Here is a 115,343-nt window from a genome sequence, read left to right as displayed (position 1 = left end):
TTTTAATAATTGATAAGCTTTATTTAATAGTTTTTTTTGGATCTCCACTAAATTTGTTAATTGTTCTGACCCTCATGGTTGATACTTGATTTCTGGTTTACGTTTCATAACCCCAAAGCCACTACAAGGAACATCACATAAAATTTTGTCATATTGGATATTACTAATTATCTCACTTGCATTTAAACAATGCAATTCAATATTATGACATCCTAACCGTTCGCTATTAATTGCGACAGTATCTAAGCGTTTTTGATTAATATCATACGCATCAATTCGACCAGTATTATTCATTAGTTGACTCAAATAAGTTGTTTTTCCCCCAGGAGCACTACACATATCTAAGATGATCTCATTTGGTTGAGGATCTAAAACTTCAACAATCTTCATACTCATTTCATCTTGTAAATAAATTAAACCAGCTGCTAAAAGTTCTGAATTAATGACTGGCATTTTAGCAATTAAAGCATTTGGTGAAATCGCACTTGTTGTTAATTGATATTGTTCATATTTTTTAATAAATTCCGCTACTGATATTTTTAAAGTATTAACTCGCAAACTAATTTTTGGCGTTTGATGGCTATCAACTGCAATTTTTTCAGCCCGCTCAACACCATACTGTTTGGCAAAAAAATCAAATAATTGTGCAGGCATACTATTTTCTAGGAGCAATTTTTCGCGGGCCTCTATTCCAGTAAAAACTAATTGATCAGGATATTTTTTGATAACTTGTTTTAAGACCCCATTAATAAAGCCCCCAACTTTTTGATCAACTGTTTTGACAATATTAACTGCTTCATTAACAATGGCATAACTTGGCACGCGATCAAGAAAATAAAGTTGGTATAGACTCATTCATAATAAGATTTGATATTGTAGTTTTGTTTTAGTTGGATTAATGAACTGCTTACAAAAATATTCTAATAAGATTTTATTCTTAATTGTGCCATAGACAATTTGAAAAACTAATGTTTTATCGCGGTTAGAAATATCACTATTATTTTGAAAAAAATCCGTTAAAACTTTATTACTGTATTTATGATGAGAAAATATTTCTCGTAATAAATTAAAGGCAATATAGCGCGGACTATTTTTAAGCTTAACCACGATTTAACGTTGAGCAATTTCTTTTTTTAAAATAGCAATAATTTCATTTGTCGCTTGGTCAACAGTATTATTGACCACAACATAATCATAATTTTTTTGTAGTGGTAATTCATCTGCCGCTTTTGCTAAGCGTGCTTGTAAAACATCTTCCGCTTCACTTTTGCGACCGCGAATGCGGCTTTCCAACTCCGCTAAACTCGGAGGGATTAAAAAAATTGAAACAGCATTAATATTTTTTGCTAACACTTGGGTTGCCCCTTGAACTTCAATTTCTAATAAAACATTCTTCCCTTGATTTGTTTGTTCTTCACAATATTGTTTTGGTGTCCCATAATAGTTTCCGACAAACTCAGCGTATTCTAACAATTCATCATTAGCAATTGCTTCTTGGAAACGGGCTTTATCAACAAAAAAATAATTGACTCCTTCTACTTCATTCGCTCTTTTCTCTCTGGTTGTCATTGAAACTGAGTAAGCTAAATTTAGTTCTGGATGTTTAAATAATTCTTGACAGATTGTTCCTTTTCCAACCCCACTTGGTCCGGAAAAAATAATTACAAATCCTTTTTTATTCACAATTTAGTCCCTTTCTAACCTTAATAGATATAAATACTTGTTTTGATAATGCTTTAATTTTAATAAATTTAAATCAAACTGGTCAAAATCTAATGGTTGATTTGCTTCACAAACAATTATCCCATTTGGATTTAAAATGTTATTTTCTAGTATTATAGAAATAATATCATAATAATAATTAATTTGAATAAATGGTGGGTCTAAAAATAAAATATCAATCGTTATTTTTTGGGTCAGAAAAGTATTTAATAAAAGTTTATAATCTTGTTGAAAAAGATGAGCATTTTCAATTTTTAAATTTGTTAAATTTGTTTTAATAACATCAATCGCTCCTGAATGGGCATCATTAAAATAACAATATTGTAGCCCTCGTGACAACCCTTCGATTCCTAACTGGCCACTACCAGCAAAAATATCTAAACCAATTTTGTTGTCAAAAATAAAATAATTATTTAAAATATTAAACATATCTTCTTTTACTCGTGCTGTCATTGGTCTTGTATTCATTCCTGGTAACGTCCTCAACCGATAGCCCCGATATTTTCCACTAATTACTTGCATTTAAACCTCGCTTTAAAAACCTATCAAATATCTATTTTATTATAATATTATACATAAAAACTAAGGAAAATTAGATGTTATGTTATAATTTTTATTGAGGTGAATTCCAATGTTACAAACTAAAAAACCAGGTAAAGAATGGTTAGTTTTTGATGATACTCCTAGCATCCGTCAAGAATCAAGCACTGTTCCCTTGCCGTTATCAAGTGAACATGAAACAATAATGCAACAATTAATTGACTTTGTTCGCTTTTCTCAAGATCCAAAACAAAATGTTAATCATACTGTTCGTCCTGCTGTTGGTCTTGCTGCTCCGCAAATTGGGGCTAACCTCAATATGTATTATATTCGTATTGAAGAAACTGATGAAAAAACGGGCGAAAAAATTGTGACCGAACATGCAATGGTGAATCCAAAAATAATAGGAAAAAGTTCACAATTAGCTTGTATTGAAGAAGGCGAAGGATGTTTAAGTGTTGATGGCGACAAAGAAGGTTTTGTCCCACGTAGTTTCCGGATTTTAGTCAGTGGTTATGACTATTTGCAACAAAAAGAAGTTCAAATTACTGCGCGTAGTTATGAAGCAATCGTTTTCCAACACGAACAAGAACATCTTGAAGGAAAACTATACTATGACTTAATTAATAAAAAAAATCCTTGAGCAAAAGAAAAAGATTGAATTATTTTATAATAAAATTCAATCTTTTTTAATTTTGAAAAAATCTGCTAATTTTTCTTGAAAAAGAATAATCTATGTTATAATTTCCTAAGAATTAAAAGAAGAGAGATATTGTTCTGAAAAAGGATATTTAATAATTTATTATAAATTTTAAATTTTGTCAGTATAGAGAGGTTTTTATTATGAATAATGAACAAATGAATTTAAAGAATCCCGCCGTACAAGCTAATAGCGATGATTCAGCACCCCAACAAGGGAAAACAGTTACACCGCCAAATCAAGAACCAACAAAGGTTTTTGCCTTAGGAGGATTAGAAGAAATTGGGAAAAATACTTATTGTATTGAACACCAAGATGAATTAATTATGATTGATGCTGGGGTTAAATTTCCTAGTTCAACAATGTTAGGAGTAGACGCTGTTATTCCCAACTATTCTTATTTAAAAGAAAATCAACGCAAAATTAAAGCGTTATTTATTACCCATGGCCATGAAGACCATATTGGAGGAATCCCTTATTTATTAAGAGAAGTTAATGTCCCAATTATTTACGCTCCTCGCTTAGCAGCAGCGTTAATTCGTGACCGCTTAAAAGAAGCAAAATTAGAACAAAATACAATTGTTAAAGAAATTGATAATATGAGTGTTATTAAAACAAAAAACTTCAAAATTAATTTCTTTGCCGTAAACCATAGTATCCCTGATGCTTTTGGGGTAACTGTTAATAGTCCTAACGGACGGATTGTTTCAACCGGTGATTATAAGTTTGACTGAACACCATTAGGACACCGTGCTGACATTGAACGAATGGCAAATATGGGGCAAGAAGGTGTTATGTTATTAATGGCCGATAGTACTAATGCTGAAGTTGAAGGTTATACCCAAACAGAAACAAAAATTATTAAAAATATTGGCGAATTATTTGTTAAAGCAAAAGGTAGAATTCTTATTTCCACTTTTGCTTCAAATGTTCACCGGATTCAACACATTGTTGAAATTGCCAATAAATATGGTCGTAAAATTCTGGTTTTTGGACGTAGTTTAGACCGAATTATTAAAATTATTCGTCAAATGGGACATTTAAAAATTTCAGATAAAGCCTTTATTAAAGCAAATGAAGCAAAAAACTATAAAGATAGTGAAATCTTAATTATTTGTACAGGTAGCCAAGGTGAACCAATGGCGGCTTTATCACGAATTGCGAATAATCAGCATCAACATATTTCAATTATTCCTGGTGATACAGTTATTTTCTCATCATCACCAATTCCAGGAAACCAAGCTGATGTTGAACGAGTAATCAATAAATTAGTACGAGCTGGGGCAATTGTCCATGAAAATAGTCCATTAAATCAAATTCATACTTCTGGGCATGCCTCACAAGAAGAACAAAAACTATTATTTACCCTATTAAAACCAAAATACTTTATGCCAATGCATGGTGATTATCGAATGTTAAAACAACATGGTGAAACAGCTGTTAGTGTTAATATGAAAGAAGAAAACATCTTTATTTGTGCAAACGGTGATCAAATTGAATTGTTAAATGGGGAAGCAAAAATCGGAAAACGAATTGAAGCAGAAGCAATTTATGTTGATGGAAAAGACTTATCAGGGCAAACAACAGCCGTTGTTCGTGATCGAGAAATTTTATCAAAAGATGGTTTAATTGCTGTTGTTATTTCAATTGATTCACAAAATAATCGTTTACTATCACCACCAAGAATTATTTCACGTGGTAGTTTCTATGTAAAAGAATCAGGAAACATTATTAATGAATCAATTCGTTTAACAACCGAAGCAATTAATGAGGTTCTTAAAACACAAAAACCAACTTTTGGGGCTTTAAAAAGTGCGATTAAACAATCCCTATCCCCTTTCATTTACCGTTACAAACGTCGTAATCCGTTAATTATTCCTGTTATTTTAAATAAAAAATAAAAAATCATTAAAAATAAAAGAAAGTGTCACAAAAACCTTTCTTTTATTTTTTTATTCCGGTATGCTAATAAATAATACTAACTTAATTAAAAAAGGAGACAACAATGGATAACACAACAATTAATGCCTGATGGCAAAATCTGAAAAATGATCAAAATAACGGTAATTTCCCGTTAACAGTCTTTAATGGCTATACTAAAACAAGCGACCACGGAACTGTCATTGGCTTATTTAACAAAGATGGCCAAGCAGTTAAGGAATTAACAGGAGTTGGTTTTATTATTTTCGATCAAACTGTTTTTTATGCCCTCGGGGGAGGACAAATCTCAGATACAGGGTATTTAAAACAAGGAACTAATTTAATCCCAGTTTATGATTTAAATAAACAAATTTTTAAAAAAGTTTATGTTCACTTAGTTGATACTGGTAATGTGACAATTAAAATTAATGATGTTTTAGAGCAAGAAATTAATACAACTCGTCGTAACAATTTAACAAAAAATCATACTGCGCAACATATTTTATCTTATACAATTGAAAAAATTGTTAATGATGGAGAATTAACCGATTCTGTCTTAATTAAAGAAGAATCATTTTTACTAGCAATGAATAAAACTGATAATTGACTAGATGTTTTACTACAAGCTCGCGATAAAATCATTACAACCTTTATTAATCATGATATCGCGCGAATCGAACACCAAATGCCAATTGCCGAAGCCCGCGCAATGAATTTAGCCCACCCTAGTTTTGAATATGACCCAATTGTTCGGGTAGTTGAATTCCCAGCGGCAACAATTGATTTATGTGGGGGAACACATGTTAATAATTTAAATGAAATTAATTATTTTGAAATTTGAGATTGTTGAGTTGATAAAAAGAAAGTCCGCATGGAATCTTCAACAAACCAAGTCGCCACTGCTCAATACTTTACCACTTGAACTAACAATAAAATTACAGAGCTACAACAGTTAGTTGATCGAATTAAAAAAATTGATCCCCAATTTTCTTATCAATTACCAGTTTTAACAACCCCTACTACTTTTATTGAAAAAATGGCCCTAGAAAATGAGATTAAAACAATCGAGCATGAATTAACAGAAATTAGTAAAGAAAAAAATAAACTCCTAGTCCAAAAAGTAAATGAATTAGAACTTGAACCGATTATTGAACCAATTAACAATAACTTAAATTTAGTTAGTTTCACCGTTAATGATGAGATTTTAACCCTTGAGTTAATGCGTAGTAAACTTAATAAGTTTTTCCAAGATTATCAAAATAGTCTAATTTACTTTAATAACCCAACCCTAAAATATGCTTATATATCATTTACAAAAATTAATAGTGTTAACTTTAATTTAAACCAATATTTTCAAGCAAATAAGGCAGCTTTAAATTTAACAGGGGGAGGAACACCATTCTTTTTAAACATTACTTACCAAGATAATTTGGATCATTTTATGGAAACCTTATTATCAGAAATTAAAAAAAGCTAAGATTTTCTTAGCTTTTTTTAATTAACATGATTAACTATTAAAATAAAGGAAATTAAGTTCATTCCGGCATGTGTTAGAATTGTATATGTAACATTCCCTCAGGTTATCATAAATAAACTTCCTAAAGCTAATGCTCCACCTAAATAACCAATAATATGCTCTCAATCCCCACCTGTACTAACATGCATTCCAGCAAAATAAATTGTTGAACAAGCTAGGGCAACTCAGCGATCACCAACTAAACTAAAAATACCATGGCGACAAGCAAATTCCTCAATTACTGGTGCTAATAAAATCGTGTAAATTGCTAGCGCTAATGCGTATCACCATTTATCAATGCCATTAACTAATGATTCTTGATTATTTGAAGTTCCCCCAGTAATTTTCCCTTGTATAAATCCAAATAAGTAATTCAAAGCAAAAGCTGCAATAATTGCAATTGGTACAATTATCAATACTCTTCAATAATCTTTTTTAAAAGTTAACTTTATTTTTTTAAAAAGTTGTGGACAAAAATAATAAGTTAGCCCAATCGCAATCGCATTACCAATCATTCCAACAATAATGTTAATTAACCCTTTGATTTCCGTTGATAAATTGTTTAAAAATGATCCAATAATAAGAGAAAAGATTAAAGTAACAATTGCTGGAACAAAATAAAATAAATAAAAAGCTATCGCTCCTGATCGAAACATTTTATCATTTGTTCGGCTGAAAACAAAATATGAACCAACCCCCGAAATAACTCATGATAAAATTAATGCCCCTAATTGGGCTGTAGTAGTATGATCAAATAAATAATTTAGCAAAATATTAATAAGAAATGGTCCAATAATTGCCGTTAAAATAAAAATATAACCAACTGATTTTAATGATACTAATTTGAAATCAAATGGTGATGCTTGATCAACTAGTCCTGGTTTAACTTGGTATCATGCTCTTTTTTGATAATTATCCATCGTTTTAGACTCCTAACTTGCTTTGTAATTAAACTTTGCTCTATTATATAATGAAAAAAGTGATAATAATAGTTATTTTAAAAAAATAAAAAAATAATAGTTATTTACTATTATTTTTTTATTTAATAATTAATGAAGTTTCCGTCATTTCCGCTGGAATTTCTTCCCCAATTAATTCAAGAATTGTTGGTGCGACATTTGCAATCCCTACTTCATCTTGACGAAGTTTTAAATCAGCTTTTGTAATAATGATTGGAACTAATTGAGAAGTATGTTTTTTATTTACTCCCCCTTCTTCATCCAACATTACCTCGGCATTACCATGATCAGCAGTAATAATCATAATTCCATCAACTGCTTTAATTGCTTGATAAATTTTCCCTAAACACTCATCAACTACTTTAACTGCTTTTGTTGCCGCTGCTAAATTACCAGTATGACCAACCATATCACAGTTAGCAAAGTTTAAGATAATTACATCAAACTCTTTTTTATTTAATTCTTCAATTAATTTATCAGTAATTCCATATGCTGACATTTCTGGCATTAAATCATATGTTGCTACTTTTGGTGAAGCAATTAAATCTAACGATGACCCTGGTAGCGTAATTTCTTCTGGGGTTGCTAGACCATTTTTAAAGTAATCTTTCCCCCCATCAAAGAAGAAAGTCACATGGGCAATTTTCTCAGTTTCAGCAATTCTTAATTGTTGATATCCTTTTTTGCTTAATCATTCTCCTAAACCATTAGTAACTTCAATTGCTTGAAAAGCAATATGAGGTGAAGTAACTGTGTCAGCATATTTCATCATTGAGACAAAATAAATATTATCAACTTTTGGTAAGAAATATTTATCACTTTCTCCCCCTGGGAAAGCAGGATTTGTAATTGCTGAGGCAATAGCAATTGCGCGATCTGGACGGAAGTTAGCAAATAAAACTCCGTCTCCTGGTTTAATATATCCATTTGGAGTATTAACATTATATCCTGGCATTAAAAATTCATCATTACGCCCAGCGCTATATTCAGCATCAATATATGCGATTGGGTCAGTAAATGCTGCCCCTTGTTGAGACACTAATACATCATAGGCCACTTGGACACGATCATATTTTTTATCACGATCCATAGCATAATAACGACCACCAATTGTTGCGATTGATCCAACTTTTAATTCTGCTTGTAATTTTTTAAATTGTTCAAGATATTCTTTAATACATTCTGGTTTTGTATCACGACCATCCCCAAAAGCATGTAAGTAAATCTCTGTTAATCCTTCTTGCGCTGCTAAACGGTATGCGGCAAAAATATGATCAATATGAGAATGGACCCCACCATCTGAAAATAGTCCCATAATATGGAAAGCGCCATTATTTTCTTTGGCAAACTTAATTGCTGCTAATATTTCTGCATTTTGATTAAATGTCCCATCATTAATTGCTTTATTAATTAAAGTTAATGATTCATATTTAATTCTTCCCGCTCCTAAGTGAATATGGCCAACTTCTGAGTTTCCCATTTGACCCTCTGGTAATCCGACTCATTCTCCTGATGCGTGGGCTTTTACTCATGGATATTTTTCCATTAACCCTAAAACATTTGTCATATGGGCTTGCGTTACCGCATTCCCAGCACTATCTGGGGCAATTCCTCACCCATCTAAAATTGCTAATAAAATTGGTTGTTTAACCTTCATAACCTACCTTTTTTCCTTTCAAAAATTTTATAACACGATAGTATTATACCTAAATTTCGCCATTTAAAATATATTTATTTAGCATTTTTGCAACACCACCATCTTTGGCATCACTTGTTACTTCTGTCGCAATTGCTTTAACTGCTTCTTGGGCATTTCCCATCGCAATTCCAACCCCAACATTTTTTAACATATGATAGTCATTCATACTATCCCCCATTGCCATTACATTTGCTAGGTCAATGCCTAGTTGTGCTGTTACTCAGCGTAATCCTAATAATTTATTAATACCGGGAGCATTAATTTCAGCGACACCATTTTTATCAATTGCAATTTCAATATTATGCCCTTCGGTTAGAGCAACAACAAAAGGGTGATCATCTGTTAAATCAAACCCTAAACATTTATAACCATCTTCTTGAATAAGAGTATTATTAGGATTATATTGTTCAAATTCACCATCAAAAAAAGCACATTCGCTATTTCCTTCTAAAATTGGGTCAAAGTTAACAATTACCTTTGCTAAATCATTGGTATAACATCAAATTTTAATTTGATGTTCTGCTGCCAAAGCAAAAATTACTTCCAATGTTTTTGCTGGAATTGTTTGTTCATGGACAATTTCCTCGTTTTTAATATCATAAATACATGCGCCATTAAAACCAATAAAATATTGGTGATAATAATCCATTTTTACTTTTAAAGCTTCCTGTAACGACGTCAAAATTGGGCGGCCCGTCGCAAAAACAACCTTAACCCCTTTTTCTTGCGTTGCAATAATTGGTTCAATATTTGCAGCTAATACCCCTTTTTGAAAGACACAAGCTGTCCCATCCATATCTAACGCCACTAATTTGATTTTATCCATTAATATTTTCTCTTTCTATTTTATGATTAATATTCTAATTTATTATAACTTAAAAAAGCTGCTATTTAATTTCAATATCAGCTTTAATTTTAATATATTCATCACTATCAATGTTTTGTTCAGCACTCTTTGCTAATTTAACAAACATTGGGCCATTAATTCCACTATCACTTGCTAAACTTGCTGTTTCTAGGCTAGCAAAATCAGGCAATGCTGTTCATTTTTGTTGGTTATCTAATAATCCCAATGATAATAAACTAAATGACTTGTCCACATCACTTGGCGCGGCATAATATTTATCAACTAACTGTTGTTTAATTGCTGTTTGATAAAAACTGTAAATTGCCCATAAGCAAAAGTTTTTCATTCCGCTTGACCATCTTTACTAATTGCGTTTTTAACTGCTACTGGTTCATTTGTATTTGTATCTAAACTCATCATTTTATATGATAAATTAACTGGTAATTTAACATTATCTTTAATTTGATTAACTACTCAATCCCGAATTTTTGGAAAGTAAGCATATAATGCTCCTGCCGCTCCTCCCAAAATTGCTAAAATTACAAAAATAATTACAAACGCTTTAATGACTGGATGACGTTTTTTTGTACAATTTTTACACATACAAGTTTGTAAATAATCTTGTCCTGGTCCGGAGAACGCTTGATTATTATTTCTTAATTGCCGTTGTTGATTTGAAAAATTAGGATTATTTGATCGGTTGGGATTTTGGCGTGGTTGATTGTAACCATTACCACGGTATTGATTATTATTCGTAAAAGCATCCCAATCACTGCCATCAAAATTATTGTTTTGTCGTCTATTGTTTCTGTCCATATTTAGTATTGCCCCTTTGTTTGATTATGATTATATTATACCACATTTTAGGGGCCCTTTAAATCCTTAAGGTCGGCAAAATAAAATTGAGGTTCCCCTCAATTGCTATTTTCGTTGTTTAATTTCTTTTTGGTTATTAACTGCCGGTTTTTCCTGACCGGTAACATTAGCAATTGCTTCTGCAACTGGTGGGTTATTATCGCTTGAGTTAGTAATCGGGATAACAACCGATGGTGAACCTTCCTTCATTCATCATCCAATTCACGGACAAATTAAAATAAATAATAATAAAATAATTCGAATAATTGGTCCAGCACTAGCCCCACTTTCAATTGCGTTTAAAAAATACGAATAAATATTATAGCCCATAATAAAAGCAATACAAATTGTGCTGATAATCGCCGTTGGAATAAAATACCAATACTGGCGCGCCTTAACTTTTTTCGTATAGCGATTATATAATCCTAAACCAATAATGGACCCGTACATTAAAAAGGCTAATACAACTCCGGCATCACTAATAAAGCCATAAAAATCTAAATCAGTAAAAATTGTTGGAACTGCCATCACAATTGCTCAAAATAATGTTATTACCATTGCATAAAGGAATGTTGCGCGTTCAAAACTAGTTTTTGTTGCCAACTTATTAGCTTTTTTTCCAACAAAACCAAAATTATCTTCAATTGAAGAACGACTTAATTTAGTTAAAGAAAAATGATAACCATTTAAGGCACCAAAGGCACTAATAAAAATAAAGAAGAAAATAATTCGTTCGAAGATTTTATTAGCTAAGGGACTATTAAAGATTTTTCCAGCTGCCGCAGCAACACTCCCACTAGCATCTAAGTTTAGGGTTCCAATTGATACTAATAAGTATAAAATTGTCACTGCTGTTAAACCAACAACAAGGGCTAACGGAATATTTTTTTCTGGCTTAACAACATCTTTTTGAATATATGTTGTTGCTAAAAACCCATCGAAAGCAAAAAGAATTCCTGGCATTGCCATTAAAATCATTTCAAAGCCACTTTTCCCTGCCACTAGTGGGTACTTACTATGATCACCTAAACCACTTTCACTAAAAGCATTAGGATCATTATTAATAAAAAATAAACCAATTAAGCCAATAAGAATTAATGGGAAAACTTTTAATATCACCGTCACAATTTGAATCCATTTACCAACTTTTTCTTGGTATGAACAAATATAGACTAATAATAAACTATATAAAATTGAAAACGTTGCTAAAATTAATTCATAGTTTAAATGGCCCCCAACTTTGGCTTTAAAAATTTCTTCTGCCACTAAGCCACCACCAAAAGCTCAAATCGAGGCTTTTGTTGTATAATAAGCAATTACAGCTGCTGTAATCGGTAAATAGACATGGTTCATTGCACTACGAACAACATGACCAAATCTTTTTCCCCCAAAAATTTTAGCGTATAAAGAAACTCCTGAATTTGAATCTTGCTTCGCTGAAGAAATTTCCATAAACGATAAACCAAATGAAACGGCCATAATTCCCCCAATCAATCAGGCAATTAATCCCAGAATTCCATTCCCATTTGTGAAACCATAAACCGCTTCATTTTTAAAGAAAATTCCGGTTCCGATAATTGTTCCAATTGCCATTGAGAGGCACATAAAGAAACCATATTTTTTTGCCGTTGTTTTACGCATTTCTTACCTCCTTTTCTGTTTTAATTCTAAATAATTGCTTGCGCAAAAATACTATTAATAACCGTGCTTGGTTTTTTATTATTAAATAAAATGGCGTAAAGTGCTTCAAATAATGGTAAATAAAGATTATTTTCTCGGGCACTATGAACAACAGTTTTACAAGTTAATACTCCTTCAACTGTTGTTGAATGAGCTTCTAACACTGTTTTGGCATCGTCACTTTGGGCGATTTCTCATCCTAAATTAAAATTCCGTGATTTTGGTGAAGTCGCCGTTAAAATAAGGTCAGCTAAACCAGCAAAATTAATGAAAGTTTCAATTTTAATTTTCTTTTGACTAGCAAAGATTTTTGTTTCATTTAAACCCATTGTAATTAATGAGGCTTTGGCATTATCAGAAGCATAAAGACCTGATGCCATTCCAGCGGCAATCGCAACGGAATTTTTTAATGCCACCCCATATTCAGCCCCAACAACATCATTATCAGCAAACACAATAAAGTATTCGTTTCTAAATAAATCACGAACTTCTTTTGCTACCGCTAAATCGTCTGATACTGCCATCATACAAGTTGGTTTTCGTTCTAACACTTCTTGAGCAATACTTGGACCATATAACCCGGCATAAGCACGCATAATTTTAGGATTAATAGTACGATTAACTTCAACTGATAGGACTTCATGGGTGTCTCAGTCTAACCCTTTTGCCACATTAATAATTACAACTGGGTGTTTGACTACTTCATTAATTTTGGCAATAATTGTTTTAATTGCAATAACAGGAATTCCTAAAATAATATAATCAGCATTCTCAACTGCCGCACTAAAACTAGTTGTCGCTTTAATTGTTGAATTAATTTTTACATCACGAAAGAAACGACTATTTAAGTGATTATTATTAATATCGTTTACTTGTTCTTCTTCAATTCCAAACATTGTCACATGATGATCATTATCCGTTAAAACATTGGCTAACACAGTCCCGTAGGCTCCTGTTCCAATGATTGTAATATTTTTTGACTCATTTTTAAACATATTTTTTTTCCCTCAATTCTTTATTTTCTTTTTCTAAATAGAATTTTAATTGGTATTCCTTCAAATCCAAAATGTTCCCGAATTTGGTTTTCAATAAAACGTTTATATGAAAAATGAAGATACTTTGGTTCGTTACAAAACATAATAAATGTTGGGATTGTTCCAACTGGTTGGGTAGCATAATAGATTTTTAACCGTCCCCCATTAAAGTCTGGCGGAGGATTTAATAGCTGTGCTTTAACTAAGATTTCATTTAAAACACTTGTCTTAACCCGAATTTGTAAGCCTTCATAGACTGTTTTAATTGTATCAAATAATTGGTTTAATCGTTTCTTTTCTAGCGCGGAAACAAAAACCATTTTGGCATAACTTAAATATTTGAAATAACTCCGAATATGCTTTTCAATTTGGTTCATTGTTTGCGTTTCTTTATCGGCAATCGCATCTCATTTATTTACAACCAAAATAATTGGTTTATTTTGTTCAAAGGCCAACCCAGCAATATTAGTATCTTGGTCAGTAATTGGGACCGTTCCATCAATAATAACTAAAACAACATCACTACGTTCAATCGCACTAACTGCCCGTAAAACACTATATTTTTCTAACTTTTCATACACTTTTCCCCGACGACGAATCCCAGCGGTATCAATCACGGTATATTTTTCTTGATTACGGGTAAAAGAAGTATCAATTGAATCAGTAGTTGTCCCGGCAATTGGCGAAACGATTACTCGTTCTTCACCCAAAATAGCATTAACCAATGATGATTTCCCAGCATTGGGACGGCCAATTAATGAGAAATTAATTCCTGGTGGTTTTTCAACAACAGGAATGGCATCTAAATAAGAAATTATTTCATCTAATAAATCTCCGACACCAATTCCATGCGCCGCAGAAACTGGGATTGGTTCGCCAAACCCTAAAGCCATATATTCATATAATTCACTATCTTTTTCTTGTTTATCATACTTATTAACGGCTAAAATAATTGGTTTTTTACTTTTGTAAAGTAATTTGGCAATCATCTGATCATCAGAAATGATTCCATCTTTATAAGATACAACAAAAACAATCACATCGGCTTCTTCAATCGCAATTTCCGCTTGAACTTTAATTTCTTGCGCAAAAGGTGCGTTATGATCTAAGGTAATTCCCCCCGTATCAATTATTAAAAATTCTCTTGTTAATCATTCTGAATATGAATAAATCCGATCACGCGTTACCCCTGGGGTATCTTCAACAATTGATAAGCGTTCACGAATAATTCGATTAAATAAAGTTGATTTACCAACATTTGGTCGCCCAACAATTGCCACCGTTCCTTTTCGCGCCATTTAATTTCCTACTTTCTTAATAACTAAATTATAAATTGCTGTTACCGCTTGGTCAATTGTTTGATCAGAAGTATCAATTACAATTGCATCATCAGCAATTTGTAATGGGCCAACTGTTCGATTTTCATCAGCATAATCACGTAATCGTAATTTTTCTTGGATTTCGTTTAAATCATTAGGGTTAATACCATTAGCCGCATTCTGTTTTCATCGTCGTTCGGCACGCACAGTTAAACTAGCTGTTAAATAAACTTTAACTTCCGCCATTGGTAAAACAACAGTTGTCGTATCACGACCAACCATCACGACACCTTTATCATTGCCTAACGATTGCTGTAACTTTACCATTGCCTCACGGACAAAATCAAGGCCAGTGATTTTATTAATATTATCAATAATATCAGTATTTTGTAACTTATTGGTTACATCTTCATCATTAACAAAAACATTACCCCCAACAACATGATATTTAAATGTTGTTAATTGTTTTTTGACAGCTTCTTGATCGGTGAAATTAATCTCGTTTTTCAAACATCAATATGTAAAACCACGATATGTTAACCCAGTATCAACAAATTGATACCCTAGTTTTTGTGCTAATTGTTCAGCAACTGTTGATTTACCACTTCCTGCTGGTCCATCAATTGCAATATTTATTTTCATAATTTTGTTTCCCCCTTACAATAGAAAAAATAATCCCAAAATTATCGCTATTAAAACAAGTAAAGTGCAAATTGTTCCTAACAAAATTTTGTATTTTGGTTTTACTTTTCGATATGCTGTTAATAAAACATTATGTTTTTCTTCAATGATGTTATTAACATCTTTTAGCATCATATTCACTGGTCGTTCATCATTTTTTCGCATTTGCGCCACAACAGCAAAATCAATGTTTGATGAATTAATTTTAAAAGTACTGTTTTCTTGGCGAATTTGTTCTAATGAACTACGATAGACAATTTTATCCTCTAAAATTGCTTCTAAAATAGTTTGATATTTTTGAAATGTTGGCTTATTTAATAGTGTTTCCGAAATTAAAATATTATGCATCACATCTGTTGCCTCTTGATTAACAGTTGGTTTGATTGTCGCACTAATATTTGTTGCCTTTTGCACTTGTTCTAATAAGTTCTGCAAATCATATTTAAAATTTGGGGGATATGGTTGTTCATCGGGATTTTTATCAAGATACACTTTTTCTCAGTTAAATTCTTGTTCAAAAGCTGATTTTACATTAACAAAAAAACTATTATCAATTAAATTTAATTTATTCATATAATTTGTAATAACTTGATTAGCTTGATTAATTTCTTGATCTAATTCAATTTCTTTTTTAATTCGTTCCCGCAATTGATAAAACTTCTCAATTCTTGTTTCCACTAAAATACCCCTCATCTTTTAAACTACATTAAAATTATATATTATTCTCAATATTTTTGGTATTATTTATATACAATAAAAATAATTGAGGTGAAAAAGATGGCAGAGCGCGATATTTCAAAAAAAAGAACATATGTTAATACCGATTTATGTATTGCTTGTGGTAGTTGTGTAATGATTGATGATAGTGAGACTTTTTTTATGGACGATGATGGTTTTGCAAATACTAAAGATAATGATTTAGAAATTGTTGAAGCCCAAATGGTTTGTCCAACCGCCGCAATTTTTATTAAAACATTGGAAGAATTTAAAGAAAATCGTAAAAGTAGTGCTGATGATCAATAAAAAAGTTTAGAAATAAGATTCTAAACTTTTTTATTACTAACTTTAATAATTATTATCTTGGCGGTCAAAGTTTGTTTTATTTTTAGCGATATACGCTGCTAAGATTTCTTCTTCGCTAAAACCTAATTTTTCAGCAATTTGGAAATAACTCGTTAAAACTTTAAAATAATTACCTTCAGTTGGTTTTTTAATTAGTTTTGGAAAAACAACAAAACAGTTTAAATATAAATCAATTAAACTCACTTCCTTGTTTGGTTTTAATCCTTGATAGTGATACTTGTGATACTGCACTTGTAAAGTATTACCTAAACTTATTAAAAAGTGAATTCCATCAATAAATTCCTCTAATAAAACTGCTTTTTCTGAAGCTGGTTTTGTACTTCAGTATTTAAATTCGCGTTGTTCATTAATAAACTCCCCTAATTCAATTAAAAAGGCTAATAATCTTTTTTGAAAGGTTGCTTGGGCAGTTAATTGATGCTTTTCTAAAATATAATTGTCTAATTTATGTTGATTTGTTGCTAAAAACATTAAGTTATCTAATTTAATCATTTTTTAAAATTCCTTTCCTGTACGAATTTGGGCTAATACTTCCTTTGCTCCCGGAACATTATTATAATGTTCACTCACTTCCTCACTTAACGCCGCTAGAATCCGTTCGGAAGCAAACGGATCACGGGGGTCATAAACTCAAGCATTATTAAAAACTTTCGCGGCGTTTTCATTACTATTTGTTCCAATCAAAATTGCATGGAACCGATTACGACGCTGCTTTAAATGCTCAACTTTCATTGCAACTTGTTCGGATAATTCTCCTGTCATAAAATCACTAATAACTAGTAAATCAGCATTGAAATATTGATTAGTTTCCATCACGTCCAAAGCATGAATCAGGGCTGGGTCTAAATCAGTATCACTTTTAAAACTTTTTGCTAAAAACTCAACTAATTCTGGAATTGAATTTTTTAAATGGGATAAATCATAGGCATCAATTGATTTCGAAAAATTAATCATATAACATGGCCGTTTATCTTGGCCAGCTATTTTAACAATCGCTAAGGCTAAAGCTTTGGCAATTTGTTCTGGACTACCTTGCATTGACGAAGAAGTATCAATTGATAAAATAATTGGCCCCTTTTCTTCAGGCACACGAGTTTTAACTGTTTCTAATTTTACTTGTTCAATTGGAACTTGATCTTGGGAAATAAATTCAAAAGTTGTTAATTTCCCTTCAATAAATTTTTTATAAAAAATGTATTTTAAAACCGGGTCACGCAAAAAAACTAATTCCGCTGGAAATAAATGTTCTAAATCTTTTGACTCCGTCGCCCCAATAATTTCTTCGGGTGAAGAACCAATCGGTTGTCATTCAAAATCCATGACAATTTGGTCAAGAATTCGTTCTTCAATTAACTTACTTTCCCCTTGATAGCGTCCTAATAAAGTCGCAATTTCCATAATGGCTGGATTTGTTTCTAAAAAAAGGGCAAACTTTTCAATGGCGGCCATGTCAACCCCTTTTTTTAAGGCCTTTTCGGGGTCTCATAGTTTACCAAAGAAATTTCAAGTCGTTTTTAATAATTTATTTGATTTGTTCATAATTTCCAAACGATTATATAATTGCTGGGAAAACTTTGCCCTGATTTCCTCAATTTTAGCAAAGCGATAATCAATCAAGCGTTTAATTAAAATATTTTCTCATGTACTAATAAAGTCCCGAAATAATAACTTAGGGTTACTATTTTCTTTATTAAATTCATAACGATAAAAATTTAGGCGATCATAAAATGGTGAATTAACCTTGAATAAAAAATCTTGTGTTTTTGGGTAATTTTGTTTTAAACCTTCATAACCATTAACTTTAATCCAATTAAAAAGATAAATTTCTTTTTCCATTGTTGGGGGTAAAGGAATCTTTGCTAACTCATTTTCTAATTCTTTATCGTAAAAATTATTAACAGAATCATTATATAAATCAGCTAATCAACGATTTGATTTCGTTTTTAAAACAATGGCCGGATTTTTTAAATCCTCTTGTTTTAAATCATCAAGCTTTTTCGCTAATTTTTCCATTGTTTTATGTTCTAAATAATTTTGCATGTTAACTCCCCTTTAGTAACTGCGCTTAATGACCTTGTTCTTCATTAATAAAACTCAAGTTTTCATCACTAAAAGCATTATTGACTGCTAAATAATAACGATTATTAAAGAATAAACAACTTAATGATAGCAAGCGCTCTTTTTCATCAGGGAACGCTGTTTCTAAGCGGTTAATTTCTTGTTCAACGGCTAAAATTCGGCGTTCTAATTGACTAGCTGTTTGGTCTACTTTTAAGTTTTTAACTTCAACTGTGACGTTTTCCCCAGTTTTTAAAATTTTTAAGGTGCGATCATTAACATAAGATACTTCTGTTTGTAAAACATCTTGCATATTATCCAAGTCTTCTCCATAATAAAATTCAACAATAGTTGCTTGACCTTTATTTTGGCGTGCGTCAATTAAATCCTCAACGCGAAGAAAACAAATTGGTTTTGTCACATCTTTTCATAAAATCCGGTGGAAAGTTCCTTGTAATTTACCATCAAAAACATCGTAATATTCACTTTTATTACTAATTGCTTCTTGTAAGTTATCATATTGTTGTGATAATTCTTCTAATTCGCGGTTTAACCGATTCTTTTTATCACGAACATCAAATGTTAAAGCATCTAAATAAAACTCATTAAAAATAGCATTATAGGCTTCTTCTTGTTGCTCATCATCTCAAATACAGTATGGAATAACAACTCAATCTGGTTTATCAACAACACTACGTCCATTATAATAAGCTGATGCTTTCATTAATTGGGCGATTTTTTTCACCGACGATCAGAAATATAATATGTTCCTTCTGTTGCTAAATACATTGCCTTACGGAAACGGGCAATAAAATCAAAAGTTGCTTGACTAAATTGGACTTTATTAATTTCTTTACGTCATATATCGTATTCGTCATGTTTAATTTGTAAATCTTCATCAACTTCAACATCTAAATCTGTTACCCCAGCTAACATATGGTTAAAATTACCAGTGTCTTCTAGACCATGGGCAATATAACGAATAATAAAACGGTCATATAAGGCTTCTAATCCTTGACCTTCGGCTGGTAATTCGTTTGATGCTGAAATTAATAGTTTCATTGGTACTTTCATATCAACTCCCGCATTACGGAAGATTTTTTCATTAATAATAGTTAACAATGTATTTTGGATTGATGGTCCAGCTTTTCAAATTTCATCTAAAAAGACAATTTCGGCTGTTGGGAGATATTTATCAATTAAACGGCGATAAACTCCCCGTTGTAAATCTTCAATTGAAATTGGTCCAAAAATTTCTTCAGGAGTTGAAAAACGGTTCATTAAATATTCAAAAATGGTTCCATTTTTAAAAGCAAATTTTAGGCGTCGCGCAACCAACGACTTCGCAATCCCTGGTTTTCCTAATAAGAAAATTGATTCTCCACTTAGCATTGCTAATAAAGCCAAACGAAAAATTTCATCTTTTTCATAGACATCTTTTTGTAATTGTTGTATTAAATTCTCTAACCGTTCTGTCAATTTCATTTTATCTCTCCTTATACTTCCAAGTTAATTTTTCGTTTAATGTCATCTGATTTAACAATTAATAAACACGCCCCAATAATTCATAGGGAAGTAATTGCTAAAACAACCGCCATAAAAATAAATAGTCAAATACTAATTGATTCAAGACCAGAAAGTTGTTTAACACTTCCTAAAATTAATAATACAGCGCAAATTATTTCAATAAAGAAAAAATACAAGATGGCTAAAACAATGTAAGTAATAGCTCAACCATAAATTCCTCCCGCTGTTCGAACCATTGCCATCGGAATAAAATATAATAACCCAAAAACCAAGGTAATAAATAAGAACCCAAATGTTAAAAGGTCCCGAACATAAATTGTTCCAAACACTTTAATATCAGGATTAATCATTCCCCCTAAGACAAGGACAATAACTTTTTGACCAATAAAATAAGCGAGTGTAATTGCTAATAGCTGGGCAATAATAATAAAAGCCCGGCCAACTTTTTCAAGGGGACTACTTCAATACATTTTTCGTTGGGAAAAATCATTATGCTGAATTGGGGAAACAAATTTAAAACGTTTTTCCTCTTCCGGAGCCAATTGTGCCATTTCATCTTCAATTTTTTTCCGCTCAGACGCTGTATTAATTAATTCCAAATCTGGAAAATCACTACCATATGTCGGTTTCTGTTTCATTTCTATCCCTCTTTATCATTGGTATAATTGTAGCATTTTTTTATTAAATTAGGCAAGTATAAATTTAGTTTACAATAAATCCTTTTTTAATATAACCACGGAATCATTTTGACCCTTCATGAATTATTTCAATTCGTAATCAATATTGGCCAGCAGTTTCAAAGGTTGAACTTAATACTCGCTGATCATTCGCATCAGTAATATAAATATCAAAATTATTAAGATCAATTGATCCAAAATCATTCTCATTAAAAACTGATTTTAATTGGTTTTTTGCACTATTAACAACCCCTGCAACTGAACTATTAATAGTTTGATTATTAGGAGTAATACGATTACCAGCTAAACTGTCTAAATCAATTGTTTGGACATTTAAATTAAATGATGCTATTCCAGTTACTAGATTATCGCCCCCACTAGCCCGAATCGTAATTTGATGGGTTCCAGCAGTTAAATTGACATTATTTGTTGTAATTCCCTCAATCGTAAAATCATTTTGGTTTAAAGCTAGCCCCATATTATGGGCTTTTGTTAAAACCTCATTTTTAATCCGATTATAAATCGCCTGTTCTTTATCCCGGGTTGTTAGGGACATTGATGATAAGCTAATTGCTGTAATTGGGGCTTGGCTTACGACAATTGGGTTAGAAGTAACTGTTCCTTGAAAACTAAGCGAGCTATTTAAGGCTGTAATTTGTCCTTGATATTGGCCAACTTTTAAATTATTACCATTAGTTCGTCCCGTTGTTTTATCTACTAATTGCGTTGTAAAATCTTTCCCTTGTTGTGTTGGTTTTTCATTATTATGGCCTTGAGGATTATTGTTAATTCATTGCTGAGCTTTTTCAAGGAATAACGTACTATAATTATTTTTTAAACTACTAATGCCATCTAAGGTTGTATATTGGCGCGTTAAATTTAAGTCATTTGTAAACACTTGGAGATTATTTTTCGGTGTGCCAAATGGGTCTTTAACTACTCAATTATTTACTTTAAATTTATTAGTAATATTAGCTTGGTTTGGCTGGGTAAAAGTAACTTTAACACTAATTTCGGGAAAAGCAAAAACTTTGTCTTGATAATAAACACTACTATTACCACGTTCGGCTCCATTCACAATTGGATTTCAGCTTGTTGTTGTTCCCCCAATTACTGTTTCATTTGAACCTCAACCAACTTTAACACTTTGAATAATATTATTTGCAATAATATGATTGTTATTTAATTTACGGACAATAAAATTTTTAACATTATTTTGAATAGTAGCCTGTTGTTGATTTAATTTTGTATTAACATCGTTAACACCATCCTGATAAGTGATTTTTTGCAGTGCAGGGGTTAAATCAGCACTAAGATTATAATCACTAAAATTAATTGAACGACTGGTATAACTTTGTTGGTCATAAAAAATTGTTGTCGCTGGGCGAACAATATTATTAGCACCCCCGGTATTAATATTTAAGAATTTAATTTCTACTTGATTCCGGAAAATTTGATGTTCAGAACCCCACATGTACTGTTGATAACCAGCGGTACCTTGCTGATAATTAACATTATCAGCAATATTATCTGAATTAATTCCTAATTCTTTAATATAACCTTGGTAAGAATTAACCCGGGCATTAATCATTTGATTTGGTAAAAAATTTCAACTTGTTGTTCTATCATATAAATCATAATTACCAACGTTACTAAAACGAGGCATCCCAATTCCTAACGCTTGATAAACAGCATTAATCGTACTATAACCCGGACTATGATTTGTAAAAAGGCTCGCCCCAAAAGCATCTAAAGTTGTAAAATGACGAGAATCATATTTAATATTTAGATTTTGATCACTTGCATTTGGGTTAGCACCAAGTTTAGCAAATGCTTCATTATTTTTATTTTTAATTTCTTCAGTAAAGATAATTTTATCTGGAGCATTATTATCACGAATTGAATAATATTGTTGTAAAGTGCGATCCAATAATTCATTATTCTTTGTTTGTAAGTTAATGGCCCCACTACTAATAAAATTTTTCACTTCTTGATTATTAATTAAAAATAATAATTGTGGTACAGTTAATGGACTAAAACCTGTACCTAAGCCGGCATTATAAGAAAAATCATAGGTTTTATAAAAATCAAGATAATTACCCCCTTGGTCTTTACCAACTAACTGTAACGCAAAACGAACTTGGTAAGAAAATAATCCCAAGGATAAATCTAGGGGTTGAAAAGAAACTTCCCCATACTTATCATCCCCATTATCATATGGATAAGCTAAAATTTTTGGTTTTAACTCCAATTTATATTTTTGGTTTTTATAGATCACTTGCGTACCAGATAATTCCGCGCCGGTTCCATTTAACATTTCATTAACAGCACTATAATTATTTAAAATTCACTCTTCCCCAGCAAATCAATTACGAATTAAATCACTATCTTGTTTATTACTATATGAAGTTAAACTACTTTTTTCCGGAACAGTAAAATGAAGATAGGATTTTAAATTATCAGGATTAGCTGTCCCATTACTATTAAGTAGTGGTTTTGACAGACGCTTATTAATTTCACTGGCAATAGCATTATCTAATGGAATCGCATTAGCTCATGGATCTTTATCATAAAATGAAGATTCCACGACAACAGCATAAATAATCCCCCCAAGGGCTCCTAAAATAATAATTGCCGCCAAAGAAATCATAACTTTTAAATTAGTTTTACGCCGTGAACGGTTTGCTAATGGTTTTGGTTTTTGTTCGCTTGTCATTTACACTTCTCCTAATTAAAAATTACTATTCTTCTTCTCGTTCTTCTTCGGTTCATACATGTTTTTGCTGTAAAACATGATTTTTTTGATTTGCTTGTTCATTTAAGCTGTGCTTATCGTGTTGATGTTTAATAACTTCAGCTTGATAGAGGATTTGACGACGACGTTCTAATTCCTCTAATTTTGCTTCATTTGCTTGAAATGATTTTTCTTCTGCTAAATATTCAAACCCTTTACGCATTTTCCATTGTTTTTTAACTTCTCGTCAAAAGAAAAAATACATCACAAAAGTGATTAAACAACAAAGCGGTAAAATAATAACAGCTGTTAAAAAGTATTGATTAAAATTGTGATAAATGATGGCAAAAGAAGCTAACAGACTAAAGGTTAAAACATAATAAGAACTGTTAAAAATTGTGGCCAAAATAATTCACGGTTTAACACTTTCAGCTCGACGTACTTTAATGGCCGGAATTCCAATAAAGACAAAAAAGAAAATTCCAACAATAAGGCCACAAACACCTCCAATAATATAATTTATTTTATAAGCTCCATGGTCCATTGCTCCAATGACATCTTTCAAATGATTATACGCCATTGCACAACCCGCGGCAACAAAATAACCCATTATCATTGCTAAAAAAGAAAACGCAAAAATTAATAAGCGAGCCATAATTTCTGTTTTGGTATTTCATTGAAGCGCTAATCCTGCGCGTTTATCTGCTACTTTCCCAATCATTGTTTTTTACCTCCGTTGTTATTTTCTTAATTCCCGAATTTGTTCCGCAATTTGGTTTTCCACATTGCGATAGTATTTTTTATTATTACTGATAAGTGATCAACATCCTAATGTAAAACACAAAGTTGCAAGAACAGTTACAGCTAACAGAATAATTTTGGCAATCATCGTATCCTTAATAACTGCGTTATTTAACTGTAAATAGATTAGTTGGCTAATTCCCATTGCAATAACGATAACATTATTAATTGTCCCTATTATCAAAATAATTTTAGTTCAAATCCGGACAGTTCTGATTGTTCGAGCTAAAAACATTGGTAACATTGTTAAGAAAAAAAGCGAAACTCAAGCAATAACAAAAATTACAATTAATAAGACAACAATCCATGAGTTTTGGTTAATTAAGTCCCCACCAAACCCACCAGTTAAACCTTGTAGTAAGGCAAGAATTGTTTGGGCGGCAATTTGGGCTAATGACTGAACATAGATTAACGCTGGGATTAAAATCAAGAGTTGACCAAAAATAATAAAAATACGAGCGCTAATTTCTTTTTTGCCTTGAAAATAATAACTAGTAGCTTCAACATCATAAAAATATGGCAACTTTTGATTAGCTCCGCGCTGTTTTAAATTATAGGTTCCTAAATTTCTGACTGCGCGATTAGGAATTGGCTGTTCCATTTTTTTTAAATGATTGGGGCGGTTATCTTCGACAAATTCAATATGATGATTAATTACACCATCCTTTTGACTATTTTTATTTTGTTTTTCTCCTCGTGCCATTTTTATAACTCCTTATCACTTAAATTATTTTTAAATAAAATACTTGTTGTAAGGGCTTTATTTAAACGATGTTGTTGATGTAAAGCTGATGTTCATAATAATAAACTACCAATAAAAACGAAAATTACTGTTCCCCCAGCTAAAATTATTCCTGGTAAATTAAGTTTGACTGGTAAATAAAAATAACAAAAAATACTTAAACCTAATAAAACAACACTGTATAATATACCAATTGTATTATAAATAATCCCAACTCTTTTAACTAGTTTAATGTTACGAACAATTAATGTTGGAATTACAAATACTAATGAGAAAATTACTCCACATGAGGCAATCACAACAGTAATTGCTCGAAAAGCCCCATCAGCAATCCCAAATTCATTAAAAATAGCTGGAATTGGTAATTTACTAGCCGCTAAAGCCCCAAATGAAGCGGAAATAATTATAATTACTCCTAACATTAATAACTGTGAAAAAAGAATACAAAAGCGACCAATTATTTCACCACCATTGCTAAAATACATTCTGCTTAGCGCTGGATTATGTGTTGAATCAATTGTTGAAATTGTTGCTCCTTGTTTTTTTCCCATACTTTACCTCATTTTAATTATAGGTAGATTATAACATTTTATCGGTAAATAGCCATTAAAATAATCTGCCATTATTTCAGAAAATAAAAAATCTTATTTAAATAAGATTTTTTATTTGATAACTTGTAGATAACCATCTAATGTAACTTGAACATCTTTGCCAGCATCAATAGCATCGGCGGTAATTTTTGAAGAATAATATTCCTGTTTACCAGATTGTTTTGAACGATTAATTGCTGTGGCAATCTCGGTATAATCAATTACATATTTTGAGCGATCAGTTGAAACATTATCATCTCAAAGATTATTTTGAATTAAAATATTTCAAATATCATCAAGAACTTTTTCTTGATTCTGACTATCTGCTTGTGATATAGATACTAAGTCTAAAGTGATTTTTGGTTGGTAAAAACCTTCATTAATTAATTTTACTGTTATTTTTAAGTCCCCATTAAAACGCGGATCATTATGCTTATTAATCCCAATTAAATTAATATCATTGCTTAATCCTAATTGTGGTCAATTTTCTTTAATTATCATGCTTCAATTTGTTGTATCAAAAATGCTAAAATCTGGTAAAAGTGGTAGATTTTCATTTTTTAATAAATCAACTGCCCCAGTTCAAATTTGATCAATAATTTTATCAATGTTTTCTTGATCAGCCCTTACAACCTTAATTTCCAATGGTCCTAAAAATGTTGCGGGCATTTCAATCGCATGTTTATCAATTATTCCTTTAATACGTAAAAAGCTAAGATTTTCTTGGCGCGGTTTTGCTAAAATGTCAAAAGATGTTGACCCTCCAAAATCTGGTTCCTTAACTTCTTCTCAACTAATCTCATAATTTTGGTATTGCTCAGATATTTTAAAGTTTTCAACGCCAACCATTGTACTTTGAACGCTATCTCAAACTGTTTGTTTTAGTAAATCTGGAGTAAAATTAACAGCCGGTAATTCAACAGCCATATTATCTTGGTATCTAATTCAATTAAAATTAACCGTAATTTTACCACTATAACTTAGTCCAGGTTGATCGGCCCCACCATTATATTCTAAAACTCAACTTGCTTTTGCCATTCTATTTTCTGGGGGAAACATTAGTTGAGAAAAATTATACGCGCTTTTTTCTGTTGGCGCATTATTTGTTAATCCTTTTTCAACGACTTTTTTTCAAATGAAATCATCAAAACCTTTACCAGAATAATACTGATATTCTGTTACATCAAAATATTCAGCATCTAAATTAACCTCTTGGCTAATATCAAAAGTTGCCTCTTTAACAATCGTGAAACGAATTGTAATTACCCCAGTATAGCGAATCGATGGATCATCACGAAAAGTTAAAACAAGATAACCTTCCTTTTTTTGACCATTAACTGTTGGTTCTTCATTATTTTTTTGGTCGGTAATATCTAAAATGTTGAAATTAATATCATCTTTAAGACGGCCTTCACTAATCGCTGTGGATAAGATTAATTGATTAATATCGGTTCCTGCATTTTTTACTTTAACAAGATCAGTTAAAGTAAAGTCAGTGGTAGCATTAATTTTACCTTGAGTAATTGAAGTGCTATCTTCGCCCCCACAAGCCACAACTGTTGTTGCTGTTGAACCAGCTACCACAATACTTGTTAAAAAACCTAATAATTTTTTCATAATCTCACCTCATTTCGATTGCATAATAAAATATAAGTATATTATATCTGATAATTTATTTAGAATAAATAGTATTAAAGCGGAAAGTAATTATTTGTAAATTTGGTGGTAATTGCCCTGTTTGTGCGGTAATGCGAATATCTAATACGGTATAATCTTGATAATTATCAACATTGTGATTAATAACAGCTTGCGCTCAATTATTAAAATTCCCAGTATCTGAATGTGTTTTATTAACAGGCAAAATCTCAATATTATAATCACTTGTAAAAGCTGATATATAATTTTCTTTTGTCATTCCTGCTAAAATATCTAATTTTGGTTTAGTAACTTTATCTAAATTAACAGCAAATTGTCATGTTTGATTAATTAATTGTTCTTTAATCGCGTTACTAATTTCACTTGCACTTGTAAAATTTTGCTTTAAAGTAATTGTGTTTAGGTTTGCACTATTATACAAATTACTACTTCAATAATTAACAAATAACTCATTACGTTTTCGTAAATCATTAATAGCATATTTGGTATTTTCCGTTGTTGTTGCTAAATTTGTTACATAATGTAAATTAGGGTGGTTAATTGTAATATAATTTTGGGCTTTTGGTTGTTTTGTTCCTAAACCGCCAAAATCAAGAACTAAATCTTGTTGCTCTTGTATTTTTCTTTTAAACATTTGATAATCTTTGTCTTCAAAACGCGCATGGGTTTGGAATGGTAAGGCATTCCACTTAAATAGCCATTTATTTTCTGTAGAAGTTGGGTTCGCTAAAATATCATTTCCAATGCGAAGAATTGCGTCTCGTAACGGCTCTTTACCATCTAAAATTTGAGCAATATATTTTTTTAAATCAACTCCAAAAATATGTTGTAAAGTTTCTCCCTCTGGTAAAAACATAAAGTAAAATTCTTCAGGCTTTGTTAAATCTAGTTTTTTTGGTTTAATTGTTTGATATCATTCTTTTCAATCATTAGGAACACTTTCCACAGGCAAGGCTAACCCTGGATTTTTTGATGTTTCAATAACATTTTTTAAAAAAACAAATAACTGGGCAATATATTTTTCTTTGATATTAATTGTATGTCTTTCTAACTTTTTCTTTTCGGCATATTGGGCCAAGGGTGATATTTTGGCTTTATTATTTGATTCACTAAAAACTGTGTCAATATCAAACAAATAATTATAACTATTCAAATAGACCGGTAAGTTTTCAAATACTGGATCTTTTGTGTTAACTGATGAAATAACAAAATTACTGTACGGATTAAAATTACCAACAAATTCTTTGTCTTCACCTTTATTAGCGTTATAAAACTTATCAAAATATTGTTCATAACTTTGATATACTTTATCAGCAAAGTTTAGCGGATTAGTACTTTCCCCCGGGACCATTAAACCATTAGCTTGATCTCCAACAATGTTAGTTTGATTTTCTCAAATAACATTATCAGCAAGATTTTTATGCATTGAATTACCTAATTTAAATTCAAAAAAGTTTGATAAAAATGATTCCATTCCCACAAACATTGTTGGCATGATAATTAATTGTGATTGTAATTCTCCATTATATTTAATTTCTAAATTTAATAAATTCTTAATTATATTAAACTTATTATTTTGGACATCACTTAATTCTAACGTTTTCGTACGCAAGGGATTAGTATAGATGTTAACAATTTCAATTTTGTCTGGTTCAGGATATTTATCTTTATAAAGAAAATTTTTACTAATATAAGCCTTAGGGGCTGTTTCAAAAATATAATTATAGGCATACTCTAAACGTAATGATGTTGATTTAACAACGATTCGCTCAGAGGTTTTATTATTTAAATCCCTTTTAATAACTTGTTTTTCAAATGTTGGTTGGTTAAGAGGGTTATCTCGTAACGGTGTATAGGCAAAGTCAACTTGAAAATATTCACCCTTATCTAAATTTGGTAATGTTCCATCCGTTTCAATTCCCCCATAACTTAAAACTTCTGATAAAAATCAAGCGGCTAAATAAGTCATTGGGATTAAAGCCCCTAAATATAAGGCTGCACAACAAGCAATAATAATACTTTTCCGTTTTGAATGAACGCTAACGTGCTTTGTTATTTTGTTAACATTACTTCAAGTTCCGCGATTTTTGCCCTTATTTTTCGCCATTAGCACCCCACCTTTGAATTAGTATAAATTTACTATCTATAGATTATTATAGCAAATATTTTTAATTCCCATTATTATTCTCTTGATTTATCAAAAAATGGAAAAAAAATTAACCGAAAAAGAAAAAAATCTAACATAATGTTAGATTTAAATATGAATTGCGTGTCCTTCTAAACCATGGACAGCTTCCATAATCATTTCTGATAAAGTTGGATGGGGAGTAATTGCCCGTCCTAAATCATAAATTGTTCCTTCCATTTCCATACATGTTGTAATTTCAGAAATCATGTCAGTGGCTGTTCCACAAATCATATGAGCTCCTAAAATTTCACCATATTTTGGTTCACAAATAATTTTAACAAATCCATCAGTTTCCCCATCCGCTAAGGCTTTTCCATTTGCGGCAATTGGGAATTTAAAGGCTTTGTAGGGAATTTTTGCTTTGATTAATTCATCTTCGGTTTTTCCAACAACGGCAACTTCCGGATATGAATAAATACAAGCTGGAATTTTATTATAATCAATTTTTTGATTACGCCCTTTAATGTTGTCAACAACAATTAACCCCTGCACTGAGGCAACATGGGCCAACATTGCTTTCCCAACAACATCACCAATCGCGTAAACTCCTGGTAAGTTAGTACGACAACCATCATCAACAACAATACTTTGGCGTTCATTAATATTTAGCCCAATATTTTCAAAACCATTAATAATTGGTTTACGACCAACAGATACTAAACAATAATCTGTTTTTAAAACAACTTCTTCACCTTTATCATTAGTGTAATGAACTGCTTTATCTTTAATTTCTTTGATTTTAACATTTGTTTCAATTTTAACTTTGTTTTTGATTAATAATTTTGTCATTTCATCACGAACATCTTTGTCCAGAATTTCTAAAATTGTATCTAACCCTTGTAAAATTGTTACTTCTGTTCCTAAACGACGGTATAAACAAGCAAATTCAACGCCAATTACACCACCCCCAATAACAGCAAGTTTTTTGGGAATTTTTGGTAATTTTAAAGCTTCGGTTGAAGAAATAACATAACCAGCTTTAAAACCTTCTTCAAAACCAGGTAATGGTAGCATTCGACTTGTACTTCCTGTTGCAATAACTAAGTTGTCACAACTATATTTTTTACCATCAACTTCAATTGTATTTTTATCAAGCGCTTTAGCTGTTCCTTTAACAATTGTGACTTTATTTTTCTTTAATAAAAATTCAACCCCACTTGTTAATTTATTAACAACTTTACTTTTACGATCTTGCATTTTCTCTCAATTAGGGGCAATTTTACCTAAATCCCCAATATCAATTCCATAGGTGTCAGCATGCTGAATAATGTCATAAACTTTTGAGCTTTTTAATAATGCTTTTGTTGGAATACAACCAACGTTTAGACATACTCCTCCGTAATATTCTTTTTCGACAATCATTGTTTTCAACCCTTCTTGGGCTGCTTTAATTGCACAAACATATCCACCAGGACCAGCACCAACAACAATAACATCAAATTTATCCATAATTCTTGTTACCTCTCTATTTTTTTATGATTCTATAATAGTAATAAGGCTGGTGATTCAAGTAACGCACTTACTCGTTGTAAGAAACGCCCTCCATCAGCACCATCAATTAGACGATGATCAATTGTTAATGATAATGGTAAGATTGAACTAATTTCAATTTCATTATTGGCATTAACAACTGGTTTTTTTTCAATTGTTCCAACTCCTAAAATGGCTACTTCTGGGAAGTTAATTACTGGTGTTGCAATTTCAACTCCCGCTGACCCAAAGTTACTAATTGTAAAAGTTCCATCGCGCATTTCATCGGCTTTTAATTTACGATCACGGGTACGAGTTGCTAAATCATTAATTACTGCCCCAATTTGTAGGACATTTAATTGATCAACGCCTTTAACAACGGGAACCATTAAACCATTAGCCGTATCAGTTGCCATTCCAATATTGTAATATTCTTTATAAATAATTTCTTCACTTTGTTGATCATATGAAGAATTTATAATTGGGAATTCTTTTAAGGCAATTGCACATGCTTTCATAAAGAATGGCATATAAGTTAATTTAACCCCTTGTTTTTCCGCTTGCCCTTTTAATTGCGCTCTAATTTCAATTAATTTTGTGACATTAACATTTTTAATTAATGTTGTTTCAGCAATCACTGTTTTTGCCAAAGTCATTTGTTTGGCAATTGCCTTACGAATTGATGACATTGGTTCACGTTTAACATTTCCTGACACTTGAATGTTAGGGATTGTAATTGGTGCTCCCCCAATTGATGGCCCACTAGCACTAGGTGCTGAGGTTGGTCCAGCTAATAAATCAGCTTTCATAATTCGCCCATTTGGACCACTTCCTTTGATTTTTGATAAATCAATTTTCATATCAGCGGCCATTTTTCTAACAATTGGTGTTGCTAAAATATGTTCATTATTTACTGCGTTATTATTTGTTGCTGGTAAACCACGTGATGGTAAAACAGCATTTGAAATTGGTACCGCTCCAACTACACCAGCCGCTTTTTCTTCTTCAACTGGTTCAGCAGGAGTAGACGCTGGGGCTGGTGATGCTTCTGGCGCATCGCCTTTCCCATCATCAATTTCAACAACAACATCACCAACATAGATGACATCGCCAACTTTCATATTAATTTTTGTAATGATACCATCACATGGTGAATAAATTTCGGCATTAACTTTATCAGTTTCTACTGAAAACATTTCATCGCCATCTTTGACTTTATCTCCAACTTTGATATTGATGGCTCCAACTTTTCCTTCCGTTAGACCTTCCCCAATATCTGCAAATTTAAATTTAACCATTTTCCTCTTCCTCCCAATTAGAATTGATAATCTAACACTTCTTTAATTTTAACAACAATTTTTTGAACTGATGGTTGGTGGAAATGTTCGCCACGATCAAATGGCACAATGATATCATATCCTGTTACACGAGCACAAGGTGCTTTTAAATATTCAAAACATTTTTCATTAACAGTTGCAATTACTTCAGCGGCAACTGAGAAAGAACGAACTGCTTCATGAACAACAATTAAACGACCAGTTTTTTTAACTGATTCAATTACCATTTCACGATCTCATGGTTGAATTGTTCGTAAATCAATTAAATCAACACTAACGTTTTTGCCTTCTCCTTTTAATTGTTCAATTGCTTTTTCACAATCCCCAACTTGGGCACCATAAGTCACAATTGTCACGTCAGTTCCTTCTTGTACTTTATAGCCTTCCCCGATTGGTAAAGTATAATATTCATCAGGAATATCTTGTTTAAATGCCCGATAAATTTTTGTTGGTTCTAAGAATAGCACTGGATCTGGTGATTCAACAGCGGCTAATAATAGTCCTTTTGTATCAAATGGTGTTGAAGGAATCACAACTTTTAACCCAGGATTATGAGCAAACATTGCTTCCATTGCTTCTGAGTGATGTTCTAAGGCACGAATTCCTCCTCCCATTGGCATTCTAATTACCATTGGGCAAGAAAAACGACCACGTGAACGGTTACGCATACGCGCAACATGGGTAAATAATTGTTGGATAATTGGATATGAGAATCCTTCAAATTGAATTTCCACAACTGGTTTTAAACCATTAATTGCCATTCCAACTGCTGTCCCAACTAAAGTTGCTTCGGCAATTGGCGCATCAAAACAGCGTTCTTCACCATATTTTTGTTGTAATCCAACTGTTGCTCGGAAAACTCCCCCTTCATATCCAGCATCTTCACCATAAACAATCACATTTTGGTGTTTTTCCATTGCTAAATCTAAGGCATGTGTTAACGCCTGAATATTATTCAAAACTGCCATTAGTGGTGTCCTCCTTTACTTGGATATGCTTCAAAAAATGCTTTTGCTTCTTCATATTGTTCTGCTAAAAAATCTGGCATTTCTTGATATGTATAAGCAAAAATATCTTTTAAATCAACATTATTATTTGCTTCAACTCAAGCAAATTCATCTTTAATAAACTGATCTTGTTCAGCATCTAGTTTTGTTTGTTCTTGTTCTGATCATTTTTTCTTTGCGATTAAATATGCTTTTAAACGAATTAATGGATCATTTTTAATTTGTTCTTGATGATTTTCTTCATCACGATAAACTTTTGGATCATCAGCGGAAGAGTGAGCTCCGATTCGATATGTTTCACATTCAATTAATGATGGTCCTTCCCCTTTACGAGCTAAAGCAATTGCTTCTTGGACAGCCCCATAAACAGCAAAGAAATCGTTTCCATCAACTAAAATGTTACGCATTCCAACAGCAATTCCTTTAACAGCAAAATTAATTGCTTTTGTTGCTTTTTTTCGTGGGGTTGAAATCGCAAATTGATTATTTTCCACAATAAAAATTGCTGGAACTTCATGCAATTTAGCAAAGTTCATTGCTTCATAAAATTCTCCTTCTGAAGAACCTCCATCACCAGTTGTTGTTAAAACAACTCCCCCAGTTTTATTATATTTTTCAGCAAAAGCTAACCCTGTTGCATGTGAATATTGTGTTGCAATGGGAATATTAACAGGTAAAACATTAACCCCTTCTGGTGTTTTTGCTCCCATTTCATTTCCACATCAATATAACATAATATTACGCATTGGAATTCCGGCTGTTAATCATGCGGCATTATTTCGATATGCTGGTGAAAATCAGTCTTTTCCTTTAATTATTTGCATTGCATAGGCTACTTCAGTGGCTTCTTGCCCTGTTGATGATAAGAATGATAACATTCTTCCTTGACGTTGCACTTTGTTTTGAAAATCATCTTGACGGCGTGATAAACACATTAGTTTATAAGCTGCTAAGACATCTTCATCACTAATTTTTGGCATTAATTCTGGTTTTAGAATTTTCCCAGTATTATCCATGATTTGTAATTTTTCATTTTTCAATGCATCAAATTTATCAAAATACATAGTTTTCTGTTCCTTTCTTATTTATGAACGATTGTTTCTAAAATTTCGGCGCGTGTAAATTTGTCGCCAAAAATTTTTGCTAAATCAAAGTGCTCTAAGACCTTGCTAATATCTTCAATTTGATACTTACAGTTAACTAAAGCTGCTTCTAATTGTTCGGTTCCTTCTCATCCTAAAAAGTCCCCAAAAAATTTAATTTCTTGAATTATTGAATTCTCAACATTCATTCTTACATCAAGTGTCCCTTTTCCCTCAAACCTAATTTTGTTTTGAAAGACAAAACTGGGGTTTTTACCATAAATCCATTCTCAAGTACGATATTTTTCCTCTGCTAACTTATGAGCTGCTGAGATGATATCTGCTGGAATTGCTTGAACAACTGTTCCTTGTTCAATAAGTTCTTGGATAATAAAATCCATGAAATCATCGATTGAAAGATCTTGTTTTAATAATGGTTTAATGTTTGTTACACGGGCTGGAATTGATTTAATTCCTTTTGAGATAATCTTTGATTGATCAACATTTAAATATTTTCCCATTTTACTTAAATCAACATTAAATAAAAAGGTTCCATGATGAAGTAAACGTTCTTTATACTGGAATTGCGCATTCCCTGAAATTTTTTTACCATCAATTTCAATGTCATTTTTGCCAGCAAACTGAGCATTTAATCCTAATTTGGTTAACACATCAATAAATGGTTGCAAAATTGTGTGATAGTTTTTAGCCATCGCACTATTTTTATCTAAAATAATTGAAAAGCATAAGTTTCCATCATCTTGATAAACTGCTCCACCCCCAGATGCTCGTCGGGCCACTTTAACATGATCATCATTCGCCAATTTTTGATTAACTTCTTCGTAAGTGTTTTGATTTTTGCCTACAATTACAGTGTTATGGTTTTTTCACAAAAACAAAATTGGCGTTGGTAGATCACTTTTTAATAAATACTCATCTAATGCTAGATTAAAATAGACATCGTTATCATTGCTTTTAAAGCATAACATAGCTAATTCCTAACTCACTATTTTTTAAAATAGTTTAGTCCTAAAACTTCTAGGCCAGCTAGGGTAATAAAATTATATGGTTTGTTAAAATGTGGTAAAAAGAAAATATCAATTAATGGTAACTCATCAATTGTTACTCCTTTCATGATTGCTAATGAAAACATATACATTACTTCAGTATGATTATTTTCTGAACCAACTTGGGCTCCAATGATTTTTCTTGTTTTTTTATCTCAAACAATTTTAATAATTACATTTTTATACGATGACATAAACTCTGGGCGATCATTATCACTAAAAGTAATTTGGTCATAATCAATCCCTAAATCTTTTGCAACAGTTTCGGTAACCCCTGTTGAAGCTAAACACCATCCAAAAACATTAATAGCATTTGAACCTTGGAATCCTGGTGATTCTAGGCCAGCTGGTTTAATAATATTAACCGCTGCTACTACTCCTGTTCGAACAGCATTTGTTGCTAAAGCAATATATGCTGATGTTTGTTTAGCGTTGTCATAAACTTCAACACAATCCCCAACCGCATAAATATTTGGATCAGATGTTTGCATATATTGGTCAACCATAATTGCGCCATTTTTATTTAAATCAACAACATTTTCTAACATTTTTGTTGCTGGGCGGAAACCAACTGCTCAAATTACTAAATCAGCTGGATAAGAACCTTTATCAGTCACAACATGACTAACAACATTGTTTTTTCCATCAAATTTAACAACTGTTTCTCCACCACGGAAAGTAACACCATCACGAAGCATTGCGCCTTCGACACAATCAGTAAATGGTTTATCATAATAACGTGGCATAATACGATCTGAAATATCAACTAGAGTAACATTTTTACCTTTTTGATAAAAAGCATCTACTAATTCAATTCCAATATAACCAGCTCCACAAACAACAACATTTTTAATGTTATCATCTTCATTGGCATTTTTTACAATCTCCCCATGTTGATATCATTTAACAATATGAACACCTTCTTGTTTAATTCCTTCAATTGGTGGAATAATTGGTCATGAACCAATTGCTAACACTAATTTGTCATAATTGTCCTCGAATTCTTCATTTGTCTGTAGATTTTTAACACGAATTTTTTGGTTTTTGTTATCAACCCCAATTACTTCGTGTTCCATATTAACTTTAATACCTTCACTTGCTAAAATCTCTGGTGAAGCATAAAATAATCCTTGCGGATCTTGTACTTCCCCCGAAACTCAAAGGGCGATTCCACACCCTAAGAATGAGATGTTGTTATTACGATCATACGTTACAATTTCAGCGCTTGGATCTAACCTTCTTAAAGTTCGAATCGCTGTTGTTCCGGCATGATTTGCTCCTACTACTATAATTTTCATTACTGATATAACTCCTTTCTAATATCTCGATAATTTTCCTACTTTTAGCTTTTCATCGTTTAACTAAAAAAATAAGATAAGTTATATCTTGTATAATTATATACTTTATTTAAATTTTTTTTATAAAAAAGTTATTTTAATAAAAAAAATCTCTTTCCATTTTTTGGCTAATTTTGCCGGTAGTTCAAAATAAAAAAGCCTGCTAACAGGCTCAGAATGATTAATTATTTGTTTTTATCAAAGTGCTTAATAAATCAGCGATTTTCGATTGGTAATAAGCGCGGAGTTTGATCATTAGCATTAATTTTATCTAACTCACGGTCAATGCGATAAATCCGCGCATCCAAATTATCTAAAAACGACAATATTTCTGCTTCTAATAAATGGGGTTCAACGGGAGAACCAAATTCTAATTTACCATGGCTTGCTAAAACTAAATGTTCTAGTAATAAGACTTTATCATCAACAATCCCATTTTCTTTGGCAATACGATGAATTTCATTACCCATAATTGAAATATGACCAAGCAGTTTTCCCGCTAAAGAAAAATCGCTAACAGTTCCAACACTAATTTCAATTACTTTTCCTAAATCGTGTAAAATTACACCACACCCTAAGAGTTCAAAATCAATTAAACGATCAGAATAAATTGTTCGTAAACTTTCGGCCATTTTTAGCATTGTTAAGCTATGTCATAGTAATCCTGATTTAATTTCATGATGATTACGGATGGCAGCTGGTCAAACTTTAAAATCTTCCCCATATTGTAATAAGATTAGTTCCATCATTTTTTTATAAACTGGTTCTTGTAAATTATTAACAAAATTAGTAATCTCTTGATACATTTCTTCGGCATTAATTGGTGCTGTTTCTAGAAAATCATCTAAATTAATTTCGCTTGGATCAACAATATTATAACTATTAATTTTTGCTTGTAAAATGCGACGATATTCAATAATGTTTATGTTAACTTCATAAAAGTTCCCTTTAACTCATGTTTCTAAATCAAGGGGTTTCGCATCTCATAATCGTGCTTCAATTGTCCCGGTTTTATCTTTTAGGGTAATTGATAAATATGTTGTCCCATTTGTTGCCACTCCTTGGGCAACTTTTTCGGCTAAAACTGTTAATTGTAAGTTTGAACCTTCTTTTGTTAAATCCTTAATTTGCATACAGCACCTTCTTTCTGTAATTACTTACAATAATAATCCTGGATTTGATAATAAGTATGCGACATAATGGGCAAACTTACTTGCTTCGGTAATATCAATAATCATTTCATTATATGCTAAAGTAATTACCATGATATCACGGATTGCAATATCATTTTTTTCAACAACTACTGGCTTTTTGAAAATAATGCCCATCCCAATTGCGGCTGAATGATGTTCAGGAATTGTTAAAGTCCCTCTTGTTACGCCAAAATCGCCAAAATTAAAAATTGAGAAAGTTGAATTTTCGTAATCAAAGGCTTCACTATTATCATCATATTCCTTTACAGCTAAGGCATTACATTTTGTTGCAATTTCTTTAATTGTGTCATCTTTTAAATCAAATAAAACTGGCGTTGAAATTGTTGTATCATTGTCTAAACTAACAGCAATATTGTAAATTCATTTAAAAATAACACTTTGCGTTCCTAAGTTAAAACTAGCATTTAACAGCGGGAATTTTTTTAACCCACTGTGAACTGCTTTTACAAAAAATGGTAATAATGTTAACTCAATATTTTGTTGTAAATAAGCTTCGCGCATAATTGTTAATAAGTTAACCAATTCAGTCACATCAACTTCAATATCTAAAAAAGTTTGGGCATTTTTATTAGGATTTTTTAATAATCGTGCAACACGGCGATAAGCATGCGGACTTAATTTTACCTCACTACTAATATTATCATTGTCTTCCTGACGAATATCATGTGGTTCTTCAACATTTTTTGTTAAATCAGCAATAATTTCCCCTTGTTCAAAACTAGGTTGTTCTGAACTTAATGGTCCTGGTTCTTCGGGACTTGGGGTTTGCACAATATTATTATCCTCTAATTCTTGTTCCATTAATTCTTCATTAAAATAAATAATTTCCGTTGGAGTTGGTTCAATTTCAACTTGCCCTGGTTCAATATTACTTTCATGATTTAAATCATTTTGAATATCACTATACATTCGATGGACAAATGTTTTTGATAATTCATCACGGAAAGGTTGTTGTTTTTTAAAGCTTGAATGTTCTGATAACTGGTCAACATCAACATCGGAAATTAAATTGTTAATAATTTCTTCTTGAATATCAACAGTATTAGTTGCTGTTTCAACGTTTTGTAAGTTTTTACGTAAACTATTCATATTTGAAATAAAATCTTTGTCCGCTGCAACTGGTTGGGAAGTATTATTTACTTCCTCTGTTAATAAAACTGATGTTGTCGTAATTTCATCGCCAAAAGCAAAAGTTTGATTATTTCCTTCTGGTGGTGTTGGTCCAACTGGTTCTGTAATTGGTGGTGTTGATTGTTCATTTAATACTGGCTCAATAATTTCTTCGGTTAATTCAATTGAATCAGAATTTTCTCCTGCTACTTTCCGAGCTAATAATGTTTCAATTAACTCTTCACGAAAAATTTCTGTTTCGGTTTTTTTATTTTGATTATTATCAAAACGAACATTAGTAAAATTTGATTTATTATAAATGTTTTTTTGATCATGATGATTATAATGGCTAGCTTGATTATTTAATTCCAGTAAAATATCACCTGTATTAATTACTTTATTTTCATAAATACTTAAATTAGTTACAACTCCTGGACCAGGAGCTTTAATTTCATAAACCCGGCTTTGTGTAACAACATTAACTAATTTATCATCTTTTTGGACTAGTTGCCCCTCTTTTACAAAAACATTATCAATGATTCCCTTGCGATTATCATCGGCCTCAAAAAAAATTTTTCCCATTGTAAATCCCCTTTTTCTTTAATTATCTTATCATAAAATTAATTGTTTAAATATTTTTCTGCTAATTCTTGGTACATTAACTGCATCTTTGTTTTTGCCCCTTGGGCACTTTTATCAACACAAACAAAATAGAATTTAATTTTCGGTTCCGTCCCACTGGCACGAACAGCAAATCAACTACCATCAGCAAAATAAAATTTTAATAAATCTTGTCCCGGCATATTATATAATCCGGTTAAATAATCTTCTTTTTTAACACAGCTAATTCCATTTAAAGCTGGTAAAGTGTTTTCGCGTAATGTTTTTAACATTCCTTTAATAATTTCTGGTCCTTCTACCCCAGTACGAACTAAATTAACGGTATTACAATAATAGTAACCAAATTTTTCGTATTGTTCATTTAGGATATCTAAGAATGATTTCCCTAAGTTATGATAATATCAACATGCTTCGGCAATAACTAATGATGCTTGAATACCATCTTTATCGCGCACAATGTCTTTTAAAACATAACCATAAGCTTCTTCAAACCCAAATAGGAATGTTCGATTTTGGTTTGGTGCTTTTGCCATTTGATCACCAATTCATTTAAAACCAGTTAAAGTTTTCACAACTTCAACCCCATAACTTTCCGCTACTTTATCTGATAAATTTCCAGTTACAAAAGTATTATACATTACCCCATTTGTTGGTAAAGTATTATTTTTTTGATAGTGCGAGAATAAATATTCTAATAAGACAGGCGCTGTTTCATTTCCTGTCATTAAATAATATGAGTTATCCCCTTGCCGAATTCCAATTCCTAATCTGTCAGCGTCAGGATCATTTAAAATAATAATATCAGCATTATGTTTTTGGGCGTATTTAATTGGTAAATCAAAACACTCAGCTAGTTCTGGATTTGGATTTGGGGCATAAGTAAAATCAGGATCATTATTAAACTGTTCTTCTACTATAATAACATCATAACCACATTCTCTTAAAATCCGTGGTGTTCAATCTTTACTTGTCCCATGTAGATTGGAAAAGACAATTTTGATATTGCGTTTTTGTCCTGGATAAAATTGCATTGCTTTTACATCTTCAACATAATTTTCTTCCACTGTTTGAGAAACAAATGTTAACAGTTCGGGTTGGGGATGCAAATTTAAAGTAAATACTTCCTCTTTAATTTTCAAATAATTTTCCCCAATAACATCAGTATCAACTGGTAAAAATTGGCTCCCATTATGATCATAGATTTTATACCCATTATATTCGCGTGAATTATGGCTAGCGGTAATAATTACTCCGGCTGTTGCCCCAATTTTACGAATTGTATACGACACCATTGGTGTTGGACGCAAATCATTATTATGAAATAAAATTGCTTTAACCCCATTCGAAGCAAATATCTCCGCCACTTCTTGAGCAAATTTTTCAGAAAAATGACGATTATCATGCCCAATTATAACCCCTTTTTCTTTTAAATCAGTTAGGGAGTATTTTTTTTGTAAAAATTGTAAAAAAGCTAAGGTTGCTCGACGAATTGTATATAAGTTCATTTTCCCTGTTCCCGGACCAATTAAACCACGCAACCCCGCTGTTCCAAATTCCAAATCACTACTAAAGGCTTCAAGTAACTCTTGTTCTGACATGGCCTTGAATTGTGCCCCCAATTCTGGTTCTAAATCTTTCGCATTTTTTCATAAATTTAAATTATCAATATAAGACATAATTGTTTCCCTCTTTCTTAAATTAAGTATACTATGTTTTATTAGTAATATTCTAGTCAAAATAATCACTTTGTAAAAAAAATAAAAAAAATAATATGGTTGCCATATTATTTTAAATTGGTGTTTCCAAATCGTATGTTCTTCCTTCAATAATGAAAATTAATAGTTCGGTAATACTAATAATATGTAAACCAGCGCGTTCAATATATTTTAATTGTTGCATTGTTGATGTAATAACTTTAATTTCTTCTTTTGTTTTAACATCCCGAATTTTTTCAATTAATTCATTATTTTCTTTTTTAAAGATGCGATCTAATTCAACATCATATTTTGGCATATTATAAGCTAATTCAATTTTTTCTTCCTCAAAAATTTTTGAAACCTCGGACAACATTTCAATTACTTTTGCTACTAATTCTTCTAAGTAGTGAACTAATTTATTTGATGGGGTATATTTAATAAAGTATCGACAAACATTTTTTGCATAATCAGCAATTCTTTCCACTTCCCGAACAATTGAAATAAATCCAACCGCACGGCGTAAATCACTGGCCACCATTTGTTGTTTGGCAATTTTTCATAATGACACATCAATAAAGGCCTCTTCCATCCGGTTAATTGTTTCATCCATATTAATTACCGCTTGGGCTAATTCAAAATCATTTTTTTGAATACTTAATAACATATCTTCATATTGATGTGTTGTAATTTTAATCATATCAATTACAATTTGTTTAATTTGTAATAAGTCATTTTCTACTCTAACACTCATCTTGCAGTTCCTCCTTATTCTTCTTGCTACTCAAAGCGACCAGTAATATATTTTTCCGTTTTTTTATTGGCTGGATGGGAAAAAATAATTTTTGTTTTATTATATTCAATTAATTCCCCTTTTAGGAAAAAGGCGGTGTAATCAGCTACCCGGGCAGCTTGCTGCATATGGTGGGTAACAATAATAATTGTAAAATCTTTTTTTAATTCTTGAATTAGTTCTTCAATTTTCGAAGTTGAAATTGGATCTAAGGCACTAGTTGGTTCATCCATTAATAAAATCTTTGGTTTCATCGCAATTGCTCGGGCAATACATAATCGTTGTTGTTGTCCTCCAGATAAAGCAAACGCCGAATCTTTTAAATTATCTTTTACTTCATCTCATAACGCGGCTTTTTTTAAACTATCAACAACTAAGCTATTTAATAATTTCTTGTCTTTAACCCCTTGGTTTCGTGGACCATAAGCAACGTTATCATAAATTGACATTGGAAAAGGGGCTGGTTTTTGAAATACCATCCCAATATCTGTTCGTAATTTAACAATATCGGTATCAGCATCATAGATATTTTTCCCGTTAATCGAAATTTCCCCTTCAAAAACTGTTTTTGGTTCCATATCATTCATTCGGTTAAATAATCGTAATAACGTTGATTTACCACAACCGGATGGACCAATAAAGGCCGTAACAGTATTTTCTTTAATATTCATTGAAATATTATATAATGCTTGCTTATTTCCCTTATAGAAAAAGTTAACATTTTTAACTTCAATTAAATTGGGATTATTATCCGATGAATCAAAAGCTGGTCTTTTTAAAAAACTTCTTGCGTCCATTATTTATCTCCTTGTTCTTTTTCAATTCGTGCTTGCTTACGAGCGCGTTGTTTGCGGAATCAGTGTTGTCATTTTTTCTCAATTTGCTCTTTTTTATCTTGATAGAATTCTTTTGAAAAAAAGTATTTTAATGCGATAAAACGATTTGTTCATTTTTGTTTAAAGCCAACTTTAACATAATCAGGGGCCATTTTTTTACCCAAGGTTGTCGCTGAGATATTTGCTAATAGAATTAAAACCATAATGGTAAAGGCTAATTCATACATAATTCGCATCGCATCAGCAGTTGAACCTTCTTTTGATAACATTAAGATTTGGGTTGTTAAACTTGCCCCTGGTGATAAGAAACCAGCAATTGGTAAACGAACAGCTGTTCCTAATGTTAAATAAACTGGGGCTGATTCACCAATTACCCGTCCAATTGCTAAAATAACAGCTGTTACAATTCCGGGCATCGCATTTGGTAAAACAACTTTAATTGTTGTTGCCGTTTTTGTCGCCCCTAATGCTAAGGATGCACTACGTAATGCTGGGGATACCCCTTGCAATGATTCTTCAATACTACGAATCATAATTGGTAAAATAACAATTGTTAAGGTTAATCCCGCCGATAAAATCGAAATTGGCAACTTACATACCCCAATAAAGAAAGCTAACCCAAAGGTTCCATAAATAATACTTGGTGTTGATGATAAAACATCAATTGCATAGCGGACAATACGTGCTAAACGACTATTTGGGGCAGCATATTCACTTAAATAAATTGCGACAATCATACTTAAAGGAATCGCAAAAATCATTGCACATATTACTAATAATAATGTTACTAGAAAAGCCGATAAAATTCCAGCCCCCTCACTATATGTTGAAGTTGAAATTAAATCATGTCATACCATCCCAAATAACCCTTTTCAAATAATCGTGACAAGGACTAATAAGGTAAAAGAAATTACAATAATTGTTGAGGATATTAGGAAAAAGAAACCAATTCCATCGCGAACTTTTTTAATCGTACGTGTTTGTTCAATTTTATTATAAAAAAGGCTATTCATTTTTTTAGCATTATAAGAACTACTTAAGGTTAGTTTTTTTCCTTTTTTAATCGTATGTAAATTTTTCTTACGGCTTTTAATTGCTTGCGAACTAATAACAATAATATTAATAATACAAACAAAAATAAATAGAATTAAACCAATTGCATATAATGCTGATTCATGCATTGGCCCTGAGTTTTCTAACATTTCCAACCCAATTGTTGAAGCAAGGGTTGTAATTGAAGAAAAAATAAAGTTTAAGAAACCATTATCAATTTTTAAGCCATCAGGCGCATTTCCGGCAATCATCATAACAGCCATTGTTTCTCCAATAATACGGGCAACTCCTAACATAATTGCCGTTACAATTCGAAATGATGCTGACTTTAAGACAATACGATAAGTTGTATGAGTTTTACTTAATCCTAAAGCTAATGATCCAAAACGGTAAGCTTCGGGAACATTTTCAATCGCATTAACTGATAAAGAAATCATAATTGGTAACCCCATAAAAGCTAGAGTAATTGATGTAACCAATAAATTTGATGTTGATGGTGCCCCCAGTAACATAAAGAATGGCCCTAAAATGGTTAGAGCAAATAATCCAAAAACAACCGAAGGAATTCCCGCTAGTAAACGGACAATCCCAATTACTTTTGCTTTTAAGCGCGGACTTAAATATTCAGTAATATATAACGATGAAAAGATTGTTAATGGTACGGCAAATAGCAAGGAAATTAATAAAACAAAGAAAGTTGAAATAATAATCCATCAAATCCCAAATTGATTATTATTGGCATTTCAAGTTCGCCCTGATAAAAATCCTCAAAAACCACCAGGGTAATGTTGGAAGAAATAAATTGATTTGTAAATAATAAAACCAACTAGCGTTAATAAAATTAAGATCGTAATAACAGCAAAACTGTAAATTAAAACTTTTGATAAAAAATCAATTAATTGTTTGCGGCTACGAAAATTGTTTTTAACGCGTTTCCAATAATTTTCTCACTTTTCTTTAACTGTTAGTTTTTGCATCGGGGATGGGGTTGTTGTCTTTGCCATTGTTTGTGCTCCTTTATTTCTTAACCTTCATATTCATAATCTTTTAAATCTTGATAATTATTATTAGGAATTTTCTGGCGAATTAAATCTCAAATACTTAAATAATTTTGTTTGAAGTCTCATGGGTATGGTTCAGTCAGAGTAGTTTCGCCACTAAGAGCAAATTTCGTATTATTATTATATTTTTGAAAGTAATGATCTTCTGGTGCTAACGGTTCTTCGCCTTCTAAAATATATCAATAAGCGGCATCATGAGGTCCTAATTCATATGTTGGATCATAAAATTTACTATCTTTGAGTGTTTTAGCATAAGGAATTGGATCCAACATTCAGGCTAAAAATTTCAAAGTTGGAACCAGTTGGGAACTATTAGTATTAACAATTCCTGTAAAAGGACGATTTAAAGAATACATCGAGTTAAAAAGAAATTCTCCTTCTGGTGTTTCAATAAATGGTACTTGTGGATCTGGCGATATTATCGGGTTGATAACAGCAGCAATCCGATTTTTTCCTAATTTATCAGCTACTTGTTCAATGAATGAAAACGAAATATAACCAAATGACCCTGGTGTTCGTGTTACTGATTGGAACATTGCCCCGTTTGAAGAAGCAACTTCGTTTGTTGAATAATCTTTTTTATAAATTACTGATGATTCAAAAAAGCTCCGTGTTCCACTCCCTGCTTCTCTAGTAATAGTATAAAAAGGGGCATCATTTGTACAAGTTAATTGATTACCAAAAACACTTTTTCAAGTGGCATTTTGACTATAAATTTGTTGCATTGCTTTTGTTCCTGGTTCAGGATTACCGTTTTCATTAAGACCAAATTCTGAGAAAGTTAATGGTTTATCATTGTCACTTAAAAAACAACCATTTGGTAAATTATAGAATAAGACAATATAATCACGAGCAAAAACAAAACGATTAATTCCATTATTATTTCATAAATTTTGGGCATTTGTACCATTATCGCCATCAATTGGTGTTGAATGAACATCTTCGGATAATAATCCAAATTCATAACTACCATTTTTAACCCCCACCAAGGCAGCAGCACTCCCTAATGAGTTATATAAAACATCACTACCACTATCACGGCGATATTGTTCAGTAATATCAGCCATAATTGCTGAAACAGAGGTACTTCCCCCACCAACAATTACATTACTAGCAGCTGAAATTGTTCAAATTATAATTGAAATAACTAAAATTAACACAAAAGTAATAATTGTCATCATTCGGTGACTTGCAATCGCACTAAAAACATTTCTAAAAAATGCTTTAAACTTATTAACTTTTTTAGGGTTAGCAGGGTTTGCTTTTTCCATGAAATTTATTAACCTCCTATACTTCAAGTAATTAAAAATTTCACTAAACTACTTGTTAATTATATCAAAAAAAGATTGGAAAACGATAAAATCGTTTTTTAATTCCAGATTAATTTACCCGATTTTCCCCTTCACTTTCAATGTTTTTAATTAATTCTTCCGCTTGTTGTAACTTAATACTTACAATTTTTGTAACTCCTTTTTTCTGCATTGTTGCTCCATACAAGATATCACAATTTGCCATTGTTCCAACACGGTGCGTTACAATTAAGAATTGGGTTGTATCAATAAAAGTTTTAATGTATTTAGCAAAACGTTCAACATTTGCTGGATCTAATGGAGCTTCAGCTTCATCTAAAATTACTAATGGGATTGGGCGCGCCTTTAAAATTGCAAATAAAACTGATAATGCAACTAGTGATTTTTCTCCTCCCGATAGTAAGTTTAAATTAGCAATATTTTTTCCTGGTGGTGAAACTTTAATATCAACACCCGTTTCTAAAATATTGTCTGGCTCAGTATAAATAATTTTTGCTGTTCCCCCACCAAATAAAACTTCAAAAGTATGTGGTAAGTTTTTATTAACAGCTTTAATTGTTTGATCAAATTGTTCTTGCATTAAATTATCCATTTCCGAAATTGAATGTAGTAAATTTTTAACAGATTTATTTAAATCCTCATATTCTTTTAACATAAAATTATAGCGGCTATCTTCTTCTTGATATTCCGCAATTGCTTCTAAGTTAACATTCCCAATATCGGCTAAATCACTTCGTAATTGTTTAATTTCTTCACGTACTGCTTCTTCATTATCAATTGCGGCTAACGATAACGTTGTCGCATGTTCATAGGTCATATGGTATTCTTCTGTTAAACGCATTAAATCTTGTTGTGTTTTAACATTTAACATTGAAATATCAGTGCTAATTTTTCCAACTTGTTCTTGTAAGGCTGAAATATAATAACGACGTTCTGAAATATAGTTATTTAAATCATTTAGTGTTACTGTTTGTTTTTCTTTTAAACTGCGCGCAACATTTAATTGTTGTTCAATATTAACTTTAATAATTTCTTTTTGATTAATCATTTCATTAATGTTAATACTTTCTGACCCATTTTCAAATTCTGACTCATCAATATTTTTTGCCGTTAATAATTGATATTCATTTTTAATTTTTAACTTATCTTGTTCAACAATTTCAATTTGGCGTTTACTTGCCCCAATTGAAGCTTGGTTTTCCGAAATTTTTTCATTAATTTCCTCTAACTGCGTTTTTAAACCATTTAATTGTTTGTTAATTGCTTCTTGTTCGGCTACTTTTTTGGCTAATTGTTCGCGAATTGTTGTTAATTCTTTTTCAAAGTTAACAATTATTTGCTTAGCATTTCGTGATCCCCCAGTAATTGCTCCTTGTGGACGAATGATTTCTCCTTCTAGGGTTACAATATTATATTTAAAGTTTAATAACTGACCAACTTCTTGGGCACTATCAAAATTATCACAAATAATATAACGACTTAATAAGTAATCAACCGCTTGGCGATATTCTTTTTTTGTTGTGATTAAATTATGTCCCAGACCTAAAAAACCAGGAACAGACTTGATGACAAATTGTTCATTATCACTAATATAACGAGGTTGAATCCGATCTAATGGAATAAATGTCGCATGACCAGCATTATTTTGTTTTAAATAAGAAATTGCTTTTTTAGCACTATCAACATTTTTAACAATAATGTCTTGTAAACGCCCACTTAAAGCAACGGCCATCGCATATTCATATTTATCATCAAAACTAATAATTTCTTGGACTAAGCCAACAATCCCTGGTAAAACATTTTTATTTTTAATAATGTTTTTAACCCCCGGATGTAAATTATCTTGGTTATCAATATTACGTTGGGCTTGTTCTAAATCCGTTTCAAGACGAATAATTGAACGGTTTAAGGCCCCTAATTGTTCATTTAAACTACCTTGTGTTTTAACTAAGCTTCGTTGACTATCATGGTCTTCAACTTGTTGGGTTTTTAAAGCTGCTAATTTCTCAGTTTCCATTTGAACAATGGCTTTTAAATCATTATATTTTGCTAACATTTCAACAATTGTAATATCATTATTAGCCATTTTTAAAGAATTTTTCTTATTATCTAATTCAATTTTTTGAACTTTTAAATTCCCAATTTCTGTTACTAAACCTTGGAAGTCTTTTGATAATGAGTTAATTTTATTATCTAACCCATAATTAACTTTTGTAAGTTCATTATATTCATTTTCTTTATTTTTTAAATCACGTTCAGCTTCATGTTTTTCGGAAGTAATAACTTTTTGTTGTTCCCGTAATTCTAATAATTTTTCATTAAAAAAAGTAATATCTTTCACTAAAATCGATAACTCAATTTCATTTAACTTATCTTTTTTCTCTTTATAACGTAATGCTTTACTACTTTGGCGTTTTAAACTTGGTAATTTTCGTTCAATTTCATTAATAATATCTTTTAAACGATCAAGATTTTCATTAGAACGTTCTAGTTTTTTTAACGATTCTAATTTTCGTTTTTTATATTTAGCAACTCCCGCTGCTTCTTCAAATAAAGCTCGGCGTTCTAATGGTTTTGCTTCGGCAAAACCATTTATATTTCCTTGTGAAATAATTGCCAATGATGACTTAGTTAAACCAGTATCAAGGGCAAATTCTTGGACATCTTTTAAACGGACACGTTGATTATTAATAAAGTATTCATTTTCTCCAGAACCACGAAAAACCCGACGAACAATTTCAATTTCGTCATAATCAAGGTTAAAAATCCGGCGGGTATTATCAAATGTTAATTTGACTTCGGCCATATTTAGCGCTGATTTAGCATCTGAACCATTAAAAATAACATCTTCACTATTATCTCCCCGTAAAGACTTAATTGATTGTTCTCCTAAACATCAACGAATGGCGTCAGTAATATTTGATTTTCCACTCCCGTTTGGACCAACAATTCCAATCATTTCATGGTCAAAATTAATCGTTAACGGATCAGCAAATGATTTAAATCCTACTGCTTCTAATCTCTTTAAAAATAACACCTGTTGGTCCCCTTTTATCCCTCAAATAATAAATTTTCTCACTTTAATTATTCTATAAAATGCTTTGTTTTGCAAGAAAAAACCTTTAATATGTTAAAAAAACAGTTCCAAAGTTGGGATACTAAACTAAGTTTATCTTATTAAATAAAAAAAACATTTAAAATACCTATTAAAATATTTCAAATGTTTAATTATAATTTAATTATATTAAAACTGTTGTTTAAAGAGCAAACTTAGCTATTATTTTTAACTTTTAACTTAGCATAATAAAATTTTTCAGATTTGCTTTTGGCAATTTTAAATCCTTTTGTTAATAAATTATCTAAATTATTAATGACAAAATTAACTGGTCAAATAATGATTGCTCCAAAAACCATGGCAATAGCAAAAACAATGAGACTTTCAACTATTGTTTTAAATATTGTTGAATCAATAAGATTTAGATGGGGTAAGATTTTTTGTTCTGTTAAAGCCATAAATATACCTTGGAATAAGTAGATTGGCAGTGATAACTGTCCTAAAAAATTGATAAATCTGTTATACTTAATGTTTATATGTTGAAAACAAATAAATACCGCCACCGCCGCTAATATTGTTAGCGGTTGGGATGTATCTTTTGCCCCTTCTTTAATTGCCATAAAAACAGTTTTTTGAATCGTGGCAAATAAAACATTATTTATAATTTGTAAAATAATTAAGTATGCAATAGCAATTCATAATACTAATTTACGTGTGCTAAAAGTATTTGCATATAAATGCCATCATCCTCCTAACATATAGACTGAAATAAAAAGTAATAACTGTCCAGGAGCAAAGATTTTATCATATTCAATATGGCAAAAGTAGTAATAAAAAATATATATAATTAAAGCAGTTATTAAAGTATATCATTTATTAAGTTTTTGAAGAGCAAGATTCAGAATTGGGATAAAAACATATAGCATTGGTAATGTTCATAAATATCACCAGGGACCTTCTCCGTATTTTCATAAACTATTAAAATCATAGTTAAGATTAAAAATTTTTATAACACTATATCCTAACAATAAATTTAATAAATAGTAAATTAAAATCATTAATAAAATTTTAATAATTCGAGATTTTTTTGATTTCACCACAAAAAAACCAGTAATAAAAATAAACAACACAACTGGAATTACTAGTATCGTGTTAACATTTGTATATCATCAGTCATTACGACCATATGAAAAAGCAGCATGAAACATAACAACCATAAAAGCCGCTAAAAATCTTAACAATTCAAATTGACTTGTTCTTTTTACTTTCTGTTCTTTAATATCAGACATTTTGGTTCTCCTTCTAAAATAGTTTAAAAATAAGTATCAATTTATTTGACAACAATAAAAAGTTTTAAGTCATAATAATAAAACTTTTTTATTAATAGTATTAAAAATATTATTTGTTATTTGCTAATTGTTATTTACTACAAAATTATTATATTTAATGATAAATTTTAATAAAATATTACACATTTATACTTAATAATTTTTAAATTGTAGCATAGAAAAACTACTGAGTCATTATATCATAAAAAAATATTCATAATTAAATATCTTTTTTATATAAATAAAAAGATATTTAATTTTTTATTTTTGTTAGGACTTACAAAATTATTCATAACAGATCAGCCTATGATTTAAATTCTACTCCTTGTATTTTTTTTAAAATAAAACCTTTTGGTACCTATTTATCCATCAAATAATAAACTTTGTCACTCTAATTTTTCTATAAAACACTTAGTTTTATAGAAAAACCTTTAATACGTTAAAAAAACAGTAAGAACAACTTTTATTGTTTTTACTGTTTTTTTCAAATGATAAAATTACTAATAAAACTATTCAGCAAAAAAACTGTCTAATTTTGTTCCTAAATTTTTACGTTCTTTTCAGCCACCCACATATTTTTGATAAATTTCCATAATATTATCTTTTTTATGATTGAAATCAGTTTCATAAACAATTGTCCCCGCTTCAATAATAATTAATTTATTGATGATTTTTTCTAGTTCATCAATAATATGGGTTGTTATGAAAAAGCCAATTCCTTTTTGATTTAACGATTTAATGATATTTAAAATTTCAATCCGTGCTTCAACATCTAAATTAGCTGTTGGTTCATCCATAAAAATAAATTTTGGTTTAAAAATCATTACCCCAGCAATTGCTGCCCGTTTTTGCATTCCAGCCGATAATTCCCGGATTAGTTTATTTTTTGAATCAGTTAAATCAAACATATCAAGTAAAAGCATAATGCGTTCTTTTAACTCCTTAGAATTAATTTTTGCTAGAATCCCGACTAATTCTAAATACTCTTTTACTTTAATATCTTGTGGTAAATTAGTTGAATCAGGCAAAAAACCAATCTTATTATCTTTATTGTAAATTTTAAAAGGTTCACCATTAACAGTTACTTCCCCAGCACTAGTTTTTAATTCATTAAAAATGGCTTTAATTGTTGTTGTTTTTCCAGCTCCGTTAGCACCGACAAAGCCAACAATATCAGTTAGGTTAAAGGAAAAATTTATTTTATCAATTCCACTAGTTTTATTAAATTGTTTTGTTAAATTTTTAACTGTAAATTGTTCCATGTTGTTTTCTCCTTAAAAAATAATATTTTTGCGAAATTGATAGTATCCTCAATATCCAATTAAACCACTGGCTAGTAACCAACCCAAACAAATAATTGTTGGGTAAACTATTTTATGATTAGCTGAGACAACAACAGCATTTTCATAATCATTCATATCATAGGCGAAACTACGAAAATCATTTGCTTCAATTGGAGTCTTAAATGTTACGCTATGATAATTATTAATAAAATTAGCCATATTTGATCCCAACACTGAATAATCCATCCAGTTTTTTTCATTAAACTGATAACTAAAGTTATTAATTGCTCATAAACCAGCTAGCGGATTTAAATAACTTTGTAAGCGGATACGTTTAACAACTTGGTCGGTTTTAACAATATTTGGCTTATTGATAAACATTTTTGAATTAATAACTAAGCGAATTAATGTTGAATATATTTCATTTTCTCCTGGGGAAGTTAACAGTGTTTGATATCTATCCATACTATACTTAGGTTCAAAAGAAAAACTTGATTCTTTATTAACCAACATTGGTGGAAATGAATTCACTGACTGGCTCATTCTTTCTATTGATATTCTGGCATAATCATATTTAATAGCAAAATTATAAGCAAATTTAATGACAGCTTTGATATCTTTTATTTCACTACTTGAATACCCTTTTTGGGATAATTTATCAAGATTTTTATTCATTATTTTATAAGTATATCAAATATTATATTTTGGCATTTTGTAAGTTGTTAAATTATCAAATCCAATTTTATCAATACGATAATAAGTGATTCACTCATCTTTATCTCATTTATCATCAACTAAATCGGCTTTATAAACTTCTTCCCTTAAAATATAATTTAAATCAAACATTCAATCATAAACGGTTTGTGGTGCATTTTCTTTTAATGTTGCATTATCAAAAAATAATGGTAAATTTATTGAAACATCACCATTTCAATAATTATCGAATAGAGCTCTTTCATTTGGATTTGAGCTTTCAGAATCATATTTAAGATCATATTTATTTAAAATATCACCAGGATTATTGCTCAACTCTTTAAAAATTTTATTATGGTTTTTTAATTTTAGAGCTTTTTGGGCATATTCATTCCGAATATTTAATTCATTAATATCAGCCATTACTTCGCTCATTGTAGGATCTAAAAAAACATATGGATTTGTGACAATTTCCATACATGAAAAAATTAAAGCAATAAAAGTGGATAAAATAATTGCTAAAACGGGTTTACGAAATGAAAAAATTAATAATGTTAAAGCTATTAAAAAAACTTGAACAATAAATGTTAGTAAGTAATTTTGGGTTAATTTAATTACTAATAAATTAACATCCTTATTAATTCCAACAATAAAGAAAATATTAATTAAAAATAGACCTAATAGATAAACTCATAACCAAATTAAAGAAATTAAAATTTTACGTAAATAGATTTGTCAATATGATTGACCCATTCTTAATTCCAGATTCCATGATCCATTTTTATAATATACAATTATTTCTTTGTAAAAATAATAGACAATAAATGATGCGGAAAATAAAATTAAAATAATTGGAGCAGTAATTGATAAAACTTGAATAAACTCCATACTCATTTTATATTTTACACCATAAACTAAGACAAATCCCTGTACTGCAATAAACATAACAGCAAAGAAAACCCCTAATATAATATTATTTTTATCACTAAAAGTTTTTTTAATAAAATAATTATAAACTTTCACTTGAATAATTCTCCCTTTTTAAACTAGTATATCTATTTTTCTGATAATAAACCATCCATCAGCATATGCTTTTGGAATCCCTGCTCGATAAGTTGAAAAAAATAATGTATTTTCAAAATATATTTTTTTAGCAGCATTAGAATAATATATTTTATTTTCTAATCTTCCTTGGATGCTGGTTGCGCCTTGTTTATGATCTAATTTAGGCTCCCAGTCTAATTGTTTTTTATTTCCACTAGAATTATTATTTTTTAAATTCTGTAAAGATATATCTAAATATTTTGCACCTTTACTATTTTGAATAACTCCATCATTTGGATTAAACTCATTACCATATTCTTTTTTGTCACTTCCATTTCCAGACCCTTGGATATATCCATCAACATACATTCGTATTTTAGTAAAATTTTTAATTAAATCATCAAAATTATTAATTCCTTTAATTCTCCCAAAATCAATTGATGTATTAAGAGTTGAACTATTAAAATTAAAACGAGAACTCCAATTTGATCATCCACTAACTCCTATTTTATTTGAATTAATAACATAACTTTCATTTTTATAAACATCTTCTGATGAAAAAGTTACTTCTAAAATTGAAGAGTTTTTAAAAATTTGACTATCTTCCTTTGGAGTAAACTTATAAATAACTTCAAAGTATAATCCTTTTGTTTGTACACCTTTTATATCATATTCATTGCGATATTTTGTTAAAAAGTCTCCTATTGATTCATAAATTGTGCCATTAGAATGCTGGTTCATATATGAATCAATGATTCTAATATTTTGATTAATAATTTCAGTTGAATTGTAGTTATTTAACTTCATACTTTTATTTTGTAAAATTTCATTAATATTAGGTTTAAAATCTTGGAACGATATTTTATCGTGTTTAATTCCCTTAATATTTTGTAATTCTAAAGTAACTCCGGGTTGTAAAATACTTGAAATTTCTGATTGTATTGTTGTGATTTTAAAATTATATTGAACTAAAAAATCATTAGATTTAATTTCTTCATTTGTAATCGTAAACTCTTTATTTAATCAGGCGTCTCAAAGAATTTCAGCATTTAGTAGTTTTTTAGTTTGATCTAAATTAACAAATTTTATAAAAGCTTTTAAAAAGGAAATATTAACATTGTCTTTACTGTCACGTAAATCAAGTTTAAAATTTTCTTTAAAATATTGAGAATTAATAAAATCTTGGTATTCTTCTTCTATATTTATTTGGCTATTATCATTTCATAGCTTAATTTCAATATTAGTTGAACCAACATAATAGGGATTATCCTCTAATGCACTAATAACAAGAAGATACTTATTATATTCGCCTATCTTTGGCTTACTAAAATCATCACCATATATTGTAAAAAACATTTTGTATTTATTAACATTAATAAATAAGTTCCCTAAGTCTGCTTGATTTATTTCCAATAAATATTCCCCTATTGTTTTATAAATATTATCCTCTCATCCTTCTGAAAAGTTTATGTTATGTAATGATACTTTGCTATTATCAAATTTATTTAAATTTGTTTTTTCAATATAATTGTTTTTATTAAAAATTTCTTTTGCTACTAGGTTAGAAACCGGGATTGCAGTGGTTGATATTAATGATACAGTTGATAAAATTGTAATTATCTTGTTCATAATTTTCTCCTTATTAAATTTTTAATTTGTATTTTCTAGGCTATGATTTTATTATATCTTGTTTTGTTTATATTATGGAATAAATTTACTTTATTTTAACTACCATTAAAATTTTTTTATTATTAATAAAAAATATGAGATACTTCTCATATTTTTTACTTCATTATTTTTCTTCTGATTTTGCTTTTTTTGGTTCTTTTGCTTTTTTAACTTTATTTTTCTTGTTATTTTTTGCTAACCTAATTTTAGCAATAATTCAGTTTAATGTTCAAAACCCTTCATTTAGTTTTTTTGGTAAAACTAGATTTAAGAAGATGCCAATGAAAGCAGCTAATGCTGTTCCAGAGAATGATAATGTCCCACTTCCAATTGTAAAGTTAAAGATGGCTCCCCCTAATCCTAACACTAAAATAATTGAAGTAATAAAGACATTACGAATATTGCTATAATCAACTTTATTATTAATTAAAACTCGAATCCCATTTGTCGCAATTAATCCAAACATAATGATACTGATTCCTCCCATAACAGGTCCGGGCATCATTTGAACTAATTGATTAACAGGGGCAATAAACGATAAGATAATAGCAAAGATGGCGGCTAATCCAGTTACTCATACCGAAGCAATTTTAGTCATTCCGACAACCGAAGTATTTTCACCGTATGTTGTATTTGGTGGTCCCCCAACCATTCCATCAAAGATAATTGAAACCCCATCAGCGATTAATGTGCGGTGCATTCCAGGATTTTTCACAAAATTTTTCCCCGTTAAGGCCCCCATACTAATATGATCCCCAATATGTTCAGCAATGACAATAATTGCTAAAGGACTAATTGCTAACACAGCTGGTCCAATATTTTTTGGGTTTAAGTTTCAAAATGCTTTAAATGATGGGTATCATTGTCAAACACTTGGATCATTGATTTTACTTGTATCTAGAATATGATTTTCTGTTCCTAAAGCAAAGTGTAAAATCACACTTAGTAAATATCCTGATACTACTCCAATAATAACTGGAATTACTTTTGTAAATCCTTTACATTTCATTGCCACTAAAGCTGTTACTGTAAAAGTAAAAGCAGCAATTCCAACTCCAATTCAACGCGAGTAACTTTGGTTTCATTGGGCTGGATTTAACCCTGAATTATTAATTGCACTAGGGGCAACTGACATCCCAATAATGATAATTAAGGGTCCAACAATAATTGCTGGTAAGATTTTTTCTAAGAAAGCATTACCAACATAGTAAACAATTACTCCAACAGAAATATAAATGATCCCAACAATCATAACAGCAATAAAAACAGCATTACCATATAAGGGATAACATGATCCAATTGCCCCCATATAGGCAAATGAACTTCCTAAATACATTGGTACTTTCGCACTTGTACAGACAATATAGATTAATGTTCCGACCCCAGAACAAAATAAGGCCATTGAAATATTCATCACTTCAACCCCAGCAATTTGGTTAATTGTTAATGGGACTAAAACAGTTGATCCAAACATTGCAAAAACATGCTGTAATGATAAAATTGCTCATTGTCACATGTTTTTTGGTCGTTGGTTTGGTTCTAACAATAATTTAATGTCATTAACTTCATAACCTTGCTCGGTAATTTGATTTTGACTTTTCTCCATTTTTTCCTCCTGAACCATAAAAAAACTAGTTAAATAAATAACTAGTTTTTTTATTATTAATAATATTTTTTGCAAATAATAGAATGTTAAAAACATTGATAGTAAAATGACTATTTTGTAAAAATCTGCATTTTTTTATAATAGAATTTTTTTGCATTGCTACCTCAACATTCTTAATAAAAATAATAACATAACTTAATTTTAATGTAAAGAAAAAATATAATAAATAATTTTAAATTACTGTCTCTAAATTTTCCTGACAAATTGGAGAAGACTAATACCTTAAACAAGGAAGTTATATGTATGGTGATGCTGTTGTTTCCTGACAAATTGGAGAAGACTAATACGGGCGTAATGTTCTAGATGGTGCTACATTGGCTGTTGTTTCCTGACAAATTGGAGAAGACTAATACTGCTTGTGAAACTGATATTGATTTTAAAAAGCTGTTGTTTCCTGACAAATTGGAGAAGACTAATACAGAATTTATAAACGACATTAAAAGACAATTGCTGTTGTTTCCTGACAAATTGGAGAAGACTAATACATTTTTATGGAGATAGATATACAATAACTGGCTGTTGTTTCCTGACAAATTGGAGAAGACTAATACTAGTAGTTGTGATAAAAATTGTCAAATTATGCTGTTGTTTCCTGACAAATTGGAGAAGACTAATACCAAGAACAAGAAGACGCTAAAATGTGCGAAGCTGTTGTTTCCTGACAAATTGGAGAAGACTAATACATATGACTATTGGTATTAGTTTAAAAATTAGCTGTTGTTTCCTGACAAATTGGAGAAGACTAATACCTCAAAAATAAAGAACTTATTTTACTGAAATACTAAAGATTTCATAAAATAATTTTAAAATTTCTTTAATAGCTTTTTTGTCAGAAACAGTATAAAAAAAATCTTTATAAACATATTTTAACATTTTATTTTGATCTAGTATAATTTTATTTTGATTATTTTTATAAATTAAATTTAATTTAAATTCATTAAATAAATTTAACGAATCATAGTTTTTTATATTTTCTTCACATATTTTAACTCTATTTATTGAAAAATAATTTTTAAACAAATTATACAATGAAATAAATAAATTATTAACTCTTAATAAAAAATAATGATAGTAATTCTTAGTTTCATGATTTTTAAATTTTTCTAAATGCCTCAATAAATTGTCATCTTTAATTTTAAATTTGTTATTTCCATAATCATAAATATAGTATAAAAACATAATAATTGCCTTTAAATATTCAAACTCTTTGGTATTAATTTTTTTAATAAGTTCATCATTAACTTCATTTTTATAGATTAGATTTTTTTTATTATTATATTTAAATAAAAGTTTATTAATATAATCTGATTTATTTTTTAATAATTCTTCAAAATTTTTATTAATTTTTGATTTTAATACGTTGTCTTTTCTAATAAAAGTACCAAAAAAACTGTAATGGGAAATTTCATTTCTAACTAATATATACACTTCAGCAAAATTTTTTAATTTTAAATTTGATTCACTTTTAGCCTTTTTTCTAATATCATCAATTAGTTCATCACCTAATATCCCCTGAACAAATTGATTGAATATTTCATCTAAATTATTAAAAAAATTAATTGTTTCTTGCATTTCGCTAATATATAAAGCATCGCTTTTTAAAATACTGTTATTGAAATTATTATCTTTTAATAATTCGATTATGTTATTATTTGTTACAACAGTTATTGCATCTGTAACTAGTATATTTTCATTGCCCTTATTTAAGGCTATATTATATCCATACGCATTAATGTTTTGATTTCTTTTTCAAAACTGTTGAATTTTTGTTGTTATTTCTGTAAAATTTTCTCAACGATAAACTTTATTTATTTTTTTTCATCAATTTCTAATTGACTAAAATCTAAAAAAAATTTTAATCTTGATAAACCAATAACTTTAAGTCATAAAACTAAATATAAAATATCAGCTCTAGTATTTTCTAGTTTTATTAATAAATTATTTTTAAGATTATTTTTATTTTTAAAAAACAGATTAATATATTTTTTATTTCCCCTGGGTGTTTCTTTTTCATCAAAATTTGCTCTAACTTCTAATGTACTTAAAATATTTTTATAAACAAATCTCCCATTTTCTCCTTTTGGTTGTTTCCCAAAATAGTTGTTTAATCAAACAATTAATACATCACTAAAATGGAACATATTATTTCATTTTAAGTCATTTAACTCAAAATTAAAAATTTCTTCAAAAAAATATTTTTGACTTTTTACATTGTTATTGATTGTTTTAATTTGAGCGTATAAAACATTAGTTATAGTTTCTATTTTCTTAATTTTTTTATTTGGCAAGTTATTTTTCCCAATAATATCTTTATTAAATAAATATAAATTTTTTAATTTTTTTACACTTATTTTATTATGATCATCATCATTTAATCCAAAATTTTTTTTAACAGTTAAAAAAACCAATTTATTAATTTCTTCAATATCTTCATCTCCGATTTTAGTAAATAAGAAAAACTCATTAATTAATTTAATAATTCGTTTAATTTTTCCCTGATTTTTTAAAATTATGAAAAGAAAAATAATTATTTCTTCCATACCTATTTCTTTATATTTTTGAACTTCTTTGTCATTTATAATAATTTTTTTATATCCATCAGCAATAATATTTCGTATTAAGTCCAGTCATGAACTTATATTCTTTTGTTGTTCTTCTGAAAAAAAGTAATTAAATTCTAAAAAATTATTGTTACGTAAAAATTTTAAGTCTTTATCCGAAGAAAATCATTTTTTAAATGAAAAATTATAATGCTGTGCACCCTTTTTACTAACAATCTCATTTAGTTTTATTTTTACATTAAGAGAAGAATGTAAAAAATTTTTTAATATTTCTAGTTCATTGAGCAAGCTAGTATTAGTATTAACAGTATTTTTTTGTTCTTTATTAAGGATATTTACCCCAAATGAAAAAATTAATTTTGGTTCTAATTTATTAATCATTATATAATACAACCTTTCTGCAAGTTTCCTTGAATAATTAAATTATAAATAAATAATTATTAATAACAACATGAAAAATAAAAAAAGTAAAGTTCATCACTTTACTTTGTTGTACTAATCTTCTCCAATTTGTCAGTAACTAGCAAGAAAGCTATACTTTCTTATAAATATATTAACATTTTATTTTAAAAACACAAGACATTTGATAAACAATATTTAAAACTATTTCATAAAATAATTGACTACAAAATTATATTAATTTTTCAAAAACTAAATTGAATTTTTTCTTGATTACATCATGGATGCATAGCAACTAAATTATCTTTTCTATTAGTACCTCCATTCGCTTTTGGTTTAGAATTATCTTTATTTCATGCAAAATGATGAAGTAAATTAGAATTTAAATTAATTCTAACATCCTTATGCATAATGCCTTTGCAAATAGAACAGATTTTATGTAAATCTTTTGAATGGCTTTCCTTGTCAGGGCAATTGCAATTATCAGTATTTAATCAGGCACTTTGCCATTCGTTTTCTCTTCTATTTTTACTTTTACTTGACATATTATGACATAACTCCTTTTATTTTTAAGTCAATATTAATATTATTGATAAAGCAATCATTGTAATAATTAATAACATTTGTAAAATAATACTTATATTAAAAGCTCTAAATTTTATTTTTGCAATTCATGCAAGGTTTATAATCTGACTTAATAAATTAATATTACCTATTACTTCAATTTTTAAACTACTAAGAAAATTTTCGATTTCTAATAAATTAAAATATTTAATATCAGATCAAAATTGATAATGATAATAATCATTCTTAAAAGCATTTGATACTTCGACAATATTTTTTCTTTGCTTTTTTGATTTAATAACTATTCTTGGAATAAAAGAAAATATTAAAGAAAAAAAAGATAAAACTAATAATATCAGGGAAAAAATAAACAATAATTTGTTATATCAAAAATTAAATAATTTCAAATTTAACATTTCAACAAATAAAGTAAATAATGGAACAGATAAAAGACCTAATAACACTAAAGCATAATAACTTTTTGTTTCAGCATAATTACTAATTTTCCTATTATTTTCAAAAATAATATCCAAATCAATTATTTTTTCATTCTTATTTATCATTATATTTCTCCTTTAAAATTATTAATCTTCTTTTCAAAATGTACTAGAATAGTAAACTGTTCCCTTAGAGTTTTTTAGTTTAATAAATCTTTTGTTTTCCTCACTTAAAAATTTTCTAAATTCTTTTGAAGCACTAATATAACATTTTTCTCCTTTTATGTTTTTGGGGGTTATACCCGATAATTTTGTTGCCTTAGATATTGCACCTCCAATATATAGCACATTATTATAACTATTAGGCATATTTTTTATATATTCACGATATGTGTTATTATCATAAGTAATACCAATACCCACATCAAAATGATAATTATACATTTTTTTAACTCATTTTCTATAATCTCTTAAATAAGTATTAATATCTATTGCCGCATCAAATGTTTCATTAAAAATGTCTTTATTATTGTTAACATGCGCTACTGCAATTACTCCATCACCTGCGTAAATAAAATTATTAAAAATGGTTCTAGACTGTAGAAGAATATAGCATTCCTCAATAAATGGTTTTACTATTTCAACTGTTTCTTCTTTAGTTAATAAAAATGGCATTTGCGTTGATCTTCTAATATCTATAGATAGTGCAATTAATTCAATAGAATCATTTGTGAATGATTTATTTTTAAATCTTTGTCTTGCTTTTTCTCGATAATATTTGGAACCCATAATTTCATCACTCTTTCTAAAATAACTTCTAAATTAGTTAAATCTATTTTTTCTTAAAAACATATATTTTATCAACTCTGGTAGCCTTTCCTGATCTATCACCCATTGAATTTGTTGCTTTAAGTTTTTGGTTAATTGTATCTTCATAAATTCTAATTAATTCTAAATCTGATAAGTGTTGATAGTCTTTTCATATATTTTCAAAAGAATATTCAAGTTTATTTGTTTTTTTTACATCACCAATAACCAATACAATTGTTGATTCTTTATCACATATCTGTGAAATATTACTCAAATACTGTAACATAAAATTTTTATACTCATTAATATTATGATTATCATCTAATTTAATTTTTTTGTTATCGTCTTTATTATTAAAACCAAGCATTCACATTTTTAACCAGTTTTGCTGAGTATAGTTTATTATATTTAAATATGGTGGTGATGTAAAAACTAATTTAGGAGTAATATTAAAATATTCTGAAATGTTTAATGCATTACCTAATTTAACATGAGCTTCATTATCAAAAAAATCAGATTTTTTAAAGATATATCTAGCTCTATTACATATTTTTTCAAAAACATTATCTTCTGGCTTTGTTAAATTATGTTTTAATGCATAATTTTTTACATAATTTACTGCCATAGAAGTATGATTACTCATGCTTAAAGATAGATAAATACTTTCTCCATTTTTTCTCATTGGCCCATGCATAATGCCTAATGTAATTGCCAAAATAAAATTATCTTCATCTGTTAAATTAGCAAAATTTTCACCATATGTTTTTTTGATAAATAACATTTGTTTTAAATTTTTTTCACTATAATAAACTTTTAAATCTTGATTAATATCATCTAAATTATCTGATTTATTATTATATTTTAAATATTCTAGCTCTCATTCTTTTATTCTTTTAATTATTTTATCTTCAGTAAAACTTTTTGCTTTTGCCCTACTAAGAACATATGCAAACGGATTTAAATCTACAGCATATGACTGTTTATTCATTATTCTTGCCTGTAATAAAGTTGTTCCTCTTCCAGAAAATGTATCTAAAACTATGTCCTTATCATTTGGAGCATACTGGTCAATAAAATATTCAGCTAATGCTGGTGAAAACATTGCTACATAAGAACATATTCTATGAGTTCAATCTCCTCAAAGACGACCTCTTTTTTTTCAAGTATTTTTCTCTTCCAATAAGATAAATTTATTTTTATTTAAGAGTTTTACTTTCACTAATTGCATATTAGTTCTCCTTTATTTTTAAAATAATAAATTTTAAATGTCACTTTCAATAATAAACATTTTAAATCAAGTAAGCATTCTAATAATTATTTGAAAATTCTTTTTTAGTTCATCAATTAATAATGGAGTAATATTTTCATTAACTAAATCATATATATAATGATTTTTATGAATAAGCCTATTTAAAATATCAGTATTTTCAGCTCATTTTATATAAGTCACATATTGTGTAATTTCTAAATCAATTTGTTTTTTATATTTTAAATAAAAAGATTTTACAAAACTATTATTAGAATTTTCTAAATTTATAATGAATTTTTCAAAAGCTATTTTGAATTTTAAATCAGTTGTATCTATATATTGTATAAATTTTTTACCCTCACAATATTTACAAAACTGCTCAGATACATGCTCATTAAAATTATTATTTTTAATTTGTTCAAAAATATGATTAAAAGTTTTAATTTTGTATTTTCCTGCTTTTTTCGAAAACTCTTCCAACGCCATATTTTGAATATCTAAGTCTAGTATAACTCATAAATTACATAACAATTCACTCGTTGAGCGTAATAAGGAGGCAATACTAAAATAAGGATAGTGAATAGGTTGCAAATATGATTTGCTTAAAATAAGGGGCTTAAATTCTTTACATCAGACATATAATAAAGAATAAATATATTTATTTGTAATATTACTTAATTTTGAATCTAAAAATAATATTAACTTTATAATATCATCAACTTCAGGCATTAAATTAATAAACTGATCATAAATTATTTTTTCTTCTTTTGTAGCAAACTTAATATTATCTACGCTTATATTTTTTAAACCTAAAAAAGTAATTTGATCAAAATTAATTTTCCCATCATTAGATGTATTCAATGTTTTATTTGATAATCTTGTGTCCTCTGATAATATACTTAATAATTCAGTGGCATATTCTTCCTTAAAAACTCTAGTATTTAATTTTTTATTTTTAATTGCTTCTACCAAATATATAGCTAAATTCTTTCAAATTTCTTTTGAAAGTGAGTGTTCCACTGTCCATTTTTTAGGATTAATTAATAATGAGATTTTTTCTTTTAATGTTTCTGCTTCTCCAATATCATTAATAATTTTAATAGTATTTGGTGCTAGCTCTAATGACGATATTGAAAACAATTTTTTATCTGTTTCTGTTTTTTCATTAGAATAATTTGAATCTTCTTGTCTACTTTCCAATTCCTCATCAGTATTTTCAAAAGTAATTTCTTTTGATTTTGAATTAGAATTATAAATTTTTATTACAGTTGTTGATCAAAGTGCACTTAACAAATCTATTTGTGAGATTTTTTTCCCTGTATAAGATTCAAGTTCAATAATCATATTGTCATATTGCTCTTGAGAAATTTCCAAATTATCATCTATAAAATTATCTTTTCTAAAGTCTCTAACCTTTGTATCGATAATATTTAATACAGTACCTCTTGGCCAATTTAATTTTCCCTTTCTATTTCCAAAATGACGAGAATTTAAAGTTTTTCAAGTATGCTTTTCTCCTTTTTCTAATACATTAAAAATTTTACACTCAATATTTATTATACTTTCCTTTATAGAATAAAATAATTTTTCAAAATTTTTATATGCTACTTCTCCAATTTCTCTTTTTAAAACTTCTCTAGCTCTATTAAAATCATTTATTAAGTGAATAGCAAATAATCTCCTATTCCCTTCTAAAACATAATAAGTATCCTGATATTTAATCCCATCTATTTTTATTAACTCTGGCGAAAGTGTAACTAATATTTCATCCGCGTCTGTATCAAAACCACCTTTTATTATATTTTCAACTAATTCATACAATTTTTTTATTTTTTGACTGTTATCACAAAGCATTTTATATGAGTTTATTAAATTAATATTATATATGTCTTTTTGTGATTGTATTTCATAATCTTGTTTTCCAATATCTAATATTTTTACATTTTTAAAATTAGTATATCTTGGATTATCTCCTCATAATCTTAAATTAGAAACTTCAAAATTTTGGTGTTTTTGTAGTTTTTTACTTGTATCATTTTTAACCATCTTACTTTAAAATCTTTCTATAAAAATAAATATTTTTTAATAATAAGGATTATATTTTATAAAAATTATTTATACTTAAATTAATACTATTAATATAAGATAATTATAATACAAAAAATAGAATTTATTTATAAATTCTATTTTTAACTCTTATTTTATTCCCACTCAATTGTTGCTGGTGGTTTTGAAGTAATATCATAAGTTACCCGGTTAATATTTGACACTTCACTGACAATTCTACGTGAAACATGAGCTAAGAAATCATAAGGTAATTCACTTCAATGCGCAGTCATAAAGTCGGTTGTATTAACACTACGTAATACAACGGTATAACCATAGGTTCTGACATCACCCATTACCCCAACTGATTGAACCGGTAATAAAACAACAAAAGCTTGTGATACTTCATGGTACAAATGATTCTTATGTAATTCTTCCATAAAGATATGATCAGCTTGTTGTAAAATATCAACTTTCTCTGGACTAACTTCCCCAATAATTCGAACTGCTAAGCCTGGTCCTGGGAACGGATGCTTATAAACAAAGTCATGACCAATTCCTAGTAATTCCCCGGTTTTACGCACCTCATCTTTAAATAATTCTCGTAATGGTTCAATTAATTGGAACGGCATTTCTTTTGGTAAGCCCCCAACATTATGGTGGGATTTAATTGTTGCTGATGGTCCTTTAACCGAAACTGATTCAATAATATCGGGATAAATTGTCCCTTGTCCTAATCATTTCACATCTTTGATTTTTTGGGCTTCCTCATTAAAAATTTCAATAAATAACTGACCAATTATTTTACGTTTTTGTTCTGGATCAGTTACCCCTTTTAAACTATTAAAGTAACGTTCTTTCGCATCAATGCGCATCACATTTAAACCAAATTGTTGTTGTAACTGTTGAATATCATTTCAACCACTATCTAAGCGTAATAATCCCGTATCAATAAAAATACATTGTAATTGAGTACCAATTGCTTGATTTAATAAGACCGCACAAACACTTGAATCAACTCCCCCAGATAAAGCTAAAATAACTTTATCTTCTTTAACTATTGTGCGAATATTTTCAACAGTTGTTTCAATAAATGATGAAAGTTGTCAATCAGGCGAACACTTAGCAATTTTAAAAACAAAATTAGCTAATAATTGTTTCCCAATTACGGTGTGAGTTACTTCTGGGTGAAATTGTAAACCATAAATTGGCAATGAGTTATGCTTAATAGCACTAATTGAATTAACACTATGTCCTAATTGTTTAAACTCTGGGGGTAAAATTTCAATATGATCAGCATGACTCATTCATACTTGTTCATTATCTTTAATTTGATAAAATAACTCATCATTTGTTTCATCTAGCATTAAACTAGCAAACCCAAATTCTTGTTTTGCCGCACGACTTACTTTTCCCTCAAATAAATGACAAGTTAACTGCATTCCATAACAAATTCCTAAAACAGGAACCCCTAAGTGATAAATTTCTTTTCCAATTAGAAAAGCATCTTCGGCATAAACAGAAGCTGGTCCGCCCGATAAAATAACTCCTTTAATCCCGGGCGCTTTTAATTTCTCTAACTCAACATTATAAGGTCATACCTCACAGTAAACTTCTAAATCCCTAATTCGGCGAGCAATTAACTGGGTATACTGTGAGCCAAAATCTAAAATAACAATAAAATTTTTTTCTTTCATAATTTCCCCTATCCTCTATAAATATAAATATCTTCTAACTGACGATAACGATCATCAACATCAAATCCATAACCAACGACAAACTCATCTTTAATATCAAATAAGGCTTCATATTCATATTTAAAGTCTGGGTGACAATCAATTTTATCTGCTAAACAAACCACTCGTAAACTTTTTGGTTTTAATTTTTTAATTTCCGCAATGACAACTGATAAAGTTTTCCCTGTATCGATTAAATCTTCAATTAATAAAACATCTTTATCCTCAATATTTTTTGTCACGGCTTTACTAAAAATAATTTCTCCAGTTGAATTAACCCCTTGATAACTTGAAACCGTAATTGTATCAATGACAATATAGTTATCAATCTGACGTAGTAAATCACTAAAAAAGAATAATGAACCATTCATAATCCCAATACAATGTAAAGTTGTTCCTTGATAAAGTTTAGTAATTTTTTCCCCATAAGCTTTAATCCGACTTTGAATTTCCTGAGCAGAAATATACAATTCTAATTTTTCTTTATCCACTATTTTTCTCCTTTACCCCATAAAAATAAAAACATAAACAATTTAACTTCCTAAACTGATTATGTAAAAGAAAATATGCTATCATACAAATTTCATAACCTATAGTATCTTAAGATTGACAAGACGTAGAAACGCTAGTTCATCTTACTAGCATATATAAGTTTTTATTTAGTTATAAATAAAATATAACTTATCTCTCGTTATTTTGCAACTAAATTAGCCGATAATAAAAAATAAAATCTTAAACCGATTTTATTTTTTATACTTCAATAATTTTACTATTTGTTGCTTTGGCATAATGATCAAAGACTTTATTATTGGCTAATTCTTCTTCTGATAACACTAAGTTATATGAATAATAATGGTTTAAGACTTTGGTCATATGATGTTTATTAATTGGACATACTATTATTAAGTTACTGATATCTAAAAAACTATTTTTAATAATTTCTAAGGTATCCTTAATCGTATCAGCTTTACAAGCATCAATATTATCTAAAAAAATAATCGTTTTCTTTTGTACTTCTAAATTACTAATATCGGAAGCCGGAGTAAATGGTAATTTTGAAGCAAAAATATTAATTACTTTCATTCGCATTTTTTTATTCATATAGACTTTATAATTCGCTAAAGAAACTAATCGCCCAATTAATAATGAGCCATACTCATGGTGGCGATTTTGTTCAAGCTTTTGGCAATCAACATAAGAACTATTATAAGTTTTATCTTCTTCATAATACTGTCAACAATGGGATAAAATAGCATCTTTTTTAATATTTGAATCAATAAATAAGATGTTCTCCGCATCATTATTATTAATCATCTCCCCAATTGTGTTAATAATTATTGTAATTGCTTGCTGAGTTTCTCCATCTGGATTTATTTTTGTTTTTAAAAGTTCTTCATTAGCATCATATTTTGCTCTTTTTAAATTAGTTTTTCATTGGGAAAATAAGTAAATTCAATAGCACAGTAAGAACACTAAATAACCAAAAATTGCTAAGCCAAAAAACAATCAATTGGCTCAACTCGTCATAACTTCATAAAAAATATCATAAGCACTATTAAATAAATTCATCGCTTTATTCCGCCTAACTAATCAATTATTAATTGTTACTATTGTTTTATACTTATATATTATATTATTATTTTCCAAAGATTACTAGTAATCCACCATTTAACAGATCAGCAAGATTCAAAATAAAAAGATGTTAATTTTTTTAACATCTTTTAAAGGTTATGATACTGTTGATATACCATTCAATATTCATAACCTCCCGCAAGGTTTTTAACTTTTTTAAACCCATGCGCTTGTAAAATTAAAGTTGCATTATATGAGCGAGCCCCTGAACGACAATGAACCAAATATTTTTTTGTCAAATCTAATTCCTTAATACGATAACGTAATTGATCTCACGGGATATTAATTGACCCTGGAATTTGGCCCATCGCCGTTAGTTCTCCTGGTTTACGAACATCTAAAATTGTTCACCCTTGTTCTAGTAAAGTTTCAACATCTTCCACAAAAGCAATTTGATAACTTTCTTCTAGAACAAGTCGCCCTGCTCGCCCAGCCATATTAATTACATCAAAAGAATTATCAACAACAGGATTATAAGCAACTTGATATTCAACTAAATCAAAAACTGTTTGTTTGGCATACATCACAATTGCTAAATAGGTAATTCGTTTTTCGGTGCTTTCTGGTCCAACAGCTTGAGCTCCTAATATCACACCTTCTTTAGTAAACAAGAGTTTTAATCAAATAAATTGTCCTCCTAGTAATCCTAGTTTATTTTGCTTAGCCACAACAACTTTGTGATATTTAATTTCTTCTTTTTGCAATTGTTTTTCTGTTTTACCAATCGATGCAATTGTTGTTTCAAAAATACTAATAGCATTTGTTCCTTGGCTACCCTTATATTCATCGTTAATTTGATAAATATGATTTGCGGCGACTATCGCTTGGCGAGAGGCCGGAGTCGCTAAAGCAATTCGCACAGGATTCCCCGCTAGATCAAATGTTTCAGCAATATCACCAATTGCATAAATATCTTTAATATTAGTTGCTTGATATTTATCGGTTTTTATCCCTCCAGTTGTTCCGATCACAATCCCATTTTGACGATAAATTTCTACTTCCGGGCGAACTCCAATTGTTAAAAATGTTAAATCCGTTTTAATTTTCTCCCCATCCGCTAAAACAATTGTCTTACCATTATCTGCAAAACTTGCTAAACTTTTTTGCAATTTTAAGGTAATTCCTTTTTCTAATAAGGCTTTATGTCCTCAAGCGGCAATATCTTTATCAACAGTTAAAAATAATTGATCTTGGGCATCAATAATTGTGACATTTTTAACCCCTCTAATTTTAAAATTTTCCGCAATTTCAACGCCAATAAAACCACCACCAACAATGACAACATCCTCAGGTTCACCATGTTTTTTAAGATATTCATCAACTGCTAAAATATCATCAGGAGTTTTTAGGGAAAAGACATTATTACTTTCTGCTAACCCTGGAATATTTGGTCGTAAGGCAGGGGCCCCCGCCGCAATAATTAAAACATCATAATTATCGCTAAATTCTGTCCCTGTTAATAAATTTCTCACCTTAATCGTTTTTGTTGGAACATCTAAGGCAAATACTTCATGTTTAACAAACACATCAAAATTATAATTAGTTTTTAACGCTTCGGGGGTATTTAGAATTAGGCTATCAAAATTTTTGATTTTATGAGAAAAATAATATGGCAACCCACAATTTGAATAAGACGCAAACCCTGATTTTTCATAAACAGTAATTTGAGCTGTTTCATCTAACCGACGGCATTTTGCCGCAGCACCAGCCCCACCAGCACCTCCACCAATAATAACAATTTTTTTCATAAGATAATTTCTCCTTTGCAAATTAGTACCTTTGTAATCAATAATTGCTTACTAATATCTTTATTATAGCAAAATATTTATTTTCCTAATATTTTGCTATAAAAGGAAAAGAAAAAATCAGAAGATACTATTCTGATTTTATTACTGGTTTTTTACTTTTTTTCACATGACGATAAAGATAATATCCTCCAACACCACTGGCAATAATAACAACGGTTGGAATTAAAGTAGCTAATAAAATAATAAGCCACTGATTATGTTTTACTGGCATATTTTGACTAAATGCTTTACTAAAATCTAAGACTGTACTATTTTTACCATATCAATTAAGCGCTGTTGTAATATCTTGAGTAGTTGGAAAAATAAATTGAATAATTTGCGGCGTGGCTTGCGCTTCATAAAACGTTTGAACTGATGTTGATGTTCCAAACATATAATATGCAAATTTAGTTTCTACATTTAAATCCGTTATAAAGGTATCTGTTAATGGGAAAACTTCAATTGGTACTTCTTGGGGAACAATATGAAATCAATCGCTATAATCATTTACTGTTTTTTTAACAGTTTCTGTTAATTTATTAAGGTTACTTTGTTTTTCACGCGGATGAGGTTTATATAAAATATTTACTTGCCCATAATTTTGATGAAACTTGTTATAATTATCCACAATTACAGCTGCTTCATTCGCTAAAGCTGTCGCCTCGCTCATTAACGACCCAGAGTAAACAATATTTTTTTTATCAGTTGTATATGAAAAATCAAACTTATTTAAGTTATAAGCTGTTTTAAAAATGTCTTGCGTTTCTGGGGTCATGGCTGTTCAGGCTTGGTGCAACCCTGTCCCAATTTCATTTCAAGCTCGTGGTGAAGTTGTTCCCTCTAAATAATATTGGTCTGTTGCAACTCAACTATTAACTTTATTAAAGCCTTGACCAAAATTTGTAATGGCTGGTAAATACTGACTAGCCCCTTTTAAATCTTTACTACTATAATCAGCTGTTGTTTTTTCCCCAGTAAAAAGACTTTGTCAAATTTCACTATAATAATCTTTTGTACTGTCCGATAACTGATTTAGATATTGTTGTGTTTTTGCCGTAAAACCGAAATGGCCAACACCATCAGTTGGAAAGGTAATTGAATCAATTAATGACCATGATGCTGATAAATCAGTAATCATTTGCGTTGGTCGAATTTGTCCTAAGGCAAAATCTTCAATATAGACATCCATTTTCTGGTCTGGTTGTAATTTATCTTTTACCGCTTTTAAATCTTGGTCAGTAATATATTCTTGTGTTTGTGAGCGACCAAAATGAAAATTTGGAAAGTGAGCTGTAATTGCTGATCAATTAATTGTTCCAATGGCATCACTATCTTTAATCCCCGGACTTAAATAAAAATAAACTTCTTTCTTGGAATTTTGGGCAGTTAATAAGGCCGATAATAGTTCTTGAATCGCAATAAAAGCCCCATTACGTCCAATAAAATAAACTGAAATATTGTTTATTTTATTGTCTGATAAATTTTCTTTTACATTATCTAATATTCCTTGTCCTGCGCGGGGTGCTTTTTGTTCTAATGTTTCTTGTTGAAAGGCTGGAATTTGCCCCGCAAAGCTACTAGTTAACATACTAACAGCTCCTGATATTAATAATAATTTTTTCATTTTTATTGTTCTCCTTGATAGTAATTTTTCATATTTTTGAATTCAATAAGAATAAATTTTTTTTATTCTAAATTTTCTGCAACCATTGTTTTAATTGGTTGATAAGTTTTGCGATGAATTGCAGTATAACCATGTTCTTTTAGCATTGCTAAATGGTGTTTTGTTCCATACCCTTTATTTTGGTCAAAATGATACTGGGGAAATTGCTGGTGATATTCTTGCATTAAATTATCCCGATAAACTTTTGCCAAAATTGAGGCAGCGCCAATTGTTTGTGATAAATTATCCCCATCAATAATTGCGATATAGTTAAACTTAGCATCAATTTTTTCAGCATCTGTTAAAATTAAATCTGGCTTAACAGATAATCTTGAAATTGCTCGTTCCATTCCAACAATACTTGCTCGTTTTGGATTTAAATCTTCCACTTCTTTGACCGACATTACAATAATTTGATAACTTATTGCCACGTTAATAATTTCATCATATAATTCGAGTCGTTTCTTTTCTGATAGTTTTTTACTATCTTTAATCGCTGGATTGTGATAATCTCGTGGAAGAATAACAGCCCCCACTACTAACGGTCCTGCTAAACAACCCCGGCCAGCTTCATCTGTCCCTGCTAAATATTCAATTGGTTGATTGTCTTTTAAAAGGTCTTGTTCAAATTTATTCATTGTTTTCCTTTAGTGGACTTTCAAACGATACTAGTCCTAATTGGTTATTTCAAAGGTGGTTTAAAAAATCGTTCACAATCCGATCAATATTATCCTCACTTTTAACTTTAAATTTATTTGTTTGCATTTCTAACATTAAATTAAAGACCGTTACTTCATCATCAAGATTAACGTCCGGATTATAGGTTAATTGGTAAATCTCTTTTAATGGGGCAAAATAATGCTGATAAAAAAACTTTAATGCTCCAAAGGCAACTTCTTCTTTTGGTAAAATATCTTCTTTAATTGATCGCGTAAAGGCGAGATTTAAAGCGACTTGGGGATCATCAAATTTTGGTCATAAAATCCCCGGCGTATCAACTAAATCAATTTGTTCATTTAATTTTAATCATTGTTGGCCCTTTGTGACCCCTGGCTTATTACCAACTTTAGCTGATTGGCGCTTAATTAACGCATTAATAAAAGTTGATTTCCCCACATTTGGAATCCCAATAATTAACACTTTAAGTTTTGGATTTTTAATTCCTCTTGTCAGCGCTTTATTAATTTTTGGGGCTAAAACTTCATAGATCTTTGCAATAATTTCTTTTTTAATTTGTAAATCCTTACTATTTAAAGTAATTGCCATTTGCCCGTGTTGTTGATAGTAATTAATTCATTTTGCTGTAATTTTGGGGTCGGCGAGATCTTTTTTATTTAAAATCATCAGCTTTGGTTTATTAGCAAAAATCTTATCAACTAAAGGGTTCCGTGATGAGTTCGGAATCCGACTATCAACAATTTCAATTACTAAATCAATTAACTTATTCTGTTCATCTAATTGGCGAATTGTTTTCGCCATATGACCAGGAAACCAATGAATATTTGCTCTCATATTACCCCTCAAACTTTCTTACTTTAATTATAACGAAATAAAAAAATCCTTACAAAATTATAAGGATTTTTTTTCATAATCACTAACTCATTCAAGCGTTACTTTATTTATGCGCTTAGCACTAATAAAATCTTCAAAAAAGTTGGTACAAGCCTCTGTTAAATCAGAAATTTCGTTAATTTGGATTCCTTTGGTAATCGCCATAATTTTAATTAAGCATTTAACAATGTCATTAACCTTAATTGCTTCTTTTGGCGTTAGACCATAGCCTTCCTCTAATTTCTTTTTATATTTTTTAACTAAAAATTCAAATAATTTTACAGCAACACTTTCCTCATTACCTTCAACAGTAAAGATACCTAACATTTGAGTATGTCAATATACCTCTTGGTCAAAGGGATTTAACGGTGTGATATCAGGGGTTACCATAATTTCAACATCAGGAAAGCGTGTTGCTTTCGATTTTCAGTATAAGTTGCTTGGGATACCATCAGCTAATTCTGGTAAATTGAATAAATTCGCCAATACCAGAGTTCGTAAACTATTTGGTAGTCCAATTATTAAGATTTTTTTATTTTTAAGTTTTATTAATTCTTCAGCTCAATCACTGTTAAGAAATTCTTGGTTATCTTCTAGCAATAATTTATCGGTATCAAGAATTTGACACTTGATTCCGTTGTTGTTATAAAATTCAACCCAAGCTTCTGTTTGCTTGGCGTCTGCTCTGTGCGGATTTGTTAAAAATATTAGTCGTTTTTTATTCCCCAAAGCATGGTAATCCAATAAATTTGCCCCAGAAATGGGGATTCTGGCGTCCACAATTTCAACGACAACATCCATTTCCTTTGCTAAATCTAAAATCTTTTTACTAGTTTTAATAAATTTAGAGGACACTAATTCACCTTGTTCTGCGTGCATAACTAATATACCTCCTCGTGATATTAAATTATTGTCGAATAATATGCAATTTTTTCTTTATTGTGACATATTATTTTTTTCTTGGATTAATAATTTCTTTAATACGAGCAGCTTTACCTTGACGATCTCTCATGTAGTAAATTCTTGCGCGACGTACTTTCCCATATTTAACAACTTGAATCTTTTCGATTAAAGGTGAATGAATTGGGAAGTTTCTTTCAACACCAGTTCCATTACTAATTTTTCTAATTGTTACTGATTTTGTAATTCCACTACCTTGTAATTTAATTACAACTCCTTCAAAAAGCTGGATTCTAAATTTATTTCCTTCTTGAATTTTGTAATGGACTTGAATAGTATCTCCTGATGAAAATTCAGGTAAATCATTACGAAGTTGACTGATTGTTACTTCATCTACTAAACGCATATTCATAATCTTTGTTTCCTTTCTAATTTTCTTTTTGTTCTAATTCTGCTAACCATTTTTGTTGCAGTTCAGATAATTTTTTATCTTTTAATAAATCTGGTCTTTTGTAAAAGGTTTTTTCAAAAGCTTTAAATTCCCGTCATTGGGCAATATTTTGATGATGACCACTTAATAATACCGCTGGTACTTCATGGCCTTCAAAAGTAACTGGTTTCGTATAAACCGGATAGTCTAATAACTCTTCGGAAAAAGAATCATTTTGATGGGATTCTGGATTAATAACATCTGTTGCTAATCGGGCAATACTATCAATTACGACCATGCTAGCTAACTCTCCCCCTGTTAAGACATAATCTCCCAAGGAAAGTTCTAAATCCACATAATGTAAAATTCTTTCATCAAAACCTTCGTAGTGACCACAAATTAAAATTAAATCAGCCTTATCATTGGCCAAATTAACGGCCATTTTTTGTTGGTAAGTTTGTCCTTGGGGGGTTAATAAGACAACAAGACTATTGCTTGTTTGATGAGCCCGAATTGCTTTTACCAAAGGTTCAAGCATTAAGACCATTCCTTGCCCCCCACCATATTGATAATCATCAACTTGATGGTGTTTACCAACACTATAATCACGAATATCAACAATTTCAATCGCAATTAACTTTCTTTCAAGGGCTTTTTTAATAATTGATGTCGTCACAAATCCGGCAAACATCTCTGGGAATAAAGTTAAGACTGTAAATTTTTTCACATTAAATCACCTTATCTAATATTACCCTTTCTGTTAGTTCATCAATTGCTTGAACATATTCTTTAACAATTGGAATTAACATTATTTGATCATTGTCCAAACCTTTAATTCGGAGAACCGGATGAGCTTTTGTTTCTAACTGGTCAATTACAGTACCAATTATTTCATCATCTTTGATTACTTGATATCCAATCAATGAAGTTAAGACTGGAACATCACCAATATCATCTTTTTTAAAATAGACATCACAACCTTGGAATTTAGTAACATCATTAATATTACGATATTCTTTTAACCGCATGACTAATTTATCAATTGTTCCAAATACTTTTTCAACGGTTACGGGGTTAAAAATTTCACCAATTTTAATAAACGCTAATTTATTATCAACAGTTGCGTAAGTTTTAAGATTAATTAAACTTATCACTTTTAACTCCCCTTTAATTCCATGGGGCTTTTTGATTGTAAAAACTTTAATTAAATTTTCCATAAATATGTCCTTATTCTAATTAATTTTAATATTGGTCCCAAATAATAATTAATCTGATGAATTTAGCGAAATGCTATTTTCCTTTTTTTGGTTTGGCACTATCTTTTTTAACTGCTTGTTTTTCGTTATGTAATTTTGTCATTAGACCTGCTTTACTTAATAAATTACGAACAGTATCAGTTGGTTGCGCCCCATTTTGTAGTCATTTAAAAGCAATTTCTTGATCAATTTTTACATCCCCATTAATTGGGTTGTATGTTCCAATTAATTCAATGTATTCACCATCACGTTTGACACGAGCATCAATTGCAACAATGCGATAAAAAGCTGCTTTCTTTTTACCTGTTCTTTTTAAACGTAGTTTTACCATACTAAATATCCTTTCTAAAAATCTCTGCTGTTAAACTATAAAACTTAACATCACTATATATTCTACCGAAATAAAAAAAAGTGTCAAGCACTTTTACTTAACATTTTTTTGAGAATCGGTAATTAATCCGTTATTATCATAACTTTTACTTAAATTAATTAAAGTAGCCGGAATAAATACTTTTTCATTTTTAATTGGCAATGGTTTTGTATTAATCCCAAAAACCTTTTTATTTACTGTCATATTTAAGGTTTCCCCTTTATTCCGTCTAAATAACATATTGTTTATTCATAAGTAAATATATTGTAACCCAACAAATAAAACCAGAATACAAATAAAGATTAACGCTAAGATTAAAATCCCATTTGGTTGGTAAATATTTAAAAAGAAGTAGGGAAATCACGTTCCTTCTGGGCGATGATCCATTTGGCGGAAAATCCCCCGAATTAAAATCACAACAAAATATAAAACAGGATAAACTAAAATTAATCATAATGATAATTTATAGTGGTTGCGGATGTTATATTGGCTTTCTCCAGCGGTTAAAATATAACTCAAAATCATACAGAATGGAATCACTAAGTGTAAAATTATCGTTGAAGCCCATTCATAAGAACTATATGAAGTATTTGTTTGGGTATTGGTAAAAATCCCAAATCAAAAAACAAGCATTGTTACTGTAATATATGTTACGACAGCTAATTTAATCACATCTGATGGGCGACTATTACGGAATTTTGATTCAAATAAATAACCTAAGAAATAAGCCGCAACAATATAATTACTTTGCGTTGTAAAAAAAGCATAATAATTTGACACGCGTTCTGCATATCCTAAATCAGCGTTCAGTCCTGAAGGGTTGGTAATTGTTAAAACTAGATCAAAGATTAAAAAGAATACCACTAATAGTAAGGCCCCTAATCTAAATCAAAATAATATCTTATTATTTCACTTTAACATTTCTTCCTCCTAATATTTTCTCAAAATATTAATTTCTACCGTTATTATAGCATAAAATGACTAGCAGTCTTCTTAGCTTAATTTTAAATTTTTAATTAAATCTTTTGAGCAATCAACACAAGCCAATGATGGAAAAACATCACCATTCGAAACAAATTTTGTTCCAATTGGATTAAAGAATTGATGACAAACATCACATTCTTGTAAGCCTTTTTGCACTTGTAAAAAACAATTATCACACATATTTAAATTGTTTTCGCGGGCAAAGTATTCATGACAATGGGTACAAATTCCAACAACACTTTTAACTTGCGCTGTTTCTCATTTTGAAAATTCATAACGATCATCTGCTGGAATATAATTAAATACTTGTAAAATTCAGCGATTATCTTTTGGGACTTTTTTTCCATCAATTGTTACTTTTGTTAATAAATATTTAACTGTTTGTTCTGCTGTTGTAAAAACTTTAACAACTTTTTCACTACGACGTTTATTGGGGTCTTCGACATAAAAAATAACATATAGATTTTTTTGGATATTCATTATTTCCCCTCCCTTTTCATTGGTTGTTTTTGATAGTTTTGTTCGGCACATTTAAAACAAATTTTGTATTTGTGGCCTTCATAAATTAATTCCCCATATAATTCGCGGGCAAAATCATCACGAGTTAGACGTTGTTTTTTACATAAATCACATTTAAATGTTTCTAAACCAATTAATTCATTTTCACATTCTGAACAAATTTTATCAGAATTTAGTTTTTGTTTAATTCGATTACACTGTTTACATAACAATAAGTCATTAATAAATTCCCCTGTTAAGCGTTTGTTAAATTCATAACTTTCATTAGCATCATCATAACTATAAACCAAACAAAATGAAATTTGTTTCACAATGTCTTCGTTATATTTATTATCTAAATAACAATCTTGTAAAGCTAAGACAGCATCTTCTTCTGAGCGACAAATGCAACGGATTTCTTGATTAATTCCATTACTGTCAAAAATAAAATAATAATTTCAGATCATATTTTCCTCCTGGTTATTTAACCTCTTTCCTACTAATTATAACATTAAGGGGGGGGAAACTGAAAAAACCCTTTACAAAAAGGGTAGCTTTATCATATTTTTTCTAATTGCATAACTAGAAAAATCTTTATTACATATTTATTTAAATTATTTTAATTTGAAAAAATTCTTAAAATTTTGGCCGCCAATAACTTTGGATTATTAGCTAATTCTTTTCTTATTTTAGGATTATCAATAATTAATGATAAAAACTCACATACTTTTCCAGGATTAAATGAATTAAGTTTGGTAATAAAATCATTTACGTCAATTTTCAACGCAATTAATAGGGCTAATAATTTACTTCAGCTAGTTGCTGAGCAATTATTCTCAATTCGACAAATCGTTGATTGCTGTAACCCTGATATCTCCGCTAACTCTCGTTGCGTCAAACCTCGCGTAATCCGTAATTGTTTAATAATTTCGTTCAAAAAAATCCCCTTTCTTTCCTTTTTTTGTCCCAAAATAAAGGCAAAGTAATTAAGTTGTTCCTAACTATGCAATACAACGATTATAGCATAAAAAAATTTTATTATTTAATAAAATTCTTTTACAGCATATTTCAATTTTAGAATAATAAGTTTTTTGGTGTTCGGGGGAACGGAATTACATCCCGAATATTTAAAATTCCTGTTACATACATCACTAATCGTTCAAAACCTAAACCAAAACCAGCGCTTTTGTAGTAACCATATTTTCGTAAATCTAAGTATCAATCTAATTCCTCAACCGGAACATTCATTTCGTGGCAGCGAGCAATAATTTTGTCATAGTTGCTTTCTCGTTCACTACCTCCAACTAATTCCCCAATTCCAGGAACTAGTAAATCACAGGCAGCGACTGTTTTATTATCTGAATTTACTTTCATATAAAAAGCCTTAATATCTTTTGGATAATCAGTTAAAAACATTGGTTTTTTACTAATTTCTTCACATAAAAATCTTTCATGTTCAGTTTGTAAGTCCATTCCTCAGAAAATATCTTTATTTTCAAACGGATGATTATTATTTAAAGCTGTTGTTAAAACATCAATTGCTTGCGTATATGTCATTCTATCAAAGGCACTATCTTTTAAAGTTGTTAAACGTTCTAATAGTGTTGGATCAACTGTTTCATTTAAAAATGTTAACTCAGCAAAATTATGAGCAAATAAATAATTTATAATTGCTTTAATCATTTCTTCAACTAAATCCATATTTTGGCTTAGATCATTAAACGCTACTTCTGGTTCAATCATTCAAAACTCCGCACAGTGTTTTGTTGTATTTGAATTTTCCGCTCGGAACGTTGGACCAAACGTATATACTTGACCAAACGCTTGGGCAAACCCTTCGGCATGTAATTGCCCTGAAACGGTTAAACTAGCTTTTTTGCCAAAGAAATCTTCCGCATAATTGCCATCACTACGAGTAGTAACAATAAAAGCTTCCCCTGCTCCTTCGGCGTCATTACCAGTAATAATTGGGGTATGAACATAAATAAAATTTTTTTGATTAAAAAACTTATGAATGGCAAAAGCACAGCTACTACGAATCCGGAAAACAGCATTAAAAGTGTTTGTTCGAGCGCGTAAATGAGCAATTTCTCGTAAATATTCAAATGAATGTTCTTTTTTTTGAACGGGACTATCTTCTGTTGCTTCATCTAAAATTTCAATTGCTTGCGCTTGAATTTCAAATGGTTGTTTTGCTGTTGGCGTTAAAATAAACTTCCCAGTTACTTTTACCGCTGAAGAAAGCTTAATTCCTTCAATTTCAGTAAAATTTGCAACCTCAGTTGGTTTATAAACAACTTGAACATTTTGAAAAGCCGAACCATCATTAAGAACTAAAAAACCTAACTTCCCATTATTACGGTTTGATTTAATTCAACCCCCAACAGTAATAACTTCATCATTTGCTATTTTATTATTAAACAAATCAACAATCTTAATCATATTTCTCCTTTTTCCTAAAATTTAATTATCGCTTCTAAGGCTAATTCCATCATTTTTTTAAAATTATTTTGGCGTTCTGCCGCTGTTGTGACAGCCCCACTAATAAAAGAGTCAGAAATTGTTAATAAACAACCCGCTTTTTTATTTAAAGCCCGAGCATTAGCAAATAGGGCAAAAGATTCCATTTCAACGCAAAGCGCGTCATATTCTTTATTAATTTTTTTTCAATCATCAGGGTTTTGACGATAGAAAACATCAGAAGAATGAACACGAGCATTTTTAAGCTTTAACCCTAACCCTTGCGCTGTTGTTGTAATTAAATCAACAACCTCTGAAGATGCGGATAATACTTGATCATCAAGCCCAGCAACAATTTTCGCATAATTATTTTCCCCATATGCTGAAGTAACATTAACTAAATCATAAACATCTAATTCACTAACATAACTTCCAGCTGAACCAATTCGAATAATACATTCAACATCATAAAACTTAAATAATTCATATGAGTAAATCCCAATACTAGGGCAGCCCATTCCACTTCCAGCAATTGTAATTTCTTTCCCATGGTATGTTCCTGTATACATAAACATATTACGAACATCATTTACTAATCGATAATTATCTAAAAAATTTTCGGCAATAAATTTTGCCCGTAATGGGTCCCCTGGCATTAAAACAATTTTAGCAATATCTTTTTTTTCCGCATTAATATGTGGTGTCATTTTGTTCCTTCTTTCTTTCTTTGCTTTTTATTAATATCATTTTACTATCAAGTTGCTAAAAATGATAGTTCTTTAAGCATTATCGGTATTTTTTTACAACTCTAATCATTCTTGCTTTATTATCAAGATATTCTTTTTCGCTATCAAGCGCCATAATATGTTGTAACAAGGTATCATTTCAATAAATCAATGGTAATAAACTTGATATCATTACTTCACTCTTATCATATAATGCCGAAGTAATAATCCCATAATTTAAATCAGCATAGCGACTAATATCAGTATTTAGTTTCGCTGTAACTGCAATAACATATGCGCCGCGGGCTTTCGCCTCTTTTGTGGCATTAATTAAAATACTGTTATGATGATCTAAACAAAAACAAATTAAAACATCATTTTCATTTAACGCCGCAGCTTTTAAAATAATATTTTCATCCGTTCCTGATAAAACATTTGTAAAAAAACCAAAATAAAATAACCGTGTTGATAATTCTTGGGCGGCTAATTCTGCCATTCCTAAACCAGCAATTGAAATTATTTTTGCTTTTTTAAATCAGCCAACAATTTTTTGCAACGTTGGTTTATCAAAAACTTGATTATTGCGTTGAATAATATCATGATAAAACTGGGAAATATTTTCAGTTGCATCGGCATTTAAATTGCTATTATTTAAACGCTCTTGTTCAGCAACTACCGCAATAACAAAATCACGATAACCTTGGAAACCTAACTTTTTAATTAACGAATAAATTGGTGAATAACCAATTCCGGTTGCTGTTGATAAATCTTCAATTTTAATTGTCCGTAGGTTATTAATATTTGCTTTCAGATAATTAACAATTTTTGTTTCTTTTTTGGTCAAACTACCTTGGATCATTGATAGTTTTGATAAAATTGAAATTGCTTCCATGAATTAGTAATCTCAACGATTTTCTTGTTTAGCTAAAACAAATTCACGATCAACAAAGCCTGAAGACCATAAACGATTAATTAAATCATCTGTGAAATACATTCAAGGTAATAATTTATTAACATAAACTTCATTGTCATTTAATTTTTGATTTGGGGTTGAAATAATATGTGTTCAATTAGCTAATTTAACAACTTTTGACATATCTTTTCCCGAAATTGCGACAATTGTTGCTTGATTGTCTTTTGCAATTGCTAAGGCTTTATTAACAGCTTCATTATCGCCAAATAATGAATAAGCAATAATTAAATCATTTTTTGTCATAAAACGAGCACGAACGACTAAATCTTCTTCATTTTCATCTAAATTAAAGGCATTAAAACCAAAACGATATAATTCTAATGCTAATGTTTGTGATAATGAATTTGTTGTTCCCATTCCAATCACAAAAATCCGATATGCCCCAGTAATTGCATTAACAGTTTGTCCTACTAACTCGTTATCAATCATTGTGTCATTTTGATTAATAATATCAAAATAGGTTTTCTTCATTAACTGTTCCATGTTACTCATATCTAATGATTTAATTTCAACATCTGCCGCAATTGAAATTAAAAAGTCTCGATATCCTTTAATTTGCATTTTTCGTAATAAACCATAAATTGCACTGTATCCAGTATCAACTTTTTGAGCTAAAACCTCAATATTCATTGTTGTTACATCGCGCATATTTTCACGGATGTATTTAATAATTTCTTTTTCTTTTTTTGTAAAATTTTTAGAATCAAATGTTTCTAAAATCGATAGAAATGATGCCATCGTTATAATTCTCCTTTTTTCCTATTTATTGTTATTATTTAAAATTTCTTGGTATCCTAATCGCCCAATCATTGCCCCATTATCGGTACAATATTCTAATTTTGGAACAACCGCTTTTACTCCTAAGGACTCTAACCCTAAAAAAGCTTTTCGTAAACTTTGATTAGCAGAAACACCACCAGCTAGCACAACCATTTTTGGCTGATATTCTTTAATTGCCATTGTTAATTTTTGCATTAAAGTATCAACACAAACTTTTTGAAATGTTGCACAAAAATCATTAATAGCTAGTTCTTCTCCCCGATTTCTAATTTTAGTAAGCAAATTAGCAGCGGCTGATTTTAAACCACTAAAAGAAAAGTTGTAACTTTTATCATTCAATGGTAACGGTAATTGATAGCGGTCGGGATTACCGGTTTGAGCTAATTGATCAATTACTGGTCCCCCAGGATAACTTAATCCTAACATTCGCGCCACTTTATCGTAGCATTCGCCAACGGCGTCATCAAGGGTTGAACCAAGAATTTCAAATTTTAAATGTCTTGTCATTAATATTAATTGTGTATGGCCCCCACTAACTAATAATGCTAATAATGGAAATTCAAATTGTTGGTCAATTGCCGCGCCATAAATATGGCCTGACAAATGATTTAGAGGTAATAAAGGAATTTCCAAATAAGTGCTTAATGTTTCAGCGGCAACTTTACCAATATGCAAGGCTCCAATTAAACCTGGAGTTGCTGTATATGCAATATAATTAATATCTGTGATTGCTATTTTGGCGTTATGAAGTGCTTGTGATAAAACATAACTTAAATTTTTTAAATGTAGACGTGATGCTAATTCTGGCACAACCCCTCCAAATTTTGTATGTTCTGCAATTTGCGACGAAATAACATTACTTAATACTTTTCCATCTGCTAAAACCGCAATACTTGTTTCATCACAACTTGTCTCAATTGCTAAAATGACCATATTTACACCTCATTTTTAATTATATACTAAATATTAAAACAATAAACTTTTTGATAAAATTTCAAAAAAAAATTAAAATTTCTAAAATTTTAATTTTTTATGAATTGTAATAACTATATAACTTTGTTATCTTTCATTATTTTTTCAATTCCGCTAATTGCTGCTTCTTCGTCTTCACCAGTTGCAACAATTTCAACTTCTGCTCCCTTGTGAATACCCAAGGCAATAATTGTCATAATTGATTTTAAATTACCACTTTTTCCTCCTGAAAAAATTGTAATATCCGATTTGTATTTTCCTGCTTCTCCTACAATTAATGCGGCTGGACGAGCATGCATACCAACTGGATCAATAATAATAGCCTTAAACGATGCCATTCAAATTTCCTCCTTAAATATAAATCTTAATGTCCTTAATAATTATATCAAAGAAATATAATTTTCAATAAAATATTCCGTTTTTTTATCCTTTTAATCATTAATTTTATAGCGTAATTCGACTGTCTCTGCTTTTTGGTCTGGATTATTAAGAACTGCAACTAATTTTGTTAACATTTCCGCTCAATCAATTACCATTGTTTTATCATTTTTTCAGGGTTGGTTAATATCTTCATTGTTACAAGTAATTGTTGCGACTGAAACAGGATAATTTGCTAGTTTTTTTAATAAAAACTGCGAATAATCCTCATAACAAATAACTGTTTCAATCTTATTATCAATAATTGCATTTGTTAAGTTAACTTCATCTGCTTCCCCATTTTTTTGTAAAACTAATTGTTGCGGGTTAATTGCCACTTCTTGACAAGCTTTGTAATAACCCCGATAAAACTCTTTATTATCATTCTCTTTTGTACTTAAAAATAAAATATTTTTAGCTTTAGCCAGTAAGTGCATTGTAAAATCATACATTAATTTTTCGTTATTAATAAAGAAAGTTGTTCACCCTGGACAGTTTTGACCAATTAAAATCGTTTGTTCTTTTCAAGGCTGTAAAAAATCAAGAATTTCTGTAATAAAACCATTTGCCACTGGTCAAAATAGAATTATTTTTTCAAAATTACTGTTAATTAATAATTTTAACTGTTGTTCATCGTGTTGTTCTCAGTTAGAAGTTAAGAAAATTGTATTAACGGCATACTCTTGATTTAGTAAAGAATTTAATAATTTCTGAAAAAGAGCAAAATAACTTGGGTTTAAATTAGTTGGTAATAAGAGATAAATTACTTTCGCATTTTCAGTTTTCTTTTCGTACTCATTTGTTTTTAAAATTGCCTCAATACGCTGAGCCATTTGAGGGCTAATCGAGCCACCACTAAAATAGCGTGAAATTGTCCCCACTCCACAGCCGGCAATTTTTGCTAACTCTTTATAATTACGAATTTTCATTTTCCCACCTCTTTTTATCCTTTTGTAATTGCCTTACTATCAGCTGAAATAATTTTTGAGCCGATTGGTGACGGAAAGACAATTTGAATATTTTGGGCAATAATTTTAACAACTACTCCTGTTCCAAATAATTCATGGTTAACGGTATCATTAATTTTTCACTTGTTTTTAGCTGCATCAGTTGCTTTACTATTTAAATATTTTTGAGAACCAAAATCTTCTAAACTAATTCTTCAATCCTTTTTAAAATTTTGGAACTTATCAATATATTTTGGTTCTGCTTTTGGTTGTTCACTTTCAATTAAATCAAAATAATTTTCATTTAACTCTTTAATAAAGCGGGATGGGAATCGTTCATTATTAGTAATATAGGAAAAGCCATCAGCATAACTAATAAATAATTGTTCTTTTGCTCTAGTAATCGCCACATAAAATGTTCGTCGTTCTTCTTCTAACTGGTTAGCCCCACCACGAATTGCTTGAGCCGAAGGGAAAATTCCTTCATTTAAACCAATGATGAAAACAACTTTTTTTTCTAATCCCTTAGCATTATGAATTGTCATTAAAGCAACGGCATCTTCTGAAACTAAATTATTATCATTGTCAGTTTGTAACGCCATTAATTGGAGATATTCATTAACTAAATCAATGCCACTTAAATCTTTATTTTGTTGATCAAATTTATTAATTGAGTTAAATAACTCTTTAATATTTTCAACCCGTTCTTCTTCAAAATTATCTTTTAAAAGCTGTAAGTAACCACTTTCTTGTAATAATTGGTCTAGAATCTCACCAATTGTTTTCTCTTCTCGCAACGCTGCTTGCCCAGCAATCAAAGCTCTTGTTAACGGTTCTAATTTATTTGCTAACCCCGTTCCTAATAATTCACGGTGTTTAATTAATAAGTCACTTCCTGTTAATTGTTCTGTCCCCATTAATTCAAAAACATTTTCCACCGCTTTTTCCCCGACTTTTGGAAATAATAATAACACCCGTTGTAACGCTAACGGATCATTATTAACTAATAAGCGTAAAAAAGATAGAGCATCCTTAATTTCTTTACGTTCATAGAATTTAAACGCCCCATAAATATGGTAAGAAATCCCATAGTCAGCTAAAGCTCCTTCAATATCACGTGATAAATAATTTGCGCGATATAAAATTAAAATGTCTTGGTAGCGTAATTCTTCATTTTTAACAAGGGTACGAATTTTGCTAGCAACAAATTCCGCTTCATCCCCACCACTATGACCGTGATATAAAATTGGTTTAATCCCACTTTGATTAACGGTAAATAATTCTTTTTTAATCCGATTCGGATTGTTCTCAATTAAACTATTCGCTAAATTTAAAATATTCTGACTTGAACGATAATTTTGATCAAGAATAACCGTTTCGGTATTTTTAAATTCGCGATCAAAATTTAAGATTAAACTAATTTTAGCCCCTCGTCATGAATAAATTGTTTGATCAGGGTCCCCAACAACCGTAATATTTTGTTGCTCTCCTGTTAATCACTTAATAATGCTAAATTGTAAATCATTTGTATCTTGGAACTCATCAACTAAAAAATAATCAAAACGACCTTGTCATTTTGCTAAAACTGTTAAATGATCACGAAATAATTGGTAAGTTAATAAAATTAAGTCATTAAAATCTAAGCTATTTAATTCTAATAAACGTTCTTGATAAAGTTTATAGACATGCGCTCAGCGACGAGCATTCGGATTATCACTGTTATTAGCACTTGCACTAGCTGGAGAAATAAAATCATTCTTTCAATTTGACAAGGTACTTTTTAATAACTTAGCTTCATTATTATCATACTTATAATCCATTTTTTTATAGATTGTTCGAAAAATACTATCTTGGTCTTGATTATCAATAATATTAAAATTACGATTATAGCCTAAAGTATCAATATCTTCGCGCAAAATACGCACACATAAGGCGTGATAGGTTGAAATACTACATTGTTTGCCATCAGGACCAATTAAGTCAATAATCCGTTCTTTCATTTCATTTGCGGCTTTATTAGTAAAAGTTACCGCACAAATTCGTCATGGTTTTAAATTAGCATATTTAATTAAATAAGCAATTTTATTAATAATAACGCGGGTTTTACCACTCCCGGCCCCAGCAATAATTCGAACAGGTCCTTTAATCGCTAAAACCGCCTCACGTTGGTTTGGATTCAAGTTTGTAATAAATTCATTTAACATTTTCTAAGCTCCTTTATATATAATATTAACCAATATTATGTTAGTTCATCAATTTCTTTTAACGCTTCATCCGTTAAATTTCCTGGCTGGTCTGTTCCTAAATGGACATGTTTTTTATCCCGATTAATCAGTTTTTTAACTGGTTTACTTGTAACTACCGCTTCTTTTGGTTTTATTTTAACAATCATTAATTTTGATTGCCGATCAAGTAAAATTTGATGGTCTTTATTAAAAATGACGGCAAAAACTAAACCTAGATATCATAAAAAATAAAATGTTACAACTATTTTCATAATAACAACGACAATTGGGGCATCAATTGTTTTATTTTTGAAAAGATCAATAATATTTATTTTAAAAATCATAATGCAGGCAAAATCAAATAATAATTCAATTAGCCACGGAATAAAAATAATTAACGTTTCCCGAACAAACAAGGCTAAAAAAGTTATTTTTTGATTTAAACAAATTAGTTTAATTCGCAAAACTCATTTACAAAAAGTTTTGCCACCCCACAAATATGGTACGATAATAAAGTAAAGAAATAAAAAAATAAAAGTTATGACAATTAATAAAATTGGCCCCCAAATCGCATAGGTCGGATTCCACTTCACCATTGTTATTGATAAGACTAACGGCAAAATACTGGCAATAATAATATCAAAAAAACGGGCTAAAATGATCCTTCACGGTGAGGCTAAAAGAAAATAATCTAGTTCCGAAGGTTCAGACTCTGTTGAAGGTAGTGGTTTTTTTACAGTTTGTTCATTAACTTCTGGTAAGTCATCAACTGTTTTTTGGGTAATAATTTTCATATTAACGTTAAAAACTCTTATCTAGTAAATTCAGAGCGTCATGCTTTAATATAACCTTTAATATCTTCAGCAATTATTCGGAATTTTGGTTCACTAATATTTTTTGCATATTTATTTTTCATAAACGACTTAATTCGGCGATCAACTTTATTTTCTGCACTATTAATTGCTTTAATTGCCAATTGTTTATTATGTTGTAAACGCACTAATCGTAAAAATGACACTAAACAGAAACGAACATAAGCATATTCTAATTCATCATAATATTCTTTATACAAACTATGTTCACGATAAAAGTTAAAAATATGAACTCATTGTTTTAATAAATCAAAAACACTGTATTTAACTTGTTCTAAATCATAGTCAGCTAAGATATCTTTAACTGCCACAACCCCATCAGCATAAGCTAAAACTTTATAAATAAAGAATGTTTCGTTGCGAGTATAATTAACAAAGTAAATTTGTTTTTTAATTAACATTTCGCGGTTAAAAGCTTTTGTATGCAATAAAGGATGCACGTATGCTAAAACTTCTTTATTTGTTTTTGGTGATAATAATTTATCAGTTGCTAAACGACTATAACTATTTTTCTTCAGATTAGCATATTGAATCCCAAATTCTAAAAGATTAATTGTTTTATTATTAGTACTAAATTCTGCTACTGTTTTTTTCAATGTTTCAACAAGATTTTCATGAAGAACTTCACCTTCTTTAACAAAAACAATATAATCGCCACTGGCATTATTAATTCCTGTATTCATTGAATATGAAAAACCTTGACTACGTAAATTGGTAATTACTTTGATTTGATTGTTAAATTGATAAAAATGTTCTGACATAAAGTCTAAAACAACTGATTTTGGTTGAAAACCAGTATCGTCAACTAAAATAACTTCAAAATCTTGTTCTGTTTGCGCCCCAATTGAACTAAGTGTTTTAATTAATTTAACTGGATTATTCTGCGCGACAATAAGAAATGATAAAAACATATAAACATCCTTCTCCTTTTTCATACCTTTATTATAACATTTTAAAGCTATTTTTTTATTGTCGAATGCAATTTTAGTAATTATCTTTGATTATGTTAATACTTCACAACCTTCATCGGTAATTAAAATTGTATGCTCAAAATGGGCACTATTTAAACGATTTTTTGAAACAGGCGTTCAATTATCACTAAGCATTTTAATCTCTTTTGTCCCAATTTGGACCATTGGTTCAATACAAATTGTCATCCCCGCTTGTAAACGCATCCCAACCCCAGCTGGACCACTATTGGGAATATGGGGATCTTCATGCAAATTACGGCCAATCCCATGCCCTGTAAACTCGGTTGGTAAAAAAAAGCCATTTTCTTCAACATAACTTTGGATTGTGGCACTAATATCCCCAATTCTAACTCCGGGTTTTAAAATCGCAATTGCTTTATCCAATGATGTTTTGGTAACCAAAACCAATTTTTCATCAATTGGATCTTTTGGACTCCCAACAATGACAGTAAAAGCCCCATCGGAATTATAACCTTGATAAGCACATCCTGCATCAACAGATACTAAATCGCCATCTTGAAAGGGACGATGATCAGGAATCCCATGGACTAAAACATCATTTAACGAAACACAAATTGAAGCTGGAAAATTGTATAAGCCTTTAAAATTTGGGACACAATCATTCGCAGCAATAATTTCTTCGGCTTTTTGATTTAACATTAATCCTGTTACTCCTGGTTTAATCATTGCTTTTAATTCTTCATGAATTAATTTTAGTGTTTCACAAGCTTTACGCATATAGTTAATTTCTTGTGTGGTTTTTATTGTTACCATCTTTTTCTCCTCTTTTCTCCTTTTAATTATAAAATAAAAAAACTAATGTTGCCATTAGTTTTTATACTAATTCGATAATTACCATTGGGGCATTATCGCCTTTACGATTATCTAACTTCAGAATTCGAGTGTATCCACCATTACGATTTTTATATTTTTTAGCGACACCATCAAATAATTTTTGTAATGCTGTTTCTTTTTCATTTGCATCAATATTACGTAAGAAACTTGCCGCACGACGACGTGAATGCAAATCTTGACGTTTTCCTAAAGTAACTAGTTTATCAACATGTTTACGTAATTCTTTTGCTCTTGTTTCAGTAACTTCTAGGCGTTCATGAATAATTAATTCTGTTGCTAAATTACGCATTAAACCATTTCTTCATGAAGTGTTTTTTCCTCTTTTTTGTTGATATGACATTTGAACTCCTCCTTACTAATCTCTTCTAAAGTGTAACCCTAATTGGGCAACTTTTTCTTTAATTTCTGTTAATGATTTTTTCCCTAAATTACGGATTTGTTGAATTTCATCTTCTGTTTTTGAAACTAAATCACGTAATGTATCAATTTTTGCTCGTTTTAAGCAATTTTGTGAACGTTGTGTAAACTCTAATTCATCAATACTACGATCTAATTCATCTTCTTCTGTTTCAGTTTCTGACGAAATAATTTGAGTTGCTTTAATAGCTTCATTTAAGTTAACAAAGAATTCTAAGTGTTCTGTTAAAACTTTCGCTGCCATTGCCACCGCATTAACTGGGGTAATTGAACTATCTGTTTGAACTTCTAATTCTAATTTTTCTAAATCAGCATTTTTCCCAACTTTTGTTGGTTCAACTTTGTAAGAAACTTTTTGAATTGGTGAATAATTTGAATCAATAACAATTAAATCAGCATATTTTTTTTCTTTTTTATTGTCATTAAATGATTTATATCCCCGTGAATTACGCGCATGTAATTCAATTTCTAAGCTTCCCCCTTTTGAAATTGTTGCAAGATGAAGACTTGGATTAACAACTTCAACACCGGCTGGTAAAATAATATCTTTTGCTAAAATTTCTCCTTCTTTTGTTGAAGAAATTTTTAAGATTACTGATTCTCCGTCAGGAATAATATCTTGGTTGATAATTAACACTAAATTTTTAATGTTTAAAATAATCTTTGTCACATGTTCAACAACCCCTGGGATTGCTGTAAATTCATGTGATGCCCCTTTAATCCGCACAGCAAAAACAGCTGCTCCTGGTGTTGCGGATAATAGTGTTCGGCGAATAGCATTACCTAAAGTTATCCCAAAACCACGTTCTAATGGTTCAACTAAAAATTTACCATAATTATTTGTCTTATCTTCAGCTTGTAATTTAAATTCTGGTCTAATAAATTGTTTCATTAAGTATCTATCTCCTATCCTCTTGGTCTTTTTGGTGGTCTTGCCCCATTATGAGGAATTGGAGTTACATCTTTAATTGAAGTAATTTCTAACCCAATTGCTTGAATACTACGCACGGCAGCATCTCTTCCTGGTCCCGGACCTTTAACTTCAACTTGAACACTATTCATTCCGTGTTCTTGACTTGCTTTCCCAGCTGCTTCAGCAACCATTTGCGCTGCATATGGTGTTGATTTTTTACTTCCTTTAAATCCCATTGCGCCAGCTGATGATCAAGAAATTACATTTCCTGCTTCATCTGAAATTGTCACAATTGTATTATTGAAAGTTGAATGAATATGGGCGATTCCTTTCAGAATATTTTTTTTCGCTTTTTTCTTGCTAACTGTTTTTTTACCTGCCATAATTATTCTCCTCTCTACCTATTTTTTCTTATTAGCCACAGTTTTACGTGGTCCTTTAACTGTTCGAGCATTTTGTTTTGAAGATTGTCCACGAACTGGTAACCCTTTACGGTGACGCATTCCGCGATAACTTCCAATTTCCATTAAACGTTTAATGTTTAGAGCAACTTCTCGACGTAAGTCCCCTTCAGTTTTATATTTTGCAATTTCATTTCTGATTTTTGTTAATTCATCTTCTGATAAATCTTTAACGCGAACATCTTCTGAGATGCTAGCTCTTTTTAAAATTTCTTGTGATAATGGTTTCCCAATTCCATAGATATAAGTTAATGCAATAACTACTCGCTTATCATTTGGAATATCTACTCCGCCAATACGTGCCATTTAACTTCCTCCTCTATTAACCTTGTCTTTGCTTGTGTTTTGGTTGTTGACAAATTATCATAACACGACTTTTTCGTCTAATTACACGACATTTGTCACAAATTTTTTTTACAGATGATCGTACTTTCATCGTGCTGTCTCCTTTTACATTTTCTATTTATGTCTAAAAATAATTCGCCCACGTTCTAAATCGTAAGGTGACATTTCAACAGTTACCGCATCCCCTGGTAAAATGCGAATGTAATTCATCCGGATTTTACCAGAAACGTGGGCAAGAATAACTGCGCCATTTTCTAATTTCACCTTAAACATTGTATTTGGTAATACTTCTAAAATTGTCCCTTGGACTTCTAATAAATCACTTTTGGCCATTCAATATTACCTCCTTTTTATTTAAGTACCGCCACGATTTGATCTCAAACGGCATGTCCCGTCATATCAGCATCAATGACCGTTAAATTTTGTTGATGTAAATAATAATCCACTAATGGGGCTGTATCTTTATGATAAGCCGCTAAACGAACAGTAATTTTGTCAACGCTATCATCAGCGCGTTGAATTAAAGCGCTTCCATCAAGGTCACAAAGTCCTTCTTGTTTTGGTGGTAAAGCTGTTAAATGGTATGTTTTACCACATTTTGGACAAATGCGTCGCCCAGTAATACGGGCAATTAGCTTACTTTCATCAATTTCAAAATATAATGTATGGTTAATCTTACGTCCTAATTTTGCCAATAATTGGTCTAATTTTTGCGCTTGATTAATTGTGCGTGGAAAGCCATCTCAAATGATGCTTCCTTGCAAATTTTTTAAATGGTCTTCAACCATTGCAATCATAATATCATCAGGAACTAACTTCCCTTCTTCGGAATATTTTTTACATAATTGACCATATTCGGTATTATCGTGAATATTTTTGCGAATAATATCGCCCGTTGAAAGATGATGAAAGCCATATTCTTGAATTAAATGTTCTGATTGTGTACCTTTCCCACTCCCAGGCGCTCCTAATAAAATAATGTTTTTCATTACAATATTTTTCCTTTTCTATCACAAATATGAATCGTTTTTGTCATTAATAATACTTTCGGCTTTTTTATCAATAAAGGCTTGTTGAGTAATTCGTCCTTTAACTTGACGAACTGTTTCTAACGCAACTGAAACCATAATAATTAACCCGGTTCCTCCAATTGCTAAAGCACTTGGTAAGGATGTTAATTTACTAATAATGTATGGTAAGACGGCAATTCCCGCTAAGAAAATTGATCCTAAAATACTTAAACGATTAATTGTCCCTTTAATATATTTTTCTGTTTCTTTTCCTGGCCGTACTCCGGGAATAAACGTTCCCGCTTTTTGAAAGTTTTCGGCAATCTTTTCTGGATTCATTTGCACTTGTGAATACAAGAATGTAAATAAAATCGTTAAAACAGCATAAATAATAATTCCAGGTCACGTATTAAATGATAAATAGTTATTACTAAATCACACAAAACCATTTGTTGGATTATTAACACTAATGATTTGGGCAACAGTAATTGGCGCTGAAATTAATGCTGAGGCAAAAATAACAGGGATAACTCCAGCAGAGTTAATTTTTAATGGTAAGAACGGTTTGGTCTCTTCTTGACCCCCCGCGGATAATCCACTTCCCGTTTGTTGAATTGGTAGTTTTCGCTCCGATTCATTTAACATTACGACAAAGAGAATTACTAATAAGAACATGATGACATATCCTAAGAATTTTAGGATTCCATCAAACAATAAGTTAATATCTTCTTGCCCTGAAATTCAGAATTTGAAAGTTGTCATTAAATTTTCTGGTAATTTAGCAACAATTCCGGCAAAAATAATTAACGAAACCCCATTTCCAATTCCTTTAATCGTAATTTGATCTGCCATTCACAACATTAACATTGTTCCGGCAATCAAAGCACAAGGAATTAAAATGTAATAGAAGATTGGGCTTCCTGTTCCAAAATCACTTGATGTTCATTTTGGGGTAATTAAACCTTGGTTAGCCATTGTAAAGATAGTCGCAATCCCCTGCATAATTGCAAAGGGGATTGTTAATCATTTTGTTAAACGATCCAATTTTTTTCGACCTTTTTCCCCACTTTTTGCTCAACGCGATAGCGGTGGAATTACATCAGTCGATAATAATTGGACAATAATTGAGGCGGTAATATATGGTGATACCCCTAAGGCTAAAATTGAAAATTGACCTAGTGTTCCCCCACCTAACATTGAAATTAGCGCAAAGAATTGTTCTGATTCTGCATTACTATTAAAGTTATCAGAAACCTGAACCCCAGGGACAGTTAAGTAACTACCCAAACGAATAATTACTAAAACCATAATTGTAAATAAAATTCTTTTAATCAAATCTTTGTTTTTAACAAAGAAACTTGAAGATTTTGTCAAACTTATTTCCTTTTTCTGTTTTTTAGCCTTAGTTTTCACAACTATACTACCTCAACTTTCCCGCCAGCTTTTTCGATTGCATCTTTAGCACTAGCTGAAATTTTGTTAACTTTTACATTAACTGTCTTAGTAATTTTACCATTACCTAAGATTTTAATTAATGCTTTTTCATTTTTAATTACTTTTTTTTCAACTAAAGTTTTGTGATTTACATCAGTTAAATTAATTGTTTCTAAATCATTTAAGTTTAGAATTGTATAATCTTTTTTATTTAAGCTTGTAAACCCTACTTTAGGTAAACGACGGAAGATTGGTGTTTGTCCCCCTTCAAAGCCAGGACGAACTCCTCCCCCACTACGAGCATTTTGACCTTTATGCCCTTTCCCTGAAGTTTTTCCGATTCCTGATCCAGTCCCACGACCTAAGCGTTTTTTGCTATGACGTGAACCTTCTGTATATTGTAATTCATTTAATTTCATGATCAATTCCTCTTCTTATCCTTTTAATTCTTCAGGGGTTTTATTACGTAATTTACTAATTTGGTCAATTGTACGTAGTTCTCTTAATCCTTCAAGCGTTGCTCTAATCATATTAATTGGTGTATTTGATCCTAGTGATTTTGTATAAACATCTGCTAATCCTGCTAATTCAATAATTGCTCGTGCTGGTCCTCCAGCAATAACTCCAGTCCCTTTTTTGGCTGGTTTAATTAAAACTTTTGATGAACCAAAGTGGCCAATTACTTCATGAGGAACTGTTGTTCCAACAATTGGAACACGAACAAGTTGTTTTTTCGCTTCTTTAATTGCTTTTTTAATCGCATCAGGAACTTCATTTGCTTTTCCTGTTCCAAAGCCAACACGGCCTTTTTTATCACCAATTACAACAACAGCAGCGAAACGGAAGTGACGCCCCCCTTTTGTAACTTTTGTAACACGATTAATTGTAACAACTTTTTCTTCAAACGGATTTTCTTCTAAATTGTTACGACGACGATCATTGTTTTTATCTCAACGTTGATTGCCATCGCGACGAGGAGCAAATCCTGTTTGTCCGTTTTGGTTTTCTCTTGTTCCAACACTATTACCTTCTGCTTTAACTGGTGAATTTTCAACTGGTGTTGTTTGTTCTACAACATTTTCTTTTTTATCTGCCATTATCCTAACTCTCCTTCTTAAAACTTCAGTCCTGCTTGACGAGCAGCTTCTGCAAATGCTTTTACTTTTCCATGGTATAAATACCCTCCACGGTCAAATACAACGGTTGTGATTTTTTTAGCGATCGCTTGTTTTGCAATTTCTTGCCCAACTTTTTCAGCTGCGGCAATATTGCTTGTTGATTTTAAATCAGCCATTTTTAAAGTTGAGGCTGATACGATAGTTGCTTGCTTAACATCATCAATTAATTGGGCATAAAAATGTCCATTTGATTTGAATACATTCAGACGTGGAATAGAGGTTGTGCCGCTAATTTTTGCTCTAACACGGAAATGTCTTCTTTTACGATTTTTACTACGTGAATTTGTCATTTTTCTTCTACTCCTTTGCTGTTATTTACCAGCTGATTTTCCTTCTTTACGAATAATGTATTCATTTTTATATTTAATCCCTTTACCTTTGTAAGGTTCTGGTTTACGATAACTTCTGATGTTTGCAGCGACTTCGCCAACTAATTGTTTTGAAATTCCTTCGACAACAATTTGTGTTGGTTTTGGGATTGTAACAGTAATTCCTTGCGGAATTTTATATTCAATTGGATGTGAATATCCTAAGTTTAGGGTAATTTTATCCCCTTGTAAGGCTGCTTTATATCCAACCCCATTAATTTCTAATTCTTTTTTGAACCCTTTACTTACTCCTTCAAGCATTCCTTGAATTAGTGAGTTAATTGTTCCATGTAGTTGTTTTGTATGTTTAATTTCATTGCTTCTTTTTGTTGTGATTACACCATCAGTGTTTTCTACTTTAATTACACTTGGGATTGCTTGTTCTAATTGCCCTTTTGATCCTTTTACGATCACACTATTATTTTGAATTGTTACTTCTACTCCTGCTGGAATTTTTAATTCGCGATTACCAATACGTGACATTTTCTCTAATCCTGTATCTTTCTATCACACATAAGCAATTACTTCGCCACCTAAGTGAGCTTTTTTCGCTGCTTTGTCTGTCATAATTCCTTTACTTGTAGATATAATTGCAATTCCTAATCCATTCAAAACATGAGGGACATTTTCAACGGGTACGTAAACTCTTAAACCTGGTTTTGAAATTCTTTTTAATCCTGAAATAACTTTTGTTTTACCTTTATATTTTAGCGATAATGTTAACTCTTTTTTAGCATCCCCTTCAACTTTAAAGTCCTCAATGTATCCTTCTTCTTTTAAAATTTCCGCAATTCTTACTTTCATTTTACTTGAAGGCATTGCTACACTTTTGTGTAATCTTTGGTTCGCATTTCTAATTCTAGTTAACATATCTGCGATAGTATCAATCATCATAATTTTCAGTCTCTCTTTCTACCATGAAGCTTTCTTTACCCCAGGAATTTGGCCTTTGTATGCTAAATTTCTAAAGCAAATACGGCATAAGTTATATTTACGTAAAACGGCATGTGGTCGACCACATTGTCCACAACGAGTATATCCACGTGTTTTAAATTTTGGATGACGTTGTTGTTTAACTTTTAATGATTTTTTCGCCATGTCTCGATCCCCCTATTTTTTAAATGGCATTCCCATTTTTACTAATAATGCGTGTGCATCTTGATTGTTTTTGGCATTTGTAACAATTGTAATATCCATCCCACGAACTTTTTTTACTTTATCGTAATCAATTTCTGGGAAAATGATTTGTTCTTTAATTCCTAATGTGTAATTTCCTCGTCCATCATATCCTGATGAACTAACCCCACGGAAGTCTCTTACTCGTGGTAAAGCAATATTAATTAATTTATCTAAAAACTCATACATTTTTTTACCACGTAAAGTTACTTTCGCCCCAATTGGCATTCCTTCACGTAGTTTAAATGATGCGATTGATTTTTTTGCTTTAGTAATTACTGCTTTTTGACCAGTAATTAATCCTAATTCATTTGTAATATCTTCGATTACTTTTGCATTGCTTGTTGCATCTCCGGCTCCCATATTAACAACAATTTTTTTAACAACTGGTACTTCCATTACTGAACTATATCCTTGCTCTTTGAATAATTCTTTGGCAATTGTTTTTTTGTATTTTTCTTCTAAACGAATCATCTCTAATTATTCTCCTTTATTAAGCTAAGTGCGCTTTCGATTTACGAGCCACACGGATTTTTTTACCATTGTCATTAACTTGATAACCAATTTTTGTTGTTTCTTTTTTATTTTTTGGGTCGATTAATGCAACATTTGAAATATGAACTGAGGCTGGAACTTGTTGAATTCCCCCTTCAGTATTGTCTTGCGATGGTTTAACATGTTTTGTATTTGTAATTCCTTTGATAATCACACGATTTTTTTCACGTAAAACTTTCATAATTGGACCTTCAACACCTTTATGTTTTCCGCTTATAACTTTAACTAAGTCACCTTTTTTAAATTTAAATTTATTCATGCTTAGCCTCCTATAATACTTCTGGTGCTAATGAAGCGATTTTAACAAATCCAGCTTCTTTAACTTCCCGTGCAATTGGTCCGAAAATACGTGTTCCACGTGGTGATTTATCTTCTTTAATAATTACAACTGCATTTTCTGAGAATTGAATTTGAGTTCCATCATCTCTTTTCAATCCACGTTTTGTTCGCACAATAACCGCTTTAACAACTTGTCCTTTTTTAACCATTCCGCCAGGTACAGCTTTTTTAATAGTACATACTACAATATCCCCAATATTCGTAAACTTACGTCATGAACCCCCTAAGTTTTTAATTACTAAAACTTCTTTTGCCCCAGTATTATCCGCAACTCTTAAGCGCGACTCTTGTTGAATCATTTCTTCATTCCTCGCTTTGCTTAGCCAATTGCTTTTTCAATAACTTCAACTAAACGGAAGCGTTTAATTTTTGATAACGGGCGAGTTTCCATAATACTTACTTTGTCTCCAATGTGAGCTTGGTTTTGTTCATCATGAGCTAAATATTTTTTTGAATATTTAACACGTTTTCCATATAGGGGGTGATTTTTGTAGGTTTCAACTAAGACAGCAATTGTTTTATCACTTTTGTCAGATACAACGCGTCCATATAAAACTTTACGATTATTTCTTTCCATTATTTGTCTGTCCCTTTCTTATCTTTGTCTTTGTCGGTTGTTGGTTTTTTTGTTGTTGCAGCGATGATTTTATCGCGGTTTTCTTGTCAATTTGTTCCATATGTATACATTTCTGCATTTGGATCTTTATCTTTTGTTTTTAAATCGATTTTAACACCAGTTCCACGTCCCACCGCTGTTTTTGATCCTAATGAATTTTTTAATTCTGATAATTTTTCTTTTGCATTAGGTTGCGCTGGTGCAGCTACTTTTGGTGCTTTTGGTGCTGCTGCTGTTTTTGCTTTTAAAGCTGCTGCTTTAACTTCAGCTGTTTTTGGTTCAGCTTTAGCAACAGCCGGTTTAGCCGCCACCTTTGGTGCTTTTTCCACCGCTGGTTTTTCAACTACTGGTTTTTCAACTTTTGCTGTGGCCTTTGGTGCAACTTTAGGTGCTGCTTCAGCTTTTGGTGCTGCTTCAGCTTTTGGTGCTGGTTTTACTTCAGCTGTTTTTGGTTCAGCTTTAGCAACAGCCGGCTTAGCCGCCACCTTTGGTGCTGGTGATGATGTTTCTTCTTCGCTTGGTGATGTTAAATCTCCCATTGCGTCATCTAATGATAAATTCATTAAATCAAGTTCACCATTACCTTCACCACTTTGTTCAGCCATCATTTTTTCAATTTTGGCTCTACGTTCTTTGGCAAATTGTTGTGATTCTTTTTCAATTTTGGCATAAGTTTCATTTAGATCAACTTTAACGTTAATTGCAGTATTTTCTCCCGCAATACGACGAGCAGATAGAATAGTTAGAATACGAGCGATTTGTTTTTTTAATTTGCTAATTCGATCAGGTTTTTCTAGGTTTCCCATTGCTGATTGGAATTTTAACGCAAACAATTCTGCTCTTGATTCTTCTTCAAGTTTTTTTAACTCTTCAACAGATTTCTTGTTTAAATCCTTAATCATAATTATTCTTCTCCTTTTTTAACAATTTTACATCTCACTGGTAACTTATGCATTGCCAAACGTAAAGCTTCACGCGCAGTTTCTTCCGAAACACCTGCTACTTCAAACATAATTGTTCCGGTTTTAACTACTGCTACTCAGTCTTCTGGGGCCCCTTTTCCTGATCCCATCCGTACTTCTAATGGTTTTTTAGTTTTTGCCATGTGGGGGAAAATTCTAATTCAAACTTTTCCTCAACGTTTCATATAACGTGTCATAGCAATACGAGCTGCTTCAATTTGACGGTTTGTAATTCAAGCTCCATCAAGTGATTGTAACCCATATTCTCCAAAGTCAACTGTTGTATTTCCTTTGGCTTTTCCTTCATAACTAATTCGATGAGGGCGACGGTATTTAGTTCTTTTTGGTAATAACATTTTTATTTCGCCTCCTTAGAATTATTGTTTGGACGGAAATTTGATTCACGTCGTTCAAATTTTGGTTTATCAAATCTTGGTTTTTCAAATTTTGATTTTTCATCACTAGTACTTAATGATACTAGGTCTTTTCCTAAAATTTCCCCTTTACAGATTCAAACTTTAACTCCGATTTGACCATAAGTTGTTAATGCTTCAGCGAAACCATAATCAATATCACTACGTAATGTTGCTAATGGTACTGTTCCTTCAATATAACCTTCACGGCGAGCCATATCAACTCCCCCTAAACGGCCTGAAACTGAAGTTTTAATTCCTTTTGCTCCAGCTTTTAAAGCTTTTTTAATCGCAATTTTTTGAACTGTTCTAAAAGATGCTCGGTTAACAATTTGTGAAGCAATTGTATTTGCCACTAATTGTGCATCTAAATCAGGGTTTTTAACTTCGACAACATTAATTTTAACTTCAATTTTACGGTCTTTAATTGTTTTACGAACTAATTTAATTAATTCTGGGATGTTTTTCCCTTCTTGTCCTAAAACAACTCCAACACGAGCAGTTCTAATAAAGATAACAATCGTACTTTTAGTTTTCTCTATTTCAATTGTTGAAACAGCATCACCTAATACTTTAATTAAAGCTTTACGAATATTAATATCATCATGAACTCATTTAACATACATGTCTTCTGAATATCATCTTGAATCTCAATTTTTAATGACTCCAACTCTTAAACCAGTTGGACTTACTTTATGTCCCATTCTTGTTATCTCCTTTTCTTATTTCTGCCCGTCACTGACCGTAATTGTCACGTGACTTGTTCGTTTTAAAATTTCGTATGCTCTTCCGTGTGCTCGTGGACGGAATCTTTTTAATGTTGGTCCTTCGTTAACGAAGATTTCTTTAATAAATAATTTATCAGCGTCTAAACCGTTATTATTAACTGCATTTGCAACAGCTGATTTTACCAATTTTTGAACTGGTAATGATGATTTTTTATTGATATTGTTCAAGATAACTATTGCTTCTCCCACTTTTTTATTTCGGATTAAATCGGTAACCAATCTGACTTTACGAGGAGAAATTCTAATACTTCTTAAATGTGCTTTTACTTCCATTTACTCTTTTCTCGCTTTCTTCCTTATTTTTTCTTTTTCTTGTCGTCACCATGACCACCGAATTTACGTGTTGGAGAAAATTCTCCTAACTTATGTCCTACCATATCTTCTGTTACATAAACGGGAATATGTTCTTTTCCGTTATGCACCGCAAAGGTATGACCTATAAAATCTGGGAAAATTGTACTTCTTCTTGATCAAGTTTTTATTACTTCTTTTTTATTTGCTTTATTTAAGTCTTCAACTTTTTTAATTAAGTGTTGATCAGCAAATGGTCCTTTTTTAAGACTTCTTGACATTGCTTCTACCTCCTACTTTCTAAATAACCTTATCTTATATTGAACCGCTTCTGTGCTAATAATTTAACAATCGAGAGCGTTCCTAACATAATAATTATTTAGGACGTCTTCTAACAATTAACTTAGTTGAAGCTTTTTTCTTATTACGAGTTTTTACTCCTAATGCTTTTTTACCTCATGGTGTCATTGGGGCTTTACGTCCAATTGGAGCTTTTCCTTCTCCACCACCATGGGGGTGATCAATTGGGTTCATTACTGAACCACGAACAGTTGGACGAATTCCTCGTCAACGATTTCTTCCGGCTTTACCTCAATTAATTAAGGCATAGTCTTCATTTCCGACTTCACCAATTGTGGCACGACATTCTGCTAAGACTTTACGTACCTCTCCTGATGTTAAACGAACAGTAACATATTTACCATCGTCATCTTTTCCTAATAATTGGACTGATGAACCCGCTGAACGAGCTAACTGTCCACCCTTTCCAGGGCGTAATTCTAAGTTGTGAATCATTGTTCCTTCAGGAATGTTCATTAATTTCATGTTGTTTCCAACTTTAATATCAGCTTTTTCTCCACTGATAACTTCCATTCCAACTTTGATTCCTTTTGGAGCTAAAATATATCTTTTTTCTCCATCAATATAATTTACTAAACAAATAAAGGCGTTACGGTTTGGGTCATATTCGATTGTGGCAATTTTACCAACAATGTTGTCTTTATTTCGTTTAAAGTCAACGATACGATATTTAACTTTGTGGCCTCCACCTTTATGTCTTGTCGTAATAACCCCTTGGTTATTACGTCCAGCATGCTTTTTACGAGTTTCTGTTAATGATTTTTCGGGACGATCAGTTGTTAAAACTGAGTAGTCCATTGTTGTCATATTACGACGACTCGCAGTTACTGGCTTAAAACTCTTAATTGGCATTGTTATTTATCCTCCCTAATAAGCCAATAAACAGTCCCAGATAGTTGTGTCCTGGAATTATTTATTTTCTCCTAATAAATCTAATTGTTCTCCTGGTTTTAAAGTGATAATTGCTCTTTTTGTATATTTTGTTTCACCAACAAATTTTCCCATTTTCTTTTCTTTTGGGTCATAGTTGATAATATTTACTTTCGCAACTTTTACTTCAAAAATTGTTTCAAAGGCTTTTTTGATTTGCACTTTGTTCGCAGTAATTGCTACTTCAAAAGTGTAAACACCATTTGCCATATTACGGTATGTTTTCTCTGATAAAATTGGTTTTTTAATCACATTTGTAATATGCATTATGCCAACACCTCCTCAATTGCTTTTACAGCTGCTTCTGTTACAAGTAATTTATTTGCATTTAATAAATCATAAATGTTAATTCCACTTGAACTAATTATATTTACTTTTTCAATGTTACGTGATGATTTAACGTTTACTTCGTCCCCATCAATTGTCACGATTAACACTTTTTCATTATTTACTTTTAAGTTATTTAGAACTTCAACCATACTTTTTGTTGATGGTGTTTCAATTCCAAATTGGTCAATTACCACTAAATCTTTGCTTTGCGCTTTTAAGCTTAAAGCTGATTTTAATGCTAATTTTCTTACTTTTTTGTTAACATGTTTTAAATAATTTTTTTCGGGTGTTGGTCCAAAGACAATTCCCCCACCTTTTCATTGTGGTGCACGAATTGATCCTTGACGGGCACGTCCTGTCCCTTTTTGTCTTCAAGGTTTTCTTCCTCCACCTGACACTTCAGTTCTTGTTTTAGTTTTGTGTGTTCCTTGACGCATTGATGATTGTTGAGCAATAACTGCATCAAACATTGCTTGCTTATGTGGTTCAATTGCTCAAATTGTATCGTTTAAAACGATTTCTTTTACGCTAGTTCCCTTAGCATCAAATACTTGTTGTTTCATCTGTTCTCTTCCTTCCACACATTACTCAGCCACAGCGGCTACTTCTGGAGTAGCTGGTGCTTCAACTGGTGTTACGACTTCTTCTTTTACTAAAACCTCTTTTGTGTCATTTTTGATTGGTGTTCTTTCAATTAAAGTTGCTGCTTGATTTGGTACTAATCCTTTAATACTTTCTTTAACAACTACTAATTGTTTTTTTGGTCCAGGAATTGATCCTTTCACTAAAATGGCATTTTTTGCTGTATCAATTGCAATAATTTCTAAATTTTGAATTGTTACTTTTTCAGCTCCCATATGCCCAGGCATTTTTTTCGATTTAAAGATTCGGTTTGGGGCAATTGGACCCATTGATCCAACTCCACGGTGGTACCCTGATCCATGACCCATTGGTCCACGTGAATAATTATGGCGTTTAATTGACCCGGCAAATCCTTTCCCTTTTGAAGTTCCTGTTACATCAACGAATTCCCCAGCGGTAAAGATATCAGCTTTAATAGTATCACCGATTTTATATCCAGTCATATCTCTGATTTCTTTTACGAAGCGCTTAGGTGTTGTGTTTGCTTTTTTAAACTGTCCTTGGTCTGGTTTTGAAACCAAGTTAACTTTTTTATCTTCAACAGCTAGTTGTAATGCTTCATATCCATGTTTTTCTGTTGTTAAAACTTGTAAAACACTGTTTGGTTGCACTTCAACTACTGTAACTGGTATTAGTTTTCCTTCAGTTGTGAAAACTTGTGTCATACCAATTTTACGTCCTAAGATTCCTTTCATTTTTTATCCTCCCTGAAAATACGTCATGTACATTTTGTTGGAAATATTCGTGTCCGAATATTTATCTATTTCATTTCAATTTCAACACTGCTTGGTAGTTGGACCCTTTTTAAAGTATCAATTACTTTTGGTCCATCTGGATTGATAATATCAATTATTCTTTTATGTGTTCTCTTTTCAAATTGTTCGCGTGAATCTTTGTATTTGTGAGTCGCACGTAAAATAGTAATAATTTCACGATCAGTTGGTAAAGGAATCGGTCCTTTTACTTCAACTCCAGCGGCTTTCGCAGCTTCAATAATTTTTTGAATTGATTGGTCAACAACACGGTGGTCATAACCTTTCAATTTAATGCGCATTTTAGTTTGAGCCATAATTTTCCCTCCTAATTTATTTGGTTTTTTTGCGTAAACATTGACAACGCCTATCAGTGTATCAATGATAGGCCACAAAATATGTTTGCACAAAATATACATGCTATTTAATTTTAGTGAATGTTAATAATAATTGCAAGCATTTTTAATAAAATATTTATTATTTTTTCAACAAGCGATATAATATTTTTAACTAGAAAAACGAATAAAATCAATTTTTGAGGGGGATAAAATGGCAAAGCAAAGTACAAACCAAAAAACAACTAAAAAAGCAAAGCCAGATAACTATGCCGAAAATCTAACAGAAAAATATCTCAATTTTCGGCAAGAAATGGTGAAAATGCAGTTAGAAAATTTAGCAAAACGAACCTCACGAAGCCATGAAGTTAATAAAAAAACCCGGAAAAAAGTTGTTCGCGAAGCCAAAAAAACAATTGATGAAAGTAACCCGATGTATAAAATTTTGCTTAATGCCCAGAAAAAAAATGAAGAACTACGCAAAAAATCATACAAAAATAAAGACCCCGAATATCTTGATATTAATAATCTTAGTGTTGCTGATCGCGTTAAAATTTTAAAATTAGCTAAAAAGAAAAATAACCGAATTTACCGGCAACTATTATTAGAAAAAAGTACCAGCGGATTAAGCGAGTTGGCACGCCAACGAAAACGCGAATTAATGGCCAAATCACAAGGAAATAAACCAAAAAAACAAAAAAATAAAGGGTAGTAACTCTTTATTTTTATTTATGATATTTTTCATTATTAATAATTGTAAACGCCCGATAAACTTGTTCTAGTAAAATCAAACGACATAATTGATGTGGCAAAGTAATTGCCCCAAAGCTAATAATTTTATTAACCTTACTACGAATTTCTTCGCTAAAACCATGACTAGGACCAATTATAAAAAGTAATTTTCCCTGGCGATAAGTTTGAATCTCGCTAATCATTGCACTTAATTGTTCACTAGCAATTTGTTGACCATTAATATCTAATAAAACTTTATAGTAGTCGGGATAACTTTTCGCCAATTTCTCAATCATTAATTTCGTTTGATTTTGCTTTAAAACATTAATTGGTTGGTTTACTAATTCTTTTATTTCAATCACATCTATTTTGCTATACATTTTAATGCGTTCAAGATAAAGTTGACATCCCGTTTGTAAAAATGGTTTATCTAAATTACCAATAACTAACAATTTAATATCCATTTTTATTTAAATGCTTTAATTGATGTTGGATCAATTTCTCAACTAAATTCTGGGAAACTATATTCTTTTGTAACTAGTGGTAATGTTCCTTGGTCTTTAATTGTTTTTTCGGTTTCATCATCAACAATCCCTTTATCATCACCTTTTAAGACATATCCTAACGCTACTTCTGTTCCAAGTTGTAAACCTGGAATAGTAACATTAAACTTATGGTAATCATCATCTTGACGAGTTGCTAAATCATAGAAACTATAACCAATAAAGAATCATTGATGGGCATATTCTTTAGCATTATTTGGATTTTTATAAACAATGTAGTTAGCTACCCCAGTTAAATTATGGGCAACAGCACTAAAAGTATAAATTTTATCCTTGTTTGTAAATTCAAAGGTTACTTTAACATCTTTCATTTGAATAAAAGCATAACGTGTTGATTGATATTTTGTTGATTTATCAACCTGGTCTTTTCCCTTGTTATAATCAGCACTATCATTTAATCAATCAATTGCCTTAGCAACTGGTGCTAAAACTCTTAATGAATTAGGTGTTTGAACAAATTTATCCCCTTCTTTTGGTGGTTTAACTCATTCTTTTTCCCCTGATCTCGTAAAGTTAGGAGTTGTTTGTGTAACACTTTTATCATCATTAACAATATTTGGATTATCATTTGCCACAATTCCAATTTGAGTAAAATATGAATCATCAGTTGTTGAATAATTATTAAAGAAATTTGTTCATAATTCTTTTTGCTCATCAGTTCCTGCGTTAGCAATTAAATCATCTTTACGTTGTGATAAACTACTATTTAATTGTTCTTCGGTCCAATGGGCTCCTTTTTGACTTGTTCAATTATCTTTTGATAAATTGATTCCATACATTAATGGTAATACTAATTGTAATAGCCCTGATGGTAAGAATGACCCATTATTTAACATTGTTTCATAGGCTTTATCATCAGCATCTTTTCCTGACCCAAAGGCGTTTTGAATTCCCCGTTTTTCATCGGGAGATGGATTATGAGTAAATTCATTTGTCCCATTATAAATAAACATTGGGACTGTTTTCCCATTGTCGGCTCCACAAGCCACAACTGATGTAATTGATGTTGTTCCGATTGTAAACGATGTTAATACTGATAATAACTTACGCATTGCTTTCCTCCTTGTTAATAATTATGTTTTTAATATTAACTAAATAATTTCTTCACTATTATATAATACTAACTTAAAATCCTGGTTTTTGCAAACCAAAATCGGCAAATGAACCATGTTTTTTTACGAACAATAACTCAACATTTCCTGTTGGTCCGTTCCGGTGTTTTGATAAGATTAATTGTGCTTTTTCTGTTTCCATCGCGTTATTATCATTACTATCTCCTAAATGATAGTATTCTTCACGATATAAAAACATAATAATATCAGCATCTTGTTCAATTGCTCCTGAATCACGTAAATCTGACATAATTGGTCGTTTATCTTCCCGTTTTTCAACTGACCGTGATAACTGTGACAAACAGATAATTGGCACTTCTAATTCCCGTGCTAAGGCCTTTAATTGGCGTGAAATTGTTGACACTTCTTGCTGACGTGATTCGCCATAACTACCTCCAACACTTAATAACTGTAGATAATCAATTACTACTAATGATACTTCATTATCTCGACATAGTTTCCGTAATTTTGATTGTAATTCAATCACTTTTAAGCCCGGTGTGTCATCGATAAATAATTTTGTGTGCTTTAAAAAGTCTCCTGCTTTGGTAATTTTTTCTCAATCATTTGCTGTTAATCCTTTTCCTGTTCGCACTTTTGATGAATCAACTGTTGAATAACTTCCTATCATCCGTTGAATTAATTGCTCAGAAGGCATTTCGACTGAAAAAATGGCGACAGCTTTATTTGATTTTTCGGCACATTTAACTGCAAAGTTTAGGGCTAACGCTGTTTTCCCCATTGAAGGACGAGCTGCTAAAATAATAAAATCCCCTTTTTGAAAACCTGATGTCATATAATCTAAATCGCGAAAACCACTTGGGCTTCCTGTTAACAGTTCCCCTGAACTTTCTAACTTTTCTAACTTAGCTAAAACATTATCAACTTCGTCAAATGAACTTTTAAATAAATTGCCTTTTCGCTCTTTTTTTACATCTAAAATCGCTTTTTCAGCACTACTTACAACTTCATCAATTGGTTGATTTAAATTCATTTCGCGATTAATATTATCAACAACTTCTTTTAATCGTCGTGATGTTGTATTTTTAATAATAATATCTAAATATTCTGTTAAATTAGCATCAGTTGTATAGGCTTGAAATAAATCGGTTAGAAATTCAATTCCCCCAATTTTTGTTAAAACATTATTCTTTAACATATAATTACTTAATGTTGTAATATTAATTGCCACTTTCGAAATAAATAATTCTTGTAATGCTTTAAAAATTGATTTGTAATTCATTACCGTAAAGTCTTCTTCTGATAATAATGAAAATATTTCTTCCGCTGCCATTGGCGAATGAGCGGCAATTGCTAAAATGTTTTGCTCAGCCTCACTAATAGCCTTAATCCTTTCCATTCCTTTATTGTTTTCCACCATACTAACTCTCCTTTTTTTCAATCATTACTTTTAATGTTGCTGTTATTTGATGATTTAACTTAATTGTTAAATAATGTAACCCAACATCAACTAAATTATTTTTGTCAACAAAGTCTTTTTTATTTACTTTCAATTTAAACTCTTTTTCTAAACGATCAACAATCTGAACCAATGAAATAGACCCAAAAACCTTATCATTATGCATTTTTAACTTGAAATTCAGGGTTAATTTTTCTAATTCAAGTTTTAATAACCCTAATTTTGCTTTTTCTTCCTCAATTACTTTTTGGTTTTCACGTAAGTTTTCATTTAATTTATAAACATTCGCATTAGTTGTTGGAATTGCTAAATTTTGTTTTAGTAAAAAGTTTTTGGCATAGCCATCTGATACTTCTATAATATCATTAGCTTTCCCTTTTCCTTTAACATCTTTAATTAAAATAACTTTCATTTTTATCACCTACCAAAAATTATATAATAAATATTATTAAAAAGAACTAAATTATTTTCGATAATTTAGTTCTTTGTCCTTATTGAATTTCTAATAAATATAAACATAAAATTGCTTTTTTAAAAATTTTATCCATGCTGCGTTCATAATCAAGATCTTCTTGGAAAGTTAATGAATTACGATGTTTTGAGTGTTCAAGAAAACTAAAAATATCATATTCTAATTTTGGATTAAAATCTTTAATTTCTTGGCGTTTTTCTTCTAACAAAGTGGCAAAATTAGCTAGAATTTTATTTTTTGCGACTAAATCACCGTTTTTACTAAAATACTGATTGAAGATAACTTCTTTATCTAACTCATTTGCTAGGGGCGTATCATTTTGATTAGCAACTTTTTTTTGGTAACTTAAATAATATAGAATATTACCCTCCTCTGATTTTTGGGTAATTGTAATTTTAAATAACCCAAATAATTCTTCTAATTTAGCAAGATATCGTTCTAATTCATCCTTTTCTTCTTTTGATAAGTCTAGCGCTGGTAAGGCTAAAATATATTTAGTAATATTATAAGAAAATTCACAAAACTTAAATACATCAGAGTTTTCTTGTAATAAGCTATTGATTAAACTAATTACTTCTCGGATAATATCGCGTTCCCTTTTACTTTTTAAATGATACTCTAAATTTAAATTAAAGTTTTTTAAAAACTTATGTTTTGCTTTTGCTTTGCCGATCCCAATTTCTTTTAGCATTTTATTTTTTGCTAAATTAATGTTAAAAAATTCCATTGTCTGTTCAACATCTAATCCAAAAAAAATCATTGATCCCTGATTAGCTAACATTGCAATTTTTTTTTTTTTTAAAAATCCTTTTCACAAATCTAAAATTTCCCCAAAATTAGTTAAAAAAAATGCATATTTCTTATTATTTGATTTATCAAAAATTGACATTGTAATCCCCTTATATTTTTCTTTTTTTCTTTTTATAATTATATCAAAAAAAACCCAAAATAAAAAGGGTTCTAACCCTAAAGCAAAATTATCTTTATAAAATAAAAAAGCTATTAATTAAAAAATTAATAGCCTTGTGTATTGCCTTTAAACTAAATGGTGGACCCGAACGGGATCGAACCGTCGACCCCCTGCGTGCAAGGCAGGTGCTCTCCCAGCTGAGCTACGGGCCCATAAAATAAAAATGGTCGGGCTAAATGGACTTGAACCATCGACCTCACCCTTATCAGGGGTGCGCTCTAACCAGCTGAGCTATAGCCCGAAAACCTAGATAATTATAACATTAAATTAAATAAAAAAACAATAAAAAAGTAAAATTATTTTCAAAAATATTGTTGAAAATAATTTTACGTTATTCAACAAAACTATCTAAATCTTCCAAATTATCATACTGATCATATTTGCCCAGTTTTGCCATTTTCTTCGCATTTTTTTGCTCAACTTTATTTTGGATTTTAGCGGCCTTTTTCTCTTGTTTTGCTAATTTTTTCAACTGACGTTTTGAAAGTTCACCAGATTCTGAACTTACCGGTTCATTATCAATGAAATCAAACATATCACCACTATCACCAATAATATTTTCAAAATTATTATCTTGGTTAGCAGTTTCTTGATATTGACTATTTTCCTGTCCAAAATTATTGATGTTAGTATCTTCAGCTTGACCTTCAGGCTGTGAATATTCATTATCCTGTGTTTGATTATTTCCATCATTATAATCTGTCCCATTATTATCTGTTTGGCTATAATTTGCTTCATTATTATAATTATAATTTTGATCATAATTTTGATCTTGGCCAAGATAAACTGGGTCAGCCATAAATTCTTGTTCATAATATGGTGGTTGATTTAGATTATAATCATTTTGATTAGCATTATTATTAACATTATTATCAAAATTGCCTTGTCCCTGGCGATTATTTTGATTATTACCATTATTAACATTATTACCCGCTTGGTGTTGATGATCAAAACCATGTTGACATCCACAACCAGGCATAGGCATTGGTGGTACCATCATTCCTGGGGCTGGGTAAGAATTATAAAAAGGATATGGCGCTGGTGGATATGGTGATGGTGCTGCTGGTTGCTGGATGAAAAAAACTTGTGGTGAAGATTGTGGTGGATACATTGGCATCATTGGTTGTCCAGGCATATAACCAGGATATGGGGCTTGATATCCCATTCCATGTTGTGGAGTTGTTAATGCACTAATAAAAACTTCCGCATCACGGCGGCTACGAAATAATGCTACATCCCCATTTGTATCATGTGATTTTACCAAATAGCCCTCATCATTTGGTAAAATGTAAAACCCGTTATTCATTTTTTTTCGCTCCCCTTTAACGCTTTTATATATAATGACCTATACTTTTTTGCATTTTAATTATATCATAAAAAACGCAATTTTAACTGCCTTGTCCCAAAAATTCTTTTTGTTTGGGAGGAAATGGTAATTGCTGAATCTAATTAATAAATAATTTTAGCTAAACATAAACCATATGGCTTAGCACTAAAAATTGTTGTTTTCCCAACTGGGGGATTAGCTAACTGTTCTTGCAAAGTTGCAATCGTAATGCGACCATGATAACACTCCAAAATATTCTGAACAATCATTCGAATTTGATAACGAATAAATCCTTTCCCTTTAAAATGGATTTTTATTTTTTTATTCTTATCCCGGACAACATCAATTGCATTGATTGTTCGGATCGTCTTAATTGTTTCATCCCTTTTTACGCCACTAAAAAAAGCAAAATCATGTTCGCCAACAAAAATTTGGGCAATTGTATGAAGACGCTTTTCATCATATTGTTGCTTAGTTTGTAATTCATAACGATGATTCAATAGATCATAATCTTGATCATTAATTGTATAAATATATTCTTTTTCTTTTGTATCACGAACATTAAAATTTTCATCAACAACAGTATAATTTTTAATATTAATATTCAACGGTAAACTATAGCTGACAGTTTTAATAAAAAAAGCTAAGTCTTTTGGTTGAAACGGAATTTTAACTAACACTTTTTGATCACAAGCATGAACACCAGCATCAGTTTTACTTGCTCCGAGGGTTCAAAGGTTAATTTGGCAAACATTAAAAAAGGCTTTTTCTAATTCTCCTTGAATTGTTAAAGCATTTTTTTGTTTAATTCAACCTTTATAATCAAAGCCATCATATTCTAAAGTTAACAGTAAATTTAACATTATTATCAACCTACAATAAAATCATCAAGATGAGGAATTCTAAATGGTAAGAACCCTGTTTTAAAATAGCCATAGACTAATTCTGTGCCATTTCAATGTCATCCCTCATAAAAACTTGTAAATTGCCCCATTGTTACTGATTGGGCAATAATAACTCCAGCAATTCCAACCCCAAATAAGAAGATAATAACGTCAACAAAGTGGAACTTATAAGCACGATAACGTGTTCGTTTCGCATGAGGGTCATATCCCCGTGCATCCATTGCATATGATAAATCTTCTGATTTTTGAAAGGCTGATACTAATAATGGAATAATTAAAGACGTTGTTGATTTAATCTTATCTTTAAAATGACCATGTTTAAAATCAACTCCCCGTGAAGCTTGTGCTTTCATAATTCGACTTGCTTCTTCAATTAAAGTTGGAATCATTCGTAACGCAATTGAAATAATTGTTGATAAAATATGAACTGGAAATTTAACTAATTTTAACGGACTCATTAAATCTTCTAACGCTAATGTTAAATCTAATGGCTGAGTTGTTGCAGTTAAAATTGTTGTAATTGTAATCATTAAATAAATCCGAATTGCCATGTATAAGGCACTATAAATTGCCTTTTCCGAAAAAGCAAATCATGTTTGACCACCAGGGGCAACTGGGCCAATTGCTTCTGGGCTTCCCCCTCAGTGTCAACCTAAATAACCACTCTTAACCAAAAAACAGTTAATAATTAATAGGAAAATAAACATAAACATAATTGGTTTTAATAATGAAAATAGCATTCTAAATGGGAGTTTTGATAAAATATAAACTAACCCCAGGGCAATCCCAATAATTGCATAACCCGTAAAACCTGTTGGGAAAAATATTGCAACCATCAATGATAGTAACATAAATAATTTCAACCTTGGATCCATGCGGTGAATAACTGAATCATAGGCGATATAACGACCAAACGATAGTCTCATATTTTTACCCCTTTCTTTGCTTTTTAATGTTGATAATTTTATCAACTAATTCATTAATGTTACGGATATTTTCTTCCCGTAAATCTAAACCATTTTCCGCTAATTGATAAATTAAATTATAAATTTTTGGTGGTTCAATTTGTAATTCATGTAATAACGTTTTATCTTTAAAGATTTCAAATGGTGTTCCAATTTTAATAATTTTTCCGTCTTTTAAAGCGATAACTTCATCAGCAATATCTAAGACATGATCCATATTATGTGTAACAAGAATAATCCGTTTTTTCTCATTCTTATTAATATTGTTAAATAATTTAATAAAATCTTCTTCCCCTTCAGGGTCTAAACCAGCTGTTGGTTCATCTAAAATCAAAGTGTTTCCCTCGATTGCTAAAATCCCAGCAATCGCAACTCGGCGTTTTTGACCCCCCGATAAATCAAATGGGGAACGTTGTAAATAGTTTTCTGGTAAGCCAACCATTTCAAGATATTTCTTTGCATTAGCCCGCGCCATTTCTTTTTCTTCCCCTAAATGAACTGGACCAAACATAATATCTTTTTCAATTGTTTCTTCAAACAACTGATACTCAGGAAACTGGAAAACTAAACCAATTGATTTCCGTAATTTTTTGATATCTTTAATCTTTTTTTGCTTAGCTTTAATTACAAAACCATTGGCATGGACTTCCCCACGCGTTGGAGTTAGTAACCCATTAATGTGTTGAACTAACGTTGATTTTCCACTCCCAGTTGAACCAATTACGGCCGTAATTTTTTCTGGTTTAATTTCCAAGTTAATATCAGTTAACGATTGGTGTTCATATGGTGATTTTGGCGCGTAAACATATGAAACATCTTTAAAAATAATTTGATCACTTTCAGGCATTGAAACTGCCTTTGTTTTTTTTGCTATTTTTGACATATGTCTTTCACCAACTCTCCCATGTCTAAAGTATTATTAACATTAAGGCCTTTTTCTCTTAAACCATTAATTACTCTTGAAATAAAAGGCACATCCAAGTGAATTCCTTTAAGGAAATCCGCATCATATAAAATTTCTTCTGGACGACCACATTTGACCATTTTACCTTTATTCATCACAATTACTTTATCCGCATTAATAATTTCATCCATATCATGGGTAATTGAAATAATAGTTTTTTGACGAGTATTTTTTAAATCAACCATAATTTGTTTAACTTCTTGACGACCTTTTGGGTCTAACATACTAGTTGCTTCATCAAATATAATAATATCTGGTTGTAAGGCCAAGGTTGAAGCAATTGCCACACGCTGTTTTTGCCCCCCTGATAACATTAATGGTTCATGGTCTAAGTAATCCAACATCCCAACTTTTTTTGCCGCATCATCAATAATTGCTTGCATATCTTTTTGGGCAATACAACGGTTTTCCAAACCAAAGGCAATATCGTCACGAACAGTTGAACCAATAAATTGATTATCGGGATTTTGAAAAACAATTCCTAAAAAACGGCGAATTTCTGTTAAAGTTGTTGCATGCATTTCATTACCAAATACTTCAATCTTCCCTTTATGTGGTCGTAAAACCCCAATAATGATTTTACTGATTGTTGATTTACCACTTCCATTATGGCCAATAATGGTAACATATTCACCATGATTAATTTCAAAACTAACACCATCAACGGCATTTGGATGAGTTTCACGATATCTAAACTCAATATCTGTTACTTTTAAAGAAATATTATTTTTTTTCTCTAAATGATTATCGTTTTTTTTGTGTTTCTTTTTCATTGTTTGCCTCATCCCTATTAACGTTTATACTTCTTATTTATATAATTAATAATTTAATTATATCGTAATATAAAAAATAGTAACTACTTTTTTCCTTTGTCCGTTTCTTTTTTAATTATATATAAAAAGGATATATAAACAATCAAAAAAATTAATTTCTTTAAATTTATTAAAAAAGTTACTTACCGTAACTTTTTT

At 30.4% G+C, this 115,343-nt stretch carries 120 protein-coding genes, 2 tRNA genes, 1 CRISPR repeat array and 1 riboswitch (1 of these 124 running past the window's edge); of the genes, 5 read left to right on the top strand and 117 right to left on the bottom strand.

Annotated elements, in window-relative coordinates; translation table 4 throughout:
• The 3 genes in view from rsmB to rsmD are tightly spaced (at most 3 nt apart) and all read right to left on the bottom strand, a layout consistent with a single transcriptional unit that may run on beyond the window.
• Positions 1-1,107 carry the 5' portion of a 16S rRNA (cytosine(967)-C(5))-methyltransferase RsmB gene (gene rsmB / locus SSYRP_RS01610; protein ID WP_016340566.1) on the bottom strand. Its footprint begins 183 nt before the window's first position, so only the first 1,107 of its 1,290 coding nucleotides appear in the window; its start codon is at positions 1,105-1,107; the stop codon falls past the left edge of the window.
• A 3-nt stretch (positions 1,108-1,110) separates the two neighbouring features.
• On the bottom strand, positions 1,111-1,683 hold the full coding sequence (gene gmk, locus SSYRP_RS01605; protein ID WP_016340565.1) for a guanylate kinase: 573 nt from the start codon (positions 1,681-1,683) through the stop codon (positions 1,111-1,113).
• A gap of 3 nt (positions 1,684-1,686) precedes the next feature.
• Entirely contained in the window at positions 1,687-2,244 is a 558-nt protein-coding gene (gene rsmD / locus SSYRP_RS01600) for a 16S rRNA (guanine(966)-N(2))-methyltransferase RsmD (protein ID WP_016340564.1), read from the bottom strand.
• A 109-nt stretch (positions 2,245-2,353) separates the two neighbouring features.
• Here rsmD and def point away from each other — a divergent pair, with 109 nt between their 5' ends.
• The 3 genes from def to SSYRP_RS01585 all read left to right on the top strand — a co-directional run bounded on the left by def (position 2,354) and on the right by SSYRP_RS01585 (position 6,359).
• Entirely contained in the window at positions 2,354-2,935 is a 582-nt protein-coding gene (def, locus tag SSYRP_RS01595) for a peptide deformylase (protein ID WP_016340563.1), read from the top strand.
• 170 nt (positions 2,936-3,105) lie between these two features.
• Positions 3,106-4,863, top strand: a complete 1,758-nt coding sequence (gene rnjA / locus SSYRP_RS01590) for a ribonuclease J1 (RefSeq protein ID WP_016340562.1) — start codon at positions 3,106-3,108, stop codon at positions 4,861-4,863.
• Positions 4,864-4,967: 104 nt separating this feature from the next.
• The gene (locus tag SSYRP_RS01585; protein ID WP_016340561.1) at positions 4,968-6,359 is read left to right on the top strand and encodes an alanine--tRNA ligase-related protein; all 1,392 of its coding nucleotides are present in this window, start codon (positions 4,968-4,970) and stop codon (positions 6,357-6,359) included.
• 17 nt (positions 6,360-6,376) lie between these two features.
• Here the strand turns inward: SSYRP_RS01585 and SSYRP_RS01580 are convergent, their stop codons facing one another.
• The 10 genes from SSYRP_RS01580 to SSYRP_RS01535 form a co-directional block, all read right to left on the bottom strand.
• On the bottom strand, positions 6,377-7,318 hold the full coding sequence (locus SSYRP_RS01580) for a CPBP family intramembrane glutamic endopeptidase (protein ID WP_016340560.1): 942 nt from the start codon (positions 7,316-7,318) through the stop codon (positions 6,377-6,379).
• 118 nt (positions 7,319-7,436) lie between these two features.
• Entirely contained in the window at positions 7,437-9,014 is a 1,578-nt protein-coding gene (gene gpmI / locus SSYRP_RS01575) for a 2,3-bisphosphoglycerate-independent phosphoglycerate mutase (RefSeq protein WP_016340559.1), read from the bottom strand.
• Between the two features lie 49 nt (positions 9,015-9,063).
• A complete protein-coding gene (locus SSYRP_RS01570; RefSeq protein ID WP_016340558.1) occupies positions 9,064-9,882 on the bottom strand; it encodes a Cof-type HAD-IIB family hydrolase in 819 nt (272 codons plus the stop codon).
• A gap of 61 nt (positions 9,883-9,943) precedes the next feature.
• A complete protein-coding gene (locus tag SSYRP_RS01565) occupies positions 9,944-10,249 on the bottom strand; it encodes a hypothetical protein (protein ID WP_041614440.1) in 306 nt (101 codons plus the stop codon).
• Entirely contained in the window at positions 10,186-10,719 is a 534-nt protein-coding gene (locus tag SSYRP_RS01560; protein ID WP_016340556.1) for a hypothetical protein, read from the bottom strand. Before SSYRP_RS01560 ends, SSYRP_RS01565 begins: the two co-directional genes overlap by 64 nt.
• A gap of 105 nt (positions 10,720-10,824) precedes the next feature.
• On the bottom strand, positions 10,825-12,399 hold the full coding sequence (locus SSYRP_RS01555; RefSeq protein WP_016340555.1) for an APC family permease: 1,575 nt from the start codon (positions 12,397-12,399) through the stop codon (positions 10,825-10,827).
• A 26-nt stretch (positions 12,400-12,425) separates the two neighbouring features.
• Positions 12,426-13,433: an NAD(P)H-dependent glycerol-3-phosphate dehydrogenase gene (locus SSYRP_RS01550; protein ID WP_016340554.1), complete on the bottom strand. Its 1,008-nt coding sequence runs from the start codon at positions 13,431-13,433 to the stop codon at positions 12,426-12,428.
• Positions 13,434-13,453: 20 nt separating this feature from the next.
• Entirely contained in the window at positions 13,454-14,770 is a 1,317-nt protein-coding gene (der, locus tag SSYRP_RS01545) for a ribosome biogenesis GTPase Der (protein ID WP_016340553.1), read from the bottom strand.
• Complete coding sequence (gene cmk / locus SSYRP_RS01540) at positions 14,771-15,433, bottom strand: (d)CMP kinase (RefSeq protein ID WP_016340552.1); 663 nt, start codon at positions 15,431-15,433, stop codon at positions 14,771-14,773. It abuts the gene before it with no gap.
• Between the two features lie 15 nt (positions 15,434-15,448).
• Entirely contained in the window at positions 15,449-16,150 is a 702-nt protein-coding gene (locus SSYRP_RS01535; RefSeq protein ID WP_016340551.1) for a hypothetical protein, read from the bottom strand.
• A 99-nt stretch (positions 16,151-16,249) separates the two neighbouring features.
• On the opposite strand from SSYRP_RS01535, the gene SSYRP_RS01530 reads away from it, so the two are divergent.
• On the top strand, positions 16,250-16,495 hold the full coding sequence (locus SSYRP_RS01530) for a ferredoxin (protein ID WP_016340550.1): 246 nt from the start codon (positions 16,250-16,252) through the stop codon (positions 16,493-16,495).
• 42 nt (positions 16,496-16,537) lie between these two features.
• Here SSYRP_RS01530 and SSYRP_RS01525 read toward each other — a convergent pair whose 3' ends face one another.
• The 92 genes from SSYRP_RS01525 to rpsJ all read right to left on the bottom strand — a co-directional run bounded on the left by SSYRP_RS01525 (position 16,538) and on the right by rpsJ (position 104,924).
• On the bottom strand, positions 16,538-17,047 hold the full coding sequence (locus tag SSYRP_RS01525) for a dUTP diphosphatase (RefSeq protein ID WP_016340549.1): 510 nt from the start codon (positions 17,045-17,047) through the stop codon (positions 16,538-16,540).
• 3 nt (positions 17,048-17,050) lie between these two features.
• Positions 17,051-18,595, bottom strand: a complete 1,545-nt coding sequence (locus tag SSYRP_RS01520) for a vWA domain-containing protein (protein WP_016340548.1) — start codon at positions 18,593-18,595, stop codon at positions 17,051-17,053.
• A gap of 25 nt (positions 18,596-18,620) precedes the next feature.
• Positions 18,621-19,358 (bottom strand): hypothetical protein, encoded by a 738-nt coding sequence (locus SSYRP_RS05245; RefSeq protein WP_236608052.1) that lies wholly within the window; start codon positions 19,356-19,358, stop codon positions 18,621-18,623.
• Positions 19,337-20,098 (bottom strand): AAA family ATPase, encoded by a 762-nt coding sequence (locus SSYRP_RS05240; protein WP_236608051.1) that lies wholly within the window; start codon positions 20,096-20,098, stop codon positions 19,337-19,339. The genes SSYRP_RS05245 and SSYRP_RS05240 overlap by 22 nt, the downstream gene beginning before the upstream one ends.
• Positions 20,099-20,109: 11 nt before the next feature.
• Positions 20,110-20,778, bottom strand: coding sequence for a hypothetical protein (locus SSYRP_RS01510; protein WP_016340547.1), 669 nt, complete (start codon positions 20,776-20,778; stop codon positions 20,110-20,112).
• A 64-nt stretch (positions 20,779-20,842) separates the two neighbouring features.
• Entirely contained in the window at positions 20,843-23,533 is a 2,691-nt protein-coding gene (locus tag SSYRP_RS01505; protein WP_016340546.1) for a hypothetical protein, read from the bottom strand.
• Between the two features lie 25 nt (positions 23,534-23,558).
• On the bottom strand, positions 23,559-24,272 hold the full coding sequence (locus SSYRP_RS01500) for an MFS transporter (RefSeq protein WP_016340545.1): 714 nt from the start codon (positions 24,270-24,272) through the stop codon (positions 23,559-23,561).
• Between the two features lie 18 nt (positions 24,273-24,290).
• Positions 24,291-25,055, bottom strand: coding sequence for a hypothetical protein (locus SSYRP_RS01495; protein ID WP_016340544.1), 765 nt, complete (start codon positions 25,053-25,055; stop codon positions 24,291-24,293).
• A gap of 2 nt (positions 25,056-25,057) precedes the next feature.
• The gene (locus SSYRP_RS01490; protein ID WP_016340543.1) at positions 25,058-25,645 is read right to left on the bottom strand and encodes a hypothetical protein; all 588 of its coding nucleotides are present in this window, start codon (positions 25,643-25,645) and stop codon (positions 25,058-25,060) included.
• Positions 25,646-25,756: 111 nt separating this feature from the next.
• The gene (locus SSYRP_RS01485) at positions 25,757-27,301 is read right to left on the bottom strand and encodes a lipoprotein (RefSeq protein ID WP_016340542.1); all 1,545 of its coding nucleotides are present in this window, start codon (positions 27,299-27,301) and stop codon (positions 25,757-25,759) included.
• A 55-nt stretch (positions 27,302-27,356) separates the two neighbouring features.
• Positions 27,357-29,447 (bottom strand): hypothetical protein, encoded by a 2,091-nt coding sequence (locus SSYRP_RS01480; protein WP_016340541.1) that lies wholly within the window; start codon positions 29,445-29,447, stop codon positions 27,357-27,359.
• 147 nt (positions 29,448-29,594) lie between these two features.
• The gene (lpdA, locus tag SSYRP_RS01475) at positions 29,595-30,977 is read right to left on the bottom strand and encodes a dihydrolipoyl dehydrogenase (protein WP_016340540.1); all 1,383 of its coding nucleotides are present in this window, start codon (positions 30,975-30,977) and stop codon (positions 29,595-29,597) included.
• A gap of 32 nt (positions 30,978-31,009) precedes the next feature.
• Positions 31,010-32,296, bottom strand: coding sequence for a dihydrolipoamide acetyltransferase family protein (locus tag SSYRP_RS01470; RefSeq protein WP_016340539.1), 1,287 nt, complete (start codon positions 32,294-32,296; stop codon positions 31,010-31,012).
• Positions 32,297-32,313: 17 nt separating this feature from the next.
• Positions 32,314-33,303 (bottom strand): alpha-ketoacid dehydrogenase subunit beta, encoded by a 990-nt coding sequence (locus SSYRP_RS01465; RefSeq protein ID WP_016340538.1) that lies wholly within the window; start codon positions 33,301-33,303, stop codon positions 32,314-32,316.
• Positions 33,303-34,406, bottom strand: a complete 1,104-nt coding sequence (gene pdhA, locus SSYRP_RS01460; RefSeq protein ID WP_016340537.1) for a pyruvate dehydrogenase (acetyl-transferring) E1 component subunit alpha — start codon at positions 34,404-34,406, stop codon at positions 33,303-33,305. The genes SSYRP_RS01465 and pdhA overlap by 1 nt, the downstream gene beginning before the upstream one ends.
• 17 nt (positions 34,407-34,423) lie before the next feature.
• On the bottom strand, positions 34,424-35,413 hold the full coding sequence (locus tag SSYRP_RS01455; protein WP_016340536.1) for a lipoate--protein ligase: 990 nt from the start codon (positions 35,411-35,413) through the stop codon (positions 34,424-34,426).
• Positions 35,414-35,430: 17 nt separating this feature from the next.
• On the bottom strand, positions 35,431-36,789 hold the full coding sequence (locus SSYRP_RS01450) for an FAD-dependent oxidoreductase (protein WP_016340535.1): 1,359 nt from the start codon (positions 36,787-36,789) through the stop codon (positions 35,431-35,433).
• 224 nt (positions 36,790-37,013) lie between these two features.
• Complete coding sequence (locus SSYRP_RS01445; protein WP_016340534.1) at positions 37,014-37,961, bottom strand: 3'-5' exoribonuclease YhaM family protein; 948 nt, start codon at positions 37,959-37,961, stop codon at positions 37,014-37,016.
• Between the two features lie 24 nt (positions 37,962-37,985).
• Positions 37,986-39,734, bottom strand: coding sequence for a 2-oxo acid dehydrogenase subunit E2 (locus SSYRP_RS01440; protein WP_016340533.1), 1,749 nt, complete (start codon positions 39,732-39,734; stop codon positions 37,986-37,988).
• Positions 39,735-39,772: 38 nt separating this feature from the next.
• Positions 39,773-41,449 (bottom strand): phospho-sugar mutase, encoded by a 1,677-nt coding sequence (locus SSYRP_RS01435; protein ID WP_016340532.1) that lies wholly within the window; start codon positions 41,447-41,449, stop codon positions 39,773-39,775.
• A gap of 112 nt (positions 41,450-41,561) precedes the next feature.
• Positions 41,562-42,221, bottom strand: coding sequence for a phosphate signaling complex protein PhoU (gene phoU / locus SSYRP_RS01430; protein ID WP_016340531.1), 660 nt, complete (start codon positions 42,219-42,221; stop codon positions 41,562-41,564).
• A gap of 26 nt (positions 42,222-42,247) precedes the next feature.
• Positions 42,248-43,057 (bottom strand): phosphate ABC transporter ATP-binding protein PstB, encoded by an 810-nt coding sequence (gene pstB, locus SSYRP_RS01425; RefSeq protein ID WP_016340530.1) that lies wholly within the window; start codon positions 43,055-43,057, stop codon positions 42,248-42,250.
• Positions 43,057-45,153 (bottom strand): phosphate ABC transporter permease PstA, encoded by a 2,097-nt coding sequence (gene pstA, locus SSYRP_RS01420; RefSeq protein ID WP_016340529.1) that lies wholly within the window; start codon positions 45,151-45,153, stop codon positions 43,057-43,059. The genes pstB and pstA overlap by 1 nt, the downstream gene beginning before the upstream one ends.
• Before the next feature lie 20 nt (positions 45,154-45,173).
• The gene (ptsS, locus tag SSYRP_RS01415; protein ID WP_016340528.1) at positions 45,174-46,481 is read right to left on the bottom strand and encodes a phosphate ABC transporter substrate-binding protein; all 1,308 of its coding nucleotides are present in this window, start codon (positions 46,479-46,481) and stop codon (positions 45,174-45,176) included.
• A 109-nt stretch (positions 46,482-46,590) separates the two neighbouring features.
• Positions 46,591-49,557 (bottom strand): chromosome segregation protein SMC, encoded by a 2,967-nt coding sequence (locus SSYRP_RS01410; RefSeq protein WP_016340527.1) that lies wholly within the window; start codon positions 49,555-49,557, stop codon positions 46,591-46,593.
• Positions 49,558-49,790: 233 nt separating this feature from the next.
• Positions 49,791-50,864, bottom strand: a complete 1,074-nt coding sequence (locus SSYRP_RS01405) for an acyltransferase family protein (RefSeq protein ID WP_016340526.1) — start codon at positions 50,862-50,864, stop codon at positions 49,791-49,793.
• A 548-nt stretch (positions 50,865-51,412) separates the two neighbouring features.
• A complete protein-coding gene (locus SSYRP_RS01400) occupies positions 51,413-52,165 on the bottom strand; it encodes an ABC transporter ATP-binding protein (protein WP_016340525.1) in 753 nt (250 codons plus the stop codon).
• 12 nt (positions 52,166-52,177) lie between these two features.
• On the bottom strand, positions 52,178-53,902 hold the full coding sequence (locus tag SSYRP_RS01395; protein WP_016340524.1) for an ABC transporter permease: 1,725 nt from the start codon (positions 53,900-53,902) through the stop codon (positions 52,178-52,180).
• An 18-nt stretch (positions 53,903-53,920) separates the two neighbouring features.
• On the bottom strand, positions 53,921-55,552 hold the full coding sequence (locus tag SSYRP_RS01390; protein WP_016340523.1) for a hypothetical protein: 1,632 nt from the start codon (positions 55,550-55,552) through the stop codon (positions 53,921-53,923).
• A gap of 163 nt (positions 55,553-55,715) precedes the next feature.
• Entirely contained in the window at positions 55,716-57,197 is a 1,482-nt protein-coding gene (locus SSYRP_RS01385) for a uracil-xanthine permease family protein (protein ID WP_016340522.1), read from the bottom strand.
• 245 nt (positions 57,198-57,442) lie between these two features.
• A CRISPR array of direct repeats spans positions 57,443-58,006; the repeat unit is 36 nt; unit sequence GCTGTTGTTTCCTGACAAATTGGAGAAGACTAATAC.
• Between the two features lie 16 nt (positions 58,007-58,022).
• The gene (locus tag SSYRP_RS01380; RefSeq protein ID WP_016340520.1) at positions 58,023-58,829 is read right to left on the bottom strand and encodes a hypothetical protein; all 807 of its coding nucleotides are present in this window, start codon (positions 58,827-58,829) and stop codon (positions 58,023-58,025) included.
• 236 nt (positions 58,830-59,065) lie between these two features.
• Positions 59,066-60,199 carry a hypothetical protein gene (locus tag SSYRP_RS01375; RefSeq protein WP_016340519.1) on the bottom strand — a complete coding sequence of 378 codons (1,134 nt, stop codon included), beginning with the start codon at positions 60,197-60,199 and terminating at the stop codon, positions 59,066-59,068.
• 242 nt (positions 60,200-60,441) lie between these two features.
• On the bottom strand, positions 60,442-60,762 hold the full coding sequence (locus SSYRP_RS01370) for a hypothetical protein (protein ID WP_016340518.1): 321 nt from the start codon (positions 60,760-60,762) through the stop codon (positions 60,442-60,444).
• A 24-nt stretch (positions 60,763-60,786) separates the two neighbouring features.
• On the bottom strand, positions 60,787-61,344 hold the full coding sequence (locus SSYRP_RS01365) for a hypothetical protein (protein ID WP_016340517.1): 558 nt from the start codon (positions 61,342-61,344) through the stop codon (positions 60,787-60,789).
• Positions 61,345-61,365: 21 nt separating this feature from the next.
• Positions 61,366-62,007: a hypothetical protein gene (locus tag SSYRP_RS01360; protein ID WP_016340516.1), complete on the bottom strand. Its 642-nt coding sequence runs from the start codon at positions 62,005-62,007 to the stop codon at positions 61,366-61,368.
• 43 nt (positions 62,008-62,050) lie between these two features.
• Positions 62,051-63,256 (bottom strand): DNA methyltransferase, encoded by a 1,206-nt coding sequence (locus SSYRP_RS01355; protein ID WP_016340515.1) that lies wholly within the window; start codon positions 63,254-63,256, stop codon positions 62,051-62,053.
• 33 nt (positions 63,257-63,289) lie between these two features.
• A complete protein-coding gene (locus tag SSYRP_RS01350) occupies positions 63,290-65,323 on the bottom strand; it encodes a hypothetical protein (RefSeq protein WP_016340514.1) in 2,034 nt (677 codons plus the stop codon).
• 155 nt (positions 65,324-65,478) lie between these two features.
• The gene (gene guaA, locus SSYRP_RS01345) at positions 65,479-67,020 is read right to left on the bottom strand and encodes a glutamine-hydrolyzing GMP synthase (protein ID WP_016340513.1); all 1,542 of its coding nucleotides are present in this window, start codon (positions 67,018-67,020) and stop codon (positions 65,479-65,481) included.
• 8 nt (positions 67,021-67,028) lie between these two features.
• Positions 67,029-67,550 (bottom strand): phosphoribosyltransferase, encoded by a 522-nt coding sequence (locus SSYRP_RS01340; RefSeq protein WP_016340512.1) that lies wholly within the window; start codon positions 67,548-67,550, stop codon positions 67,029-67,031.
• Positions 67,551-67,632: 82 nt separating this feature from the next.
• Positions 67,633-67,730: riboswitch (purine riboswitch) on the bottom strand.
• A 79-nt stretch (positions 67,731-67,809) separates the two neighbouring features.
• Positions 67,810-68,628 (bottom strand): P-loop NTPase fold protein, encoded by an 819-nt coding sequence (locus SSYRP_RS01335; RefSeq protein WP_016340511.1) that lies wholly within the window; start codon positions 68,626-68,628, stop codon positions 67,810-67,812.
• Between the two features lie 152 nt (positions 68,629-68,780).
• Positions 68,781-70,439, bottom strand: a complete 1,659-nt coding sequence (locus SSYRP_RS01330) for an FAD-dependent oxidoreductase (protein WP_016340510.1) — start codon at positions 70,437-70,439, stop codon at positions 68,781-68,783.
• Between the two features lie 127 nt (positions 70,440-70,566).
• A complete protein-coding gene (locus tag SSYRP_RS01325) occupies positions 70,567-72,102 on the bottom strand; it encodes a polysialyltransferase family glycosyltransferase (protein ID WP_016340509.1) in 1,536 nt (511 codons plus the stop codon).
• Positions 72,103-72,164: 62 nt separating this feature from the next.
• Positions 72,165-72,779, bottom strand: a complete 615-nt coding sequence (locus tag SSYRP_RS01320) for a ribonuclease HII (protein ID WP_016340508.1) — start codon at positions 72,777-72,779, stop codon at positions 72,165-72,167.
• Positions 72,772-73,653 carry a ribosome biogenesis GTPase YlqF gene (gene ylqF / locus SSYRP_RS01315; RefSeq protein ID WP_016340507.1) on the bottom strand — a complete coding sequence of 294 codons (882 nt, stop codon included), beginning with the start codon at positions 73,651-73,653 and terminating at the stop codon, positions 72,772-72,774. The genes SSYRP_RS01320 and ylqF overlap by 8 nt, the downstream gene beginning before the upstream one ends.
• A 57-nt stretch (positions 73,654-73,710) precedes the next feature.
• Complete coding sequence (locus SSYRP_RS01310; protein ID WP_016340506.1) at positions 73,711-74,571, bottom strand: P-loop NTPase family protein; 861 nt, start codon at positions 74,569-74,571, stop codon at positions 73,711-73,713.
• 70 nt (positions 74,572-74,641) lie between these two features.
• Positions 74,642-75,004 carry a 50S ribosomal protein L19 gene (gene rplS, locus SSYRP_RS01305; protein WP_016340505.1) on the bottom strand — a complete coding sequence of 121 codons (363 nt, stop codon included), beginning with the start codon at positions 75,002-75,004 and terminating at the stop codon, positions 74,642-74,644.
• Between the two features lie 16 nt (positions 75,005-75,020).
• Complete coding sequence (gene trmD, locus SSYRP_RS01300) at positions 75,021-75,749, bottom strand: tRNA (guanosine(37)-N1)-methyltransferase TrmD (protein ID WP_016340504.1); 729 nt, start codon at positions 75,747-75,749, stop codon at positions 75,021-75,023.
• Position 75,750: 1 nt separating this feature from the next.
• Complete coding sequence (rimM, locus tag SSYRP_RS01295) at positions 75,751-76,239, bottom strand: ribosome maturation factor RimM (RefSeq protein WP_016340503.1); 489 nt, start codon at positions 76,237-76,239, stop codon at positions 75,751-75,753.
• A 73-nt stretch (positions 76,240-76,312) separates the two neighbouring features.
• Positions 76,313-76,609 (bottom strand): 30S ribosomal protein S16, encoded by a 297-nt coding sequence (rpsP, locus tag SSYRP_RS01290; protein WP_016340502.1) that lies wholly within the window; start codon positions 76,607-76,609, stop codon positions 76,313-76,315.
• Positions 76,610-76,702: 93 nt separating this feature from the next.
• Positions 76,703-77,569, bottom strand: coding sequence for a Pr6Pr family membrane protein (locus SSYRP_RS01285; protein ID WP_016340501.1), 867 nt, complete (start codon positions 77,567-77,569; stop codon positions 76,703-76,705).
• 72 nt (positions 77,570-77,641) lie between these two features.
• The gene (locus tag SSYRP_RS01280) at positions 77,642-78,112 is read right to left on the bottom strand and encodes a hypothetical protein (protein ID WP_016340500.1); all 471 of its coding nucleotides are present in this window, start codon (positions 78,110-78,112) and stop codon (positions 77,642-77,644) included.
• Positions 78,112-78,597: a hypothetical protein gene (locus SSYRP_RS01275; protein WP_016340499.1), complete on the bottom strand. Its 486-nt coding sequence runs from the start codon at positions 78,595-78,597 to the stop codon at positions 78,112-78,114. The genes SSYRP_RS01280 and SSYRP_RS01275 overlap by 1 nt, the downstream gene beginning before the upstream one ends.
• A gap of 152 nt (positions 78,598-78,749) precedes the next feature.
• Positions 78,750-79,067 carry a helix-turn-helix domain-containing protein gene (locus SSYRP_RS01270; RefSeq protein ID WP_016340498.1) on the bottom strand — a complete coding sequence of 106 codons (318 nt, stop codon included), beginning with the start codon at positions 79,065-79,067 and terminating at the stop codon, positions 78,750-78,752.
• Between the two features lie 137 nt (positions 79,068-79,204).
• A complete protein-coding gene (gene asnS, locus SSYRP_RS01265) occupies positions 79,205-80,572 on the bottom strand; it encodes an asparagine--tRNA ligase (protein ID WP_016340497.1) in 1,368 nt (455 codons plus the stop codon).
• 14 nt (positions 80,573-80,586) lie between these two features.
• Entirely contained in the window at positions 80,587-81,297 is a 711-nt protein-coding gene (gene deoD / locus SSYRP_RS01260; RefSeq protein WP_016340496.1) for a purine-nucleoside phosphorylase, read from the bottom strand.
• A gap of 79 nt (positions 81,298-81,376) precedes the next feature.
• Entirely contained in the window at positions 81,377-82,207 is an 831-nt protein-coding gene (locus SSYRP_RS01255) for a MurR/RpiR family transcriptional regulator (protein WP_016340495.1), read from the bottom strand.
• Positions 82,208-82,210: 3 nt separating this feature from the next.
• Complete coding sequence (locus SSYRP_RS01250; protein ID WP_016340494.1) at positions 82,211-83,026, bottom strand: MurR/RpiR family transcriptional regulator; 816 nt, start codon at positions 83,024-83,026, stop codon at positions 82,211-82,213.
• A 21-nt stretch (positions 83,027-83,047) separates the two neighbouring features.
• Positions 83,048-84,001: a tRNA (adenosine(37)-N6)-threonylcarbamoyltransferase complex transferase subunit TsaD gene (gene tsaD / locus SSYRP_RS01245; protein ID WP_016340493.1), complete on the bottom strand. Its 954-nt coding sequence runs from the start codon at positions 83,999-84,001 to the stop codon at positions 83,048-83,050.
• Positions 84,002-84,114: 113 nt separating this feature from the next.
• Positions 84,115-84,378: an HPr family phosphocarrier protein gene (locus tag SSYRP_RS01240; RefSeq protein WP_016338638.1), complete on the bottom strand. Its 264-nt coding sequence runs from the start codon at positions 84,376-84,378 to the stop codon at positions 84,115-84,117.
• 93 nt (positions 84,379-84,471) lie between these two features.
• Positions 84,472-85,386 carry a helix-turn-helix domain-containing protein gene (locus tag SSYRP_RS01235; protein ID WP_016340492.1) on the bottom strand — a complete coding sequence of 305 codons (915 nt, stop codon included), beginning with the start codon at positions 85,384-85,386 and terminating at the stop codon, positions 84,472-84,474.
• Between the two features lie 14 nt (positions 85,387-85,400).
• Positions 85,401-87,608: an ATP-dependent helicase gene (locus SSYRP_RS01230; protein ID WP_016340491.1), complete on the bottom strand. Its 2,208-nt coding sequence runs from the start codon at positions 87,606-87,608 to the stop codon at positions 85,401-85,403.
• A 35-nt stretch (positions 87,609-87,643) separates the two neighbouring features.
• A complete protein-coding gene (locus SSYRP_RS01225; protein WP_016340490.1) occupies positions 87,644-88,423 on the bottom strand; it encodes an RDD family protein in 780 nt (259 codons plus the stop codon).
• Between the two features lie 17 nt (positions 88,424-88,440).
• Positions 88,441-89,412 (bottom strand): glycosyltransferase family 2 protein, encoded by a 972-nt coding sequence (locus SSYRP_RS01220; RefSeq protein WP_016340489.1) that lies wholly within the window; start codon positions 89,410-89,412, stop codon positions 88,441-88,443.
• A gap of 90 nt (positions 89,413-89,502) precedes the next feature.
• The gene (gene map, locus SSYRP_RS01215; RefSeq protein ID WP_016340488.1) at positions 89,503-90,246 is read right to left on the bottom strand and encodes a type I methionyl aminopeptidase; all 744 of its coding nucleotides are present in this window, start codon (positions 90,244-90,246) and stop codon (positions 89,503-89,505) included.
• 61 nt (positions 90,247-90,307) lie between these two features.
• A complete protein-coding gene (gene rplQ, locus SSYRP_RS01210) occupies positions 90,308-90,667 on the bottom strand; it encodes a 50S ribosomal protein L17 (protein ID WP_016338632.1) in 360 nt (119 codons plus the stop codon).
• A 15-nt stretch (positions 90,668-90,682) separates the two neighbouring features.
• Positions 90,683-91,636, bottom strand: a complete 954-nt coding sequence (locus tag SSYRP_RS01205) for a DNA-directed RNA polymerase subunit alpha (RefSeq protein WP_016340487.1) — start codon at positions 91,634-91,636, stop codon at positions 90,683-90,685.
• Between the two features lie 14 nt (positions 91,637-91,650).
• Positions 91,651-92,040 carry a 30S ribosomal protein S11 gene (gene rpsK / locus SSYRP_RS01200; protein ID WP_016340486.1) on the bottom strand — a complete coding sequence of 130 codons (390 nt, stop codon included), beginning with the start codon at positions 92,038-92,040 and terminating at the stop codon, positions 91,651-91,653.
• Positions 92,041-92,058: 18 nt separating this feature from the next.
• The gene (gene rpsM / locus SSYRP_RS01195) at positions 92,059-92,424 is read right to left on the bottom strand and encodes a 30S ribosomal protein S13 (protein ID WP_016340485.1); all 366 of its coding nucleotides are present in this window, start codon (positions 92,422-92,424) and stop codon (positions 92,059-92,061) included.
• A gap of 16 nt (positions 92,425-92,440) precedes the next feature.
• Complete coding sequence (gene rpmJ, locus SSYRP_RS01190) at positions 92,441-92,554, bottom strand: 50S ribosomal protein L36 (protein ID WP_016338628.1); 114 nt, start codon at positions 92,552-92,554, stop codon at positions 92,441-92,443.
• Between the two features lie 23 nt (positions 92,555-92,577).
• Complete coding sequence (gene infA / locus SSYRP_RS01185) at positions 92,578-92,796, bottom strand: translation initiation factor IF-1 (RefSeq protein WP_016338627.1); 219 nt, start codon at positions 92,794-92,796, stop codon at positions 92,578-92,580.
• A gap of 17 nt (positions 92,797-92,813) precedes the next feature.
• Positions 92,814-93,452 carry an adenylate kinase gene (locus tag SSYRP_RS01180; RefSeq protein WP_016340484.1) on the bottom strand — a complete coding sequence of 213 codons (639 nt, stop codon included), beginning with the start codon at positions 93,450-93,452 and terminating at the stop codon, positions 92,814-92,816.
• 18 nt (positions 93,453-93,470) lie between these two features.
• Positions 93,471-94,892, bottom strand: coding sequence for a preprotein translocase subunit SecY (secY, locus tag SSYRP_RS01175; RefSeq protein WP_408020055.1), 1,422 nt, complete (start codon positions 94,890-94,892; stop codon positions 93,471-93,473).
• Entirely contained in the window at positions 94,889-95,326 is a 438-nt protein-coding gene (gene rplO / locus SSYRP_RS01170) for a 50S ribosomal protein L15 (protein ID WP_016340482.1), read from the bottom strand. Before rplO ends, secY begins: the two co-directional genes overlap by 4 nt.
• A gap of 15 nt (positions 95,327-95,341) precedes the next feature.
• Positions 95,342-95,827, bottom strand: coding sequence for a 30S ribosomal protein S5 (gene rpsE / locus SSYRP_RS01165; protein WP_041611925.1), 486 nt, complete (start codon positions 95,825-95,827; stop codon positions 95,342-95,344).
• A gap of 194 nt (positions 95,828-96,021) precedes the next feature.
• Positions 96,022-96,375: a 50S ribosomal protein L18 gene (rplR, locus tag SSYRP_RS01160; protein ID WP_016340480.1), complete on the bottom strand. Its 354-nt coding sequence runs from the start codon at positions 96,373-96,375 to the stop codon at positions 96,022-96,024.
• A gap of 21 nt (positions 96,376-96,396) precedes the next feature.
• Positions 96,397-96,936, bottom strand: coding sequence for a 50S ribosomal protein L6 (gene rplF, locus SSYRP_RS01155; protein ID WP_016340479.1), 540 nt, complete (start codon positions 96,934-96,936; stop codon positions 96,397-96,399).
• A 21-nt stretch (positions 96,937-96,957) separates the two neighbouring features.
• Positions 96,958-97,347: a 30S ribosomal protein S8 gene (gene rpsH / locus SSYRP_RS01150; RefSeq protein WP_016340478.1), complete on the bottom strand. Its 390-nt coding sequence runs from the start codon at positions 97,345-97,347 to the stop codon at positions 96,958-96,960.
• A gap of 18 nt (positions 97,348-97,365) precedes the next feature.
• Positions 97,366-97,551, bottom strand: a complete 186-nt coding sequence (locus SSYRP_RS01145) for a type Z 30S ribosomal protein S14 (RefSeq protein ID WP_016338619.1) — start codon at positions 97,549-97,551, stop codon at positions 97,366-97,368.
• 12 nt (positions 97,552-97,563) lie between these two features.
• Positions 97,564-98,103, bottom strand: a complete 540-nt coding sequence (gene rplE, locus SSYRP_RS01140) for a 50S ribosomal protein L5 (RefSeq protein ID WP_016340477.1) — start codon at positions 98,101-98,103, stop codon at positions 97,564-97,566.
• 19 nt (positions 98,104-98,122) lie between these two features.
• Entirely contained in the window at positions 98,123-98,443 is a 321-nt protein-coding gene (rplX, locus tag SSYRP_RS01135) for a 50S ribosomal protein L24 (protein ID WP_016340476.1), read from the bottom strand.
• 10 nt (positions 98,444-98,453) lie between these two features.
• Positions 98,454-98,822, bottom strand: a complete 369-nt coding sequence (gene rplN, locus SSYRP_RS01130) for a 50S ribosomal protein L14 (RefSeq protein WP_016338616.1) — start codon at positions 98,820-98,822, stop codon at positions 98,454-98,456.
• 20 nt (positions 98,823-98,842) lie between these two features.
• On the bottom strand, positions 98,843-99,103 hold the full coding sequence (rpsQ, locus tag SSYRP_RS01125; protein WP_041611857.1) for a 30S ribosomal protein S17: 261 nt from the start codon (positions 99,101-99,103) through the stop codon (positions 98,843-98,845).
• Positions 99,100-100,041 (bottom strand): 50S ribosomal protein L29, encoded by a 942-nt coding sequence (gene rpmC / locus SSYRP_RS01120; protein ID WP_016340475.1) that lies wholly within the window; start codon positions 100,039-100,041, stop codon positions 99,100-99,102. Before rpmC ends, rpsQ begins: the two co-directional genes overlap by 4 nt.
• A gap of 2 nt (positions 100,042-100,043) precedes the next feature.
• Positions 100,044-100,457, bottom strand: coding sequence for a 50S ribosomal protein L16 (gene rplP / locus SSYRP_RS01115; protein ID WP_016340474.1), 414 nt, complete (start codon positions 100,455-100,457; stop codon positions 100,044-100,046).
• 2 nt (positions 100,458-100,459) lie between these two features.
• Positions 100,460-101,218, bottom strand: coding sequence for a 30S ribosomal protein S3 (rpsC, locus tag SSYRP_RS01110; RefSeq protein ID WP_016340473.1), 759 nt, complete (start codon positions 101,216-101,218; stop codon positions 100,460-100,462).
• 18 nt (positions 101,219-101,236) lie between these two features.
• Positions 101,237-101,575: a 50S ribosomal protein L22 gene (rplV, locus tag SSYRP_RS01105; RefSeq protein WP_016340472.1), complete on the bottom strand. Its 339-nt coding sequence runs from the start codon at positions 101,573-101,575 to the stop codon at positions 101,237-101,239.
• A gap of 23 nt (positions 101,576-101,598) precedes the next feature.
• Positions 101,599-101,874 (bottom strand): 30S ribosomal protein S19, encoded by a 276-nt coding sequence (gene rpsS, locus SSYRP_RS01100; protein WP_016338610.1) that lies wholly within the window; start codon positions 101,872-101,874, stop codon positions 101,599-101,601.
• Positions 101,875-101,968: 94 nt separating this feature from the next.
• Positions 101,969-102,805 carry a 50S ribosomal protein L2 gene (gene rplB, locus SSYRP_RS01095; protein ID WP_016338609.1) on the bottom strand — a complete coding sequence of 279 codons (837 nt, stop codon included), beginning with the start codon at positions 102,803-102,805 and terminating at the stop codon, positions 101,969-101,971.
• Between the two features lie 57 nt (positions 102,806-102,862).
• The gene (gene rplW / locus SSYRP_RS01090; protein WP_016340471.1) at positions 102,863-103,150 is read right to left on the bottom strand and encodes a 50S ribosomal protein L23; all 288 of its coding nucleotides are present in this window, start codon (positions 103,148-103,150) and stop codon (positions 102,863-102,865) included.
• On the bottom strand, positions 103,150-103,776 hold the full coding sequence (rplD, locus tag SSYRP_RS01085) for a 50S ribosomal protein L4 (RefSeq protein WP_016340470.1): 627 nt from the start codon (positions 103,774-103,776) through the stop codon (positions 103,150-103,152). Before rplD ends, rplW begins: the two co-directional genes overlap by 1 nt.
• Positions 103,777-103,797: 21 nt before the next feature.
• Positions 103,798-104,550 (bottom strand): 50S ribosomal protein L3, encoded by a 753-nt coding sequence (gene rplC / locus SSYRP_RS01080; RefSeq protein ID WP_016340469.1) that lies wholly within the window; start codon positions 104,548-104,550, stop codon positions 103,798-103,800.
• A gap of 65 nt (positions 104,551-104,615) precedes the next feature.
• Entirely contained in the window at positions 104,616-104,924 is a 309-nt protein-coding gene (rpsJ, locus tag SSYRP_RS01075; RefSeq protein WP_016338605.1) for a 30S ribosomal protein S10, read from the bottom strand.
• Positions 104,925-105,156: 232 nt separating this feature from the next.
• On the opposite strand from rpsJ, the gene SSYRP_RS01070 reads away from it, so the two are divergent.
• Positions 105,157-105,654, top strand: coding sequence for a hypothetical protein (locus SSYRP_RS01070; protein ID WP_016340468.1), 498 nt, complete (start codon positions 105,157-105,159; stop codon positions 105,652-105,654).
• A gap of 13 nt (positions 105,655-105,667) precedes the next feature.
• On the opposite strand, the gene SSYRP_RS01065 is transcribed toward SSYRP_RS01070, so the two are convergent.
• The 12 genes from SSYRP_RS01065 to SSYRP_RS01010 form a co-directional block, all read right to left on the bottom strand.
• On the bottom strand, positions 105,668-106,138 hold the full coding sequence (locus SSYRP_RS01065) for a 23S rRNA (pseudouridine(1915)-N(3))-methyltransferase RlmH (protein WP_016340467.1): 471 nt from the start codon (positions 106,136-106,138) through the stop codon (positions 105,668-105,670).
• A gap of 2 nt (positions 106,139-106,140) precedes the next feature.
• On the bottom strand, positions 106,141-107,289 hold the full coding sequence (locus SSYRP_RS01060; protein WP_016340466.1) for a hypothetical protein: 1,149 nt from the start codon (positions 107,287-107,289) through the stop codon (positions 106,141-106,143).
• 73 nt (positions 107,290-107,362) lie between these two features.
• Positions 107,363-108,730, bottom strand: coding sequence for a replicative DNA helicase (dnaB, locus tag SSYRP_RS01055; RefSeq protein ID WP_016340465.1), 1,368 nt, complete (start codon positions 108,728-108,730; stop codon positions 107,363-107,365).
• A 1-nt stretch (position 108,731) separates the two neighbouring features.
• Complete coding sequence (rplI, locus tag SSYRP_RS01050) at positions 108,732-109,181, bottom strand: 50S ribosomal protein L9 (RefSeq protein ID WP_016340464.1); 450 nt, start codon at positions 109,179-109,181, stop codon at positions 108,732-108,734.
• 79 nt (positions 109,182-109,260) lie between these two features.
• Positions 109,261-110,130: a hypothetical protein gene (locus tag SSYRP_RS01045; protein WP_016340463.1), complete on the bottom strand. Its 870-nt coding sequence runs from the start codon at positions 110,128-110,130 to the stop codon at positions 109,261-109,263.
• A gap of 157 nt (positions 110,131-110,287) precedes the next feature.
• Positions 110,288-110,363 (bottom strand) — tRNA-Ala (locus SSYRP_RS01040).
• 12 nt (positions 110,364-110,375) lie between these two features.
• Positions 110,376-110,452: transfer RNA gene (locus tag SSYRP_RS01035), tRNA-Ile, on the bottom strand.
• 90 nt (positions 110,453-110,542) lie between these two features.
• Positions 110,543-111,517: a hypothetical protein gene (locus SSYRP_RS01030; RefSeq protein WP_016340462.1), complete on the bottom strand. Its 975-nt coding sequence runs from the start codon at positions 111,515-111,517 to the stop codon at positions 110,543-110,545.
• A gap of 143 nt (positions 111,518-111,660) precedes the next feature.
• On the bottom strand, positions 111,661-112,401 hold the full coding sequence (locus tag SSYRP_RS01025; protein ID WP_016340461.1) for a tRNA pseudouridine synthase A: 741 nt from the start codon (positions 112,399-112,401) through the stop codon (positions 111,661-111,663).
• A gap of 2 nt (positions 112,402-112,403) precedes the next feature.
• Positions 112,404-113,369: an energy-coupling factor transporter transmembrane component T family protein gene (locus tag SSYRP_RS01020; RefSeq protein WP_016340460.1), complete on the bottom strand. Its 966-nt coding sequence runs from the start codon at positions 113,367-113,369 to the stop codon at positions 112,404-112,406.
• A 4-nt stretch (positions 113,370-113,373) separates the two neighbouring features.
• The gene (locus SSYRP_RS01015) at positions 113,374-114,291 is read right to left on the bottom strand and encodes an energy-coupling factor transporter ATPase (RefSeq protein WP_016340459.1); all 918 of its coding nucleotides are present in this window, start codon (positions 114,289-114,291) and stop codon (positions 113,374-113,376) included.
• Entirely contained in the window at positions 114,279-115,145 is an 867-nt protein-coding gene (locus SSYRP_RS01010; RefSeq protein ID WP_016340458.1) for an energy-coupling factor transporter ATPase, read from the bottom strand. Before SSYRP_RS01010 ends, SSYRP_RS01015 begins: the two co-directional genes overlap by 13 nt.
• Positions 115,146-115,343: the final 198 nt, after the last annotated feature.

It is taken from the genome of Spiroplasma syrphidicola EA-1 (genome assembly GCF_000400955.1).
Classification (GTDB): domain Bacteria; phylum Bacillota_I; class Bacilli_A; order Mycoplasmatales; family Mycoplasmataceae; genus Spiroplasma; species Spiroplasma syrphidicola.
Note: the sequence above shows the minus strand (reverse complement) of the source record. Positions and strands in the feature narration are given on the sequence as shown.